The following is a 115343-nucleotide window of genomic DNA, read 5'->3' on the forward strand; positions in this document are numbered from 1 at the left end:
CTATCTACTATTCGCTGACCTATGTTGGTTTCTTCGCTCCTTTTGTTATTTCCTTCGCGGCACCGAAGTTCGGGTTCGTGCCCGTTTTCATCTTCGGTGCGATTATTGCGTTGGTATCCACGTACCCCGTGGCAAAGGTTGCACAGTCTGCGGTGAGGTCCGACGGAGCGTCGTAAAGCAGACGCGACTGAAATTCTTGATTTTTGGGAAGCGTGCTGAGCCGAGCTCTTGTATTCTTTCTTTCACAAAAGATTGGCTCCGGCTCAGGACATCTGAGCAGGTTGCATAGGTTGTTCAAATTCAGCTCGATGGAATGAGGAATCATGAAGCAGCGCAGCTCTGGAATGTGGAAGAAAATTGCGACAACCGTCGTCGCAGGTTGTACAAGCGCCGCCCTGCTCACCGCATGCGGCTCGGGGGAAGAAAGCAGCAATGCCGGTGGCGAGGCAGGCAAAGAGTCGACCAGCAAGATGACGAAGGCAGACGGGTCAGCTCCAGCTGCAGCCGAAGATCAGCTCCTGCTCACTAATGAAGTTCAAGGTGTGGACTTCTCCGGAAACAAAATCACCGGGTTCAAAGATGCCATGGAGATGTTTTCGGAAGACTCAATGAAATTTGAACCGGCCGAATGCGCCACTTTCACCAACTCAACTGAGGAATTGGAGAATGCTGCCGGTGCTTACACGGACATTAAGGAAGAGAACGTCGCTGTCAGCGTCTCAGTATTGAAGAACACTGATGCGTACCAGAAGTACGAAGACAGCCTCGAAAAGTGCTCCGACGTGACAGCTACGATGGATGCTTCCGACATTCTGAAAGACTCCATGGAAGGTCAGGAGATTTCTCCTGAGATGCAGGACATGTTTAATGACATGGACATGACGACCACAATGAAACTGCACCGAGAAAAGTGGGAGCCAAATCTTTCCGTCAAGCCAGCTGAATTCACTGCACACGAGACCAGTGCGAACATCAACGCCGGTGGCACGGATACTACGGCCACCAGCTACGACATTGTCGGCATCGTCAACGGCGTAATGGTAATGGTGTCCGCCGCCCCGACTCCGGATGCATCAGCTGGCAACATGGAAAACACGACGGATCCCATGCAGATTCCAGAGGCGACCCCAGAGTCCAAGGAAGCGGCAAAGAAGCGCGCCTTGGAGGTCTTCGATGCCCAGGCAAAGAAGATTATGGATGCCGCTTAGTTTTTCTTCTTAGGCTACTGTTTTCTGAAACCACAGTTTTTGTGAAGTAGCGGGGACGTAATCGCTGAGGCACAGCAGCACACAAGTACTGGAGTCTCCCTAGAACTCCGTTAATTCCTGCACTTTGGGACTCCAGAACGCAGCGCGTGGTGCACTAAGAGTTTTGAAGTGCGGGCTTGTTAGTTCATCAAGAGCCCGGACGTAACCGGGAACCATATCCCGCGGGATTCGCAGCCCCATAGTCAGGTGCGGAATCCAGCGGGAGCCGCGACCTTCAGGGTTAAGACGACTGATCTCGCGAGCAGCTTCTTCCAGCTCATCGCTTGTTTCTAATAACCATGCGACAGTCTGTTTACTCTTTGTCCCGAACACCACCGTTCCTACCCTGCGAAATTCCGCAGGCATCAGCGGTGGGAGAATTTCGGCTGCTCGTTGGATTACCTCCGGGCTCATGGTCGGTGCGAAAGTAACGGTGATGTGGGGCTTTTGATTCTGCTGCGGGAATCCACGCTCTGCCAGTTGCACAAAGATCTCTTTAATCTGCGCCTCTTGCTCAGGCAGAAGGTACATCAGGATGTTGTCGGGTGACACCATGTGACGTTTACTCCTCCCCTATTGCTGTCGGTCGACACGTTTGAAGCACTTTCCAAGGGCGCCGTTACTAAAGCTCCTCACCTAAGGCACTTAGGACCTTGCACCCCAGAGCATAGCGTAGGGATTTTCCACAATTTATAACCTACCTATAGACATTTCTAGCCTCTTATTATTTCTCCTGGTAATAACTACTTTTATTGGGATAATGGAGATGGATAAGCTTCCTGAAAGCTTTCTAGACCATCTTCAAAGACAGTGTGGAGTGACGGCCAATTCTCCGCACTGCACAAATACCGACACGGCTGGAAAGGTAAGTAAAGACATGGCACCGAAACCTAAAAAGATTACGCCCCCGAAGAATCAAAAGCTGGTGAAGAGCAAGGCAAGCTTCAACCGCGATGAGCTCGCGGATCTACTGGAGACGCTGGCAGCTCGCATCCGCGCCGGGGAAATGACTCTCGGCACTGGCGAGTCCACGGTGACGATGACCATGCCGACATCGTTTAATACCACGATGGAAGTCGTCGATTCTCGAAAGCGTGCTGGCATCGAGCGCGAGCTGGAGCTGGAAATTGACTGGATGGTCGACGAGGCTGGCGAGCCCGTTGAAAAACCTGGACCAGCATCTGGCTTCGCAATCTCCTAGCGGGCTTGTTGCTGTCCGGTTTGTTCCGCGCAGCACAGTAACCTGCATCGAAGGCGGCGTTCCACTGTTTGTACTGGTCGCCGAAACAACTCACTACCGCTCGCCATTTCCGCAGGTCACAGTAAACAGACCTGAGTCGTTTTGGTCGGTTTTGCGTCCTTTGGCTGTCATTTACCGCTGCGGCACTGGCCGACAAGCAAGCCGTCGTCAAGCAACACCCAATTACACCCGTCAGGCACCCACGCCTCCCCACATCGCATGAGGTGACGCTAACCTAATTCAGGAAAATTCGCGACGAAGGGAACGCGCATGGCCAAGGGCAAGAAAGGCGACAAGGGCAAGAAGAAGGACGCCGCCAAAGCCAAGAAGAAGGCTGCGGCAACGACCTCGCTACGCCTGCCCGAATACTCGAAGGCCGAGGCCAAAGCCGCGAAAAAGCTCGCCGGCAAGGACCCCTTTAAACTGGCTGCGATGACGCCGAAGAAGAAGTGCTGCAAATCCGGCATCCGCTGCCTGCGCTGCCCCGTGGTGCTACACAAGCTCAATCGCGAGATCAAAAACGGCGAAGTCGACCATGCCGCCCTGCTGCTCGTCGCCGCGAAAGCCCGAATCCGGTAGCCGGTCCTCGCCCCCAGCCCGTCGTCAGGCCCGACCCATGAGCAGTGGTGTCGCGCTCTGTATGGCACTGGTACAGATTCTCCTGGGCTGTTTGCTCTTCAGACACCGGCTCACACGCGTCACTCCAAGTACCGCGACAACGATCCACGGAACTCCCGCCAGGTCAGGAAGTTTTATTCCGTCGACATGAGGCCTCGGCCAGAACCAGGAATGTGACCGTCGGAGGATGACACCTTGTGTATCCTTTGAGTGTCATTGAGCCCTGAAGGAGCAAGAAAGTAGCATGACCCGCCCCTCCTCCGCCGCCTCTACGGTGGGCATCCGGTCCCGTGCCCTGCGTTTCGCACCGCGCCGCTCGGACTGGTCCCGCGCGACAATCGGGCGCGACCTCTCGGCAGGCCTCATGGTGGCCCTCGTCGCCCTCCCCCTCGCACTCGGCTTCGGCGTTGCGTCCGGTGTCGGCGCGGCGGCCGGAATTACGACGGCCATCGTCGCGGGTATCCTGGCCGCAGTCTTCGGCGGTAGTAACGTCCAAGTAAGCGGCCCGACCGGCGCAATGACCGTCGTGTTAATCCCCATCGTGGCCAACCATGGTGCCGATGGGGTGCTCGTCGTCGGCGTGCTGGCGGGGCTCATGCTGCTCTTGCTGGCGTTCACCGGCGCTGGCCGCGCGATGAAGTACATGCCACTACCTGTCGTCGAAGGTTTCACCGCCGGTATTGCATTAATCATCGGCCTCCAACAGCTGCCCGCAGCACTCGGTGTTGACGTGGACGGCGAGAAAGTCCTCGGGTTGGCGTGGGGCTCAATCAAAGCTTGGTTAGACGCTCCGGCATGGCAGGCGCCCGTGATGACCATTGCGGTGGCGGCTGGAATCGTGCTTGCTGCGCGCATTCGTAGCGGCTTCCCCGCGGCACTGGTATTGGTAGCTGCCGCGACGGCCATCAACATGCTGGCCGACGGCGGTCTGAAGACAATCGGGTACATCCCGTCGACGTTGCCTGCTCCACGCTGGCCACAGATCCCGTGGGAGCACCTGGATTCGCTTCTGTTGGCAGCAGTCGCCGTCGCAGCTCTCGGCGCGTTGGAATCGTTGCTATCCGCGACGGTTGCCGACGCAATGACTGTCGGCGACCGGCACGATCCCGACCGCGAGCTCTTCGGACAGGGCGTGGCCAACGTCGTCGCGCCCCTGTTCGGCGGGATTCCCGCGACCGCCGCGATCGCCCGAACTGCCGTCAATGTGCGGGCAGGCGCAGGCACACGCCTGGCAGCGGTGTTCCATTCGCTGCTGCTGCTCGTCGCCGTACTCGTCGCGGCCCGGTGGGTGGGCGAGATTCCTCTCGCCGCGCTCGCCGGCGTGCTCATCGCCACTGCGATTCAGATGATCCACCCGCGGAACCTCCGCTCGGTGATACGCGCCACCAAGGGCGACGGGGCCACCCTGCTCATCACTGCTGCCGCCACCGTCGTGTTCGACCTTGTCGTCGCCGTACTCATCGGCCTTGTTATGGCGGGCTTCTTCGCACTGCGCGATACCGCCCGCACGGCGGTGCTGGAAGCCGCCCCGCTAGACGGGGGAGACCACCGCGACAAGGAGCGTGAGCTTCTCGACGAGCACATCGCCGCCTTCCGTATGGAAGGCCCCCTCTTCTTTGGTGCAGCGCACGATTTCCTCCTCGAGCTCGCTGATGTCTCGTCGGTCAAGGTTGTCGTGCTCCGCATGCGCTACGTTACGACGATCGACGCCACCGGCGCCCAGATGCTCGCCGACACGATTGGGCGCCTCGAACGCCGCGGTACCAGGGTCCTGCTCGCAGCCACGAAGCCCGAACATATTCCGGTGTTGCGCGAACTCGGCGTATTCGACCAACTTGCGCACGAGAATCACGTCTTCGACAACACTCTCGACGCCATCGCCCACGCCCGACTGCATGCCGCACGCATTCAGCATGAAGAGTCTGATGGCGCACCCGGGACGCCGCAGAGTCAATAGCTTGGCTGAGCCAGACAATGGTCACTCCGTCGCAGTCGCCCCTGCGATCGTGGGTCCACATCCCCATCGCGCGATGCTTGAAAAACCTTTACACGTTGCACTTAAACTCCTCGACGTGTCGTTGCAAAGTCACCTTCTCATTCGTGAAGCCGATGTGGGTGTAACCGCTTGGCGCGTAGCATTGGCGACATGCGCATTTTCACCGTGGGCCACTCCAACCTCGAGTTCGAGGACTTCGCTGAAATGATCGAGGCTGCCGGTGTGGCATCCATCGTGGATGTGCGCAAGCTTCCCGGGTCCAGGAAGTACCCGTGGTTCAACGGCGACCACCTTGCCGAACACCTTCCTACATGTGGCATCACTTACAGCAGAAGCGAGGGCCTCACCGGGATGGGCGTGGACGTCAACGTGAAGATCTTGGACAACTTCGCCACGCATGTCGCCCCCGCGTTGGGTTGGCAGCCGAATCACGAAGGCCCAGTTACCGGCTATCCCATCGACTAATTCCTGCAGGTCGCCAGCTCTTCGCTTCAATGTCAGTTCAGCGCGCGTTGAATAGTTCAGCAATTGCTGTATAGTTCAGTACATGCTGACTATTGCTTCACGCCTCGACGTCATGAACCGGCTCGGCCGGGCCATGGCGGATCCGACGCGCTCCAGAATCCTGCTGACCCTACTCGACGGCCCGAGCTACCCAGCCGTGCTTTCGCGCGACCTGGACCTGACCCGCTCGAACGTCTCGAACCACCTGACCTGCTTGCGTGACTGCGGCATCGTCGTCGCCGAGCCGGAGGGCCGCAAGACACGCTACGAAATCGCCGATCCGCACCTCGCGACAGCGCTCAACGCGTTAGTGAACGCGACGTTGGCTGTCGACGAAAACGCCCCGTGCATCGACCCTGAGTGCTCGGTGCCCGGCTGCGACGGAAAAGGAGCGGACGCATGAGTTCAGCATGTGGATGCGAACACGAACCAGCCACGGAGATCGAAGATCTCGATCGGCCATGGTGGAAGGACCCCGAGTTGCTACTGCCGATCTTCTCCGGCATAGCCCTCGGCATAGGCCTGGCGCTGGACTGGTCCAGGCTCGAGACACCCGCGACAGTACTGTTCTGGGTCGGCCTGCTGCTAGGGGCATATACGTTCGCGCCCGGCGCGATCCGAAACCTTGTCACGAAGCGCAAGCTCGGCATTGGTTTGCTGATGACGATCAGCGCGGTCGGCGCGGTGATCCTCGGTTACGTCGGGGAGGCCGCGGCGCTAGCATTCCTGTACTCGATCGCCGAGGCGCTGGAAGACAAGGCGATGGATCGGGCACAGGGCGGACTGCGGGCGCTGTTGAAGTTGGTACCGCAGACCGCGACGGTGCTGCGCGACGGCACGTCGGTTGAGGTCGCAGCGAAGGACCTCGTGGCTGGCGAGCTGATGCTCGTGCGCCCCGGAGAGCGGATTGCCACGGATGGCATCATTCGGTCTGGGCGCTCCAGCCTTGACACCTCAGCGATCACCGGAGAATCCATTCCGGAGGAGGTTGCGCCCGGCGACGAGGTGCCCGCGGGAGCAATCAACTCCGCCGGCGTGCTGGAGGTCGAGACGACCGCAGCTGGAACGGACAACTCGCTGACCACACTCGTGGACCTGGTCGAGCAGGCACAGGCGGAAAAGGGCGACCGCGCCCGGATCGCCGACCGGATTGCCCAACCCCTAGTGCCCGGGGTGATGATCCTGGCGGTGCTGGTCGGCATGATTGGCTCGCTGCTGGGCGACCCCGAGACGTGGATCACCCGCGCGTTGGTGGTCCTGGTCGCAGCATCGCCGTGTGCGCTGGCAATCTCCGTGCCGCTGACGGTCGTGGCCGCGATCGGCGCGGCCAGCCAGTTCGGCGTGGTCATCAAATCCGGCGCGGCGTTCGAGCGACTCGGCGGCATCCGTCACCTGGCGGTGGACAAGACCGGAACCCTTACCCGCAACCAGCCCGAGGTTACCGACGTGGTCCCGGCAGACGGATTCGATCGGGCTCAGGTGCTTGCTTTCGCGGCGGCAGTTGAGCAGCAATCGACGCACCCCCTCGCCGCTGCGATCGCGGCAGCGGGGCCCGAAGCGCCCGCTGCCCTGGACATCAGCGAGGAAGCCGGGCATGGCATCGGCGGCACCGTCGAAGGTCGACGGGTACTTGTGGGCAGTCCCCGGTGGATCGACGCCGGGCCACTGAAGGCAGACGTTGAGCGCATGGAGTCCGAGGGCCAAACCTGCGTCCTTGTCACCGTCGATGACGCCCTCTCCGGGGCGATCGGGGTCCGCGACGAACTGCGGCCCGAGGTGCCCGAAGCTGTGCAGACCCTGCGCGCCAACGGCGTGGAAGTGAGCATGCTCACCGGCGACAACACTCGCACCGCCCGGGCGCTGGCTGAAATCGCCGGAATCGACGACGTGCGCGCCGAGCTGCGTCCAGAGGACAAGGCAAGCATCGTCGCCGAGCTCTCCGCCAAGACGCCGACGGCGATGATCGGCGACGGCATCAACGACGCGCCGGCATTGGCGGGCGCGACGGTGGGCATCGCGATGGGGGCAACCGGTTCTGACGCCGCAATCGAGTCCGCTGACGTCGCCTTCACCGGCCACGACCTCCGGCTGATCCCGCAGGCGCTGCAGCATGCCCGCCGAGGCAGCAGGATTATTAACCAGAACATCGTGCTGTCTCTGGCCATCATCATCGTGTTGATGCCGCTGGCGATTAGCGGCGTGCTGGGTCTGGCCGCCGTCGTATTGGTTCACGAGGTCGCTGAAGTTATCGTCATCTTGAACGGCCTGCGGGCCGCGCGAGCGAAGCGCTGAGACACACCTTCGCCCAGCGCGCTGACTCTCCAGCGCGGATCTTGGAAGGATCGAGTTGCTCAGGGACCAAGCGTCGCCTCAAAACTTTTGAAGCCGAGCTTCATCGACACGGCCCGCGACTACCTGGGCAGTGTATTTGGCAAAGGGCCCGACACCCATCAGGGTTGCCGAGCCGTCGCCGGTCCAGTTGCCGTAACCAACTAGATGGAGATTCTTCATCGCGGTTTCACGGCCACGCATGAGGTGGCGGAATGGGCCGAGGGCCGGACGGAAACCAGTGCGCCAGATTAGATGGTCGTGGTCGAGCTCGCTCAAGCTATCGAAGATGGAGGTAGCGGTGAGCTGGCCGGCGTCGCGGAGCTCACGTAGATGAGGAAGCGCGAGAATGTCCCCGAGGTTCGGGCCGGAATCGCCACCGAGAATCCGGCGGCGGCTGCCCGCGTTAAACGTTGAACTTGAATTCGACGGTATGTCGTTGCAAAGTTACTCCCTCTCGTTAACACCATCAAAAGGAGTGTTATCCAATGAAAGCGTTCGGCTTCTTAAGCTTCGGGCATTACGCCTTCGGCAGCTAGTGCGGGCCATCTGCGGAAAAGATCGCTAAGACTCGTCTGGAGATCACCCAGGCTGCGGACGAAATCGGCGTGAACAACGCGTCCTTCCGAGTCCACCACTTCGCGCTGCAGGCCTCCGCCCCGATGCCGCTGCTGTGTGCTGTCGCGGCCACCACCAAAATCATCGAGGTGGGCACCGGCGGCATCGACCTGCGCTAGCGCATATCGGGGTTGTAGCGTTTGAGTCATTGACTCCCGTCGTCTACAAGTACCTACACACTTGATCGGTGCTGCACGTTTCAGGGTCCGGGTGCGCGGCGTCCTGTCTGAGGTCTGCGATAGTGTCGCGCAGCACGGAGAGCTGCGCGATTTGCTGCTCGATCTCAGCGAGGCGCACGTCAAGCAGGTCGCGCACGTGCTCGCAGGGCGCATGGCCGCCGTCGCGGATGTCGAGGATCTGGTGGATCTGGGCGAGGGTGAGGCCCGCGGCCTGGCCGCGGTGGATGAAGTCGATCCGAGCGACCGTCTCGGGCGCGTAGTCGCGGTATCCGGACGGCGTGCGCTCGGGCGGGGGCAGAAGGCCCTGTTCCTCGTAGAAGCGAAGGGTCTTCGCGGTAGTGCCCGCCCTCTCGGCGAGTTCTCCGATCCGCATTGCTGTCTCCCTCCGTGGCCGCGCTTGACCTTCCCCTGCACTGGAAGGTCCAGTATGGCTGAGACAGAGCAGAAAGCCAAGAGTTGACAGGAGCAGCGATGCCTACGAAGTACGATCTCGCCATCATCGGATCGGGAGGCGGCGCGTTCGCCGCTGCGATCCGCGCCAGCACGCTCGGGAAATCGGTGGTGATGATCGAGCGCGGGACGCTCGGCGGCACCTGCGTGAACACGGGCTGCGTCCCGTCGAAGGCGCTCATTGCCGCGGCCGGCGCGCGGCACGTCGCCGTCGACGCCGCAACCCGGTTCCCCGGGATCGCGACGACGGCGGATCCCGTCGACATGCCCGCGCTGATCGCTGGGAAGCAAGCGTTAGTGGAGTCGCTGCGCGGCGAGAAGTACGCCGACGTCGCCGACTCCTACGGCTGGCAGGTCCTCCGCGGCGACGCCTCGTTCGTGGGCACCCCTGATGCGCCGGTTCTCGATGTTGCCGGAGCCGACGGAAGCGTCGAGACCATCGAGGCCCACCACTACCTAGTCGCGACTGGTTCTCGCCCGTGGGCACCGCCGATCGACGGCCTGGAGGAGACCGGATACCTGACCTCGACCACGGCGATGGAGCTGACGGAGGTCCCCGAGTCGCTGCTGGTGCTCGGCGGCGGCTACGTCGCCCTGGAGCAGGCGCAGCTGTTCGCCCGCCTCGGCTCGCAGGTCACGCTGCTCGTGCGGTCCCGGCTCGCGTCGAAGGAGGAGCCGGAGGTGTCGAAGGCGCTCCAGGAGGTGTTCGCCGACGAGGGTATCCGCGTCGTCAGCCGCGCAGTGCCCACCCGGGTCTCCCGCGGCACGGGAGGCGAGGCCGTCGTGACCGCCGCCTTGTCCGGCGGCTCGCAGGAGTTCCGCGCCGACCAGGTCCTGGTCGCCCTCGGACGCCGTCCCGTCACCGATGGCCTGAACCTCGATGTGGTCGGGGTGAATACCGGAGACTCCGGCGAGGTGGTCGTCTCCGACCGGCTGCAGTCCTCGAACTCGCGGGTCTGGGCCGCGGGCGACGTGACCGGGCACCCCGAGTTCGTCTACGTCGCCGCCCACCACGGCACCCTCGTCGCCGAGAACGCGTTCGCCGACGCCGACCGGTCCGTCGACTACGCCCGCCTGCCGCGGGTGACGTTCACCGAGCCCGCGATCGGCGCGGTCGGGATGACCAAGAAGGACGTCCTCGCCGCGGGGATCCGCTGCGACTGCCGCGTCCTGCCCCTGCACCACGTGCCCCGCGCCTTGGTGAACCGCGACACCCGCGGGTTCATCAAGATCGTCGTGAACGCCGAGACGAACGAGATCCTCGGCCTGACCGCCGTCGCCAAGGACGCCGGGGAGCTCGCCGCCGCAGGCGTCCACGTGCTCGGCAGGACCGTCGCCGAGGTCGCCAACGCCTGGGCCCCCTACCTGACCATGGCCGAGGGCATCCGGATCGCCGCGAAGGCCTTCACCACCGACCCGTCGCTGCTGTCGTGCTGCGCATGAACGGCAACACAGGCAATCGGGGAGATCTCATCCAGAAGCAGACGATGAGCGCCGATCAGGACCGCGACGAATGGCGCGCCGGTCCCGTCGTCGCTGCAGTGACCGGGCTGCTCCTACTGGCATGCTGCGCGCTTCCGTCGCTGCTCTGCTGCGGCCTGCCGTTCATCGCGGCGGGCGGAGCACTCGCAGGCGTCGGTGGGCTCCTCGGTAATCCCTGGATCATCGGTGCCGGGACCGCCGTCGTGATGGCCGTCATGGCGGGGATGCTCGTCAGGCTACGGCGGCGGCACCGGCGCCGCAGGTCCGGCTGCTGCGAAAATCCTTCGACCGCTGATCGGAACCGGTAGTTCGAGCGGATCCAGCGATCACCGCCACCTGCGGAGGCCGCTGAAATCGAAGCCCGACGGGAGAAGGAGGAGCAAAAAGCGTTCGAATCAACCGGTGACGAGGATAATACTGAGGCTGGATCCCGGCCGTCGCGACGCGGTCTCCGCTTCCGCCGAGACGAGAAAGGGTTGTGGGCACCTAGGCTGGGCGGCATGAACGACCTGACCATAGCGCCCGGCCCGGGGATCCCCGACGGTGCGGTCATCGCCGCCGATCTCGCGGAGCGTTTCGCGAAATCGTCGACTCCGGGCGGCCAGGGCGTCAACACGACGGACGGCAAAGTCCAGCTTTCCATCGATGTCGCCGAATGCGCATCGCTTACCGACGCCCAGCGTCACCGTATCTCGCGCAACCTCGAGCACCGCCTAGACGGCTCCGTCTTTACCGTGACTGCGTCGACTCAGCGGTCTGTGTTTCGCTCCTGGTCCTCTCGCTTGCACCTGCGACACAGCCTCGTGTCCCCGGGCCGTAGCGTTCGGGGGAGCACAATAGCCCCAGTCCTCATCACGTCCCGGGATCAAAGAGTTCATCGCAGAGGTTAAGCACTACACGTTAAATTTGAACTCGACGGAGTGTCGTCGATAAATAACTATTCGATGCGCAAAGTACAACGAAATACCGCTAGAAACAGACAACATATGGGGGTGCACAGAAACACATATAGGTTCTGCGGAAAACCTATAGGGTGCGTCGCTAAAAACCGCTGTGCGCGAAAAACATAAAGGGTTTACGGACCCGGTCCCAGACCCCTCAATACTCTGAGCCGGAAGAATGGAAAGTGGAAGGTTGATGTATCCCCACTATTTATTTTTTCCGTTTTTCGGAGTACATCGGGAGCTACAACTGCGGACCAGCTCTGTGTGAACTAGATGAGAAGGCGCAGCAGCGAATCATCGACGCTGGACAGTTGGTGCTGCGGGCACGCGAGCGGCACCCCCAGCGGTCACTCGCGGAGCACTACAACCCGTTATCGATGGACCCAATTCTGCTCAAGGCCCACAACAACTTGGACCGGGAAGTCGATAAGGCTTTCGATGTGGCACGCAAACTCACCAACGAGCGCCAGCGCCAGGAGCTAATGTTCGCCAGCTACGGGGAGTTGGCGAGGGGCTATGTCTCCTCGCTTTCATCAAAATCGAAACCACCAGCAGGGTCGTTCCCCGTGCGGGTGATTTTGATCGGTCCCGCTGCTGGGTGTAGAACCCTGTCGCTGGCAACGCCGGGAACTATGACTGTGCCCGACGAGAACACGTCACTGCCATAACGCGGCTCACGGTAGACGAACATGGGTCGTTCACTACTACTGGTGGATTTCGGTTTTGGTGGTGGGGGGATTACCGCCGCCGGCCTCGATTTTTCCGTTGAGGAGGGCGTTGACTACTTCCCGATTGTGAAATGGGCCGATGGCGCGGTGAAGAGGAACCAGTCACCTGGAAGAGATCGATCCAGTCGCTGGTGTGCAATCTGGGAGGTAGGGTTGCGGGGTCGATTCCTCGCGAGCGCAACCATGATTGTGTCTCTGAACGTGATGAAAACAACCCTGCCCTTCGGAGAATTTCCCCTATCCCGCGTCCCCGGGCGGTGAAAACGGTGTGCACCATCGCCTGAAAGGCTTTGCGTTGCTCTATCGGGATCTTCGGGTCACCCACCCGGCGGATCACTAAGATCCCCCCGTCAACGTTTGGCTGTGGCCGGAAAGCAGACCTTGGTACTCGGGAACCAAGGTGAAACGTGAACCATGGGGACCACTGAGCTGTCATCATCGTGCTTGCACCTACCCCGGCCCGGCGGCGAGCGACTTCCCACTGCATGAGGAGTACAGCGGCAGTCCATGCCGGCGCATGCAACAACTTTCGAAGAATGGCAGTGGTGAGGTGAAAGGGAATGTTTCCCACAATGACGCAGGGAGTGGCGGGTAACGGGAAGTTGAGGAAATCATCATGGACCACTTCGACCGACGCCGAGGCGGTCTTTTTTGTGAGTTTGGCAGCTAGTTTTGCGTCTACCTCAACTGCCGTTATTGCCCTCCCCAAGTGGGATATCGGGTGAGTGAGGGCACCGCTTCCTGGCCCGATCTCAATGATGGGGCCGGAGGTTTGTTTTACAAGATCGACGATGGAGTTGATGATCTTGTGGTCTGTGAGAAAATTTTGGCCATGTTCGTGACGGCCGTATCCGTATGTAGACATCAGGTGTGCTCCGTGGAGTTGAAACGGAGCCGGGCATGGCAAATGGCCGCCCGGCTAAAGGACCGGAGCGGTTTCTAACCTGCGGGAGGGAGAAAACCGCCTTAGCGGCTGGTGAGCGGCCGCATGAAAACGGAACCTGAAATCAACATGGGCCTATCGTATCCAATTAATTTCGCAGGGTCCAATACGGTGAGAAAGAAGACAACCGCACCGCAACAGTGCAAGACCTCTCTGGATTGGAATTTAATTGAACATGGGTTTGGGGTACGACGCGCCCTACTCGGAGTGGCACGGACACTACGGCTGCGCGCCCACACACAACAGTAAAGAGCTCGGCAATGCACAGACACGTAACGAGAGCGCCACAAATGTATGTACGTTTAAGTTACAGCATCGACACTGACGCTCCACATGGAGGGACGGCCGCAGCCCTGCAGCAAGCACACGGCAGGGTGTCTGCTTCGGGCGACGTGAAATTACGCAGAAAAATACGAAACACATCACCGCAGGTCACGGTAGGTATTTGCGGGTCATTTCGTAATCTCGTAAACGAAAAGAACAAAACTACGAAACACAAAAACATACGTTGAGCAGCGTAAATGGTTTTCGTTTCGTAATTTTTCCACTTTTTGAAGAAAATCTAAATAAGAAGAGACACCTTGATTGCGATTGTGTCCCGTGTCACATAGCTGCAACCCCTGCAGCGTGCCCTCAACGAGGACGCTCTGTGTCGTAGACATGTGCCTGCAATGCGTGTCTGTGTCTCTCTCTCTTAAAAGGTTTGGGTCGAAATACCGCAAAATTACGAAACATCCCCGAAATGTGACGTGTCTATGCAGGTCACAGCGTTATCGCGTGTTTCGTAGTTTTGTTCTTTTCGTTTGCGGAAATCACGAAACCGCAGGTAGAGCGTTTCGTAATTTTTTCGTATTTTGATCGGCAAATTACGAAACGAGGTCAAAACTACGAAACGAGCGCGCTACAGACGTGTCACAGGTCATAAAAAGGCGCGCCCCTTGCGTGTCACCGTGACGCAGCATCCCGGCCGTGTCACATAGCTACAACCCCTGCAGCGTGCCCTCAATGAGGACGGTCTATGTCGTAGACATGTGCCCGTAATGTGTGTCTGTGTCTCTCCCTTAAAAGGTTTGGGTCGAAATGCCGCAAAATTACGAAACATCCCCGAAATGTGACGTGTCTGTGCAGGTCACAGCGTTATCGCGTGTTTCGTAATTTGGTTTTCCGATTTTCGTAGTTCTACGAAACCGCAGGTAGAGCGTTTCGTAGTTTTTTCGTATTTTGATCGGCAAATTACGAAACGAGGTCAAAACTACGAAACGAGCACACTATAGACGTGTCACAGGTCACAAAAAGGCGCGCCCCTTGCGTGTCACCATGCCGCCACACAACAGCTGCCCCACCACAACACCCCAGCCGTGCCACGTGGCGTGTAGAAACGTGCTCGGTTCGATTCGTAAAGATTAGGTCGCAGGCTATTGTGCGCGACGCATAAGTTCCGTACGATGGCCCCCAGACCGTATGTGGCGTTTTAATTCGTTTTTGGTTTAGCCAGCCGCATACGGGGGATAACCCCGAGGATAATTCATAAAGAGACAGCCTCTCGACCGTGATAGGCGCGGTTCCTCCGACGAGATAGACCGGTCGGCAACGGCATTGCCAACCACAAAAGCGGTCAGGTAGGGAGTAAGCGCTCCCGTAAAGCGATGGGACGGCAGACCACCGTTCTAGCGAGTTGAGCACGGCACTCCAAGCCGCCTGAATAGCAAGCCGGTAAAGCACCCCGCTCCGGGACAGATCAATCTGCCCAGGAGCGTTTTTCTATGTCCGAAAAGGACACGACTACCGCCGTCGCGCCACGCTTTTACACGCTGCAGGAACTCGCCGATCTCGGCGTCGGCTCCGAGTCCACGTTGCGAAAAGCTATTAAAGAGGGCCGTCTTTCATTCCACCGTTTCGGCACCGCCTATCGGATTCGCCAAGACGATCTCGACGCCTACCTCGCGGCCGCACGCCGCCCTGCCCCGCAGCTATTCGACGGCTTCGTCGATGCCGTCGTGAATGCAGCGCCCCAACTGACAGATGAGCAGCGCCAGCAGCTCGTCACGGTGCTGGGCGGTGTGAAGCACTAATGCGGACAAACCCGCCTACGACGAGATCCCGCCGCTTAGCTCAGCTAGTCAGGCTGGGTCTTGAACTGAGTGCGAGGGCTGATGGGTGATGGCCGTGCTACTACACACGCGCGCTCCACCGTCGTGCCCCGAGTCCAAATAAACAGTTCATTCAACCAAGGAGAACAAACCATGTCTTTCAGAGACGATTACGCAGCAGCGCTGCGCGATGAGCAGCAAGCAAAAGATACCGTGAACGAGGCGCGCCGTGCACACAAAGCGACAAAGGAGCGCCTTGCGCAGTTGCGCAAGTATGCCGAAGAGTTCGAGGTGAATCTCGACGGTGACAAGTCCGCCAGCACCGAAGGGGACGGTGACAAGTCCGCCAGCACCGAAGGGGACAGCGATACACCTGAGAACGGTGACGGCGACACGCCTGAGAGCACCGAGGGCAGTAAGCCGAAGCGGCATCTAGAAGTTGTACCCGACTAACCCTTTAGCCGTACACGCAATCACCTCATGTGTGTACGGCCACGCGGCGTGACGACGTACAGCCGTCACGTTTGATGTCGCCACACACCCCGCTCGCAAGGGCGGGGTTTTCGCGTGTGTGCGGGTGGCTGCGGCACCGCTACACGTGACACTGTCACGATGCTTGCGCCGGTATCGGCGACGGGGCATATACACGTCTGCCCCGTCGCCTGGATCATCCGCCACATGGCTGGCGGTATGTCGCGCTGCTGTTATGCGCGGTTCTGGCCGGCATAGTCTTGTGTGGACTTGAAATATGCCGAAGACGGGGCCGTGGGTGCAGCAAAGACAGCAGCGTGGACAGAGCAGATTTCAGCAGCTGTGCTGCTGAAGATGCAACCGCGACGGCAGATGGTATGCGGCGCATGCCGCATAATGGACGCGTCGTGAGATACGCCAATATCCATCTCGGCAGGCTTGCCGTGATGGAGCGTTTCGTGATGACCCAAACACGACACATCGATGCTGGCATATCCGAATGTATATCAACGGGATATATCGGATTGCCGGCAGTGTCGTGATGCAGAGCATGGGTCATCACACAAGGTGCAGCGCCAGCTGCACTATTGGGCACCTTGACCGGAGCGCAGCGGAGGGAAAGGTAGACCCAGCCAGACCGAGCGAGCGAGGTCTGAGTCTGGGGCTATAAGGGGCGGCGCGCCAGCGCCGGGCACCGGGTTATGCGAGCGCCAGCGAGTAGTAATACCCGGTGCAGTGCCTCGGCTATGCCGAGCGCCGGAGCGCAGCGGAGGCGTCGCACCCCCTTATGCCCTTTTCCCCCTTCTACCCCTATAACGACAAACTCATAGGGGTTTTGACACAGAAGGGGGCTGCGACCTGCGTGTTTCGGGTTGTAACGTGGTCTTCGACCCTTACCCGAAACGGCCCGTTGATGCGCGAAGCGCACATGGTGCCTATGCAAAACCTGCAGGTCGCCACGCTGTGCGCACCACATACGGCGTCAGACGTTGTATGTCGGTCTTAAAGTAAGGGCCGATGACGGGTGGAAACGCCGCTTGCGGCGTCTTCCCGCGTCATCGAGACACCTGCAGCGAGCCTGCGAGCGCAAGGTGTCTAACCGAACGGCAAGACCGACATCGCCTACGTGGTGCGCGCAGCTCCACCCTGCACTCTGGCACCGCCGTCAGGCGGTTGTTGCAGGGTGTTCCAAATCCCGCAGCGAGCCATCCGCCGCAAGGCGGTGTTGATGCTGCTGCGGGGGTTGAGACACGGGCCTGAGTAATACACTTCATATCGGCCCGTGCCATAAGCACAGTATCGGTGCAGACGCATCACGCTCGCGGCGGCCATATGCGCGCAAGCGCATGTAACGAGTACCGCCAGCGACGTGTGTTTCGCAGCCGTAGGCTGCAGCAGATCCAGCGGCAGCTGCTGATGCAGATACATAGCGCCGCGACTCGATTGGTTCGCCCCTGAGGCCACGTCTGTACGGCCCTGTGGCGGCTTCACACGCCTCGGATGGACGGAGTGCGCGTGCAGAAGAACAGTTTCGAGACGTCGCTGTTCGTCGTGTATCTGCCGAAGTCGATGTGCAAGGAGATCCCCGACTACTACACCAGTGAGGTGGACGGGCGCGAAGTGAAACGTCCGCGCTATGTCGCCCGCGACTACGAAGAAGCAAAGAAGTACCCCGAAGAGTCAATGCGTTGGCTCGCCGAGAACTTCATTCCCGGCGGTATCGACGCAGTCGCCGGCGGGGACATGAACTTCGACGAATCGACGCCACACATCCAGTTTCAGGCGGACACCCTCTCCCCTCATCCGGACAAGCCCGGTACGCTGCGTTGCCGCCCTGGCATCGCGTACAACACAGACCCCACGGTGCGGTACACATCCGGCCCGAAGAAGGGCAAGCAGATATCGGGCCAACAGAAGTTCATCGATGCACAGCGAGGGCTTCGTGAACACATGCACTCGTTGGGTTATCCGGTCGAGCTGGAAGTCTCTGAACGACACGACGAGTCGCTGAACCTCGACCGCTACACCGAGCAGCAGGACCGGGAGCGCGACCTCGCCAAGCGCGAGGATGATGTCGAAGTCAAGAAGCGCTCCGTGCAGCGCGACATGGACGCGATCGAGCGTGATCGCGAGCAGGCAGCAAAAGAACTCAAGCAGGCCCAAGAAGCCAACGAGAAAGCGCAAAGTGTGCTGCAGCACGCCGAAGAACAGACCCGCGCTGTTGCTGAGCGCGTACTTCGTGAATCACGCGAGAAAGCTGAGCAGACCATGGGCGTTGCCGAAGCGCAAGCAGACGAGCTGCTCGAACGAGCCGAAGAGACTGCACGGGCCAAGGCGAGCGCGATTACAGCCACGGCCCGCAGCGAAGCGGAGTCGATAACTCGCAAGGCCGACGAGGCCCATAAGCAGGCTGAGCGCGACTCCGAGACGATCCGCAGTGAAGCACAAAACGAGGCCACAAGCATCCGCGACGAGGCCACGCGCGACGCTACATCGATGCGTGAGGATGCCCGCGAGGACGCTGATCAGATCCGCCGCAACGCGCACGCGGATGCCGAAGATGAAGCCGCCATCATCATCGAAGAAGCGGTGAAGTCAGGACAGCAGTTGGAGCATCTGGACAAGAAGTTCCTGGTGCAAGAACTGCAACGCGACCCGGAGCTGCTTGAGCGCTACACGCTGTTCACCGAGCTGCAGACCAAGACGAAACAGGGCGAGGCGAAGCAGCGCGTACGCGAGCGCATCGAGAAGCGCCGCCAGCAGCAACAACAGCGTGACCGTGATGGCGGTATGGGGTTGTAGCGCTGCTCTCCCCTGCCTTGTACGGCCTTCTGCGGGCCGTATAGGGTGCCGTCGGCGTCGTCGGTCATTGGCGGCGGGAAAACCGCTGAGATTCAGCGAAAATCGAAGAAATCTGGGCCACGCTGAGCGGAGTGTCACTATGCTGCGCAGCGGATTGGTCTGTTAAGTGGCGGACATAGTGCGCAGTACGTCGGCCGGGACAATAGCGCGTGTGTTGCGCAGAAGAGACGCCCGCAGAAAGGCCGGCAAAATGACAGCGTCATTCTGTTGCGCAGTAAAGGTGTCAATAGACTGGCGAGCCACTTTATTGCCCAATTCACGTGTCATTGAAGTGTCGGGGCATTTCATCGCGCAGTAAACGTGCCGATGGAATGGCTACCCAATACACAGTGCAACCTGCGTGTTAATAAACAGCCACAGACACTACGCAGTGCAATGAATTGCGCAGCAGAAGAGCCAGTAAACGCGCCACTGCACCGCACAACGAAACAGCACGGATGATGTGCAGCAAAGTGGCGCGTGAAATGCGCTGTGAAGTGTCAGCGCACTTGGAGCTGTACCGTCGCTACTCCCCCACGGCGTCCGTACTGTGACTCTGATTTGACCCACGCATAAAGAAAGCGCTGGGTGTTGCTCCCAGCGCTTTCTTTCACGGCCTGATCCGGTGCGTTGTTGATGTCAGTAGTTCGTAACCACCGGGGTGAGGAGTGCAAGACCGTCTGAAGGCACTCGTTCTTCAGTCGAAGGGTCGTAAGCAGCGATGAAAACGCTAATAATACCTCCGCCTTGGATATCGAAAGTGTGTTCGACGATCTCCCCAACCGGGACAGTGAACTCGCCTATGGTTTGCCCTTCATGCTGGATCGTGACCTGGCCAGGTGCGCCTGTGTTCGGGATGTCGTCAACCCAAGTCGCCTTGAGGCGCAGCGTTTTCGCGATGTCTGGTACTCGATAATGCCTGAAAGACGCTCGAGCCGAACCCCGATCAGTGGCGAGGATTGACCTTTCATGCCACTTCCCGTCTACGTACAAATCTACCCCCGACCGAATCCCCTCATGGAGGGCATTAACAGGATCATCGGTTAGGTACCAATACCAATCAGCAGACGGATCCGAGTAATCACCCTGCGAGTTAGTCGTGCCCGAGTTAGTCGTGCCCGAGTTAGTCGTGCCCGAGTTAGTCGCACCGCTGTTATTGGCATCGTCGGCGCTTCTGGATCCACCTTCAAGGTTTGGGACGAGAAGACCGATCACGGTTGCAATGACGACGATGGCTCCAACTACGGCTGGGATGTATTCTCGGAAATCTTTGAGCATCCGAGTCAGTTCACGGGCATCAGGCACGATACATCTTCCTTTCAGAGAAGATAGTGAGAAGCAATGACGTACTTATCTAAGTCGCCGGTGAGGTTGATGTGTTCCCATCCCAGCGATGAGAGGAACCGCAGGACGTCCGGGTCGATGTCACCGCCGTCGCTGGTCAGGGTGGCGACCGTGCGGTCGAGGTAGACGGTGCTCCAGAGAACGATGGCTGCGGCTCTTTATGGCCGATCGCCCAGTCCCGCAGGACCATCCTCAACCGGATGTAGGAGGCTGCTCAGGCGGTGCGCGCGAGGCGGGGGTCGAGGACCATTCCGCGGAAAAGTAGCGCTAAGGATCGTTTTAGGAGCATGCGGCAAACGGCTTTCTTCTGAGCTGATTCGCGCATCGCAAGCCCATACCCGGTGCCGCGCGGTTGCGTGCTCAACCAGCTTCTGCCGGCGGCGTGGAAAGGTCGGAACCGAAGAGGGTGCGCAGAGCATCCATGGCCTCGGGGCGGGCCTTGTAGTAGACCCACACCCCTCGCTTGTCACGGTCAACGAGCCCGGCGTCGTGCAGGATTTTCAGGTGGTGGCTGAGTGTCGAAACTGCCAGGTCGAAGCCCTCGGTCAGGTCACACATTGCGCATGCCTCGCCGCCCTCGTGCGAGAGCACCATGGACATCAGCCGCAGCCGGACCGGATCCGCCAGGGCCTTGAGCATCCGGGAGACGGCCTCGGCCTGGGCCGCCGTGATTGGCTCACCGGACAACGGCGTACAGTAACCCAGCGCACTTGGCGCAGGAGGGTCCAAGGATGGGATCGACATGCCTCCATTCTAGCATACTTCGATAGTTTGACAACTATCGAAGTGTGAGTATCGTGGAAGCCGGACTTCGAAGTCTGTCGAAGTACTGCACATTGTGAAGGAGACACCCGTGAACACACCCATCCAGCTGGTCCGTTCCAAGTACCGCGCGCTCGGGGGCGGATGCGTAAGCTGCTCCAGAGACCTTGCCCCCGTCGAGGCCCTGCCCGGCGTGCAGAAGGTCGACGCCCTGGCCTCCGGCGTCGTGCTGGTCACGCACGACGGCACCGTGGCCGACAGCGCCATCGTTGAAGCGGCACAGAAGGCCGGCCTGTCCCTGGCGCCGGCTGGCCCGGCACGCCCCGTCCGCGCCTGATCACCTGGTGAGGGCTGACCCTCACGAGTCATGTCCTCACGTTTCACAGAGAGAAGAAATCACCGAATGAATGCCGAATTTGACACCTCAACACAGCTCACCGCTCAGTCCCGGCGCCAGTGGTGGCAGAGCAGCGAGATGGTGGCCCTGGCGGTAGCCGCGGTGCTGCTGGCCGCGGGGCTGGCCGTGGAGTGGACCATCCACTCCGAGCCGGTGGCCCTGACCTTATACTGGGCCACGATCGTCATCGGCGGCGCCTACCCGCTGCGCAGCGCCATCCGCGCCGTGCGCAACAGGCAGCTGACCATCACCGTGCTGCTGATCATGGCCGCCATCGGTGCGATCGCGCTGGGGGTGATCGAAGAAGCCGCGATGCTCGTGGTCATCTTTAGCCTGGGCGAGGCCATGGAAGCCTACGCCACCGACAAGGCACGCGGCTCCATCAGCGCGCTGTTGGAGCTGGCACCCCCGAACGCGAACCGGCTCACAGCCGGGGGCTTCACCGAAACCGTGTCCGTGGAGGCGCTGCACCCCGGTGATGTCGTCCTCGTCCGCCCCGGTGAGCGTCTGCCCACCGACGGCACCGTCACCGAGGGTGCTTCGTGGGTCGATGCCAGCCCGGTCACCGGCGAATCCGAGCCGGTGGAGGCTTCCGCCGGGACCGAGGTCTTCGGCGGAAGCCTGAACGGCAACGGCGTGCTGCGCGTCCAGGTGACCAAGGAGCACTACGACACCATCCTCGCCCGGGTGATCGAACAGGTAGAGGAGGCCCAGGCTAACCGCAGCCGCACCGAGCGCTTCGCCGACCGGTTCAGCGCCGTCTACACCCCCGCCATGTTCGCCCTTTCGGTCCTGGTGGCCCTGGTTCTGCCGTTGTTCGGCTTCGAATGGCGTGAGGCCATCTATCGAGCCCTTGTAATCCTTGTTGTCTCCTGCTCCTGCGCGCTGGTCATCTCCGTGCCGGTCAGCGTCGTCACCGCCATCGCCCGCGGAGCACGGGACGGCATCCTGATCAAGGGCGGCATCTACCTCGAACGCCTGGCCGACATCAAGGCCGTCGCCTTCGACAAGACCGGCACACTCACCCGCGGCCGGCCTGCCCTGGCCCAGGTCACCGCGTTCGGCGGCACCACCGAACAGGAAGCCCTCGCACTGGCCGCCGCCGTCGAGGCCGGCAGCGAACACCCCATCGCCGACGCCATCACCGCCGGGGCCAGGGACCGGGGCCTCGACATCCCCACCGCCAGGGACGCCCGCGCCCTCCCCGGGGCCGGCATGGAGGCCGTCGTCGACGGCCGAGCCATGCACATCGGCCGGCCCTCGGACGCGGACCGCACCGACCCGCAAGTCGGAGCGGCCGTGGCCGGAGCCGAGGCAAACGGCTGCACCGCCGTCGTACTGCGCGAGGACACCCGGCCACTGGCCGTTCTGGCGGTCGCGGACCAGTTGCGCCCCGACGCCCACAGCACTATCGCCGAACTGCGCGAACTAGGCATCGAACGGGTGCTGATGCTCACCGGAGACAACGCCACCGTCGCTAAAACCACCGCCCATGCCCTGGGTCTGGACGACTACCGCGCCGAACTGCTGCCCGAGGACAAATCAGCCGCCGTACGTGAATTGCGCGAACGGTACGGGGTTATCGCCATGGTCGGCGACGGAGTCAACGACGCCCCCGCACTGGCCAACGCGGACCTGGCCATCGCCATGGGCGCCGCCGGAACCGACGTCGCACTCGAAACCGCTGACGTCGCACTCATGGCCGACGAACTGGACCGGCTCCCCGCAGCCATCCGCCTCTCCCGACGGGCCCGGAACAACATCAAGATCAACATCGCGCTCAGCCTGGCCGTCGTGGCCATTCTGATCATCGCGGCCCTCGCCGGCTGGATGACCCTCACCACGGGACTGCTGCTGAATGAAGGCAGCGCCGCGCTGATCATCCTCAACGGCCTGCGTATGATGCTCCCCGGCCGCGGCGAAACCCGGCAAAAACGAACTGCATAGCCCGCGACAACAAGGTCATACAGACAAGGTTGCGTGAAGCGAAACTCCTTGGCTCAACCGCCGCACTCGAGCGCTTCGATGCCTATCCCGGCCGACTCGCCAACCACGGCTCGAAACTCACCCTGACAGGAGAAGACATGCGAACCCGCGACGACATCAAACAAGAAAGGATGGCCCCTACGACCCCCACACGGCTACGTCAACCCCGAAAGCCGTAACCGGGGGGTAAAAAAACGGGTACCGGCAACCACCACCACCCCGGTACCCGATACCGCCCTACCGGTACCGAAAAAACCCCCGTCAATCTAAGCATGAATGTTTGCGTTCGGTTGGGTAAGGCCGTGAAATGGTTGAAAAAATAACCCCGCAGGTTTCCCTGCGGGGTTTCGTTGTTAGAACGGTACTTCTTCGCCCTCAGCGCCAGCCAGGGCAGCAGTCGCTGCTTCGCCCCCTCGACGGGCAGCGCGAGCAGCGGACTCCTTCTTGGAATCGATCAGCTGCACGGTGTCGATGCGTGCGACCAGCGGGTAGTGCTTCACACCGTCCTTGTCGGTGTAGACGTCGGTTTTCAGCGAGTAGCTCACCGCGACGCGATCGCCGGAGCCGATGCAGCCGAACACGCCGGGGTTCTTCGCGTCCTGGACGTAGCCGGTCAGCTCCACGATCTCGCTTTCCACCTTGCCGGTGGTCTTGTTCTTGAAGGTGTTGCGCGCGTAGACGCTGAGCTTCACCGTCGCGCTACCGTTTGCGTGCTCGAACAGCTTCGGTGCGCGAGCTGCGTTGCCGACGATGGTGCCGTTGTTGAAGGGGTTGGACACGATGGTTCTCCTTACGTGAGTGGGTGTGATTTGCCGTGCAATTTGGGTGTTGAAGCAGCTGCTTTGCTGCTGCGGGGGGTTGCGCTGTCGTTACAGCACTGCCCAGGGCAGCGGTGTGCCTGCCGCCTCTAGGTCGCGCAGTTCTTGTGCTGCGCCCGGATCGGCGTCCTCGCCGTCGATACCGTCGGCGAGCTGGTAGAGCAGTTCCAGGTCGGTGTGGATGAAGTCGCGTATCACGTGCCTCCTTGTTCGGATTGATGGTCAATCCGTGTGTTGGAGACAGCTCTGCTGTCTAGGGGTCGCTCCCCTGCCTCGTTGAAGTGTTTGTCTTCGCAGGCCACGGCCCCGCGAGAAAAAGAAACCCCGTTGCATCGCTGCAACGGGGTGTGTGGTGCTACTCGGTGAACAAGATCGTGCGGGTCTTCTCGGCGCCCTCGCGGACGAGTTCAACCATCCGCTCGCCTTGGCCGATGTCTGTCAGCTTCGCGACCAACGACGGGAAGTTCTCGTCTGGCCCGATCTCGGTGGCTCGCTGCGCAGCCACGCCAGCTAGCCCCGGCTGGCCTGTGGCGTGCGCAAGCACGGCAACAGTTGCGGTGAGCTGCGCGCGCATCCCTGGCCAGCTGGTCGGGACAGCACGCATAACCTGCTCCGCGAACCGTAGGCCCGCCTGCGGGTCATCGAGCAGCGCCGCGAGCAGCGCGTCTCGCAAGCGCTTTGTAGTGAAGCATTTCAGCGCCGATCGAACAGCGCGCGTGCTCGGCTGGGTTATTCCTGCCGCCGCCTGCTCGTATTCACGCTGCAGCACGTCGGAGAACATGGGCGGGATATACGCCAGCGCGTCTTCGATGATGTCGGCGTGCTCGGCAGCGTCGATGCCGTGATCGGTGCTGTTCAACCGTGCTTCGATGTCGTCTTTGCTCGGCTCCGGGAGCTCGCCGGTGTGCTCTAGCATCTGGCGCAGCGCCGCCGATGCGGCGACCTCGCCGACAACGCCGTGGCGCGGCTCGTCGATGAGCGGATGCTGGTACACAGACCACCAGGCAGCCCCGGTGACGATCTCGGGCACTTGCACCACCCCGAGCAGCGGCGGTAGGTGCACTGCCCCGCTGGTGAGGTACGTGGCCGTCTCGTCGAAGACCGGCTGTGCAATGTCATCGCTGATCATGTACGCGATAACAGCGTCGAGTTCCAGGTGGTCGACCCACGCTGCGAACCGCTCGCGGCTCTCGGTGAGCTTCTCCACTGCTTCGTCCAGGTCGAACCGTGCGACCGGGCCGAGGCGGACGGTGTCGACGCCCTCGTCGTCGACGAAGAACGCGAGGATCAGCGAGTTGTTCGGGTAGAACCCGAGGATGCCGGGGAGGTTCGCGAGGATCTCGCCGTGGGATGCAAGCGTGTGAGAATGGGTGGACATGGCAGTGCTCCTTTGCACGAATACGGGGTGTATGTGGTCAATCCCGTATTCGGCCCGGCTCTGCCGGTCGCAGGCGTATCCCAGCAGTGCAGCACTCATGTGTGCCGAGCGTCGCTAGCGCAGCCTGATGCCTTCTCGCCGGGTGCGAGCGCTAGCGACGCAGCCTGTGCTTAAGCGTCGGCTTCGATGCGCTTGAGAGCGCGATAGATCGTCGGCCGCGAGACGTTAAAGGTGCGCGCTACAGCGCTGACGGACTTGCCGCCGTCGATAAGCTCCTTGGCCATCTGCGCCTGCTCAGCGCTGAGCTTCGGCTTGGGGCCGGCGACCCTGCCCTGTGCGCGGGCGTGCGCCACGCCCTCACGGGTGCGCTGGACAAGCAGGTCACGCTCCCACTCGGCAAGACTTGCCATGACGTTGATAACCACCTTGTCGGTGGGCTTCGACGTGTCCAGCGCTGGCTCCAACACCTTGACGTTGATGTCACGCTCGGCGAGGTCAGCGATGGTGTTCACGGTGTCCGCGAGGCTGCGGCCGAGCCTGTCCAAGCGCGTGACAACGAGCGTGTCGTCGGGGCGCATGTACGCCAGCGCGTCATCAAGACCAGGCCGTTGCCAGTTGGTGCCGGAGATGGTGTCTGAGTAGATGTGGTCCGGGTCGCAGCCAGAGCCTGAACGCTCAGATGACTTCGAGCCTGACTTCTAGCCTGGAACCGCTGGTAGAAGTAGCTGTATCTGAGGCAATGTCGAAAGAGCCTAAGAGCCTGCACGAGGCAGCAGAAGCCTCTAAGAAGGCTCGCAGCGCTCTGCTCCAGGAGAAGGAGTCCAACGAAAAGCTGCTGGAGGAGATACGCGCAGAACGCAAGCAGTATAACGACGATATGGAAAAGTCGAACACGAACTTTATTAAGGCCTGCATGTCTGCCTCGTGGATTGCAGCCAGTGTTCTCTTCGTTGCTATCGCACTCGTTGCTGTCGGAGCCTTGGGGAACGGGCTGCTAAGTATGCTCGGCATACCCGACGGCGTGTCTGCCTTGTGGGGTCACGTCCAGGAGGCCAACGGCATCGGCCCAACACTGGGCTGGTTGGCGTTAACACTTATCGTCATAGGGGTTCTTATAGCGCTTATGACCTGGATGTTGTCCCAGGCTGCGCCGGGTATTGCTCACTTAGTCGAGGAATACCGTCGCAATCACCCGAGGAAAGAAACGAACCACTAACTAGAACACGTGCACCGTAAAAAGTAAAAATCCCCACAACACAGCGTAGCGGTTAACCGCTACGCTTCTTTTATGCTCTTCCTATGCCCCAACTTTGCAACAGCACCAATAAACTGGCGCCCCGGTTATAAGTTGGGGCGCCAAGTCGATGTGCTCGAGTCGGGGGATGTTAGTGGCCGGTGCCAAGCCGGCCAGACAGGCGGTTCAGCCGGTCCTGACTGGGACCGTCGAGCCCGATAATGGACACGGTTTTGCCTCTGTCCTGGAACTTCTGCGTAATCGCGTCAAAGGTCGCGACCGTGGAGGCATCCCAGATCTCCGCCTCAGTGAGATCAATAGTGATATGACGGGCAGAATCGGTGTAATCAAAGCGATAAACCAGGTCATTGCTTGATGCCCAAAACAACTGGCCATGCACCCGGTAGGTACGAGTATCAATCTCTCCATCGCCGTCGCCGTCGATCTCGGAGACCTTTTCAATGGAAGCGATATGTGCCATCCGACGGGCGAACATGATCATCGCGGTGACCACACCCAACACCACACCAATGGCCAGGTTGCTGGTGGCTAGGGTGGCAATAATCGTCACGGCCATAACAATGGTCTCAGAGACCGGCATGAGTTTAAGGGTGCGTGGATGCACCGAGTGCCAGTCGATGGTGCCGACCGAGACCATGATCATGATTGCCACCAGGGCAGCCATCGGGATCATGCCAACGATGTCGCCCAGTGCCAGGACCAGGACCAGCAGGAACACACCGGCTAACAGGGTGGATAGGCGGGTACGTGCCCCGGATTCGCGGACGTTGATCATGGTTTGACCGATCATCGCGCAGCCACCCATGCCGCCGAAGAAACCGGAGGCAATATTAGCCACCCCCTGTCCCCAGGATTCACGAGTTTTATCGGAATGAGTGTCGGTGATGTCATCGACGAGCTTGGCGGTCATCAACGATTCCATGAGACCGACCACGGCCATGGCCAGGGCATAAGGCGCGATGATCTGCAGGGTCTCCAACGTCCACGGCACGTTCGGAATAAACAGGGACGGTAAGGTCTCCGGCATCTTGCCCATGTCCGAGACCGTCGGGACAGTCAAACCGGCGGCAATGACCAAACCGGTGAGCACGATAATCGTGACCAGCGGGGCGGGGATCACACTGGTGAGCTTGGGGAAGAAAATCATGATCACCACACCCAAGCCGACGAGTGGGTAGACTATCCAAGGCACATCAATGAGGTGTTCGAGTTGGGCGGTGAAAATCATAATGCCCAGTGCATTGACGAAACCCAGCATCACCGATCGGGGGATAAAACGCTGAAGTTTCGCCACACCGAGGGCGCCGAGCACGATTTGTAGGACACCGCCCAACAGGACGGTGGCGATGAAATAATCCATCCCGTAACCACGCGCCACAGGAGCAATGACTAGGGCAATAGCCCCGGTGGCGCCGGTGATCATTGCCGGGCGGCCACCGGTAAAGGCGATCGCAATGGCCATGACTACCGAGGAAAACAGACCCATGGCTGGGTCAACACCGGCAAGGATGGAAAAGGCAATGGCCTCAGGGATCAGCGCCAGGGATACCGCCAGTCCGGCCAGAATCTCTATACGGATACGGGCGGGGGAAGAAAATGCGTAACGGAAGGATGCGATGATCCCGGTAGGGGCATCAGCGCCGTCTGGACTCAGGAGGGGGCGGGGGGCCGCCGTGCTAGTTTCAGTCATAGATGTCCAATCTTTGAGGGGATAGGTAACTGGGCGAACGCCCGAAAGGAATCCAACCCTCTAGTAACTTTAGGTTTGGTGATGGTGGTCATGGTAGCGGGAGTTTTACTCAACCGCCAACCCAGGCACAGGAACCCGTGGGCAACATCACCGTGAAGGAGAACAGGCAATGCAAAACAGTAATTTCAAGATCGGCGAGGTCGTTGACCAGACGGGGTTGTCGATTCCCACCTTGCGTTATTATGACAACGTCGGCCTGATTACCCCATCGGGGCGTAGCCCTGGTGGGTTCAGGCTTTATAGTGAGGCTGATGTACGTCGTGTTTTGCTGGTGCGACGGATGAAACCGCTGGGGTTTACTCTGGATCAGATGCGGGAATTCCTGGAAGCTGCGGAGATTCTTCATAGTTCAGATGGCGGGCAGGACAGTGATACCGCACAGCAGGCACGGAGTAATGCCAAGGCCACCCTTGCCGACATTCGTGAGGAGACGCGCACCCGCTACGAAAAGCTACGCAAGCAAATTGCCTACGCTGAGGAATTCCTCGATCTGGTCAACACCCTGGTACCCTAAACTGCCCCCATCCTTCGCAGGGAGAAAAAGACCATCGTATTGAATGCGCTCTGTCGAATCGCGTTCCAGATGAAGTGGACGAACGCCCGCGGCCTCTCCGGAGTGGATGGCGATAGTACAGAGGACTTCTGAAATCCGTGCAGACGACTCCTCAAAACGACACAGTCATCCAAGGTCACAAAATCGAAAATTGTCACTTAACCCCATCACTTCCAAACCGGCTTAAGTGACAAAATGCCATCGCTAAAGTCCCGATTTGAGTCCCAGGACGTGCGCCTTAAGAGAAATAACTAAAGCCCCTACCAGTGTTTCTCCTGGTAGGGGCTTGGAAGTTGGTAGCGGGGGCAGGATTCGAACCTACGACCTCTGGGGTAACAAGAGCCGTGTCATACTTCCTGCGAACGCCACGGTTGAGCAGTGTCGCCCCCGATACACGAAGGCAGATCTCCCCCGAACTGCCGGCTCCCGTGGCGTTCCTTCGTAAGAGCTTTGCGCGCCGCAGCGCATGCGCGCGATTGTTGACGTGTCACACACTGCAACCTAGTTCCACACGATCTGCACCGATTCAGGGTTAAAGGTCTTGGTGCCGCGCACGCCACGGCGCAGGCGCACCTGGCACAGGGTATTGATGACTCGGCGCTGCACGGCAAGCTCTGCGTTGTCGAAGGCATCCACGGGCGAGGCGTAGCCGGTTGTGTCGAGCAGCGCCGATGCGCCAGCAAGACGGGCACGGCGCGTTTCGAGTTTCTCGATCTGCGGCTCATAACGGTTTCGCGCGCGCTTGAGGTCACGGGCCTCGATAAGCTCCTCATCGTAGTCAGCCTGGACGCGGGCGAGCTTTGCGCGAAGCTCAGCGAGTTCGTCGTCGATGGCGTTGACCTCGTCGTCGTCCACAGTCGGCAGCAGGTCCGCCAGGTCGTCACGGCCAAGGCGGGCGCGGATCACGGCGAGCACAAAATCATCGACGCTATGTGTGCGCACTAATCCACAGGCGGCGCAGCGGTAGCGGTCGGCATGTGTGCGCACGGGGTTGCCACACTCGTCGCAGACATACAGACCCGAGCCGAGATGGCGGCGAGTGTTCCGGCGCTCCTTGTTGGTCAGCCGGTCGGGATCGTCGAGCACGTTCTGCACGCGCCACCACAGATCTGGTGTGACGATCGGCTCCCACTGCCCTTTCACCGGCTCGCCGGTATCGGGGTCGCGGACGATATGCGTGACACGGCGGTATTTGTTCTTCACGCCTTTGCGCTTGGCCTTCTTATAAGTGGAGTAACCCGCATACACGGGGTTGCGCAGGATCGAGTGCAACGACGTGTAGGCCCACGGCTGCGCGTCGGGAACCGGCTTTTCTTCCTGGCCTTCAGCGCGGCGTCGAGCGTTGCGCTCTGTGACCACGGTGTACATATGGCGCGGCGTGGTCGGGATATCCGGCAAGCCCGGTTGATCGACCCCAGATAAGGCGCGCGCAATGTCGCGCATGGAGTTGCCCCTCTCGACAGCGCGGAACATACCGAGCACGGCGGCGGCTTCGGATGGAATGATCTCGCCGGTGGAGGTGTAGCCGATAGGGCGCACACCGCCGGAGTACCAGCGGCCCTGCTCGGCGCGTTGCTGTTGCGCACGAGACTGGCGCATGCTCTTTCGCTCGATCTCGCCGCGTGCCACGGCTGCTTTGATGCGCGCGTACATTCTGCCGCCGTCGGTGGCAAGGTCAGCATCACCGTTCGCAGTGACGAGTTTCAGCCCCTGCTCCTCTGCCCTGTCGATCCACTCTTCGAGCTGCCAGGGCTGCCGTGTGAGGCGGTCGAGGTCCCAGCAAATGATCGCGTCGATCTCGCCGCGCTCAAAGGACGCCACCATCGCGTCGTAGTCGGGGCGGTCCACGTCCTTCTTCGACGCGGAGATCGACTGATCGACGTAGGTATGCACGACGTCCCAGCCGCGTTGCTCGGCAAGGGCTTCGCAGTCCTGGCGCTGCCGGTCGATGGCGAGGCCGTCCATGGCAGCATCGAGCGAGATACGGAGGTAAATAGCAGCACGTGTTGTCATGCCGCTAACACTAGCGCGCCTCAGGTTACATTGAAACGAAACTCCACCACGTCACCGTCGTGCATGATGTAGTCCTTGCCCTCCTGGCGGACCTTGCCCTTGGCCTTCGCTTCAGCGATTGAGCCGGCCTCAACCAAGTCATTGAAGGACACAATTTCAGCCTTAATGAAGCCACGCTCGAAATCAGTGTGAATCACGCCGGCAGCCTGCGGGGCCGTAGCACCCTTCGGAATGGTCCAGGCGCGAGACTCCTTCGGGCCAGCGGTCAGGTAAGTCTGCAGACCAAGAGTGCGGAAACCAGCGCGAGCAAGCGAATGCAGACCCGGCTCGGTCTGGCCAATTTCAGCCAGGAGCTCATTGCGGGATTCCTCATCCAGCTCCAGAAGGTCCGACTCAGCCTTGGCGTCGAGGAACACACAGTCCGCCGGTTCCACAGCAGCGGCCAGATCCGCGCGGCGGTCCTCGTCGGCAAGCACTTCCTCATCAGCGTTGAAGACGTAGAGGAACGGCTTTGCGGTGAGCAAGTGCAGCTCGCGCAGAGCAGAGAGCTTCACGTCATCGGAAGCTGCGAAGAGAGTGCGTCCCTCTTCCAGCACAGCGAGAGCCTGCTTGACGGCTTCAACCTCACCGACCTTTTCCTTATCCTTCTTGGCTTCCTTTTCCAGACGCGGCAGCGCCTTCTCAATAGTCTGGATATCAGCCAGGATGAGCTCGGTTTCAATCACACCGATGTCAGAGGCCGGGTCAACCTTGCCGTCGACATGCACGACATCATCATCATTGAAGACACGGACGACCTGACAGATAGCGTCAGCCTCGCGGATGTTGGCGAGGAACTTGTTACCAAGACCTTCGCCCTCCGATGCACCCTTGACGATGCCGGCGATGTCCACAAACGACACCGTAGCCGGAAGAATACGCTCGGAGCCGTAAATTTCGGCGAGCTTATTCAAACGGGGATCGGGAAGCTCCACAACGCCGACGTTCGGCTCGATGGTGGCGAACGGATAATTCGCAGCCAGCACATCGTTGCGTGTCAAGGCGTTAAACAGGGTTGACTTTCCGACATTGGGCAGACCGACGATTCCAAGTGTAAGACTCACATTGCTCATCTTACGGGCTCGGGGAGAAAGATTTGAACTCGCCCTAACTTCGTGAAGTTGCCCCCTATCCCCTCCGAACCCCCATAATGAATATGTGAGCAATAAACCCAATGAAGGCGAAGAGTGGACTGCACAGTCCGAAAAAGACGCTATCGATCACGTAATGGGATCGGAGCCTCTGCGTGTAGAACAGTCTCTGTCTATCCCCTCCGATGCCCATAAGTCAGCGGCAACGCAGCCGGATTTGCCGGAAGATGCTGAAAACCTCGATGAGCTTATGAGCGAAAATGACTCCGAGTCCATCGACCGCGCCGACGTCATTGGCGAGGGTGCCCGGTGGTTCGCAGGTTGGTGCCTGCGTTTCCTCATCACCGCAGCGGCGCTGTACGTCAGCGCTATGATTCTGGGAAAGATTTGGGCTGGCGTTCTGCCGATTCTGTTGGCCCTGATTGTCTCCACGGTGCTGGCTCCGCCCGCAGTGTTCCTGATGAAGCACCGCTGGCCCCGCGCGCTCTCCGCACTGACGGTCATCCTAGGCGCGCTGGCGGTGCTTGGCGGCGTTGTCGCGGTCCTCGCACCGACTGTGCAGTCGCAGTTCCCAGAATTGCGTCGCCAGTTCACCGACGGCATCCAAGAAGTCCAGAACATCATTCAGGCCCCACCATTTAACGTCAAGGATGAGCAGATTCTCGATGCTCTGGACCAGGGGTCCACATGGCTTCAGGAGCGCTCCGGCGATATCGCCAACACAGTCTTCCAAGGCATCTCGGTGGTCTCCTCGGTCGCCGTAACCTTGATGGCAATGCTGGTTCTGACGTTCTTCTTCATCAAGGACGGCCAGGACTTCCTGCCATGGCTCCGCCGCCTGACCGGACGTCGCCTCGGCTGGCATCTCACGGAGGTACTCACCCGCTCCTGGAACACGCTGTCGGGCTACATCCGCACGCAGGCTATCGTTTCGCTTATCGACGCGGTCTTCATCGGTGCTGGTCTTGCGATTTTGAATGTGCCGCTGGCAATGGTTCTGGCCGTGGTGACTTTCTTCGCTGGCTTCATTCCTATTGTCGGTGCTTTCACCGCCGGCTTCATTGCAGTGGTAGTCGCACTTGTTGCCAACGGCCTGACCACAGCAATCTTTGTCTTGCTCATCATCATTGCCGTCCAGCAGATTGAGGGCAATATCCTCTCCCCGATTCTGCAGTCCAAGGCTATGGACCTGCACGCCGCAATCGTCCTGCTGGTGGTTCTGCTCGGTGGCGGTATCTTCGGCATCATCGGCGCCTTCCTCGCGGTGCCAGTCACTGCAGTCGTCGCGGTCTGGTTCCGCTACCTCGGCGACCTCACAGATTTGCGTACGGGTGACAAGACCGCAAAGGATATCGAGTTCGCCACGGATGCCGGATCGATCTCCGGCATTCAGATTGAAGCTGCCGGCCGTGCGATGCGCGACCGACTGGCTTCGTTCCGCCTGGGCAGTGACGACTCCGACAGCTCTGCAGAGAGCGCCGTGAAGGCAGATGCTCGCACCGCCGGTAAGGTTTCCCCCGATGCTGGTCCGACCAAGCAGGAAGAGGGAACGATGACCAAGGCCTTCCATAAAGTCTCTGAAGTGGTCTCCGGGTCTTTCTCTAAGAAAAAGAAGTAAGGCGAAATTTTAAGACACGGGCGAGCCCACATACCGGGCTTGCCCGTATTATCACTAATAACCGGTAGGATACGCATTCGTGTCGAACAGATCAGCAATAACCCGTAAAGGCAGTGGGAACAAACCCCTGCTTCCACGCGTGCCAATGTTTGTGCCGCCGTTGCTGATGCTTCTGGCCGGCGTTTTTGGTTTGCTCTTTTCTGTTCCCAACGGTTCGCTTGGCAAGCCCTACTTCATTGCTTTTGCCGTGGCTGCTGTGGCCGGAACACTGTTGGTGGTTCCTCGCGGTCTGGTAGTTACCGTCGCTCAAATCCCTATTTTGTTCGCGCTTGTCACCTTTTTCACAGCGTGGTTTACCGGTTCTCTCGCCGATCCCGAAAATGGTGGCGCGACCGCGACGACCTCTAAACGCGCTCGCCTGGTGACCTCCGCATATCCCATCATCCAGCAGTTCCCGTGGCTGCTGATCTTGATGATTATCTGTGTCATCATCGCAGTGTGGCGTTACCTCGAAATCACCCGCACCCAGGAGAAATCCCTCAACACCCAGCGCAAGGCCGCTAAACAACGCCAGCACCGTGACGAAGCCGCTGTCGAATCCAGCTCTCAGGTTCGCCGTCGTCTCGCCGAATCTGATCGCCGCGTAGCTTCTCGCTCTCAGGAACGCCCTGCTTCACGACGTCCCGCTGCGGACATTATCCGAGATGCCGAAGCTCGCCGCCAGGCGCGCCAGCAGGCTGCACGCTCTCGGCAGGAGACTTCTCGTTCTGGTGCCCGACCGGCAGCGAGCGCCAGCTCGGCATCGCGCAACGCCGAGCAACTGCGTGAGCGACCAGTTGACCGCTCTGGGGAGCGCGCCCAGCAGCGCTCGAATTTCGCCCAGCGGGCCCAGCAGCCAACATCCCGTTGGCAGTCTCGCCCGCATCCGGGCCAGGCGCAGTTCACTCAGGATTCCACTTCGCCAAACTCGACCAGACAGCAGCCTCGTCGTCCGATTGAACGGCCAAACGCACCGCAGCGGCCAACGCAGGAGTTTCCCCGTCGTCAAGCGGCAGGAACGGCACGGATGTGGGGAGAACAGTCTTCGCCGGAGTCTCGGTCCGAAAAGCCTCAGCAGAGTCCCGCACGCCCGGGGAGCAACCACCGTCGCACCGAGGAGTGGCCACCGCGACAGCAGCGCCCTCGCCAGGAACGCATAACCGGGCGCGATAGCAGGTCTCGTTACCGCAAGTAGCTCGGGCTTGCACTTTTACCGTCACAGTTGCCCACAGGCAGATTTAGCCTGTGGGCAACGTGCGTTTATTAGCAGGGCGATCCGCACCATCGTGTAAGTGTTGATGTATGTCGAAATTGGAAACGTCGGCCGAGAAACCGGTTCAGGTTCGACGCCTGAACCAGTTAGTCAAGGACTACATTGAGCGCCTTGGACAGATTTGGGTAGAGGGGGAAATCGCCCAGGTCAACTCCAAGCCGAGCTGGAAGCTCTCTTACATCACTCTGCGTGACACCTCCGCGGAGTTTTCGGTGTCGGTGACTTGTTCTACGGCGGCTCTGCGCAATAATCCGTTGCGCAACGGCGACCGCGTAGTGGTTTTGGGCAAGCCTGCGTTTTATGCCGGGCGGGGGCAGTTTTCCCTGTGGGCTACGGAGTGGAGGCCCGTGGGGTTGGGGCAACTATTGGCGCGGCTGGAACAGCTGCGCCAGGCGCTAGCGGCGGAAGGACTTTTTGATCCACGGCTGAAACGCCCTCTGCCCTACCTCCCCAACAAGATCGGGTTGATTACTGGTCGCGGTTCGGCGGCTGAACGCGATGTGCTTTCGGTCGCGGGTGCCCGCTGGCCCGAAGTGGATTTCCGGGTAATCAACACAATTGTGCAGGGCGCCAAGGCTGTTCCGGAGATTATTGAGGCGCTTGCACAGCTCGACGCCGATCCGGAGGTTGATGTCATCATCGTCGCCCGTGGCGGTGGCAGTGTCGAAGATTTGCTGCCTTTTTCAGATGAGGCTCTGATTCGTGCGGTGAGTAAGGCGACAACACCGATGGTTTCTGCAATCGGGCACGAGCCGGATACTCCGCTGTTGGATTACGTCGCTGATTTACGTGCTGCCACACCGACGGATGCAGCAAAGAAAACAGTGCCCGATGCTGCGGAGGAACGCCGCCTCATTGCACAGCTGCGTGAGCGCTCCTCGGCATCCCTGCGGCGATGGGTTGACCGTGAAGTAGCTACTCTGAGGGATTTAACGTCGCGGCCGGTACTGCGCGATCCGCTCACTCCCATCCGCGTGCGTGAAGAGTTTGTCACGGCGCAGGTCGATCGGCTACGTTTTCTCATCCACCGCAGTCTGGAACGTGAGGAAGCCGTGGTATCGGGATTGCGCGGCAAGGTTTCAGCACTTGGCCCCTCTGCCACACTCGCTCGCGGCTATGCCATCGTGCAGGCACAATCGGCTACTCAGCCGGAACCACAGATTGTGACCTCTATTGCAGATGCTCCGATGGGTTCCCAACTGCGAATTCGCGTCAGTGACGGCTCCATCTCTGCAGCGACGCTAGCTACGAAGCCGGCGAATTAGTAAGCAATGACTTTTCCAACTTTGAATCTTTAACTACTAGATGTAAAGGACGTATTCGCTAATGAATGACAATGTTTTCGGCGCGGGTCAGGCTCCCTCTTCGGAGGAACAGGTACCGGTGGAGAACCTGAGCTACGAGCAGGCTCGAGATGCGCTGGTAGAGACCGTCAAGCTCCTAGAACTCGGACAGATGAGCCTGGATGAATCCCTGGCGCTGTGGGAGCGAGGCGAGGCGTTGGCCCGCCGCTGCGAGGAGCATTTGGCTGGCGCCCGGGCAAAGGTTGAAGCCGCCTTGGCCAGCAAGAATCAGGATGTCTCGGCTTCTGCCGAGAATGTGGGCGATGAGGACTAAAAAGAGACGAGAAACGATCGTCAGTTCATATCGTTTCTCGTCTCTTCGCTGATAGCTGAGTTCAGCTATTTTATGGCCCTAGTCGGGATTACCGCTCCAGGTGAGTGCTCGACTCGGCCTACTTTGCTGGTGCCGACGGCATCTCGGACGCAGTCGGCTGCGGCCGTGACGAATCCGGCATTGTCGCGTCCGGATCAATTGGCTCGGCCTTCTGCATAGCCGCCGCCAACTGTGTGAACTCCTCGTCGTTGGCAGTGCCCTCGATAATTGCGCGGGAGCCACCGAGGTCCCCAACCCATACGCGACGCACGTTGTCCTCAGCCGGCTCATACTTAGTCCAGGTTGTACCTTCCACGTCAGTAGTACCGTCCCGGAGACGGTTCTTACCATCATCCGGCAGCTGACCTGCTTCCGCATCTGTTTGCGTGACCTGAATGAATGCTCCGCTAGCGGTGACATAGCCAATAATGGTCGTCTGCTTCCCCGCTGCCATACCCGCGCGGGTCGAGTTTGAAGTCCAGCCCTCAGGCACCTTCGGCAGGCGAACTGGATAGTCCACGCGCCGAGCCTCCATGTTCACGAATGGGGCGGCATCGACCTCGCGCACCGGACCGTTTTCCGGCTTCCCGGGGTTAAAACTGCACAGGCCGGTAAAGCCGATGGTGACAGCCACCGCAAGAAACATCACCACGAGGGTGAGAACCATGTCTCGACTGTCCTGCAAAATCCTAGGTTTCTCATTCGCCACGCGCTCAAGTATGCCAAAGGCCTCGCAACGAACCTAGTCATCAGTCGCATCCGCACAGCTGCGGCTAGCAATACTTGATGACGGACGCTGTCGACGTCGTCAAGCGAACTGACGCCGGAACAAACTTTTGATACCCGCATGATGTGGGGGTTTAGCCCTGAAGCTCCCCCCACTTTGGCGCTGCGTCCACCCCCGAACATGAAAAAGGTGGAACACTAGTAACAGATGCAATGGCGCTCAAAAGGACGCGCCAAACATCGATATATAGAAATTGTTGCAGCGCTAAACCCCAGTTTCCTGGCGTGGCGTCTCCCAGCACATTCTCAAACCTCAAAAGAGTTCTAAAAAACGACGGAAGGGCCAGAAGTCAATGAACGCCTCGAATCCTGAAGCACCAGATCGCAACCTTGCGATGGAGCTCGTCCGAGTTACTGAGTCCGCTGCATTGGCGGCTGGTCAGTGGGTCGGTCGTGGTCAGAAGGAAAAGGGCGACGGCGCTGCCGTCGATGCCATGCGTCAGCTCATCAACACCGTGGCTATGAACGGTGTCGTTGTTATTGGCGAGGGCGAAAAGGACGAAGCCCCGATGCTGTTCAACGGCGAAAAGGTCGGCAACGGCCAAGGTCCGGCCGTTGACATCGCGGTTGACCCGATTGACGGCACGACTCTGATGGCAGAGGGCCGCCCGAACTCTATCGCTGTTCTTGCTGCTGCAGACCGCGGTTCCATGTACGACCCGTCGGCTGTGTTCTACATGGATAAGATTGCTGTTGGCCCGGAGGCTGCCGGCAAGATTGACATCGAGGCTCCAGTTGAGCACAACATCAAGGTCGTTGCTAAGGCCAAGGGGCTGCGTCCGGAAGATGTCACTGTTGTCGTGCTGGATCGCCCGCGCCACGCTGACATGATTCGTGACATCCGCGAAGCTGGCGCCAAGGTTCGACTGATTGGCGATGGTGACGTTGCTGGCGCTGTTGCCGCAGCTCAGAACACGAACTCGGTCGATATCATGATGGGCGTCGGCGGCACCCCAGAAGGTGTCATCACCGCATGCGCCATGAAGTGTATGGGCGGCGAGATCCAGGGCAAACTGCATCCGCGCGATGAGGCTGAAATTAAGAAGGCTCTCGACGCTGGGCACGATCTTTCTCGTGTTCTGACCACCGATGACCTGGTCGCATCCGACAACTGCTACTTCGTTGCCACTGGTGTCACCAACGGTGACATGCTGCGCGGTGTCGCTTACCGCGGTAACGGCGCGTGGACCCGCTCGCTGGTTATGCGCTCCAAGTCCGGCACCATTCGTCGCATCGAGGCTTTCCACTCCCTGGAGAAGCTGCGCAAGTACGCCAGCATCGACTACGGCAAGGGCGAGATGCCTGACATCGATCTGTAAGTAACTACCCCTTTAGTGGTGCCCTCAGGGCACCACTTTTTTAACAAACTGATTCATACTTGAAGACGAATGCGCTAACGGTTCTGCATCGCATGAAAATTGCATGCGCAATGAGGGGCCGTTCTGCGCGCACTCAAGTTCCCCTAACTGAAAGAGGCAACGAATGACAGAGCAGCAGTTCCGCATCGAGCACGACACCATGGGCGAGGTTAAGGTTCCGGTTAATGCCCTGTGGCGCGCACAGACTCAGCGTGCAGTTGAGAACTTCCCGATTTCCGGCCGTCCGCTGGAGTCTGCACAGATTCGCGCTATGGGTCTGCTGAAGGCAGCTTGCGCCATCGTCAACAAGGAGCGCGGCCTGCTGTCTGCTGAGCAGGCAGATGCCATCGTCGCCGCTGCCAAGGAAATTGCCGAAGGCAAGCACGATGCTGAGTTCCCGATTGACGTCTTCCAGACCGGTTCGGGCACTTCTTCCAACATGAACACCAACGAAGTCATTGCGTCCATCGCAAAGGCCAACGGCGTTGAGGTTCACCCGAATGACCACGTCAACATGGGTCAGTCTTCCAACGACACCTTCCCGACTGCCACTCACGTCGCAGCAACCGAGGCAGCTGTCAAGGACCTCGTCCCGGGACTGAAGGTTCTGCAGGAGTCCCTGGCTAAGAAGGCCAAGGAATGGGAGACCGTTGTTAAGTCCGGCCGCACTCACCTGATGGACGCTGTCCCGGTGACCCTGGGTCAGGAGTTCTCCGGTTACGCTCGCCAGATTGAGGCTGGCATTGAGCGCATCGAGGCCACCCTGCCGCGTCTGGGCGAGCTGCCAATTGGTGGTACCGCTGTTGGCACTGGCCTGAACACCCCGGCGGACTTCGGCGCCAAGGTCACCGCTGAGCTCGTCGAGCTGACCGGCATCAAGGAGCTGCGCGAGGCTCAGAATCACTTCGAGGCTCAGGCTAACCGCGACGGCTTGGTTGAGTTCTCCGGCGCTATGCGCACCGTTGCAGTCTCCCTGAACAAGATCGCTAACGACATCCGCTGGATGGGCTCCGGCCCGCTGACCGGTCTTGCTGAGATTCATCTGCCGGACCTGCAGCCGGGTTCCTCCATCATGCCGGGCAAGGTCAACCCGGTTCTGTGTGAGACCGCTACCCAGGTCGCAGCGCAGGTTCTGGGCAACGACACCGCTGTTGAGTTCGCGGGCGCTAACGGCGCATTCGAGCTGAACGTCTTCATCCCGGTCATGGCACGTAACGTGCTGGAGTCCGCTAAGCTGCTGGCGAACACCGCACGCGTCTTCGCCGAGAAGCTGGTTGACGGCATCGAGCCGAACGTTGAGCGCATGAAGACTCTGGCTGAGTCTTCCCCGTCGATTGTGACCCCGCTGAACTCCGCCATCGGCTACGAGAACGCAGCTAAGGTCGCTAAGACTGCTCTGAAGGAAGGTAAGACCATCCGTCAGACTGTTATCGACATGGGCTTCGTCGACGGCGAGAAGCTGACCGAGGAAGAGCTGGACAAGCGCCTCGACGTGCTGGCAATGGCCAACACTGATCGTGACTAGTTCTTTCTGAACTCGAAGGTGTGAGAGCACCTTACGCATAAGACCCCGTAGTCTCACTTCGCTGAAAGACTTCGGGGTCCTTTGTTTTGGTACTCCCCATTCGCAATGATCGGAGAGTGACTTCGTGCCCCCCCCATTCGACCCCTGCCATACTGCCGGGGATGCGCCCTGCGGCAAACTTTATGTTGATTAGTCAACTTGCCACCACATTGCACTCGGTGTAACTTTACACCTTGTGCAAATTGATGAAAAAGCTTCTCCCAGATTGGACCCGGGCGAACGTCCCGAGTGCAGTCTCCGGGAGCTCAAAAGGTTTCAAACACACTGCGCTTTGGCCGATGCCGCGACCGCTCTTGTGTTGGATCGCGGATACGACCACGTCAGCATCGAAGACATCTGCCAGCGGGTCAATATCAGTCGACGCACATTCTTCAATTACTTCGACTCCAAGGATCAATCCATCTTCGGCAACGGCATCATGTCATTCGATGCTGACGATGAAGAGACATTCCTCGCCCAAACCCACCAAGACCCCATCGCGGACATGCTCGATTTCATTGAGCAAAAGCAGCGATCCCAGCTACTCCGATATAAAGAGCTAGGGGCAACCGAGGAATTTCACCGCATGCTCAAGGAGCGTATCCGCGAGATTTTGCTCAATGAGCCAAAGCTCTCGACGGTTGTCATTTCCAATTTTGGCAGCTCAATGCGCCGCGTCCGGTCCGCATTTGAGCGCTATTTCGAGATGAATCCACAGTCGCGCACGCACCCCGAGCTGCCCGTCGGGCACGAGGTAGCACTGTCGGTCGGTTTCGTCCGCGAATGCGTGCTCTACTCATCGGCTCATCGGGACGAATTCACAACAGACACACCGCTTCACGACGCCGCCGACGTCGTTAAGAATTTTTGGAGGAGGAATAGTGACAGCTAGCAACACCACCACTCAAGGCCAAACCGACACCACGGTTTCTGACAACAAGTCCCACTTGGGAATCATCTTCTTCGCGCTCATTCTCACTATGCTGATGAGCTCGCTGGGGCAGATGATTTTCGCCACCGCCCTGCCGACCATTGTCGGCGAGCTCGGCGGAGTTGACCACATGTCGTGGGTTATTTCTGCATTCCTGTTGGCACAGACTGTGGCGATGCCGATTGTCGGCAAGCTCGGTGACATGATTGGGCGCAAGGGCCTGTTCATGATGGGCATCGCTCTGTTCATAATCGGTTCCGTCATGGGTGCAGTCACCAGCTCCATGAGCCTGCTCATCGCCGCCCGCGCTTTTCAGGGATTTGCGGGCGGTACATTGATGGTTTCCTCACAGGCCATCCTGGCCGAGGTTATTCCCGCACGCCAGCGCGGTAAGTACATGGGCATCATGGGTGCTGTGTTCGGCCTGAGTTCCGTGCTGGGACCAGTACTGGGAGGCTGGTTCACCGACGGCCCGGGCTGGCGCTGGGGTCTGTGGATCAACGTCCCAATGGGCGTGGTTGCACTATCGGCAGCTGCGGCCTTCCTGAAGCTGCCCCGACGCCAGCGCGAAGGAAACTTCGACTACATCGGTACGACGTTCTTGACCGCTGCTGCCTCGACGCTAATTCTCACCACCACGTGGGGCGGTACACAGTACGACTGGAACTCCGGGATCATCATCTCGCTTATCGTTGCCTCTGTCGTTTCCTGGGTGCTGTTCTTCCTCACTGAGACTCGCGTTTCCAACCCACTGATTCCGACGCACTTGTTTAATAACCGGAACTTCGTGCTCACGACTGTGTCGGGCCTCATTCTGGGTATCGCGATGTTCGGCACTATGGCCTATATTCCGACCTACCTGCAGATGGTGCACTCAATGTCACCGACCGCTGCAGGTTTGATGATGACGCCGATGATGGTCGGCATGCTGCTCACCTCAATTGGCGTTGGCCAGATTGTTTCGCGGACTGGTAAGTATCGCTTCTACCCCTTCGTCGGCCTGATGATTATGGCTGTCTCCCTCTATTTGCTGTCCACGCTGGAGACCACCACCCCACTGTGGCAGGTTGGTGTTTACCTGTTCATCATGGGCTTCGGCCTGGGAACCGGCATGCAGGTTCTGGTTCTCATCGTGCAGAACTCCTTCCCGGTCGCCATGGTCGGTACCGCTACCGCTGCGAATAACTTCTTCCGCCAGATTGGTGGTGCGGTCGGTTCCTCCATTGTGGGGTCGATTTTCATCCACCGGATGAAGGACCTGGCAGGCGAACGCGTTCCGGCGGCTGTCGAACAAATCAAGGCCGCATCACCGGAGGCTGCAGCGGAGTTCGCAAAGCAGATGGGCCCGGAGGGCTTTTCCTCTAAGTCGATTGGTTCACTGACGCCGCAGGTACTGGATAGTATGCCGGCGCCAATCCATGAAGCGCTGATCTCCAGCTACAACGATGGTTTGACGCCGATTTTCTTGGTACTAACGCCAGTGATTATTCTGGCAGCAATCATTGTGTTCTTCGTTCGCGAGGATCCTTTGAAGGAAACCGTCGAGTAATTAATTCGCGGGAGCCACAGCTCCCGGCAGCTATGCCCCCACCTGGCCGTCGGCGCGGTCGAGCTTGTCCAGAATCGGACGGTTCGGCTCACCGGCGGCTTCTGCTTCTTCCTGGACGCGCTTCAACGCACGCTCCTCTGGCTTTTCCAGGAGCTTTTCCAAAATAATGACATCGCGCCACTGCCCCGCCATTGGGCCGTAGGTCATCTTTGCCATGTGGTGGTAAATCCCCACTTCTCGGAAGCCAAGCTTTCGATGCAGCTTTAGCGATCCCACATTCTCCGGGAAGACCCACGAGTGAATCGACCAGCAGCCGCGCTCCGTGGCATCGTCGATAAGCTTCTGCAGCAGCGTCGCCGCCAGCCCCATGCCCTGCCCGTCAGGGTGGACGTAGATGGAGTCTTCAATGACGCCATTGAAAATCGGACGCTTGGATACCGGCGCTGCCGATGCCCAAGCCAGAATCTTGTCCGGGTTCTCTGCGTCGACGGCGACGTAACACAAATCCACTCGTTTGAGTGCGATGAATTCGTCCCACTCCGGAGCGGAGTGCTCCCACGACGCATGCCCCGTATCCAGGCCAATCTCGTAGATCTCTTGGATCTGTGGATAGTCCTCTTCACGCATCATTCGAATCGTGAAATCGCGCTTCTTTTCAGCCATAACTACAAGTGTGGCTAATTTTTTCGCGCACGTCGAACGAAACGGCAAAAATATTGTAAAAAGATTACTTTCTCTTGCGTGGTCGCCCGCTTCCGCCACCGCTTCGACGTCCGCCACGGCCACTGCGCGCATGCTTTACGACGGCCCCAGCGCGCTGCCGGCGGGCTTGCTTAGCAAGCGTCTTTTCTCGGGCAGACAACTTCTTCGGGTGCTCGTCAGACTTCCTGCGCCCCAGCTGCGTGCGTGTCGATCCCTCCCGACGCCCCTGGACAATGCCGACGAACTCCTGCCGGAGCTCGTCGTCCTCTGCTTTCGGCCACACCAACCAAATAGCTGTCCGGGACAGCGGATCTGTGGCACCTTCCTCGGCCACCAAGTTCGATGAGGCCACCGCCTTCTTCGATAGCGCCTTCAAAATCGTGCGAGGCCCCACTACGACACCTGCACCAGTGGCTGCGACAGGCAGCATCTGTCGCAGCTCGTCCGCATCCACGGAGGTCAGCAGCACAGTTTCGTCTGCCAACAGCTCCTCCGGCACGCAGTCTGTGAGGGAGAATACGTGTTCTTTTTCGTAGGCCACGCCCCAGGCTTCGTCGTAAAGCCGGATGCGATGGAGGGACTCGGGCAGCGAGCTTTCAGACTCTAACCGAACCAGCGCCATGTCAGCGGCGCCGCCGACCAGGTCGGACATCGGATCGTCGGCGGCGTGGGTGTGCAGTGTTGCCGGAATCCGATCTCTAAAGCGGCGAAACCACTTCTCGGGACTGGTGCCGGTGGCGAACACGATGCGCAGGACGGCGGATTCAGGAGTCGACATACTCCGCAAGGTTACTCGAATGGGTGCTAGCGTTGAACCCATGAAACCCCTAACCGCAGCCAAGAAACTTGGCATTTTCCTCCCTGCCACACCCGAGGAATTTCGCACTGGTGAGATTTCGCACGCGCAGTTTGCGGAACTGCAGTCCAAGCCGCCGGAGTGGCTCGCTGAGCTACGCCGCAACGGACCGCACCCGCGCCCGGAAGTTGCCCGCAAGCTGGGCATTACTATCACGGCGTTGAAGAAGAATGACATGGACAAGCCGCTGACAACGGCGGAGATTAAGGATTTGCTCGAGCAGATGCCGGAGTGGCTAGAGGCCGCTCGTGAGTCCATGGCGAAGCAGCGCGCGGAAGCCGCTGAGGCAGAGTCCAAGAAGGACGACGGCCCTGGTCGGGCTGCCGCTGAAGCTGCTCGCAACGCCGAGAAATAGCCGACACAGCAGACACAGCAGACGTCAAGGAGGTTTTCCCGTGGCCATCGACTACACCGCACATGCAATCAACCACAAGGGCAACGGTACGGTTGTCCTGATTGGCTCGCTGGGCACCACACAGGGGATGTGGGAGCCACAGGTAGCCGCTTTGAGCGAAAAGTACCAGGTCATCACGCCAGATGTCCGTGGCCATGGCGAATCCCCTATCCCCGAGGGTGAGTGGGACATGAGCCACTTGGCCGCCGACATCATCGAGGTCCTCGACGAGGAGGATGTTGACCGCGCACATTTTGTGGGACTATCCCTCGGCGGCGCTATCGCCCAGACCGTCGCACTAGAACACGCCGATCGTGTGGTCAGCCTGACGCTGTCGTCGACGGCGCCGAAATTCGGCACCCCCGAGGCCTGGCAGGAAAAGGCCGAGCTCGTGCGCGACAAGGGCACGGTCGCGCTCGCAGACACTGTCGTCCGCAACTGGTTTACCGACGAGTGCTTCGACACCACCCCTGAGCTCCCCGCCCGCTTCCGCGACATGATCGCAGATTGCCCCGATGACGGCTACATCGGCGCCTGCGGAGCACTGTCTCGCTTCGACACCCGCGAGCGCCTCGCCGAGATCACCGCTCCGACGCTGGTCATCGCCGGCAAGCAAGACACCTCTACGTCACTCGACGTCGTCACTTCGCTTCACGACGGCATCGCGGGCTCGACCATGGTCGTCATTTCGCCGGCCAAGCACCTGCTTAACCAGGAGACCCCGGAGTACTACAACTCTGCCCTGCTGGCGCACATTGATGGGATTGCCGACTAGCGCCTAATCGAAGCAATAAAAAATAAAAATGACGCGACCTGCTCGCTGTCCATTCCACAGGGACGGCGCACGGGTCGCGTCATTTTTTCGAGTGCAATTGGAGGTTGCTATGACTGCAGTGGAAGAAGCTCGGATAATCAAGGGAACCGGTCTCCACCTGATGCTCATACTAACGACCACCAGCACTAATGGGAATAAGAAAACGAGAATGTTTCGTTAATCACCCCCATGGCGACTACCTCACACACATAACCTCCACACCCCAAAGCCCCAGCGGCCCGACTAGCAGACATGACAAAAATAGCCATTCACCTGGCTTTGTAGGTTAGCATTACCTAACATTGCCGACTGTCGGCGATAGCCCGAATTCAATAGCAACCCCCAACCGCAACGGGGGTAGTTTTCTGGGAAGGCTGGGCGCAATATCCGTCGTCAAGCGATTCCACATCACCAATCGGGAAAAAACTTTTAAAAAAACAAGTGTCTCTCATCACACTCATGCATAATGGGGTACAACAGTCATAGTCACTATGACGATGAACCGAGGCCATCGCGTTTAACTGCAGCGTTTATCTGCGACGTACGAAAAGGCCTTAAGACAAAAATTCCACGACAATATTTCTAGGAGCATGTCATGAAGGACTTTCTGCCCCGTACTCACTTCGAAGAAGAGCACAACATGTTCCGCGACATGGTTCGCGGCTTCGTCGAGAAGGAAATCACCCCGAACGTAGAGCGCTGGCACAAGGAAGGTCAGCCGGACCGCGAGGTCTTCAAGAAGGCCGGTGAGCTCGGCCTGATTGGTATGTCCACTCCGGAGGCATACGGCGGCGGCGGAGAGATGGACTTCCGCTACAACCAGGTCCTGAACGAGGAGCTCTCCAACGCTGACTGTGGCTCCATCGTCGTTTCCTTCGGCGTTCTCAACGACCTGGTCGCTCCGTACCTGGCTAAGTTCGGCAACGAAGAGCAGAAGCAGAAGTACCTGGCTTCCATGAACGCCGGCGACACCATCGGCTGCCTCGCCATGACCGAACCGGGCGCAGGTTCCGACCTGGCAGGTATGCGCACTTTCGCCAAGAAGGACGGCGACCACTACGTCCTCAACGGCACCAAGATCTTCATCTCCAACGGCATGATGGCGGACTTCGCTCTCGTCGCAGCTATCACCGACCCATCCAAGGGCCGCGCTGGTGTCTCCATGTTCATCGTCGACGCCGACCTCGAGGGCTTCACCAAGGCTGGCCCGCTGCAGAAGGTCGGCTTGAAGGCTCAGGACACCGCTGAGCTCAACTTCGACAACGTCCGCGTTCCGGCCGAGAACCTGCTCGGCGAAGAGGGTGCCGCCTTCGGCTACCTCCGCACCAACCTCGCTCACGAGCGACTGACCCTGGCTTGCGGCTCTGTTGCAACTTCCCGCCGCGCCTGGACCCTCGCTTACAAGTACGCTCAGGAGCGCGAGGCATTCGGCCGTCCGATCATCCAGCACCAGGTCCACGGCCACTACCTGGCTGACATCGCCACCCGCGTCACCGCCCTGCAGGCTTTCGTTGACCAGGCCGTTATGGCTCACAACGCAGGCCAGCTGGACGAGACCGGCGCTTCCATGGCCAAGTACTGGACCACCGAGGAGCAGCAGGACATCGTTACCCGCTGTCTGCAGATGTTCGGTGGCTACGGCTTCATGCTCGAGTACCCGATCTCCACTCACTACCTCGACTCCAAGGTCCAGACCATTTACGGTGGCACCAACGAGATCATGAAGGAAATCATCTTCCGTCGCATCGCCAAGGGCGGCGCAGAGTAAATAGCGCACGTCGGCCTAGCTGATTCGACACAAACCCCGTCAGGTTTTCCTGGCGGGGTTTTTGCATGCTTGTGACTGAGGCAGCTCTTAGGGTCGGCGATTATTTACGAGGCTTGATTGGAGCTGCCCTCCCCCTGTGCCACACCCCTCACCAAAACCATTACCCCCTACAAAACTGAAACTATACAATGAGATACCTATCTCATATACTAAGATTCCATTAGGTAATGGTGATGCACTTCACCAAATTCCCTCCTAGGCCGCGCGAGCGCGTGACCGGAGATGAAGAATTGGAGTTCCAGAGGTATGAGCACAACCAACTCGACCGCTACCCCTCAGCGAAGGGAGGTGTTTTCCACCCGAGCAGCCTTCATTTTCGCCGCTATCGGCTCGGCAGTCGGGCTTGGAAACATCTGGCGTTTCCCCTATGTCGCGTATGACTCCGGCGGTGGCGCTTTCCTTATCCCCTACCTGGTCGCACTTCTGACCGCAGGTATCCCACTGCTCTTCCTCGACTTCGCCATCGGACACCGCTTCCGCGGGTCCGCACCGAAGTCGATGCGTCGCATCAAGCCCTGGGCTGAGCCAATTGGCTGGATTCAGGTCGGTATCGCCTTCTTCATTACCGTCTACTACGCCGTTATTATCGCGTGGTCCTTCATCTACGCCTGGAAGTCCATCCGCAAGAGCTGGGGCCCAGATGCCGAGACCCACTTCATGAAGGACTTCCTCCAAGTAGACACCGAGAGCGTCTTCTCTCTGGACTTCGTCCCCTCGATTTCCATCGTCCTGCTCATTGTCTGGGTACTCGTCATCGGCATTCTGGCCGCTGGTGTGGACAAGGGCATCGGCAAGGTCTCGATTATCTTCATCCCGCTGTTGACCATCCTCTTCGTCGCAGTGGTCATCTACTCCCTGACGCTCGACGGCGCTGCAAAGGGCCTGGATGCATTCTTCACCCCAGACTGGTCCGCACTGACTGACTCCAGCGTATGGATTGCCGCCTACGGCCAGATCTTCTTCTCCCTGTCCGTGGCCTTCGGCATTATGCTGACCTACGCCTCCTACCTGAAGCCACGCACGAACCTCACCGGTTCCGGCCTGGTCACCGCGTTCGCAAACTCCTCCTTCGAGGTTCTCGCCGGTATCGGTGTCTTCGCCACCCTGGGCTTCATGGCAGCGCAGTCGGGTCAGGCCGTTGACGAGGTCGCAACCTCCGGTATTGGTCTTGCCTTCATCGCATTCCCGACGGTCATCTCTGAGATGCCCAAGGTCATCGGTTCGGTCTTCGGGCTGCTGTTCTTCCTCTCCCTGGCAATCGCCGGTGTGACCTCCCTGATGTCGCTGCTCGAGGTCGTCGTCTCCGCAGTCAAGGACAAGCTGAACCTCGGCCGCGTCCAGGCCACCCTCACCGTCGGTGGCGCCATGGCCGTCATCTCGCTGCTGGCCTTCCCGACCACCTCAGGTCTGGTAACCCTCGACATCGTAGATAAGTTCACCAACAACGTCGGTATCGTCCTGGTTGCACTGCTGACCATCATCGCAATCGACTGGATCCTGCGCCGCACCAACGAGTTCGCCATGCACCTCAACGCCGTGTCCTCGTTCAAGGTCGGCACCATGTGGCAGATCTTCGTCGGAAACATCACGCCGGTCATTCTCGCCGTCATCCTGTTCCAGGAGCTCATTGGACTTTTCCAGGAAAACTACGAAGGCTACTCCGACACCCAAATCGACATCTTTGGCTGGGGTGTCATCGGCGTGATTCTCATCGGCGCTCTGATTATGGCCATCCTGCCTTGGCGCGGCCAACACCGTCTCGATGGCCCTCCGGGCTCGGACTTCGGTGTGACGCCAGATTTCAAGCGGTCCTCACACCTGCCACGCAAGCACACTCCGGAAACCGAGGAGGTTTAAGCCAAATGTCCGGTATCGCAATTGTCATGATGGCACTGTTCATCATCGTCATCTGGGGCGGTCTGGCGGTCTCGCTGGTCAGCCTATCCAAGCACCCTGACGAGGTTTCCGGTGAGCTGGGAGATCACCCAGAGCTCACCAGTGAAGTACTAGGAGCACAGGAAGAGCAGTAGTTCTTCACTACTATCTCTCCCCTGCCACTCCAGGTATCTGCCTTACTCACCTACGAAATGCGGTGGTCGCTTCTCCAAGAACGCGGCCACCGCTTCCTTATGGTCGGCCGAGACCGCCAAACGAGCCTGCGCGTCCGCCTCCGCCGCAGCGGCAGACAAGGTATCCCGGCGCAGCAGAGCCTTAATCTCCTTCAGCGCGGCCGTCGGCCCCGCCGCAAACTGGGCAGCCAACTCACGTGCCCGAGTCGCTGGATTATCCACCACTTCAGTGACCAGGCCGAGGCTCAGGGCTTCGTCGGCAAGCACCTTCTTATCGAAGAACAACAGCTCACGCGCCTTCGCGTCGCTGACCATGCGCGGCAGCAGCGCCGACATGCCACAGTCCGTGGCCAGGCCAATCGACGGGAACGCCGCCTTGAACGACGCCTTCGGGCCCGCGATACGGAAATCACAGTGCAGCGCCAACGACCAGCCGGCACCCGCCGCAGCACCTTCGATAGCTGCAATAACCGGAACGTTAATCGCGGTCAGCTCCGCGACCATCGGGTTGTACTCCTCGACAACCTTGCCCATGCCGGCGCCGGACTGCAGGTCAGAAATGTGCTCCTTCAAATCCTGGCCCGTACAAAACGCCTTCGGCCCGCCGAGCAGGATAACAGCGCGCACATCCGGCTCCTGCGCACGCTCAAAAGCGGCTTTCAGCTCCAAGCGGAGATTCTTATCCAGGGAGTTATAGGCATCCGGGCGGTCGATGGTGATGGCTAGAATGCCGTCGGAAAAGTCTTGAGTAACGTTGCTCATAATCTCGCAGGTTATCGCAATCTCCCCCGCCTCGGACGCACTTTTGCACCAAATCACTCGCCGCGAGTAACAAGGGACACATGACACTTCCACGCCCCGCCACGCCTGACGACGTCCACGAGATCGTCGACCTCATCAAAGACCTGGCGGCCTACGAAAAAGAACCCGATGCCGTCCGACTGACCCCCGAGCGCCTGCGCGAACAGCTCTTCGGGGACAACCCTGCGATTTTCTGCCACGTCGTCGACTCCACATCCGGAAATTTGGACGACGGCGCCGGTGGCGGTGATGGCGGTGTTGAAGGCAGCCCGCGCCTCGACGGCATTGCACTGTGGTTCCTCAACTACTCCACCTGGGAAGGCACCCACGGCATCTACCTCGAAGACCTCTACGTCCGCCCCGAGGCACGCGGCACCGGCAAGGGCAAAGCACTGCTGCAGAACCTCGCGCGAATTGCCGTGGAGCGAGGCTACTCACGTGTCGAGTGGTGCGTCCTGAAGTGGAATCAACCCTCCATCGATTTCTACCGCTCCCTCGGCGCCTTCCCCATGGACGAATGGGACACCTTCCGCCTCACCGGCAGCGCCCTGCGTGACTTCGGGGCGTAACAGACGGCAGCGCGTGGTGCGGCGGTACGGCGGTGCAGCTGCGCTGCGTTTTGCGCGGTGAAAAGTCCGGATGTGGATAACTGCTAAACCGGCTGACTTATCCACAGCCTGCCCCCATAGGCGTTGTCCCCCTACATCCGGACTTTTACCTTCAAAGGCATGACAGTTCTTGGGACGCTCGCCGCACTGGCCTCGCGCGGAATGGACACGCTAGCGGAACTCCACGCCGCGCGTCCCGACGGCCACGACGCCACCTCCCACCTGGCGGCAACCCTCGGCCTTGACCCGGCGCGCCTCCGGCTTTTGCTACGCGTCGCCGCCCACTATCTCCAACCCGCTGACACCGAGGAAAACACCAAAGCCCGCGAAGACGCCACCGCCCTTGCGCGCCAGCTCGGCCTCAGCCTGGACACCTGCGTGCTTATCGACAAGCGCAGCCGCCAAGCCAACAACGCCGAACTCCACGACAACCTGCGGCTCACCTTCGTCGCTGCCGCCGAACGCCTCGGCTTCGAAGAACTCGATCTCTACATGCGGGAAACTCTCACCGAGCTCAACACCGAAGACGAGCCACCCCAGCATCTGCGCGCCCGATTTTCCCGGAAGGTAGACATCCGGGGAATGAAGCACTTCCATATCTCCGGCCCCTCGGATATGCTCGACAATCTCCTGTCGCCGCTTACCATCCGTGCCGCAGAAATCCGGAAGTCCCATCCGGAGTTTTCCCACGACCGCTGCGTCGGCCAAGCGCTTGCCGAGCGCCTCGAGCATGCCGATGCCGCAACGCCCGTCGACAAGCTCGATGAAATGCGCTACCAACCCGCCATCATCATCACCGCGCAAGACCTCATCGACTACAGCCCGCGATTCGCCGCCACCACCAACGGCTCCGCGCTCGCCCCCGACGTCTTCCTCAACGCCCTACTCGCCGACACCGGGTGGGCCGTGCTTTACGACGAACACAGCGCCATTACGGACTTATTTCCCATCGGCAACCCCCGCCTGGCGACTGAAGAGCAGCGCATCGCGATGCTCATCGACAACCCCATCTGCGCCTGGCCCGGCTGTGAACGCCCCGCCTATAGCGGCCAAGCGCACCACCTAGTCGCCCACAAGCACGGCGGCACAACCACGCTGGACAACCTCACCATGGTCTGCCGCGAACACAACGGGCTTAACGACGACGACCGGGAAGGACGCAACGGCCACCTCGAACGCATCCCCACATCCGGACATATTCGATGGCGCCCACCTGACAAGACTCGGCCGCCGCTGTTTAGCAACTCATTTGTGACATCAATGTCCGGGAGGTCCTACGCCGGATACCGGGCGGGCACGACGAAACAGCTCGGGCCGGAGCCACCACCTCCGGACTAAAACCCGGATGTACGGGAAAACCCGTCCTAGCGCACTGCTAGAACGGGTACTTGCGCTGCAAAAACGCAGATTTAGATGAGGTTCCAGTCCTCGATACCGTCGTAAAGCGGGAATTCCTGAGCAATCTTCGAAACACGAGCACGCAGGGAGTCAACATCCGCATTCTTGCCGGCGGCGAGAGCAGTACCGATGACATCGGCGACCTCGGTGAAGGCCTTCTCGTCGAGACCACGGGTGGCCAGCGCCGGAGTACCGATACGAAGTCCGGATGTAACCATCGGAGGACGCGGGTCAAACGGAACAGCATTGCGGTTGACGGTAATGCCAACAGCGTGGAGCAGATCCTCGGCCTCCTGGCCGTTCATCTCAGAATTGCGCAGATCCGCCAGAACCAGGTGGACATCGGTGCCGCCAGTGAGAACATCGACGCCAGCCTCGGCGCAGTCGGAAGCGGTGAGACGCTCAGCCAGAATGCGGGCACCAGCGAGAGTGCGCTCCTGGCGCTCCTTGAACTCCTCGGTACCAGCAATCTTCAGCGCCACGGCCTTGCCGGCGATGGCGTGCATCAGCGGGCCACCCTGCTGCCCCGGGAAAACAGCGGAGTTCAGCTTCTTGGCGTACTCCTGCTTGGCCAAAATCATGCCCGAACGTGGACCACCGAGGGTTTTGTGAACGGTGGTCGACACAACGTCAGAATGCGGAACCGGCGACGGGTGCAGACCGGCGGCAACCAGGCCTGCGAAGTGCGCCATGTCCGTCCACAGCTTCGCACCGACCTCATCGGCGATGGAACGGAAAGCTTCGAAGTCGAGGTGGCGCGGGTACGCCGACCAACCTGCGATGAGAACATCCGGCTTTTCTGCGAGCGCCTGCTCACGCACCTTGTCCATATCGATCCGCATGGTGTCCTTGTCCACACCGTATGCGGCGACGTGGTAGAGCTTGCCGGAGAAGTTCAGCTTCATGCCGTGGGTCAGGTGACCGCCGTGTGCCAGGTCGAGGCCCATAATCTTGTCACCGGCGTTGATCAGCGCATGCAGAACGGCAGCGTTTGCCTGCGCACCTGCGTGTGGCTGAACGTTGGCGAACTCAGCGCCGAAGAGCTCCTTGGCGCGGTCGCGAGCCATGTCCTCGACGACGTCGACGTATTCGCAGCCACCGTAGTAACGACGACCCGGGTAGCCTTCGGCGTACTTGTTGGTCAGAACCGAGCCCTGAGCTTGCAGCACTGCACGTGGAACAAAGTTCTCACTAGCAATCATTTCGAGCATGTCACGCTGACGAGAGAGCTCCCCTGCCATTGCCTCTGCGAGGTCGGGATCGAGTTCACGCAGCGATTGGTAGCGGACATCGTTATTGTTAGACCCGGTCATGAGTAGGTTTTCGACCTTTCAATGAAACTTCAATGCCACAGGCCATGCTAGCCCTTTATGGGGCAAACCACGAAAGCAGCACCATTCAGGTATGCCCCCTTCGTTGTTCCGTTTTCCGGTTTTAGGCCCCCCTTGGCACAATTGGAAGTATGACGCGCGCAACATCCCCCAGCCCGTACGTCGAGTTCAAACGCGAGCAGTGGCGCGAAATGCGCAAGAATATGCCTCTGGTGCTGACGGAAGAGGAAGCTGAACGACTTTCCGGTATCGGTGAAAACATCGACCTGGACGAAGTCGCCGAGGTCTATCTTCCGCTTTCTCGTCTGATTCACATGCGTGTGGCGGCGCATCGGGAGCTGAACGCCGTAACGTCGAACTTCCTTGGGGAAAATCCTTCGAAGGGGGCGTCGGTGCCGTTTATTATCGGCGTCGCGGGTTCGGTGGCGGTCGGCAAGTCAACGACGGCGCGTTTGCTGCAGGTGCTGCTCGAGCGCTGGGAGACTAATCCGCGGGTGGACTTGGTTACTACTGATGGCTTCCTCTACCCTTCTGAGGAATTGAATCGCCGTGGGATTATGCAGCGCAAGGGGTATCCGGAGTCGTATGATCAGCGTGCGTTGATGCGGTTTGTCACGGCGGTGAAGTCGGGGGCGCGGCATGTGAAGGCCCCGGTGTATTCGCACACGCTCTATGACCGGGTGCCGGATGAGTTCGTCGATGTTGACCGTCCGGACATTCTCATTCTCGAGGGGCTCAACGTTTTGCAGACGGGCCCGACGCTGATGATTTCCGATCTTTTCGATTTCAGTGTCTACGTCGATGCCCCGCGCGCGGACATCGAGCGTTGGTACATCAGCCGTTTCCTCCGTCTCCGCCAGACGGCGTTTCGCGCTCCGGGCGCGCACTTCGCGGATTACGCCACGCTTGACGACGAAGCTGCGGCCGAGGTGGCCCGACGCATTTGGCAGCAGGTGAACTTGCCGAACCTTACGGAAAATATTTTGCCCACTCGAGTGCGTGCGTCATTAGTTCTGACGAAGTCTCGGGACCACAAGGTTTCGAGGGTCCGGATGCGCAAACTCTAACATCCGGAAATTTTTCCGGATGTAGGGAGGTTATTTGCCGAAGCGGCGCGAGCGCTGCGAAAAGTCTCGAAGTGCACGGAGGAAGTCGATGCGGCGGAATTCGGGCCAGTAGGTATCGGTGAACCAAATCTCGGAGTAGGCGGTTTGCCAGAGTAGGAAGCCGCTGAGCCGCTGTTCTCCGGAAGTGCGGATGACTAGATCGGGGTCCGGTTGTCCGGATGTGTAGAGGCGGCGAGAAATGGCGTCGGTTGTGATGCTCTCCTCGAGCTCGGCAGCATCAATTCCTTCGGCGACTGATTCCCGAATGATTCTGCGTACTGCGTCGACGATTTCCTGCCGGCCGCCGTAGCCAACGGCGATGTTGACCTGGATGCCGGTGTTGTTCGCGGTGACTTCTTCGTCGTGGCGTAGCCGGGCGGTCATTCTTTCCGGAAGGAGCTCGAGGTGGCCGACCATGCGCAGGCGCACGTCGTTAGGCGATTGCGCCAATTCGTCGACGACGTCAGCGATGATGTCGAACAGTAATTCCAGCTCTTCGGGGTCTCGCCCGAGGTTTTCGGTGGAGAGCAGGTAGATGGTGACCAGCTCGATTTCCTGCTCGGCGCACCAGCCGACGAATTCTGCGATTTTGCGGGAGCCGACGCGGTGGCCGTGGCTGACGTCGGTGAATCCAGCCTCCCTCGCCCAGCGGCGGTTGCCATCGGCCATGATGGCAACGTGCTTGGGGCGAGGTTTTCCTTCTAGCTCTTGGGCTAGTTTGCGCTCGTAGAGCGGATAGGCGATCCGCCGGAGTGAGGACGGCTGGTTTTCTTTCACATATGTAACCCTACCCAATGGGCACGGCCACTTTGTGCTTAGTCGCGTGCCTGCCGACGCTTCCGGACTTCTGCCGCAAGCGTACGCAGCAGCCGGTCGGTGGTTTCCCAATCCATGCACGCATCGGTGACGGACTTGCCGTATACGAGGCCCTTACGACCATCGGTAATTTTTTGCGCGCCGGCTTCGAGGAAGGACTCCATCATGATGCCGGTGATGCGCTCGTCGCCGCCCCCGATGAGCTTGCCGAGCTCCTCAACGACCTCGGCCTGGCGCACCTCGGATTTTCCGGAATTGGCGTGGGAGGCGTCCACCATAATGCTGACGGTTTGCTCGGCCTTGTTCAGGCGGGCTTCGGCGTCGTTAAGCGATGCCTCGTCCCAGTTCGGGCCGGAGGTGCCGCCGCGGAGGATGATGTGGCAGTTGTGGTTGCCGGCGGTTTCGACGACGGCGGCGCGGCCTTGGTCGTTCATGCCGAAGAAGAAGTGCGGGTTTGCTGCGGAGACCAGCGAGTCCACGGCGACCTGGACGTTGCCGTCGGTGCCGTTCTTGAAGCCGATGGGCACGGAAAGTCCGGAAGCGAGCTGACGGTGGACCTGCGACTCCGTGGTACGCGCACCGATCGCACCCCAGGAGACGGCGTCGGAAATGTACTGCGGGCTGTTGGGCTCGAGGAATTCGGCGCCGGCGGGCAGGCCGGTACGCAGGACTTCAATCAACACCTCGCGGGCCATGTGCAGGCCCTTGTTGATTTTGAAGGAGCTATCCAGGTCGGGGTCGTTGATGAGTCCCTTCCAGCCGACGGTGGTGCGCGGCTTTTCGAAGTAGACGCGCATGACGACCAGCAGGTCCTCGTCGAGCTCATCGGCGGTGGCCTTCAGGCGGCGGGCGTAGTCGATGGCGGCCTCAGGGTCGTGAATGGAGCACGGGCCGACAACGACCAGCAGACGATCGTCCTCGCGGGCGATGACGCGGGCGATGTCGAGTCGCGACTGCTCCACTTCGTTAACCAGGTTCGGGGTCAGTGGCTGTTTGGCCATGACCTCTTCTGGGGAGGGCAGGTCGTGGAAGGCTACGACGCGGCGGTTCGCGGTCGAGGCGGGGGCTTCGAGGGAAGTTGGAGGGGTCATCTGAGATCTCTTTTCTCTGGGTGATCAGTTGCGCATTTTGGCTGTAGATACGACAAAAGGCAGCGCCCCGATTGGTTGGGGCTGCTGCCTTTGGCTCCGGTTGGTGGCGACGTGACGATTAGCCGCCGGCTGTGACTATGTCGTCACTGCCTCCGGAGCCTTCGAAAAATAAAATCGCCACATACGCATGTGCTTGACTGTAGCGCACTGCCTAGAATCCCGCAATTCGAACTCCAAATCCCGCCACATGGGACGCAATCAGGGGTGCACACATCGCCCGTCGTCAAGCGGCGAGCACATGCCTTGACGCTAACTACTCCGCTTCACGACGCTGCTCTGCTGCAGCCATCGCTTTATCCACGGCCTCGGAATCAAAGGGATCCATACCGTGTGCCTCGGCGAACTTCCGGCGGGCGGCCATGCGCTTCGCGCGCCGCGAGAGATCCCAGCCGAGAGCCAGGATGACGATGAGCAAAACGACAATGATGAGCAGGCCAATAGGAGAGGCCTTACCGAAGTCAGCACCCCGCGGACCAGTGGGGTTCTGCGCCAGGAAAATTGTCGTGCGAGCCGCCAAGGCATCGAAGCTTTCAATCATGAGTTCCAGCTTAGCGTTAATTCCGGACTATTCCGCGTCGGGGTCGATACCAGCGAAGAGATCGGTCTCTGGCAGCTCGGTCTGCACGCGAGTGCGGGCGAGTTCAAACTCTTCGGTCGGCCAAACGCGCTGCTGAATGTCTACCGGCACGGCGAAGAATGGCCCGTTCGGATCGATCTGCGTGGCGTGCGCCAGCAGCGCCTGATCCCGCTGCTGGAAGTAATCGCCGCACTCGACCTGCGTGGTCACGCGGGTCATGATGTCGCCGGGAGTCTTAGTCCAACGACGGAAGGACTCGGCCAGCGGGCTTTCCAAGTCGTTGTCGCGGTAGTAGTTATCCAGCGCGATGAGGCGCGCCTTGATGAAACCGTGGGTGTAGTAGAGCTTGGAAATCTCCCATGGTTCACCGAGCTCGGGGTACTTATCCGTTCCGGACTCCAGCCAAGCGCGCATGGACACGATATGGGTCATGATGTGGTCCGGGTGCGGGTAGCCACCGTTTTCGTCGTAAGTAATGACGACGTGCGGACGGAATTCCCGGATGGCCCGGATGAGAGGCTTCGTCGCATCCTCGACCGATTGGCGAGCAAACACACCGTGCGACAGCACCGGCACCGGGTTCCCCGCAGGCAGACCGGAGTCGGTAAAGCCGAGCCACTCATGTTCAACACCGAGAATCTCAGCGGCTGCAGCCATTTCGTTAACGCGCACCGAGGCGATATTCTCCCGCACCTCCGGCCGATCCATCGCCGGGTTGAGAATGCTACCGGCCTCACCGCCGGTGCAGGTCACCACTTTGACGCGATGCCCTTCCGCCACATATCGGGCCATTGTTGCGGCGCCCTTGCTCGATTCGTCATCAGGATGAGCGTGAATCGCCATCAGACGAAGTGCCAATTGAAGTCACTCCCGCTACTATCTCAGTCCATGTTTTCTGGCCGAGGCCGGGGCCCTTCGACCGCAACGATGCTACTACAGCACCGTTTCAATACCGCCCCACTATAGCGCTGCACCATCATATGACCACGCAGCATCGCTACTCGGTGGAACAACATAGCAGCAGGACACTGCGCCACACCAGAAAGATTGTTTAACTGTCAACATTTTACCACGTCGACCAAGAACTCCGATAGGCTAAAAAGCATGGCTGAAAGTTCGGAGCGAAACACCCGAAATACCGCAGCGCCTAACGGGCAGCGCGAGCGCTATGGGGATAACAGTCGCACTCTCCCCGCAAAATTGGTTGTTATCGCTATTGTTGGCATGCTCGTCATCGCCGGCGCATACATCTTCGTTCAGATGAACCGCGTCTCCGCCCCGGATGTCTCTGCAACGCAAGCGGGCTGGAGCCGCACTCCAGGTAAGGAAGATGAGCAGTTCATCTTCACGCTGGACGTCACCCGCGAAAAGCCGGAGCTGGATAGCTACTGCATTATCTACGCGCTGAACTATGACGTGGCAGAGGTCGGTCGTCGCGACGTATTCATCCCGGGCGGCGGCCCCGCTACGGTGCGTATGGACGTCCCCATTGCCACCCGCGAGTTGGCCGTCGCAGGCGATGTCTACGGCTGCTCCACCGACATTCCGGAGTTCCTCGCACCTGCTAAGTAACCTCCTTTCGCAACCGAGGATTATGTGCTTCCACGGCACGTCGTAAAGCGTGCGCGACAACACTCCGACGCGCCTGTTATTGCCATGTGGCGTGACAGTGCTATCCTGTGACGCAGCCGACGGCCCCACGCGGGGCCGCTTTTGTATTAAATAGCCAAAACACAGGAGGAACCATGACTGAGGCAAAGAACAATAGCCCATGGCTCACCCAGGAGTCCTACGACAAGCTCAAGGCCGAGCTTGAGGCGCTATATGAAAACCGCCCGGTCATCGCCGCCGAGATTAACGAGCGCCGCGAAGAGGGCGACTTGAAGGAAAACGCCGGCTACGATGCCGCCCGCGAGCAGCAGGGACAGGAAGAGGCGCGCATCCGCTACCTCGAAGACCTGCTGCAGCGCGCCACCGTCGGCGAGATCCCGCAGGAGTCCGGTGTGGCTCTGGTCGGCACCGTGGTCCACGTCTACTACGACGGCGACGAAGACGACACCGAGACCTTCCTCATCGGTACCCGTGGCGCTGACTCCTCCAACCCGAACCTGGAGACCTACTCCACCGATTCCCCGCTGGGCAAGGCTCTGGTCGGCGCTAAGGAGGGCGAGACCCGCACTTACGCTTCCCCGAGCGGCGACGAAGTGTCTGTCACTGTGGTCAAGGCTGAGCCGTACGACCCGGAGATGGACGCCTAAGCGCTCCCGGCGTTAGACCGCCTCAACCCAGGCGGCAACTTCGGGCCACAGTGCCCGATTCTTGGACCGATAGAAGCCCATATGGCCTATCGGTCCATTTTTTGTGCCCTCTCCCGCTTCGATATCGCGCTTTACGACGTCACACTGCACAGCCCGATCGGTCAATATGTCGACTGCCAACAACAAAGCGCCAGCAAGCCCAATAACGGGCTAACCGGCGCTTGTGCGTTAGTTAGTTTTCTAGCGTTTAGTCCCTGAAGTAGGACAGCAGACGCAGAATCTCGGTGTAGAGCCAGACCAGGGTCACAGCCAGGCCGAGGGCGACACCCCAGGCGTACTGAGCCGGAGCGCCAGCGCGGACCAGGCGGTCAGCCTGATCGAAGTCAATCAGGAAGCTGAAGGCTGCCAGGCCGATGCAGACCAGCGAGAAGATGATCGACAGCGTGCCGCCGTCACGCAGCGGGAAGCCCAGGCCGAACAGGGAGAGCACCAGGTTGCCCAGCATGAGGACCAGCACACCGATCAGAGCCGCACTCATAAAACGGGTGAACTTCGGGGTCACGCGGATAGCGCCCGACTTGTAGACGAAGAGCATACCGATGAAGACACCCAGGGTGGCCAGCACTGCCTGCATAATCAGCGCACCAGCGGCAACGCCCTGAATTGGAGCGGTGAACATGAAGCTGATGCCGCCGACGAAGAGACCCTCGAAGGCCGCGTAGGTGAGGGTAACCGGCGCGGAGCCGTACTTCTTGCCGAAGGTGGAAACCAAAACAGTAATCAGACCACCGATGGCGCCGACAATGGTCAGAATCATGGCCAGGCTGGTGGAGACACTGACGGCAATGAAGAAATTGACCGCAGCCAAAACGATGATGGTTGCCAGCGTGATGCCGGTCTTGGAAACGACATCGTCGACCGTCATCGGACGGTAGTCGGCGGCAACCTGCGACTGGTACGGGTTATCCCCGTAGCCAGCGCCCATCTGACCTTGGCCGTAGTGATGTGCGCCCGCCTGTCCGCGGGCGACGGTCTTAGTAAGTGAACTGAATGCAGGATTGCTGCTTTCGCGCACGTCGTCCTTCTTTCTTTTCTCAGTTTTTCTTACGTTTTGTATTCAGGCACACGCGCTTACGTTTGCCTACACTTTCTACAACGGGCGATGTAAAGGTATTGTTCCCAACCCTGAAAAACAGTTAGTATCAAGGTAATTCCTCGCCTGCTGGCGGTGATTTTGTAATCGCGGAAAAACTCACAGTCGCCAGGCGTGGGCACCACATGAGTGATTATGAAACAGGAGGTTGGTCAAGATGTCTGATGGCCTTGACTACGATCCGGATACCACTGGTGATTTCGACGAGACCACGCTCGATGGCTCAGAGGGACTCGATGGCGACTTCCTCACCGGTGATGGCGAGAATTATGTAATGGATCCGCCGGACCGCTGGCGGGGTGCTTCTCCGCATGACACCCTCGGCAAGCGGTTGGCCGAGGAAAAGCCGGACATCGACGTCGACGACGATCTGGATGATGACCCGGAGATGCGCTACGGCGATGTCGACGGCCACGAACCGTTCGAGTTCGGCAACGATGGCCCGCGCGAACCGGACCGCAACCGTCGGATGGGCTGGACTACTTACTAAAGTTTTCTAAGTTTTTGTAGTTTTGCCAAATTTACTATCTCGGGGCGCCGCGCAACAGTAGTATCTGTGCCATGACAGCATCTACTGCTACGACAAACCGAACTACCATCCGCAATCCGCTTAACGACGAGCTCGTTGCCCGCCTTCTTCAGCGCGTCACGGTAGCTGATAAGTCGAAGACCGCCACTATCTCGGCACCATTTACCGGCCAGGAGCTGGCGCAGATTCCTGTCGGTACCCAGGCCGATGTCGACGAGGCCTTCAAGCGTGCCCGTGCCGCGCAGAAGAAGTGGGCCCGCATGGCGCCGGAAAAGCGCGGCGAAGTGCTGCACCACTTCCACGACCTGCTCTTTACCCACTGCGACCAGGTGCTGGATCTGCTGCAGGCCGAGACCGGTAAAAACCGCGCCAGTGCCCACGAGGAGCTCGTACACACCGCTATCACCGCCCGCTATTACGGCAATCAGGGCCCGAAACTGCTTGAGCCGAAGCGAGCGCACGGCGCGGTCCCGGTACTTTCCAAGACCACCGTCTACCACCACCCAAAGGGCGTCGTCGGTGTTATTGCTCCGTGGAACTACCCGCTGACCCTCGCGGTTTCCGATGCGCTGGCTGCACTGATGGCCGGTAACGCCATCGTGCTCAAGCCGGACAGCACCACTCCGTTTACCGCTCTCTTCGCTGTCGATTTGCTCTACCGCGCTGGCCTTCCGGAGGATCTCTTCCAGGTCATCCCAGGTCCCGGTCGCGTTGTCGGCCAGGGCATTGTCGGCCAGTGTGACTTCCTGATGTTCACCGGCTCCTCCGAGACCGGCCGCTCGCTGGCACAGCAGTGCGGCGAGCGCCTGATCAGTTTCTCCGCGGAGCTCGGCGGCAAGAACCCGCTGATTGTCGCCGAAGATGCCAACATCAACCGCGCGGTCGAGGGCGCACGCATTGGCTGCTTCACCAACTCCGGTCACCTGTGCGTGTCCATTGAGCGAATCTATGTCGTGGACTCCGTCTGGGACGAGTTCGTCCCGGCATTCACCAACCGCGTGAAGGCAATGTCCATCGGCGCTGGCTACGAGTGGGAAACCGAGATGGGCTGCCTGCAGTCGCAGGGCCAGTTCGACACCGTCAAGTCCATGGTCGACGAGGCCATCGAGGCCGGCGCCTCCGTGCTGGCCGGCGGTCGTCCTCGCCCGGATTTGGGACCGCTGTTCTACGAGCCGACCGTGCTTACCGACGTCCCGGAGGGCGTCGCCCTGCTGACCGAAGAGGTATTCGGCCCGGTGGTAGTTCTCCAGCGTGTCTCGGACGTCCATGAGGCTATCGCCAAGTCCAACGATTCCCGTTATGGCCTCAATGCTTCGCTGTGGACCTCCCCGCGTCGCGCAAAGGAGCTGGCTCCACAGCTTGAGGCCGGCACTGTCAATGTCAACGATGGTTTTGCTGCGGCTTTCGCGTCTGTCGATGCCCCGATGGGTGGTTTCAAGGATTCGGGTGTGGGCCGTCGTCAAGCAGCGGGCGGCTTGCTGAAGTACACCGACGAGCAGACGGTGACCGTGCAGCGTCTTTCCCCGGTGTCGATGCCGCAGATGCCGCGTGAGCTGTACTCGAAGGTGTTCAACACGGCACTTGTCCTCGGCAAGAAGTTCAACGTCCTGCCGTAATACGTGTGCAGCGCGCACAGATAGCAAAAGGCCAGGTCAGAAAACTCTCTGACCTGGCCTTTTGGTGCCCCCAGTGGGACTCGAACCCACACTGAAAGGATTTTAAGTCCTCTGCCTCTGCCAATTGGGCTATAGGGGCCCCTAAGAAAGATTAATGGGCGATATGGGTGTCTACCAAACTCGCCACAATTCCGTCGAGGATATCCTTCTCGCTGATGTAGAAAAAGCGCTGCTCTTCCTTCGCTGCCTCGGAAAGCGGCAGCGCCTCAAACATGTCCATCAGACCGTCCACAATGATGGAACCGCCGGCGAAGACATCCGCGCGCTTCGGATGCATCACGGGATTGGCAGCGAGGGACTCCGCGTCGGTCTCAATCACGGATGCGGTCAGCGCACGCAACGCCGCAAAGCGCAGCTGCGACAGGTGGATTGCCTCCGGGTCGTAGGTTTCTAGCCCCTGTGCCAGCGCCGACAGGGTGGTGAAGGTCCCGGCGCAGCCGACGATGGTGCGAGCCTTGTCGACAGGCACCTTTGCAACAATCTCGTCTGTCAGTTCCGCAACATACGAACGCGCCTCCTGGACCTGTTCCGCCGTCGGTGGCGAGGCCTGCAGGAACCGTTCGGTCAAGCGCACACTGCCCATAGCCACGGAATCAGAACCGGCTACCGTACCATCGTGGTCACCGACAATAACCTCGGTGGAGCCGCCACCGACGTCGATGACGCAATACGGACCGAGCTCGGGCTCCAAGTCATCGACTGCACCGCGGAAGGACAGCGCGGCTTCCTCGTCGCCAGAAATAACCTCGGCCTCTGCACCCCACGGAGCGAGAATCTCGCGGGTCATGGCGAAGAAATCGTCGCGGTTGCTTGCGTCGCGTGTCGCCGATGTCGCCACCATTCGGACTGCTTGCACTTTTTCGACCTGCATAAGCTCCGCATACTTCGTCAGAGCCTCCCGCACGCGCTCCAGCGCCTCTGGAGCCAGCATGCCAGTGGCATCCACGCCCTGGCCAAGGCGGACGATTTCCATCAGTCGGTGCAGTTCTGTGATTTCGAGAACTCCATCGACAACCTCGACCCGGCTGATAAGCAGGCGAAGCGAATTAGTGCCGCAGTCGACGGCAGCGAGGGTCGTCATTTATCCCTCCACCCCCGGATACGCAATACCGAGCTCGGCAATCGTGGGCCAATCTGCGGGAATCGCGGTGCCGCGCAGCTTCTCGTTCTCCGCCGCCAGCGCCACCGACTCAGTACCCAGTCGGAAGTGATTCGGCCCCTTGGCCAGCGCGTAGGCAATAAGAACGTGGAGGCACTTCACGCGCGTCGGCATTCCGCCACCGGAGAAGTCCGTGCCCAGGTCTTCCATCTCATTGCGCTCTGCCAGAAACGCCTCATGTGCACGCTGGTAATCGGCGGCGAGCTCTTCGTCGCTTTCCAGACGCGCGGTCATTTCCTTCATCACGCCGGTCGTCTCCAACCGAGAGGCCTCGGCGGTGAGTCGCGGATCAGTTAGGTAAAAGAGCGTGGGAAACGGAGTGCCATCGTCCAAGCGCGGCTTCGTCTTAACCACACCAGGAGTGCCGTCGGGGCTGCGGTAAGAGATGTCCACTACACCCCGCGGTTCACGTCCGAGCTGCTCCGCTATCACTTCCAAATCTGCGGTATCCACAGACATCGGTCACACTCCTTTTGCTTCCGTTTTTTACTGACACATAATCTCACAGTCGCCTTACAAGCGCGTTGCTTCGCTTTACGACGGCACACTCCGCCGCGCATGCAACCTCACCGAGAGGCCCCAGGTAGCCCTACGGAGGTTTAGGACTCCGGTACCGTCGGCAAGCTCTCTGGCCTCGTTGCCTGATCGCGCCCCGGATTAGGGCGAGTCTCTTCGGGTTCGGGCGGGATAGAAATGGAATCCCACAGCGTCTCGTACCACTTCTTGGCCTGGTGCTGCGGAATTTCCTCCGGCTGCGTCACAGGCTGTTCGCCCACGGCCGGATCGAGGATACGGAATGGGGTCTCCCCCGGCTCTACCAGCCCCAGGCGCAGACGTGCCTGCTCCTTAACATAGGCAGGGTTGGAGTAAAGCTCCTTTTCATCCTCTAACTGCTTAATTCGCTGTTCCATGCGAGCAATATTGTCCTGCGTTGCGGCTACATCCGCCTGCTGTTGTGCAAAAGTCCGCAGCGGAATTGCGAGAACAGATACTAAGAAAAGCACCAGCAGACCAATGCCGATCTTCTGTGCCGTGCTCAGCGAGCGCATTCCCGATGCGATTGCCGCTGCCGAACGCTGCCCCGCCCCTGCGGGGCGCGACTGTGTTCCGCGGCGAGATCGGTCCGATGCACTCATGCCCCACACTCTACCCGACCGCCAGCCGATGAAATAACAAAAACCCGCCCACAACCACGTGCGTGGTGCGGACGGGCAGTGCTAGACGCAGCTTTCGCAGCGCCTCAGCTCTTTACTTGAAGCGCGGGAAAGCGCTGCGGCCAGCGTAGACTGCGGCATCGCCGAGGTACTCTTCGATGCGCAGCAGCTGGTTGTACTTAGCAACGCGCTCGGAGCGAGCCGGAGCACCGGTCTTGATCTGGCCACAGTTCAGGCCGACGGCCAGGTCAGCGATGGTGGTGTCCTCAGTCTCACCGGAGCGGTGGGACATCATGGACTTGTAGCCGGCGTTGTGAGCCATTGCGACAGCCTCGAAGGTCTCGGACAGGGTACCGATCTGGTTGACCTTGACCAGCAGAGCATTAGCGGCCTTCTTCTCAATGCCCTCTGCCAGACGCTTCGGGTTGGTGACGAAGAAGTCGTCGCCGACGATCTGGACCTTGTCACCAAGCTGAGCAGTCAGGGTGGTGTAGCCCTCCCAGTCATCCTCCTGCAGCGGATCCTCGATGGAGACGATGGCGTAGTTCTCAACCAGGTCAGCGTAGACAGCTGCCATCTCCTCAGCGGTGTGCTCGCCGCCCTCGAAGTGGTACTTGCCGTCCTTGAAGAACTCGGAAGAAGCAACGTCGAGAGCCAGAGCGACATCGTCGCCCAGCTTGTAGCCTGCAGCCTCAATTGCCTCAACAATCAGGTCAAGAGCAGCCTTGGTGGAGTCAACCGACGGAGCGAAGCCGCCCTCATCACCGAGGCCAGTGGACAGGCCCTTGTCCTTAATGACCTTCTTGAGTGCGTGGTAGACCTCAGCACCGACGCGCAGTGCTTCCTTGAAGGTCGGGGCACCAATCGGAGCAATCATGAACTCCTGGACGTCAACGCCGGAGTCAGCGTGTGCGCCACCGTTGAGGATGTTCATCATCGGAACCGGTAGAACGTGACCGTTCGGGCCGCCGACGTAGCGGAACAGATCCAGGCCAGCGGACTCAGCAGCAGCCTTGGCAACAGCCATGGAAACACCCAGGATTGCGTTAGCACCCAGGCGGGACTTGTTGTCGGTGCCGTCCAGCTCAATCATGGTCTTGTCAACCAGACGCTGATCCTCAGCCTCGAGGCCAATAATTGCGTCCTCAATCTCCTCGAGCACAGCGCGGACAGCCTTCTCGACCCCCTTGCCCAGGTAACGGTCTCCGCCATCGCGGAGCTCGTGTGCCTCATGAACGCCGGTGGAGGCACCGGACGGAACCGCAGCGCGGCCCACAGCACCGTCTTCCAACAGCACCTCAACCTCAACGGTCGGGTTACCACGGGAGTCCAGAATTTCGCGTGCGTTCAACTCGATGATTGCAGCCATAGGTCACCTTTCCGCCGGAACCGTTCCGGCACATGACTCCAATTGTGGCACGGTTTGCCAACCTTCGCCTTAAATCCTTTTCACCCTATGCGGGCTGATTCAGCGCATAGTTCGCCGCAGCATCCCGAACATCGCGAAGATACTGCTCAGACTGGTTATACGAGCGAATTGCAGATGCCCACCCTTCCGGGGTGGCGAGGTCGCGTTCCCCACTGCAGAGCATCCGTGCCGTGGTCGCAGTTGCGTCGTCGATGTTGTTAGGGTCGGCGACACCGTCACCAGAAGCATCCATCGCAAAGCGATGCCAGGTCTCGGGAATAAACTGCATCGGCCCCACAGCGCGGTCATACTCTGTGTCACCGTCGAGTTCGCCGTTGTCAGTATCAAGAACCTCAGCAAACCCACTCGTGCCGTCCAGCGGCGGACCGATAATCGTCGGACTCACTACCCCATCGGCACCGATATGCGCCGGCTTGAGCCAATTGCCCGAGTACGTGCCGTGATTAGTCTCCACTTTGCCCAGTCCCGCAAGCGTGTTCCACTCCAGGTGGCAGTTCGGGAACTGTTCGGCCGCAATCACATATGCGTTGCCGTAGGCACGGAGAGCGTCCTCAGAAATACCAGTCTTCGGGGAAATCTGCTGCGCCCACTGTCGGAGCTGTTCCGAGGTGCGCCCGGGCGCGTTAACATCAATCATCGGCGGTGGCTCAGCCGCAGCAGGCGGCACATTATCCGGAATCGGCTTCTTGGTCAACGACGGGATAACGGGTCCAGTGAACATCGCCAACGCCCCAACCGTGCCAATGATGATCAGCACCGCCAGGGAGGTTAGACCGAGGCAGCCACAGCCTCTCGAGGACTTCTTTTTCCCCTTACTGCGGCCACGCGGCTTCGCCCCGCGGGGTGCGGGGTGCGCGTATTCATCAAAGGGAGAATTAGAAGGCATGGGGAATTACTCTACGGGGTAAACCGTAAAAATCACTCAAACTCGAGGGCAGAAATCACTTTTGCTGGAAACTAGCTGTCGCTTTCCGACGGGCCGAAGTCCTCAGCCTCTTCGTTATCTTCGCTGCCCGCTGCCCACTGCTCAACACTGCCGGCCTGCTGATTCTCCATCTGAGCCAGCTCAGCCAGGAATGCGCGTGAAGCCTGTCGGGTCCGCTCTTCCGCACCGGACTCAGTCTCCAGCCCCGGGGTCGGGACCAGAATCTCCACTGGAATGTCTGCATCGGACAGTCCCAGCGCACGTGCGCGGCGGATGGCTTCCTCAGCCAAAGTCAGAGCTGGCAGCTGTGTGGCCGGGTTCGAGCGCGGACGTCCGCGGCCGTAAGCCCACAGTCGCTCCTGTTCTTCCTCCGACACCATCTCTCCCTCGGCCACAGTGCCGTCGAAGAGGTACGGCTGACGAGCGCGCATCTTTAAAATAAAGTCGGTCGCCACATCGTCGAAGTCGAAGTCCTCCGCGATTTCAGCGTGGAAGAGGATCTGCAGCAGCAGATCTGACAGCTCGCTACGAATGTCACCGCCCTCGTTGACTGCGTCGACAAACTCGTAGGTCTCTTCAATGAGATACGGCAGCAGGCTCTTGTGCGTCTGGCGAGCTTCCCACTGCCCCGTGCGCCGTGCGGCCGCCATGATGTCCACGGCCTCGACGACGTGGGGCAGACGAGCTGCGGCAAGCTGTTCCTGCGGAGTCAGCGGTTCTGCAACAGGCTCTGCAACCGGTTCTGGCTCAGGTTCTTTCACCGAGTCCTGCTGGGGAGCCGCCGCAACCTGAGCTGCCGGAGCTGCTGGGTCCGGCGCATCATCCAGCTCGACCGAGTAGACCTTCTCGCCCGCATCGAGGCGATCGAGTACCTCGTCGTTTTCCATATCGGTGGTGACCAGAATCTCCGCCTGGGACACCGAGTGCCCACCGGCGTCGGCGATTGCCCAGCGCACACGGATCGGGACTTCTTCGGTGTAGCTGACTTCACCGGTCAGCAGGCTAGCGGCTTCCAGCGGAATCGCTGTTGGAAAGCGGCTATCGAGCTTGATGATAGTCATACGGTTTCTAGTCCTTTCCCATGTGCGAGATATCCATACGTGGAATTCCCGCCATCGATGTCAAGAAGTCTGCTACCCACTGCACCAATGCAATATCGCGGACAGGTTTTGCCCGCAACCCTCGCCCTTCCTTCGGCATTCCGACGGAAACCGTGCGCGTTGCCGCACGATAGGTCGCCTGTGGATACAGGCGCTTGAGACGCACCTGCTTGGAGTCAGCAAGCTCCATAGGGGTTATTCTAATGTGCGCACCCATGGCTTGAACTTCATGCACGCCGAATTCCCGGCAAATAATTCGAAGTCGTGAAATAACCGCCAGTCTCTCCACCTCAATGGGTGGGGTTCCGTAACGGTCAACGAGCTCTTCGAGCACTACGTCGATATCGTCCAGCGCACTGGCGGCAGCAAATTTGCGGTACGCCTCTAGACGCAGGCGTTCCGACGACACATATTCGGCCGGAATATTCGCATCGACCGGCAAATCGATCCGAACTTCCTTCGGTTCGTTATCGGAAGCATCCGGAGTTTCACCATCGGCCACTGCCTTCAGCGCGGCCACGGCCTCGCCAACCAGTCGGACGTACATATCGAAGCCGACACCGGCAATGTGACCGGACTGCTCCGCACCGAGGATATTTCCGGCACCGCGCATTTCCAGGTCCTTCATGGCCACAGCCATACCGGCACCCAAGTCATTGTTCTGCGCAATCGTGGACAGACGGTCGTAGGAAGTCTCCGTCAGCGTCTGATTTTCCGGGTAGAGGAAGTAGGCATAGGCGCGCTCACGGGAACGGCCCACGCGACCACGCAGCTGGTGCAGCTGGGAAAGACCCATATGGTGGGCGTTTTCCACAATCAACGTATTGGCGTTGGCAATATCCAGGCCGGTCTCCACGATGGTGGTACACACCAGCACGTCGTACTCGCGCTGCCAGAAGCCATCGACCGTGCGCTCCAGCTGCTCCTCCCCCATCTGACCGTGGGCCACTACCACGCGGGCCTCGGGCACCAAATTGCGGATATTCTGGGCGACCTTGTCAATGGTTTCCACCTTATTATGCAGGTAGAACACCTGGCCGTCGCGAAGCAGCTCTCGCCTGATAGCAGCGGCGACCTGCTTGTCGGACTGCGCACCGACGTATGTCAGCACCGGGTGGCGGTCCTGCGGCGGGGTGAGAATCTGGCTCATCTCGCGGATGCCGGCAATCGACATTTCGAGCGTGCGCGGAATTGGCGTTGCGGACATGGTGAGCACGTCGACGTGGTGCCGTAGCGCCTTGATGTGTTCCTTGTGCTCGACACCGAAACGCTGCTCCTCGTCAACGATGACCAGGCCGAGTTCTTTCCACTGCACGCCGGTCTGCAGGAGACGATGCGTGCCGATAACAATGTCGACCGTCCCGTTCTTCAGCCCTTCGAGGACCTCCTTGGAGTCCTTCGGCGAGGTGAAGCGGGACAGTCCACGGATGGTGACCGGGAAGCCCTCCATACGCTGGGTGAAAGTGGTCAAGTGCTGCTGCGCCAGAAGAGTGGTCGGCACCAACACTGCCACCTGACGGCCATCTTGAACCGCTTTGAAGGCAGCACGCAGTGCCACCTCAGTCTTACCGTAGCCGACATCACCGATGAGCACACGGTCCATCGGCACCGGTTTTTCCATGTCGGACTTGATTTCGTCGATGGCCTGCAGCTGGTCCTCAGTCTCGGTGAAGGGGAAGTTATCCTCCATCTCCTGCTGCCACGGCGTATCCGGCGCGAACGCGTGGCCCGGCGCGGCTTGGCGCTCGGCGTAGAGCTTGACCAGCTCTTCCGCAATCTCGCGGACGGCACCACGGGCCTTGCGCTTGGTGGACTTCCAGTCCGACCCGCCCATCTTCGACAGGGTGGGCTTTTCGCCGCCGACATAGCGCGACAGCAAATCCAGGCTCTCCATCGGCACGTAGAGCTGGTCCGAGGGACCTCCGCGCTTGCTCGGTGCGTACTCGAGCACCACGTACTCGCGGCGTGCCTGATCCTCGCCCGTGCCGATGGTGCGCTCAGTGAGCTTCACAAACCGACCAATGCCATGCGTGTCGTGCACGACATAGTCACCGGCCTTCAGCGCCAGCGGATCCACCCGACCACGGCGCTTCGCCGGCTTGCGGCGCCCACCAAGCGCGCCTTCCGCGATGCGGTTACCTGTGATGTCCTGCTCGGTAATCAGAGTCAGCGCGCCACCGGGGATTCGCGGGAACACCAGGCCACCGTGCAAAACACCCTGGTAAACCGTAATTCTTCCGGACTCGGGATACTCCGGGCCCGCCGCCATGCGCGTCGCAATTCCGGCTTCCCTAAACTTTTCCGCTTGCCGACGCGCCCCCGCGGGCGTCGCCGCCACGTACGCCACTCGCTCCCCCGCGACCGTGGCATCGCGCAGCTGCTTCATCAGGTGACCAATTTCCTTTAAGTCGCCGCGTGGCGCGGGCCCAGGCTCGAAGGTCAGTGGCAGCACATCATCTTCGGTGACTCCCGCCTCCAACATGCCGGGCGGGGAAATATGCCACGAAGTGGGCATCGGGATAGAGGCCAAGCTGCGGTACGCGCTGGGCTCCAGCCCATCCGTGGCGATTGGCGCCGAGCCACCCATCGCAGCAGTTTCCCACGCTGCGGCCATAAACTCCTCGCCTGCACTGATCAAGTCTTGTGCGCGGGAGCGAATGCGCTCCGGCCCGCACATGAGCACATGCGTTTTCTCCGGCATGACCTCGGTGAGCATCTTCATCGGATGCTGACTAATCAGCGGAATCAGCGATTCCATGCCCCCCACCCACTGGCCATCGCCGATGCGGGTGAGCATTTCTTGGACCTGACCCGAGCGCGTGGTGGCGAGTTTCTCCGCGGCGGCCTTCACGTCGTCGTCGATAAGCAGTGCACGACACGGGAAGATATCCAGCTGGTCGACCTCTACCTCAGAGATCGTGCGCTGGTCAGCGACGGAAAAGGCGCGCAGGTCGGTGACCTCGTCACCCCAGAGCTCGATACGTACCGGCAGCTCTTCGGTCGCAGGGAAAACATCGACGATGCCGCCACGCACGGCAAACTGGCCACGCCTGCCGACCATGTCCACATGCGAATAGCCGTGATGCACCAGCCGCTCAACCAGGTTCTCGCAGTCCCGGTCCAGTTGGACGTGAATGGGGGCGCTGGCTTCAGCCTCGAGGTCGTCCACAATCGGCTGCACCAACGAGCGCACCGCCGCAATCAGAACGTCGACTTTGCCCCGGCGAACGTCGTAAAGCGCCTTACGACGCTGCGCCACGGTATCCACCGCTGGCGAAAGCTTCTCATGCGGGAGCGTCTCCCACGAGGGGAACATAGCTACACGGTCGCCGATCATAGACTTGACCTCGGCAGTCAGGTCCTCCGCCTCACGGCCGGTAGCCGTGATGACCAGCACCGGCACCTTCGTAGACATGGCGTAAATAAGGTGCGAACGCACCGCGTCCGCACCCGTGAGCGCCAGCTCGTCTTCGCCGATGCGCCCGAGCACGCCGACAAATTGAGGATCCGTGACAACGAGGCTTTCCAGCCCCGACAGCGGGTTCGGCAGAATGCTGGGTGTGGCTTTCGCCGAGGAAGACGCAGAAGTTGGCATAGCCCCAATATAACCATGCACCCCGGATCCACCCTGCGTGCTGGTTAGCCGTTCTCCGCCACCTGCATCGGGTCTGCTGCGGCACCTGCGCCGAACTTCGCGCCCTCAGCGGCCGCTGGCACATCAGCGGAGCCATGCAGAGTCGGAGAACCCTCCATGCCGGCCAGCCCGTTCCAACACAGGTTCACGATGTGCGCCGCCACTGTCTCCTTATCCGGACTGCGCTTCTCCATCCACCAGCGAGCGGTCTGCGAAACCATACCGACCATGCAGTTTCCGTAGAGCACCGACATGGCCGGGTCGAAGCCGGCGCGTTTGAAAGCCTCGGCAAGGATAGGCGTAATCGACTCAGTGGCATTATTCAGCAGCGTCTCATAGCCACCCGCCACGCCGGGGTCGCGAGAAATAATGGAGAATCCCTCCGGGTTTTCCTCCACATAAGTCAGCAGTGCCAACACCGCCTGTTCGATGCGGTAACGCGAGCGTCCCAGGGACAACGCTTCCCTAATCGTGGCCTCCAGGGTCTTCATCTCCTGGTCGACGACTGCCTGGTAGAGCCGCTCTTTGGTACCGAAATGCTCGTAGACAACCGGCTTTGATACCCCAGCTGCGGCAGCGATCTCCTCCATTGAGGCGGCATCAAGCCCCTTGGCGGCAAAGATTCCACGGCTGACTTCTGTCAGCTGAGCTTTGCGCTGTGGACCGGTCATACGTCGTCTCGGAGAATTGGAGGCCATGCTTTTAGATTAGTGGCTAAAGTCTTGCTATCGTATATCGCAGGCGCAAGCGAGTTGGCTGAGTCGAATCAGCGTCGAATCAGCCATGCAATTTTTCGCGTTTGCCCCATTCTCCCATGGTGTAATGGCAACACTCCGGTTTTTGGTACCGGCATTCTAGGTTCGAGTCCTGGTGGGAGAGCAAGCGGGGGGCCGGCCCCTTAATTAAGAAGTGACTTTTCGCCCCGCCGTGACCGTGATGCACCCTGACCGAGGAGTAGCAAGTTTCATGTCAAACGGTTCGGCCACCGCTGTGGTCATTCTCGCCGCGGGTCAAGGCACCCGAATGAAATCCGATACGCCGAAAATGCTGCACGCTATCGGCGGTCGTACCATGTTGGAGCACGCGCTCTATGCCGCCAAGGGCATTAATCCGGATGAGATTGCTGTTGTCGTTGGCCACCAGCGCGAAAAGGTAATCGACGCCATCGGGACTTGGGCTTCGGATACCGAGCACTCCAACGGTGTCGTCATTGCCCACCAGGACGAGCAAAACGGTACCGGCCACGCTGTTCAGTGCGCGCTGGAGCACCCCGAGCTGCAGAACTTCGATGGCACCATTCTGGTGACCACTTCCGATGTTCCGCTGCTGGATTCCGAAGCGCTCCAGGCACTGCTCGAAGAGCACAACCGCAAGCCACGCGCTGCCGTGACTGTGCTGACCTCCACTGCTGACAACCCGCACGGCTACGGCCGCATCGTTCGCAACGCCGACGGCGAAGTTCTGCGCATCGTGGAGGAAAAGGATGCCTCCGACGAGGAACGCGAGATCACCGAGGTCAACTCCGGTGTCTACGCATTTGATGCCGAGACCCTGGCAAACGCTCTCAAGCAGCTGGACACCAACAATGCCCAGGGCGAGCTCTACCTCACCGATGTCATCGGCATCGCCCGTGAGGCCGACCGCTCAGTACGCGGTCACCGCCTCGCCGATGCCACCGTCGTCGCCGGTGTCAATGACCGCGTCCAGCTGGCTACCCTTGGCCGCGAACTCAACCGTCGCACCTGCGAGGCAGCTATGCGCGGGGGCGCCACTATCGTCGACCCGGACACCACGTGGATTGACGTTGAGGTGGAAATCGGCCGCGACGTCACGATTCTGCCGGGCACGCAGCTGCACGGCAAGACCGTGATTGGCGACGGGGCCACCGTGGGACCGGACACGACACTGACCAACATGGTCGTCGGCAAGCGCGCCAGCGTCGTACGTACACACGGTTCCGATTCGGAGATCGGCGAGGATGCGACGGTCGGACCGTTCACCTACATTCGCCCGAACACCAAACTCGGTGTCGGCGCGAAGCTCGGCGGCTTCGTAGAAGCGAAGAACGCGCAGATCGGAAACGGTTCGAAGGTTCCGCACCTGACCTACGTCGGCGATGCGGAGATTGGCGAGCACTCCAACATTGGTGCCTCCAGCGTGTTCGTGAACTACGACGGTGTCAACAAGCACCGCACTGTTATCGGCTCGCATGTTCGCACCGGCTCCGACACCATGTTCATCGCTCCGGTGACCGTGGGTGATGGTGCGTACTCAGGTGCAGGTACTGTTATTAAGGACGACGTTCCTCCGGGAGCATTGGCGGTCAGTGGTGGCCGTCAGCGCAACATCGAGGGATGGGTCGAGCGGAAGCGTCCAGGTACCGCTGCTGCTGAGGCAGCGCAGGCGGCGCAGGTAGCTGACAACGCTGACAACAACAAGGAAGACCAGGAAGGCTAGACGGCAGATGACCGGCCAGTGGATCGATAACCAAAAGAACCTCATGCTCTTCTCCGGAAGGGCACACCCGGAATTGGGCGAGGCAGTTGCCAAGGAGCTCGGCACAGAGCTGACTCCGATGACCGCTCGTGATTTTGCCAACGGTGAAATCTTCGTGCGCTACGAGGAATCCGTCCGCGGTTCCGATGCCTTCGTACTGCAGGCGCACCCGGCACCGCTGAACAAGTGGCTCATCGAGCAGCTGATTATGATTGACGCGCTCAAGCGCGGTTCGGCCAAGCGCATCACCGCTATCCTGCCGTTCTTCCCATACGCCCGCCAAGACAAGAAGCACCGTGGCCGTGAGCCGATTTCCGCTCGCCTGGTCGCTGATCTGCTCAAGACCGCAGGCGCTGACCGCATCGTCTCCGTGGATCTCCACACCGACCAGATTCAGGGCTTCTTCGACGGCCCGGTCGATCACATGCACGCCATGCCGATTCTGTCGGAGTACATCAAGAAGAACTACTCCCTGGACAACCTGGTCGTGGTCTCCCCTGACGCCGGCCGTGTGAAGGTTTCCGAGAAGTGGGCCAACACCCTGGGCGACGCCCCGCTGGCCTTCATTCACAAGACCCGTTCCGTCGATGTCGCAAACCAGGTTGTCGCCAACCGCGTGGTCGGCGAGGTCTCCGGTAAGACCTGTCTGCTCATCGACGACATGATTGACACCGGCGGCACCATCGCCGGCGCTGTCAAGGTGCTGCGTGAGGCTGGCGCTGAGGATGTCATCATCGCTACCACGCACGGCGTCTTCTCCGACCCAGCTCGCGAGCGCCTGTCGAAGTGCGGTGCCCGCGAGGTCATCACCACCGATACCTTGCCGCAGTCCACCGAGGGCTGGGACAACCTGACCGTCCTGCCAATCGCACCACTGCTGGCTAAGACGATCCACGAGATCTTCGAAAACGGTTCCGTCACCACCCTCTTCGAGGGTCAGGCATAAGTTCTTTCCGCTTGCCGACGGGCACCCCGCCGCGACCAGCAACCTAGTTTTGCTGGTGGTGGCGGGGTTTGCTGTTTGACCTGTTAGTCCACTACAATTTCTCCGGTAAGTCTCGGCGAGGGCGGCCACAGTAGGTGGTTGCCGTTATCGACGCGACGCTCGCAGCCCAACTTTTGCGCCCACGGTGGCATGGATGCGGCACGTGCTCGACTCGACGACTCAGTATCGAATCGTTTAGGAGTCCATTTTCATGGCAAAGCCCAACATCATCAAGATTGATGCTCGTAACCGCACCGAGTTCGGCAAGGGTGCCGCTCGCCGTGCCCGCGTTGCTGGCGACATCCCTGTTGTCATCTACGGCGCTGACCTGGATGCCCCGAAGCACATCCTCGTTGACACTCTGGATTTCCACGCTGTCATCCGTAACCACGGTGTCAACGCTGTTCTGGACGTCAACATCGAGGGCGAGTCCCAGCTGTCCATGGTCAAGGCTGTTGACCAGAACCCGCTGACCCTCGACATCGACCACGCTGACCTGCTCGCCATTCACCGTGACGAGAAGGTTGAGGTTGAGGTTCCGGTCGTTCCGACTGGCGAGCTCGCTCCGGGCGCCCTGCTCATGCAGGATGCCGAAACCATTCTGGTCAACGCACCGGTTCTGGCTATTCCGGAAGAGATCGAGGTCTCCGTCGAGGGTGCAGAGGTCGGCACCATGGTTCACGCCGGCGACGTTACCCTGCCGGAGGGCCTGGTCCTCACCGACGACGCTGACCTGCTCATCTTCAACATTGTCGAGCCGGAGGAAGAGCCGGCTGGTGACGTCGATGCCGACATCGAGGGCATGGGCGAGGCTGAGACCCCGGATGAGCCGGCTGAGGAAGAGGCTGCTGAGTAATTATGAACTCGCAGGCCTAGCTACCACAGCTCAGTAAAAAGGGACGGACACTCTGGTCCGTCCCTTTTTTGTTCTTGAAACTCCCCGAAGCCAACAGACCGCGCACCGTGTGCCAAGATTGAACTCATGAACGCCTCCACCACACCTCTGCTTGTCGTGGGGCTCGGCAACCCTGGGCCCAAATATGAACTCACCCGCCATAACGTCGGGCATCTGGTGCTAGATGAACTAGCCAGCCGCACTTCTCCTATGCCTTCGTCGTTTAGCGTGCATAAGAAGTCCAACGCTGAGATTGTGCAGACTCGGTTTAAGACCTCCGATGGCGGCGAGCGACAGGTGATTCTGGCTAAGCCCCGGACCTACATGAATCTGTCGGGTGGTCCGATTGCGGCGCTGGCCAAGTTCTTCAACGTCGCGCCTACCGACGTCGTGGTAGTCCACGATGAGCTGGACCTGGACCCAGGCGTGGTACGGCTTAAGCGCGGCGGGGGCGAGAATGGCCACAATGGCCTGCGCTCGACCACGAAGTCGTTGGGCACGAAGGACTACATGCGGGTGCGTATTGGCATTGGCCGTCCTCCGGGCCGCCAAGATCCGGCGGACTACGTGCTGCGTAATTTCAATGCTAAGGAACGCGAGGAGCTCGCTTTCACTCTGCCCACTGCTGCGGAGGCGGTGGAGCTAATCGCCAGCCACGGGCTGGAGATTGCGCAGAACCAGATTCACGGGCGGTAGCAGTAGCGGGAAGGGGGCTATTTTCACGTTCCCGGGAGCTTCAGTCTTTATAGCTCGTCGGTGTTCGTGCTGCTCGGCGTTTTCGTCGGCGTTTTCGCTCTGTCCACCGAGCGCCTGGCGGTGGGATTCGGGAAGCTGCGGCAGGGCGCCCGTGAGGGCATCGACCAGGTGATGAGGATCAGGCGCCCGAGGAGCTCCCCGTCCGGCACGCCCACGACTCGGCGTAGCGGCCGCCCTTCGCCAGCAATTCATCGTGCGTGCCCCGTTCTGCGACCGTCCCGTCCTCCGAAAGCACGACGATGAGGTCGGCATCGCGGACGGTGTGCAGGCGATGGGCGACGACGATCACGGTGCGATCGCCGCGCAACGCCTCCATCGTACCGACGATCGCCCGCTCAGTGGCCGCATCCAGCGAGGACGTCGGCTCGTCGAGAAGCACCACCGGGGAATCCTTCAGAAGCGCCCGGGCGATGGAGAGGCGCTGCCGCTCGCCTCCCGACAGCAGCGTCCCCTCCTCCCCCACCGGGGTATCCCACCCGGAAGGCAGCAGCTCCACGATGCGGTCCACCCCGGAACGCCGGGCGGCCTCGCGCAAGCGGTCCCCGTCACCGGGCCCGGAACCGAATCCGGGGTCGGCGAAGACCACGTTGTCCCGCACGGACGCGTCGAAAAGGAACGTCTCCTGGAACACCGGGGTCACCAGCGAGTTCACGCCGTCGGTGCCGATCCGAGGCAAGGGCACCCCGCCGATGAGGACCTCCCCCGAGTCCGGATCATGAAAACGCGACAGCAGCCGCATGACCGTCGTCTTGCCCGCCCCCGACGGTCCTACTACGGCAACCAGCGCTCCCTGAGGTGCACGGAAGCTGACGCCGTCGAGAACCTTCTTATCCCCGTACCCGAAGCTCACGCCGCGGAACTCCACGTCATGCCCGTCGGGCAGCTCTGGTGCGGCAGGTTCGGGAAGGGCGGGGATTGCCTGCAGGTCACGCAACGCAGCTAACGTGTTGCGGCCCGCACCGAAACCGCCGGACAACGCTCCCGCCGTGGTGATCGGTCCGGTGAACTGGACGACCACGATGAGCATCGGCGCCAAATGCGCCGGCGCCATCCCGCCCGTCGCGGCGACTGCCACGGCGACTATCACCGCCGCCGTGAACACCGCATGGACGACCGAACCCAGCCGTCCGATGGCCGCCCCCTGCGTCGACGTCGCCTTCGCGAACGCATCGTGTTGGGCCCGGATTGCCTCATCCACCATCGCGTCCGCCGCCGAACCGTCGCCCGCGGCGCGAATCGCCTGCTGGCAGCGGGTGAACTCGATCAGCCTGCCGGAGACGGCAGCGACGGCGTCAGCATGCGCTTCGTCCGACTCCCCGCCGACCCGACCAATGGCCCGGTAGGCGAAGAAGATCACCGGCGCCGACGCGACGAGAACCAAACCGACGCGCCAATCCACCGCCAGAATTCCGAAGGCGATGACGGTCGGCGCAACCGCCGCGGCGATGACAGGCCGCAGGATCACGTGCGGCACGGACGCCGCGAACGCGATACCCGACGATGCCATCTCCGAAAAGCGGCCGGCCGTGGACTTGGTGACGTACCCGAGTGGCAACGTCAGCACGCGTTCGCCCAGGGAACGCAGCAGGGACGACAGCACCGCTGCGGAATTCGCCCTGCCGACCGTCCCCGCGGCGAGAGACAGCACCGCATGGGCGGCCGCGAGGCCGGCGATGACGCCGGTGAAACGCCACGCCGTCGCATCATCTCCCTCGGCCAGAGCCGACAGCAGCGGCAGCAGCGCGACGAACGCCGCTCCCTGAGCCAGCGCGGCAAGCGCGGCCAACGCAATGAGCCACGCCAGCGTCATTCTCGAGCGCCGATCCGTCATCGACCACAAGTCCCGAATCATCGGTTCCCCGCCTTTTCATCGTCTAATTCAGTGCCCCGCGGGGCGGATGGTTCGTCGTCGAGTGCGAACGCGCGCCACAAATCCCGGTAGCGGCCACCGCGCGCAAGCAACTCGTCGTGGGTACCCGCCTCCGCGACCGCTCCCCCATCGAGAACGAGGATGCGGTCGGCGTTTCGGATCGTGCTCAACCTGTGCGCGATCACAATCACCGTCCGTGAACGAGCCAAACGCTCGATTGCGGACTGGATGAGGGCCTCGGAAGCCGGATCCGCGTAAGCGGTTGCCTCGTCGAAGATGAGCACCGGCGCGTCCGTGACGATCGACCTCGCGATGGCCACGCGCTGCGCCTCACCACCGGAAAAGGTCACGTCGACGTTGACCACCGAATCCAGGCCCTTCGGCAGCGCCGCGATGACCGCATCGAGGTTCGCGAGCTTCGCGGCCGCCATGATTTCGCCGTCGGTGGCGTCTCTCCTGGCCAGCCGGATGTTCTCCCGCAACGGCAGCGTGAGCAACTGCGGATCTTGGAACACCACCGACACCGAGCGGTGCACGTCGCGCACGGCGATGTCGCGAAGATCGGCGCCGCCCAGCAGCACCGAGCCTTCAACGGGGTCGTAGAAACGCGCCAACAGCCGGGCGACGGTGGACTTTCCGGAACCGGAGGACCCCACCAGCGCAGTGAGGGTCCCCGGTTCGAACGTCGCGGACATCCCGTCGAGGACCCGCGGCCCATCGCCGTAGGCGAAGACCAGGTTCCGGGCCTCGAGCGCGCCTCCGCGCACGGGCACCGGATCGGCGGGCTCGACGATCGGCGGCGTGCCCAGCACCTCCGCGATGGACTTCAGGGCAGCGATCCCCGCGATGATGGGTTCGGAGTTCATGGCCACCCGCACGATCGCCGCGGAGAGTCCAAGGCCGAGAACCAGCCCGGCGACGAGCCCCTCCGGTAGGCCGCCCGCGGCGTCCCTCAGAGCGAGGCCGGCCCCGCACACCACTGCGAGGACTGTGATCGGGGACGTCACCACGTCGATGACCCCGAGATAGATGTTCGACTGCCGGGACCAGGCAGACCACGCACGGACGAACGACAGCGCCGCGGCATCGTAGCGACCCGCGCCCTGGTTGGCGCGTCCGAAGGACTTCATCACTGAGATACCTCGCACCAACTCGATGACCGCGGCCGTCACTCCTTCGGAGGCTCGCTCGTAGTCGCGCTGAAGACCGGCTCCGCGCGAAATCATCACACCCATCAGGGCGAAGGTGACCAGCACCGGGACGACCGCCACCGCCGCGATCCGCCAATCCACCGCGACGAGCGCGATGAGGGAAAGCAGGGGAACCAGCACCGCCACCACGGTCTCACCGACGGTGTGGCCCATGAGCTGGTGGATAGCCGCGACGTCCTTCTCAACCGACCCGATGATTCCCGACGAGCGCCGGGCGTCCAGCCAGCCCAGCGGCAACTTCCGGATTTGGGCGACCAGCCGGCGCCGGAGGTGGAGCTGCAGGTCGTTATCCGCCCGGTGCGAGAGCATACCGGCGGCGCCGTCCGCGGCCATGCGCACCGTTGCGGCGACGACGATGACAGCCACGGCCAACCACGTCCGATGCTCCGGGGCCTCCGGGTACGTCATCGCGATGTCGATGATGCCGACCAGCGAAGCGACGGTAGCCACCGACGACAGGACGGATAACGCGACCACCGCACGCATCCGGGTCCGGATCGGGGCGAGCAGCGACCACGGGCTTACGGTCCCGTCCACGGCGCTCACTTGCCCGCCTCCCCGATCGTGCTTTTCTTCGTGAGAGTGCAGAAGTACACCATGCCGGCGCGTGAGGCTCCGCCCAGCTTCAGCCCGTTGGCTTCGGCGAGGTCCTCGAGCTCGCTGCCCCGGAACACCCGGTGGCCCATCTTCGCCATGACGGCCATGTCGACCCGCTCGTTCACGTCGGGATCCTCGGCGAACGTCTGCACGTAAGCGATGCCGCCGTCGGCGAGCAGCCCGGCGACCCTGCCGAGCACAGCACCCGCATCCTTCATTTGGTGGAGCGCGCCGCACACCCAGATTTCATCGGTCCCGCCGGGCTCTCCCGCGAGCGGCGCGAGGACGTCGGCGACGTGGAATTCCGTCCGGGCCCCGAGCCCTTCGACGGCGGCGCGTTCGCGGGCGATGCGGATCGCATTGGGCGACAGGTCGTAGCCGACGATGTTCGCCCTGCGATAGCGAGGCTCGGCGGCAAGCATGCGGGCGAGCCACCCGGTTCCGCAACCGAGGTCGAGAACCCGGGCTGGCGCATCCGGCCCGGGATCCAGCGCACGGAGCTTCCGATACACGGCGGCGGCGTCCATCGGTTCACGCGCATAGCGGCTGAGGAACCTCGGCTGGACCTTGTCCTCGTAGGCCGCGAGGAGTCTGCGGTTGTTCTGGACGATCTGGGCAATCGACTTCATCTGGTTCTGTCTCCGGGTGTGTGGGCCGCGTCCACGCGGCGGTTTCGGGTTAGGTGCTCGGGTTCGCGGGCCGTCATCGGCGGCGCCGCCCCCGTGGACGTGCCCGTCATGCAGACTCCCCCGGCCTGATTTTCACGGCGATGCCCCACGCCGCGAGCACGGCGATGCCTAAGAACCAGGCCGCGCAGACCACCAGACCCGCAGCCCCGGTGCCGTTGACGGCCTCGCCGGCCGCGGATACGGGGGTGTGCCCGGCGATTCCGCGCAGGAGAGGACGGAAGTGGTCGGCGGGCATGAGCACCGTGTTGACGAACATCGCAACGATGATTAACGGGATGAGAGCCACGGAACCCTGGGGGCTGGTGATGGAGAACGCGATGTACGTGCCGGTGCATGCGGCCGCCGCGGCAACCATCGCGCCGGTCACCGCGATCCTCCACCACCAGGACACCTCCGGGAGGCCGTCGGACAGCAAGGCGGCCACCGCCGCGACGACGACCGTCATCGCCATGATCCGGATGAACTCGGCAATAATCCGTGCGGCCGGCACGGCCGCGTACGGTGACGGCATGGTGATTAACCGCTCGTGGAAGCCATTGCTGCGTTCAACGAACACGGTGGACGATCCCGTGATGGCCAGGATGAACGCCCACGCCGTCACGACCAGGATGACCGCGTTCCGGAGTTCGAACTCTCCGGTGAGCTGCCTGACCAGGCCACCGAACATGCGGTTGACGATGAACAGGTACACGAGCGGAGCAATGAACGTCATGAACCAGAAGTCGGAGCGCCGCAGCCAAATGTGGACGATGCGCCGCAGATGCACGGAGACGGCGTCGATCATGATTCGCTCCTCGAGGTGAACCGGCGGATGAACAGGACGATTCCGGCGACCACCGCGACGCCGAGCCACAGGGCTGCCTCTTCCCCGGCGCTATCCGGGAAGGCGTCCGGGGATGCCGCCCTGATCACCTCGATCATCGGCGAAAACGGCATGTGACGTACGACGTCGCGCAGGGAGCCGTCCAAAGCGGTCGCCGGAATGAACGCGGTGGAGAACATAAGCAGCAGCATTTCCAGCGCCTGGATCGATGAGGCCGTCGACACCGGGGCGGGCACCATCAGGATCACCCCGTCCGTGACCAGGGACAGGACCGCTGCGGCGAGCAGTGACCACAGGACAGTCCACGCGACGTCACCGACAGCCATGTCGAGGCCACAGGCCCACGCGACGACCAGCAGCGCCGCGATCGACGCGGACATCCGCAGCAAATCGGTGGCGAGCCTGCCGGCGACATAGCCGCCTGTGGCCCCGGGCAACACGCGCACGCGGTCAACAAGCCCGGATTCGACGTCCTGTCCCACCGCCATTGCCGACGCCGCGGCGGTGAACATCGCCGCCTGGAACAGGCAGCCGCCGAGCACGAAACGCAGGTACCCGAAGCCGGATTGCCCCGCCGAGTACCCAAACACCGCGTACAGGCACAGCAGGAAGAGGGGCGGAACTACGAACATGGAGATCAGCGACGCGGTGTTGCGTCGCAACAGCAGCAGATCCCGACGGAGAAACGCCGCGACCGACGTCGCACTCATCGTGCCGCACCCCCTGCGTTCATCGATATGAACACCTCGTTGAGGGTGGGCGGCGACACGCTCAGCGAATCCGGCAACGCTTCCGAGGCCTCCATCGCCCGCGCCACCGCCTCGAGGATCCGCGGCCCGGGGTCGACGTCGAGGGACACCGACTTCCCCGCGACGCGGGCGCGGTCCAGGCACGTTCCCCCGAGGCAGCGGGCGAACGCCTCCGCCCCGGCGGCGGTGGCGAAGGACACGCGGAGCACGTGCGACCCGAAGTCGCGGCGCAATTCCTCCGGCGTTCCGCTGGCGACGATGCGTCGGTCCTTGAGCAGATGGACGTGGTCTGCCAGCGCCTCCGCCTCTTCCAGGTACTGGGTGGTCAGCACCAGGGTCATTCCGTCGTCCCGCAGCTGCCGGATGAAGCCCCACAGCTCTTCGCGGCTGACCGGGTCCAACCCCGTCGTGGGTTCGTCGAGGAACAGCAGCCTGGGCACGACGCACAGCGACGCGGCGATGTCGAGGCGCCGCCGCATGCCACCCGAATAGGCCGACACCAACGTCGAGGCACTGTCTGCGAGCGAGAATTGCGCGAGTAGTTCCGTCGCGCGGGCGGCCGCGTCGGCGCGGTCGAGTCCGCGCAGCCGCCCGAAGAACTCCAGGTTCTCCCGGCCGGTGAGGTTCTCGTCGATCGCCGCGAATTGGCCGGTGGTGGCAATGTCGGCGCGCACGCCCGCCGGATCCTCTTTCACATCGCGCGAGAAGATGCTCACCTCGCCGGAGTCTGCGGTGATGAGCGTCGACAGGATTCGGATGAGAGTGGTCTTGCCTGCGCCGTTGTGGCCGAGGAACGACACGATCGCCCCGGCGGGCACGGTGAAACTCACGCCGTCGAGCACATGCTTGCGCATCCGGGCACCGCGCTTTCCCTTACGCCCGCCGTCCGGCGGGGCACCTGCACCGCCTTCGGGCGCGGTGCCCGCTTTGCCCGCAATCGGGTAGCTCTTCGTGAGGTTGCGGACGACGATCGCCGCACCTCGTTCAGCTTTCTCCGTCATCGTTTCCCCTTTTCTTTGGTATCGCAGTGGGCCGCTGTCGGCAGCGGCCCCGTGGTCGGGTTGTCATGCGGCACCTCGATATGGATGCCCGCATCGCGGGCGAAGGCGAGGACCGGTTCGAGGAGCCGGGGGTGGCCGACGAGATCCCGGCACCCCTGCGCGACCGGCTTCCCCGCGACCGCCACAACGGTGGCGGCAGCAATCGCCGCGGTCATTTTGTAGGAACCCGGGCCGGTCGCCCGGACGACGGTCGTCTCGGCCGACGGCCCCGCATCGCCCGCGCCGGCGGACGACAGTGCGACGACCAGCTCGGCGGGTTGCGGAGTGCCCTTCGCCCGCGCCTTCCGCGATGTCACGGCCGACCCGAGACGGGCGAGCAAACCGGATACAACGGGCATCGCGTACAATCTCGACGTGCAGATCTTCTCCACCGACTCATCGGGGAGGGCATCGAAGGCGACGTGGTAGGAATATCCACGGATCGAGGGGCACACCTCGCGTACGACGTCGACGTCCGGGCATTCGTAGCCGATTCCGCTTTGCGACGACACCGGGTTGCGCCGCACTTCGACAATGGCGCCGCCGAGCATCGCGCGGTATCCGCCGCGAATGGTCCGGAACATCGACTCGACCGACGCGGCCCCGGATTCCTGGTCGGCGCCGATTCGCAGATCGACCCGCACATCGCGGACCTCTTCGACCCCCGCAGCGCGGGCCCCGAGAATCAACAGTGCCGTCGACAAGCCCGGGCACAGGCCGAACCCGGTGAGCACGGGAACCCCCTCCCGCCGGGCATCCCCGTCGAGGGCCATGATTGCGCGGCGGGCGTCGATCGAATCGTTGACGTCGATGTATCCGGTGCCTGAGTCAATGCAAGCACGGGCGAGTGAGTCTGCGTGCACCTCGAACGGGCCGGTGCAGTTGACCACCCAATCGTGTTTGCGGAATACCCTGCAGATCTCGTTGTGGCCGGCGGCGATCCTCAGCGGGAAGTGCCGCCCCGGGCCATCGTCCGGTTTCTTTCGGGAAGTGTAGGCCAGCTCGATCCCGTCGACGGCGCCGAGCATCCCCCGGACGAGCCGTCCGGTGACGCCGGTACCTCCGGCCACCAGCACTTTCACAGGTTCGCCCGCGTCGCGGTCCCGTGCTTCCCCGCCGTTTCGTCGATCAGTCACTTTCCATCTCGTTTCCCCGGTCCCGCGACCGGTCGATTCCATCGGACGACGGGTCCACTGCCCTGTCGTCCGTTTCCGGCGCCCGGCGCCGGTGTTCGATGTACTCCCCGATGAGAGCCCCAGTCAGCGCGGCATCCTCTCCGAGGACGAACGAATAGTGGTTTCCCGCGACGCCGGCGACGCAGAGGTCATCGACGAGGTGGTCCCGCCACTGGTCGTGGTTGTGAGCCTCGCCGTCATCGGGGAAAACGAACAGCGCCTCCCTCACCCGCCCCTCGGGCCGGTACCGAGTGCGGGCATCGATGAGCGAGCGCAGCGAGTTGAACTCCGTCGCTGTCACCCGGTCGCCGGAAAGCCCAAGGTCCTCCAGGAGCGTCGGTGCGACCGCTGCGGCCAGGGCACGCAGGCGGGCCCCTCGTTCCTCATCGGTCTCGTCGACCCCGCCGAACTCCGCCCAGAGGCGGGCAACCGGCGTTCCGTGCGGGAGATCGGCGATCGAGGGCATCACCCGGGACAGCAGCCCCTTTTCGGATTCCGCGTCGAAATCCCCGACGTCGACCGCGATCCCCGGAGCCAGGCTGTCGAGAAACACCAGCGCAGGATCGAGATCGGCCAAACGGAGCGCCATCTCGGCCGCGATGGTGCCGCCGAGGCTCCATCCAACGATCGCAGGGGCGGCACCGTCGACGAGCACCTCGCGGACCCGGCCCGAGTAGTGGGCCGCGATATCGCCGATGCCGATAGCGTGGGGGAATGGTCTCTCGAACTCCGCGAAGCCGACACCCCACACCTGCCCGCCACCGGGGATCGCGAGTGCCAGGTCTCGGTAGATGTCGACGGTGCCGAATCCGCCGTGGACGAGGAAGATCGGGCGCGCCTCATCACCGCTGCGCAATAGAACCAGCGAACGGTCCGTGGCCGACGCGCCGGGGTCATCCGCGTCCCGCCGGTCGGTCGGCGTGGCCGTTGACTGGCCGACGAGCTCTGCCACGCCACGTGGCGTCGGCTTGGCCAGCGCTTCCGCGAGCGGCACCGACGCCCCGGTGATGTCCTGGATCCGCTGCATCAGTTTCACGAATCCCAGGGAGTCGTAGCCGAGGAGGAACAGGTTGTCGTCCGCGCCGGCTTCGGCGCCGCCGAGGTCGGCCCGGACTATCCCAGTGATGACCGTCAGGTATCCGCGAACTCGGCCCATCAGGTCCCCGGATGCGATCCTCGAGATCGCGCCCGCCCTGTCGCGCTCTGCCGATAACACGCCCGCGACGCCGTCGTCGATCACCCCACCGCCGGAAGAAGTGCCCCCGACCGCCAGGCGCAGGTGCCGAACCTGGCCGACGCTCAGCGGCGCCGCTTCGGAGCAGCCCCCGGCGAAGCCCGACACCGACCTGATGTAATGGTCGAAGATGTCCTCCACCAGTTCCGGTTTCAGGATCTGCTCGACGAAATCCCAGGCGACGTTGATACGCCCGTCGACCTCCATCACCTGGTTGTCCAACAGCACCTGCGGAGTCTGGGAGATGGCGTAATCGACGTCTCCCAGGACGTGGGCATCCTTGCCCGAGCCATCGCCTGCCGCGGCCCCCTCGCCGAACAGCAACGAGGTGTACACGAACGGCGCTATGGCCTGTCCGACGGGCAGACCCCGGTGGCGCGCGATGGTGCCGAGCAACGACACCCCGGAGTACCCGGCCGCCATGTGCCCGAGCAGCCGGTTGCGCAGTTCCGCCGTCCACCAACGGAGATCATGGTCGGCGGCCGCTTTTACAGGCATCAGAATGACGCCGGTGAAATCACCGAAGACGCCGGCGACGTCGGCGATTTCGGAATCACGGTTGTACGTGGTGATGTTGATGCCGACCGAATCCCCCTTCGACCACAGCGACAGGCTCGTCGCATAGCAGGCGAGAAGCAGTGCGGACACGCTGCCGTCGGCGGCGCTGGCCCTTTCCCGCAACAGTGCGGTTTCCTCAGCGGTGAACGTGTACGACAGGCGACGCATCCGCGGTACATCCACGTCCGCGGCCGCACCGCTTGATGGAAGGGTGTTGCCGGGCGGGAATTCCTCGACCACCGTCCGAGTCAACGTCTCTTCGCCCCGCCCGACCGCCGAAGCTTCCCGACGCTTCATCTCCAAGACGTACGTGCGGTAGTCGCCAGTGACGGGCGGAAGCTCCGTTCCTCGGTACAGCTTGTCCAGGTCGTCGATGAAAATCCGCTGGCTCGCCCCGTCTCCGATGATCATGTCCACGCTGAAGAACAGGCGGTGCCGCCCGTCCGGGAGCGCGAACGCCGACAGATGGAACAAGGGCCAGCTGCCCAGATCGAATACCTGGTGGCTCAGCTCATCGCGCTTGCGCCGCACCGCCTCGACCACGGTCGCCTCATCGGCGGTCCGGTAGTCGGCGACATCAATACGGTAGCGCGGAACCTCCGGCAGGATCCGCTGCGTGGCTTGTGCGGTGAACACGACGCGCAGCATCGGATGCCTGCGGATTAGCTTGTCGAGGGCGTCTTCCAGGCGATCGATGTCGGTGCCGGGTTCGGTGACGGATTCGATGTAGTAGTGCTCGGTGACGCCGCCCAGCTCGAACCCAGAGTTCCGGCCAACGTAGTAGGCCTTCTGCATGTCAGTCAAGGGGAACGGCGCGTGGGGGTCATCCCCGAATTGTTCCACCGGATCCTTTCCGTGGGCACTCGCGGAGCATTCTCGGGCGCCTCCTGCGGCTGAACCGGCACCGACGGCACAATCGGGGGAAGGCACTGCCTCGGCGACGGCTTCAGACTCGGCCCCGGATTCCCGCATGGCCTCCGATACAAGGCCGGCGATGTGCGCGATGGTCGGGTCGACGATGACGTCGCGGAAACGGAGCCGGACTCCCGTCTTCTGCCGGATTGCGCGAATCATAACCTGGAATTGCAGGGAATCGCCGCCGCGGCGGAAGAAGGACTCTCCCGCGCCGCACGCCGAATCCGCGGCACCCGTCGACGGGGCTTCCCCGAGAATCTCGTCGAAGACTCCGGACACCAACTCGATCGCCCCGGGGTCGGCGACGGAACCAGCCGAGCCCACGGCTCCGGCCCCCGCCCCGGCGACCTCGCCATCGGCCGTTGCCCCGCCGCCCGCGGCGCCGACGTGCCTACGAATTTCCTCCTGGTCCAGTTTCCCGTTGACGGTAACGGGCAGGTGCGCCACCGGCAGCAGGACCGTCGGTACCATGTACGCTGGCAAGCATCGGGCAAGCTCGGCCCGGACGGCATCCCGCGAGCCGGTCATATCGTCCACCGGAACGTAGAGGCACGCCAGTAGTCCCCGATCGCCCGATTCGACGACCGCCGCCATCGACGCGGTCACCAGGCCGGACCGCTCGAGGACCGATTCGATTTCTCCGAGTTCGACGCGGAAGCCCGCGATTTTCACCTGACGATCGCGGCGGCCGAGAAATTCCACAAAACCCTCCGCGTTGAACATGCCCACGTCTCCGGTCCGGTAGCAGCGACCGATGCCTGGGACATACCCGAAGGCGGCAGCGGTCCGCTCCGGATCGGCCGCATACCCCTGCGCGACGCCGAGGCCGCTGATGTGGATTTCCCCCGGCACCCCGACGGGGCAATGCACCCCGTCGGGAGCGAGCACGTGGATGCCCTGGTTCGCCAGCGGGTACCCGTAGGGAATGCGGTTTTCCAGGCTGTCGCGTTGCAGCGGGTACTGGATGGACCAAATGCTTCCTTCGGTCGCACCGCCCAGGCTATTGATCGACGCGTTCGGGAACATGTCCATGGCGCGCGCCGGAAGCCCCGCTGCGATGCGATCGCCGCTGAGCAATACGGTGCGCACATCCGGGAACACGTCGTCGTCCGTCGCCCGGACCAGGGCGAGCTCCAACAGGGCGGGCGCGGAGTTCCACAGCGTGACCCGCTCTTCCCGCAAGACGTCGAGGATTTCATCGGCGTTGCGTTCGTCTCCGACCATCGTCACCGTCGCTCCTGCCGCGAACGCACCGAACACGTCGTAGACCGACAGGTCGAATCCCAGCGACGACAATCCGATAATGCAATCAGCGGAGGTGACCCCATACCGCCGGTTCACGTCGAGGATGGTGTTGATACAGTTGCGATGACTGATCCGCACACCCTTTGGCCGGCCCGTGGTCCCCGAGGTGAAGATGACGTAGGCAAGGTCGTCAGGGGCAGTGCCGGGCGAAGAGTGCGCACCCGCGCTGCCCGCGCGGTCGCAGACTTCCGCGGCTGCGGGCTTGCCGACGCCCTCTACTCCGCTTTGGTCCAGTTCATCGATCACGCCGGTGTCCAGAATCGGGCCCGCCGCACCTGAGGCTTCCACTACGTATTCTTGTCGCTGGGCCGGCATGCCCGCGTCGACAGGCACGAATGCGGCTCCCGCACGCAATGCGCCGACCATGTTGACGATGTCGTCGGGATGCTTGGTGTAGCGCACGATCACCGCATCCCCCGCCCCGACGCCGGAATCCGAGAGTTGGCGGGCGATGCGTCCGGCCCTGGCCCAGACCTCGGCGTAGGTGTACGAGATGCCACGGGCGGCGAGGCGCACGGCCGGCGCATCCGGAGTCGCCGCGCATGCGGCTTCGACAAGCGAAACCAGGGTGTCATCGTGGATCGGGCCCGCAGCGTCGTTGTAGCGGGCGACGGCCCTCTCCGTCTCCGCATGACGGATGGGCAGAGCCTCTCCCCCCTCCGCCACCACGTCCAGGGCCTCCGCAACGGCTCCGAACATCGCATCTACCGCAGGGAAGTAATCGTCGACCACGTCCCACGACAACGCCATCCCGCCCGATGCTGGCATCACCTGGATGTCGAGGCACACCTGCGCGGTTTGCGTGTAGACGCGTTCGATGACCGGGCTGCGCCCGCTTCCCCGCTCGCCGCCGAGGTAGCTGGTGAACACCACCGGAGCGGTGGCCTGGGACTGATTGGCCGCGTCCCGGAGGAATCGCTGTAGCACCTCCACACCGGAAACGCAGCGGTGGGACAGCCCTTCGCGGATGTCCAGGTCGATCGCCTCCGCCAACCCGTCGATGGTCGCGGCTCTCCCGGCGTCGACGCCGACAAGCATCGATGAAGTGAAATCTCCCATCACCCTCGTGCCCGCGGCGAGGCCGCTGCGTTCGCTGACAGTCACGTTGACCGTCAACGCGGATTCGGGCAGCCACCTGCAGACGACGGCGGCGTTGACGGCCATCACCAGCGACGACAGGGTAACTCCAATGCGGCGGGCACGTTCGCTGAGCTTGGCGGTGACCTCCGCGTCGAGCACCGTGCCCAAGCGCCGGGTCGACCAATCGTCGCCACCCCCCACGGCCGCCGGGAACTCCGGACGCCGCGGCAGATCTGCGGCCTTCTTCTCCCAGTAGGCGAGGTCCTCGGCCCGTTTCCCGTCGCGCCGGCGCGCAGAGATCGCCGCCAGGGCATCCCCATATCTGGAAGCCGGAGCCGGCGGCTCCCCGGCCAGCAGGGATTCGAGCTCGTCGAAGAACAGGTACACCGAACCCGCATCCATGACGATCATGTTGAAGTAGATGAACATCCTGCACCCGCCCGCATCTGCGAGCAGCCTCGCGGCGACCATGGGGCCGTCCTCGTTCGACGATCGCGCCGCGGTTCGCATGTCCCGACGGATCTCCCCCACCGCCGCGTCGATATCGTCGCCGGACCCGACTACCTCGACGGTGGCGAGGCACACGCCGGTCGGGCTCAAGACCCCGGCATCGACGTCGAGCCGATGGAACAGCACGTCGTGACGCCCGAAGACCGCCCGCACGGCCTCCTCCACCTGCGGCAACGAATAGTCGTGCCGGGATTCCGCGTAGATGTACGTCGCTTGGCCACCAAGCTCGATGTCCTCGTCCGCGCCGAGCAGGTAGGCGGTCTGGATTGGATTGAGCGGGACCGCATCCGCGGGACCAGCCCCATTTTTGCCGGCACAGCCGTCATCCGACTCACCCGTCGCTACAGCGGGATCGGCCCCGGCAGCGGCACCTGCGGCAGATCCGGCATCAGCGCCACCCCGGGCGGCGTCGATGACGGCCGCCAAATCAGCGACCGTGACCCCGGGGTCCATCGCCGCGTAATCGATGGTGACCCCGTACTCGTCCTCCAGCGCCAGCAGCATCTGGAGGAAAGTCAGGGAGTTCGGGATGTGGTCGCGGAGTTTCACGTCCGCCGAATCCAGGTGCACGCCGATGGCGTCGGCGATGGACTCCGACAGCCGTTCGGGGGCGACTCGGGCCCCGGTGCGGGCTCTTCCCACGGCGGTAGATGCGACGGCCGGCGCGATCGTTTCATTGGTCATCGTCATCGCCTCAGAGCAGAGCCTCGAGCTTGCGGCGGAGCTTCTTGCCGTTCGACGCGACGGGCAGCTCGTCGACCCACAGAACCCTGGAGACGGGCACCCCGGCGACGCGCATCAGCTCGGTCGTCGCGGACCGGGCCACCGCCTGTTCATCGATCGGAGGTTCATCCCCGTCCGATTGCCCGGCACCGGTCGCATCGTCGGCCTTACGATCGGTCGGGGTCCGCCTGGCCAAGAACACGGCGATCTCCTCTTCGCCCGTGGCTGGGTTGCTCCGGCCGAGAACGGCAACATCGCGGTCAAGCACATTCTCCAGCACGGCTTCCAAATCAGCCGAATAGTAATTCCGGCCGTTGACGAAGATGATGTCCTTCTTCCGGCCGAGGACGAACAACTCGCCGTCGCGGAGAATGCCCATGTCCCCCGTTGCGAACGCCCCATCATCGGTGAGCTCGTGCTCCACGATCCCCTCTGCTGTGATCGCGGCGCGGGTCATCGGAGCGCCGGCGATGTGGATTTCACCGACGGTGCCGTCGCCGAGGACCCCGCCCCCGTCATCGCGGATGGTCAAGGAAATCCCCGGGACGGCCTTGCCCAAGGCGACGAACTCAGCTCCGGACTCGCTCTCGATGTCCTCGAAACGCTGCCCCGTGGCGATGCCCGTCCGGTCAAGTCGCACCGTGGACAGACCCGAGTAGATGTCCCGGGTCGTGACCAGCAGGCAAGCTTCGGACATTCCGTAGGCGGAGGTCAGGGCATCCTCCCGGAGACCCATGGCGGACATCGCCGCGAGGAACTTCCGGGCCAATGGAGCGTCGATGGGCTCAGAACCGCTCATCAGCTTCTGGACGTTGGAGAAGTCGTAACCGTGGTCATCCCCGAGGGGCCGGCGCTCGAGATGGCGCAGGAAATGCTTGAACGCGAAGTTCGGGCACACTGTCACCGTCGGCCGGTGCCTGGTCACGGCCTCGAACCACCTCGGGGGATCGGCGACCACCTCGGAAACCGGCAGCAACACCTGGTCGTACCCACGAAAAAGGGCGTAGACGTGGAAGCCGATCAGCGAAAGGTTGTGGGTCAAAGGCAGCCACGTGAGCATCTTGTTCTCGTACCGGTGCGCGTGGCGTGGGATCGTCGCGCGCAGACCGTTCAGCACGGACTCGTTGGTTACGATGACGCCCTTTGGCGATCCCGTGGAGCCGGACGAAAACTGGATGAGGGCTTCGCCTGCCGTCCCACCTCGCACCGGGAACGCGGGGACCGCCCCGGCGCCATCCCCGGAATCCACGTCACCCGCCTGAGAGAAGTCCGATTCAGCATCACCCGGCATCGCCGCATCCGGTTCCGCGGCAGCGTCATTGACGATGGACACGTCGAGCAGCCGATCCTCGCCCACGACCACGGCACCGTTTGCGCCGGTGAGCAGCGTGTAACTGCGTTCGTCGACCAGGATCGGGGCCCCGGGCATCATGTCCGAGAGCGTCCGCACCCTGTCGACGTCAACCGGGCCCGACACCGGCGGCGCAAGCGCCGGAACCGCGCCGGCGTAGACGCAGCCCCAGAACGCCCGGATGAGCCCGCGGTTCTCCGAAACCTGGAAGATCACGCGATCGCCGGGGCCGATGCCGGCTTCGGCCAACCGAGTCGCAGCCGCCACCGCCTCCGCATGGACCCGGCCATACGGGACGAAGACGTCCCGCCGATTCTCGACGAAGGTGATCCCCTTTTTCGTCTCATCGGCCTTGTCCCGAAGCACGTCGCTGATGGTCCGGATCGTGTTCATTGGTACCTCTTTCGGTTGTCGGCGCCATGCCGGTGCCGGGCGGACCGGGCCCGCATGGCGTGACCCGGAGGATGTGTCTGAAGGGTTGAAAGGGTGAAGCAACTGGGTGGGGCGCGTCTCCGCACAAGCTCAGAAACGCTCGCGGGCCCGGGACCCGCCGGTTCCAGGCGCCCGTCAAGTCACTGCAGACACCAGGGCGGCGACGAAGACCGCGGCGGACGCTGCGGCCGCGAACCCGTCACGCACTCGCCAGGGGTGATCGGTGCGGAAGGTACGCCGCGGATAGAGGCCGAAGTTGCGCATCGCCAGGGTCAGGGACAGCTTTTCGGCGCAGCGCACGGCGCTGACGAACAACGGGAAAGCGATGCGCGCGGGCGTCGTCGCGCGAATGAAACCGGAGCGGAAAGACTGCTCCGGTCGCATCGAGCGCAATCTAATCGCCCATGTCAGCTGGGGGATTTCACTGCGCAGGAACGCTGCGATGCTCACCCCGGAAATCGCTATGGTGCACCATGTGTAGGGCACCCGGAGGCGTTGCACCATGGCGTCGAAAAGCTCCTCGACGCGCATGCACGCGGAGACCAGGACCGTCCCCGCGAACACGGCCATCAACAGCAGTCCGTGATGGATGCCGTGGCGGACGGCTTCCGACGCATCCCCACCTCCGTAGAACTCGGAGCGCCACCCGAGCAGGCCGAAGAACCCCCCGATTAACAGGACAAGAAGGACCTTCCCCGCCGTCGCCCGAACGTCGCGTTCCGCGATCGCAGCGAGTGCGAGGAACCCGACCACCGTCAGGGCGAGAACGGCGTCTCCGCCGGAGAGCAGCCCGGCGACGAGGACGAACATCACCGCCGCGACAATCGTGATGGCGTTCAACCCCGCGCGCCTTCGAGCGGCGGATTCACTGGTCCAGGGGCTTTCGTCCAAGGACGTCCGTGCGCCGGCCGCGGGCAGTGGGCGATCCCGCCGGGACGACTCCGGGGAAGCCGGCAGGTCGGCTGCGGGACCGGACCAGGCGACCTTCCCTTCGGCGACGATGCTCGCCCTATCTGCCCACGTTCGCGCGACACGGCGGTCGTGGCACGTGAACACAACGGTTCCGCCGGCCCCGGCGTATTCCGCTAGCGCATCCAGTACGATGCGCGAGCTCGGCGAATCCAGGTGCGCCAACGGCTCGTCGAGAAGCAGCAAACGGCGATTGGCCGCCACCGCCAGGAAGATGCCCAACCGTCTTTTCTGTCCGCCCGACAGGACGAACGGCGAGACGGGGTCAAGTGCCCTGGGGCACAGGGCTTCCCGCAGTTTCCGCAGCTCATCGGCGCCGAGTGGTCCGTGCGGGTCCGTGCCGGCCAGCGCGGAGTCGATTTCCGCGGCGACGGTCGCGCGGGTGAACTGGTGCTCGGGGTTCTGGAACGCCCACGACGCGAAGGCGTCGGGGACGCGCCGGGCGGACGCGCCGTCGATCCGGAAGTTCGCTCCCGCCTTCATCTGGCCTGACAGCACCGCCAGCAAGGTGGACTTACCGGCTCCGTTGGCGCCGACTAGGGCATGAATCTCGCCCCGTTCCAGTGTCAGATCGGCCCCGTCCAGAATCCTCTCCCCGCCTCGGGCCACGTGGGTTCCGGTCAAGGCCAGCAGTGGAACGGCATCCGCCTCCGATTCCAAATCGGGACGGTCCGGTGCCCCCGTGCCCGGCGTACTGGCGTCCGGCGCTCCGGCGGGCGCGGCCGACGTCGCAATGCCCTTCACCGCGATGCCCTCCGGTGCTCCGTGCGCGGCGACGCTCCCGTCCGCATCGAGGATTGTCACCGTGTCGACCCACCCGTCGAACGGGCGGAGGTCGTGCTCGATGAGCAGGATAACGCGCCCCGGGGCCCGCAAATCACGGATGGCGGCGAACAGCGACCGACGACCGTCCTCGTCAACGTGGGCCGCGGGCTCGTCGAAGATCATGACCTCCGGCGCCCTGGCCACAGCACCGGCGATGGCCATCCGCTGGCGTTGCCCACCCGACAAAGCCCACGGATCCTTCTCCGCGAGCTCTGACAGCCCGAGCTCCGATAGGGCCTCGGCTGATTGCTTGGCGACGATGCCGGCTTCCACGAGGGAAAACTCGAGGGCCATCGACACGTCATCGACGACTCGGAGCGTGAGCACCTGCGTCGACGGGTCTTGCCCGACGAAGGTGACCCGGTCCCCGTCCACGGGGCGTTCGGTGCCGTCGGCATCGACGATGTGCACGAATCCGGCATGGTCGATGGGGATGTGCGAGGGGATCAGTCCAGCGATGAGGTGGGCCAGGCTCGTCTTTCCGCATCCCACGGGTCCCGTGATGGCGTTAATCGTGCCGAAATCGAAGGAGAGATCCACCATGTCGGGTGCCCATCGCCCATCGGCGTGCCGGACGCCCGCGCCACTAACCCGTAACCGGGCCGGGGCCGTCCCGCGTGTCGCACCGGCGCACGCGGGTGCTCCGCCGGTCACCGGGTGACTCCGCGGCTGCGAAGCCCCTTTGCGACGGCAAAGCCCAGGACCAAAAACACCAGGCTCGATGCCAAGGCTACGGCGAAGCTAATCAGGGTCATGGGCGTGGTCGGCGAGTCGACGCCGACTGCGCGCGGGGCCATCGTTCCCATCAGCGCGGAGAACAACATCGCCGACGCCACGAACTGGGGACGCGTCCACCGCCGGTACAGGGTGACCATGAACGGAAGCTCGATGAGCAATCCTTCCATAGTCAGCGCCCCGATTGCGGCGACGCCGAACGGGGTGGTCGCCGCAGACACGACGCCCATGGCAAGGCACGCGATAAGGCTCGCGCCAGGCTTGCGGACGACGATGAGGGGAACAACGCACTGCAGGAACCACAACCCGAGCGTCGCCGCGACGAGATAAACGTGGGCGATGCCGGCGAACACCTGCAGGTAGGTCAGGGGCACGATGATGAGAGACCCCGCGACGCCGATCGCGGCGGCGACGAGCATGTCGCGGATGGATGGTCGGCCACCAGCTGCGACCGGTGCGACGTGCACCAACCGCCCGTCATCCGTCTGCGACGCCACCGCGTCCCCGGCTCCCCCTCCGGAGAGGGGTTCTCCGGTCGATCCACGTTTTCCGTTCATCGTCGCCGCCTCGCTTCCGTTGCCGATTCCCGATCGGGAACACCACCTGAAACAGTATTAGGTTAGGCAATGCTTATCGGCTTACGCCAGGCTCAATTTACTGAAATTACCCCCGCCCCCCCCCCGAACGAAAAACCGCCTTCCCAGCGTGCTCACAGAGATTCGCCCCGTACTCGAGCGCGTCTTTGCAGGCGAGATTCTCTCCCGCACGCTGGTGCTGGACTCGCTCATCCACTACGAAGGTCCGACAAAACTGGCCGCCGCAGGTCGAGGCCGGGTCCTGAAGTGGATGCGCAACCGCGCCAAGAAGGACCCTGCTGCCCTGGTTGACGCAATTTTCGCCGCCCTTGCCGAGCGAACTGTCACGGTACCCGGCACTGCGGCAGCAGAATTGGTCATTCCCCAGCTGGCGGCGAACATCAAAGCGCTTCAAGCACAGCGCGACACGATTGCCGGACAAGTCGAGGAGATGCTCGAATCGTTCCCTCTTGCCCAGATCTTGATGTCGATGCCCGGCGTAGGCATCAAGACCGCCTCTAACATCGTGTTGTCCATCGGCGATTGCCAGGACTTCGCCGACGCCGCACACTTAGCCGCTTACGCCGACCACCCGGCAGTCGGGTACGTCGGTCCGCGGCGAGTTTCCCACCAGGGCCGGCAAAAAACAGTTGAAAAACGCGATGTTTCGATCGGCGTGGATCGCGTCGCACTGCCATCCCGCATCGCGCGACTACTCCCTGCGTAAACGGGCTGAAGGACAGAAGCACAATGCCGCGGTGATGTGGCTTGCCCGAAGCCGCTGCAACGTCATCTATGCCCTGTTGACTCGGCGTGAGTTCTTCCGAGAAATCCCTGCTAGAACCATCGCCACGGCTGCGTAGGCCACTGCGCTGATCACCGCCGGCCCGCACGATGCGGCCCGGCGATCAGTCATGGCTACACCCCTCCCATACGATGTACGTGAAAGTCTCGCCTGACTATTGACAATCCACATAGGACCCCCACGCGGATTGGAACCGAGTGGCGGCCGACCTCTCGCCCCCCGCGGCCGGACACCGCCACCTAGGCGCCGAACAGGGCCACTTCCGCCGAGCCGTATTCGACGATCCCGAAATCACTTTCCCGAATCTTCATCCCCCGCCCGTGCTCGATGTCGCCGGAGGCCCGGAATTGGAGGCCGAAAACCAGATCCTCGTCGCTCAGTTCCGGCAGGATCACAATCCTCACCAACTCGAACGGCTCATACGCGGAATCCAGGTCGTCGTCGATGGACAGGAAAATCTCCCCGTCCCCCTCCCCTGCCCTCCCCATCGCCGCAACCCCCGTGGTTTAGGAGGGGGAAGAGGGCCTTCGAGGGCTCAGCAGCTCAAGCCCAGGACCGCCGACTTACAGCTCGTCGATGTGCTTGCGCTTCGGGTAGACCCGCGGACGAGCGCCTGCGATCTCCTCAGCAATGCGGATGACCTGGTTGGAGTAACCGAACTCGTTGTCGTACCAGACGTAGAGCACCAGGTGCTTACCGTTGGCGATGGTAGCCAGACCATCGACGATGCCAGCGTGGGTGGAGCCGACGAAGTCGGTGGAAACCACTTCCGGGGAGTGGATGTAGTCAATCTGCTGGCGCAGAACGGACTTGAGGGAAACCTCACGCAGGTAGTTGTTGACTTCGTCGCGGTCGACCTCAGTGTCCAGGGTCAGGTTCAGCACCGCCATGGAAACGTCCGGGGTGGGAACGCGGATGGCGTTACCGGTCAGCTTGCCCTCGAACTCCGGCAGAGCCTTGGCGACGGCCTTTGCGGCACCGGTCTCAGTGAGAACCATGTTCAGGGTGGCTGCGCGGCCACGGCGAGAACCCTTGTGGAAGTTGTCGATCAAGTTCTGGTCATTAGTGAAGGAGTGAACAGTCTCGACGTGCCCGAACTCGACGCCCCACTTGTCATTGACGACCTTCAGCACCGGGGTGATGCCGTTGGTAGTACAGGAAGCTGCCGACAAAATGTTGTCAGATTCCTCGATGATGTTGTGGTTGATTCCGTAGACGATGTTCTTCACATCGCCCTTGCCCGGCGCGGTGAGCAGAACCTTGGAAACACCCTTGGACTGAAGGTGCTGTGACAGTCCCTCGCGGTCGCGCCAACGACCGGTGTTGTCAATGACAATCGCATCGTTAATGTCGTAGGCGGTGTAGTCGACAGTTGCCGGGTCATTGGAGTAAATAACCTGAATCGGGGTGCCGTTTGCCCAGATAATGCTGTTTTCGCGGTCGACCGAGATGGTGCCGTCGAATGCACCGTGGACGGAGTCACGACGCAGCAGCGAAGCACGCTTGACGATGTCGTCCTCACCATTCTGGCGAACCACAATTGCGCGCAGGCGCGGGCCGTTGAACAGTGCCTCCCGAGCCAGCAGAATGCGAGCCAGCAGGCGGCCGATGCGGCCGAAACCGTAGAGGACAATGTCGGTCTTCGGGGTCTGTGTCCCGGCACCGATGACGTCGGCAAGCTCACGCTCGAGGAATGCGCGCAAGTCGCCGCCTTCCTCTTCGAAGCTGGTAGCCAGGGCGCCCAGGTCGATGGAGGCGGTGCCGAGATCCATCTTCACCAGTTCCTGCAGAATCGGCAGGGTCTGACTCAGCGGCAGCTCCTGCGAGGTGATGCGACGGGCGTAGCGGTGCGACTTAATGATGCCGGTCTCGGTAACGTTTTCCAGTCGGCGGCCGAAGATTGAAGTCACGACATCGTTGTTGCGACGCAGTTGTCCCAGGAGGGGGATCATCTGCTCTGCAAGGCTGATGCGCTCATTCCAGTCATTGCGCTTGATGGGGGCCGAATCCGACATAAATCCTCCTGGCTTAAATGAGTATGAGTTCCCCCTCAAAATACCCCGCACACGCTATTCAACGGCTATCGCCCTCAACTGGGTACCCCGTATTGTGGCCCAGCTTTCACCCAATCGGGGGAGCCCCTGGGAGACACCTCAAGGAAGAAAAATGAACCCTACTTACCCGTTAGAATAAGAGCCATGACGGAACCCCTGGATATCCAGCAGCAATCTCCCGCCCAGCCGCCATACCGCCTTGTAGTCACAGATATGGACGGGACTCTATTAAATGAAGACAAGGAAATCCCGGATTCCTTTTGGCCGGTAGTCACCGAGCTGCTCGACCGCGGTGTCCACTTCGCTCCCGCGTCGGGCCGCCAGTACGCGACTCTGGCCGACCAGTTCGCCCCCATTGCACACCGCATCCCAATCATTGCGGAAAACGGCAACTACGTCGCGGATGCGGGCGAGGTGGTCTCGGTTACCAGCATCGACCACGGCGTTGTCACCCAGTTGGTGCACGCGATCCGCCAGTTCAACGACAACCGTGTGGCGGCGGGCCGTACTCCCCTGTCGGTTATTATCTGCGGCGCTGCCAGCGCATACGTGGAGTTTTTCCCGCCGCATTTCAATATTCCGGAGGAAGTTCAGCAGCTGCAGTTCGACGAGGCCGCCAAGTACTACCTGAAGCTGCAGAAGGTCGATGATGTCATCGCCGCTGCCGCCGAGGACGGCATCGTCAAAATTGCCGCCTTTGATCCTTACTCCGTCGAAGAGGAATCGGCCGATTACCTGCGTTCCCAAAGCTCGCACTTGCGCGCGGTAGTCTCCGGTGCCCACTGGGTCGACCTCATCGATGCCAACACCAACAAGGGCACGGCACTCGCCGCCCTGCAGGAGGCCCTAGGTGTCTCTCCTGCCGAAACTGTCTGCTTCGTTGACTACCTGAATGATCTCGAGCTCATCGACCACGCAGGCCGTTCGTTTGCCATGTCCAACGGTCACCCGGAAATCAAACGCCGCGCCACCGACATCGCACCGTCGAACGCGGAGGAAGGCGTCATCACGACGCTGCGCGAGCTGTTCAACCTCTAACTGCAATTGACCCCTTACCCCACTGGAGCGGTAAGTTAGAAAGGTTGAACCCGATTCCCTTATTCCGATTTTCTTTTTAAGGAAAGCGTAGTTTCCCTGTGACCACTCTCGCCGAAGAAGCCGCACGCCGCCGCACATTCGCCGTCATCGCACACCCGGATGCCGGTAAGTCCACGCTCACCGAGGCGCTGGCGCTGCATGCTCATGTCATTAACGAAGCCGGTGCTGTCCACGGCAAGGCCGGCCGTAAGTCGACTGTGTCCGACTGGATGGACATGGAGAAGGATCGCGGCATCTCGATTGCCTCTTCCGCGCTTCAGTTCGAGTACCAGCCAGAGGGGCACGACGGCGAGCCGTACATGATCAATCTCGTCGATACGCCTGGTCACGCTGACTTTTCCGAGGACACCTACCGTGTGCTCACCGCTGTCGACGCCGCTGTCATGCTTGTCGACGGTGCCAAGGGTCTCGAGCCTCAGACGTTGAAACTGTTCCGGGTTTGTAAGTCCAACGGAATTCCCATCGTCACCGTCATCAACAAGTGGGACCGCCCGGGTAAGGCTCCCCTGGAGTTGATGGATGAGATTGTCGCGGAAATTGGCCTGCAGCCGACTCCGCTGTACTGGCCAGTCGGTGAGGCCGGCGACTTCCGCGGTCTGCTGGAGCGTGGTGAGGACGGCGAAGCCAAGCAGTTCATCGGCTTCGAGCGCACTGCCGGTGGCGCCACTATTGCCGCTGAGCGTCACCTCACCCCAGATGAGGCCGCCGCAGAGCAGGGCGACGCCTGGGAGACGGCAGCCGAGGAGTCCGAGCTACTCTCCGCCGATAGCGCTGACCACGACCAGGAGATGTACCTCGCTGGCGACACCTCTCCGGTGATTTTCGCCTCCGCCATGCTGAACTGGGGTGTCCACCAGATCCTGGACACTCTCTGCGAGCTGGCTCCGGCACCTGGTGCCCGCGTGTCCGACCCGGCTGCCGTTGCCGCTGCAGCGGCTGGCGGCCAGGGAGCTATCGTCGAAAAGCGTGAGCCGACGGATGATTTTTCGGGCGTCGTGTTCAAGGTGCAGGCGGGTATGGATACGCACCACCGCGACAAGCTGGCATTCATGCGCGTTGTCTCTGGCGAGTTTGACCGCGGCATGCAGGTCACGCATGCGCAGTCGGGACGTAGTTTCTCCACAAAGTATGCTTTGACCGTTTTCGGCCGGACACGTTCGACTGTGGAGACGGCTTACCCGGGCGACATTGTCGGCCTGGTCAATGCGGGTTCACTGGCACCGGGTGACACGATCTACGAGGGCCGCAAGGTTCAATTCAAGCCGATGCCGCAGTTCGCGCCCGAGCACTTCCGCACTCTGCGCGCCAAGAGCCTGGGCAAGTACAAGCAGTTCCGTAAGGCTGTCGATCAGCTCGATGCCGAGGGCGTGGTGCAGATTCTGCGCAACGATGCCCGCGGCGATGCCGCCCCGGTGATGGCCGCGGTCGGCCCGATGCAGTTCGAGGTCATGATGGCACGCATGGAAAACGAGTACAACGTCGAGACCATCGCCGAGCCGATCCCCTACTCCGTCGCCCGCCGCACGGACGAAGAGACCGCGCCTGAGCTGGCAAAGCAGCGCGGCGTGGAGATCTTCACGCGTTCCGACGGCGCCCTCATCGCGCTCTTCGGGGACAAGTGGAAGCTGTCCTTCATTGAGAAGGAGCACCCGGAGTTCACGCTCGAGACGCTGGTCGCAGACTAGAGTTTTAAGGAGATTTCACCAACATTGAGCCAAACGGTTGAGCTTCCTCCGCAACCAAGTGCATGGCAGCTTTTTACTGCCTTCCACTCCCGTGCGCAGAGATGGCCCGGTGCCCTCCGCGCAGCACTCGCGCTATTCCTGCCGGGTGCCGTGGCACTTCTCACCGGCCATGGCTCGGAGATGCTCCTTATCGCCGCTGGTGGCTGTGTGGTCATCTATGGCGAGGGCCACCCCTACCGCAGTCGCCTGCGCGTGATGGCCATCGCCGGACTATGCCTGGTCGCCGGCGTTATGTCCGGCAGTTTTGTTGGATCAGTGGTCCACAGTGAGATCGCTTCCGGCGACAGTAATCTATGGCTGCTGCTCATCGCACTTTTTACCACGACGCTGGCTACCGCCGGCGCCTTTATCCAAAACGCACTGCGCCTGCCACCACCAGGTTCATTCTTCATTGTGATGGTCTCAGGCGGTACCACAATGGTCGCCCGCCTTGGCTTCAACCCGGTTGAAACCGCCATGTGGGCTACCGTTGGTGTGCTTTCGGCGATAGTCATCGGCATGGCACCGCGGTTGTGGAATCCGCACGGCCCCGAGATGGCGGCCGTCCAATCCCTTGAATCAGCCATCGAGGCGATGGAAAAATCAGACTCGACATCGTTCGCCGTTCATCACCAGGCGCAAACTGCACTCACCGACGCATGGGAATCGCTTGCCGACGCAGGAATCATCCGTGGCAGCAAAATCGTCAAGCCCTCCCATACGGAACTGGTCAACCGTGTCATCGCTGCTCATCAGCGACTGATTGCTATCCGCGGCCGCTTGGGCGTGCACGGCAGCGCTGTGGACATCGTGGACACACCTAACCTTATCGACGAGACACAGACAACCATTCCACTCGCTCGGCCAAGCGTAAGCTACCGAGGCTTCCGCTCTTTCGAGCGCTATTCTCACGCGTCGATGACTGCGACAAAGGTGGCTATTACTGGCGGCTTAGCTGGTCTCATCAGCGTGCTAGTCGGTCTTGACCGGCCTGACTGGGCGGTGGTCAGCGCATTGATGACTCTACAGTGGGGCCCCGACCGCACCGCCGGTTCGATTCGAGGGATTCACCGCATGGTGGGCTCGATTATCGGCATTTTCCTCTATGCGCTGCTCTTTTCCTTTGGCCTGGACAGCTGGACGCTACTTATCGCGCTTGCAGCATGCCAATTCGGCGCGGAGGTTCTCGTGGTGAAAAACTATGCGCTGACGACAATCGTCACCACTCCATTGGCGCTGCTGCTGGGCGGAAACGTCGCTGGCGAACTCGCACCGATTGTGACCGATCGTGTCTTGGAAGTCGGTATCGCCTGCGCGCTGGCTCTCGCTGTCCTGCACTTCTGGCCAACCGAGAGCATTGAAAAGCACTACCTGCGTCATATTCCGCGCTGCTATCGACAGATGGGCGCTCTTCTCGGCGCGCTGCTAACCGGTACTCCGAATCAGGCGCTCGATATTCGTCGAGATCTCCAGTACGAGCTGCTCAGTGAGCGCCAGGCCATCTCGTCTTTGGCCACCAACGACCCCGAAATCGCCGCTCCACACTGGGATGGGCATCGTCGCATTCGCACAGCTGGCTATTTGTTGCTGGACTACTGTCGCACGCATCCGGATATCCGCCCCTCTCACGAGGAGATTTTCAAGCTCGCCGAGGTAGTCCAGGCAGCTAAAGCTGAGGAGCGCTAGTCCTCCGGCAGCGGGGGCTCCTTGCGCAGGTCGCGGGCGGTTGCCCGCCTTACCTCGCGCGGTTCCTCCTCTGAGCCCCGCGAACGGAACTTGGCCGCGATGTCCTTCAACGAAGACGACAGCGGCGGCAGCTTCTCCAGCGCGTCACGGCCCGCGTCCCACGCGTCGGTAGCAATATTTTCCGCTTTCCGACGGAACTTGCGGACCTTCTCCTCGCGCTGACGCTTAGTCTCTGCCGCGTCATTTTGCCGCTCGCGCTCACGCTCAAAGGCGGCGACATCGCGGGCTTCGGCGTCGGAAAGCCTCTTCGAGGCATGTGCCGCGGCGTCCCATGACTCCTCCAGCGATTCCGCGAGGTGCAACATGGCATCGATGCGCTTTTCAACTTCGCGCAGCTTCTCGCGGTAGCCCCGCTGAATGTCATAGCGGCGCATGATGCGGCGGGCACGAGTGGCCTCATTGCGCCAGGTGATGATTGCGCCCTCAGAAATCGACTCATCGACGACGAAACGCATCGTCCACGGGTCGACATCAGCGCTGGCCAGATTGTTGCGTACCCGCTCCTCGCGGTCGAGGACGTCCTGCACGAGACTGCGGGCACGCTCTTCGGCTTGATGGGCGCGGTTGGTACGGGAGTTATCTGGTCGGAAGCTCACCTGGACTATCCTACCGCTCGGCTGCTGCCAAAGCCGGTACTTGGTCGGTCTCGGAGCTCTTCTGCTGGTCATTGTCGCTCTGGTGCTCGAGGCGAACCCAGGAGACAAAGCCCCAAATAACGAAGCATCCGTAGAAGAGGTACAGCGCCGCCGACGGGTAGTAGCCCCCCTTGAGCAGCAACGGCACTCCCACGGCGTCAACGGCAATCCAAATTAGCCAGAATTCGTTCCACCCGCGGGCCATACCCCAGGTCGCCAACATCGAACCGACGAAAATCCAAGCATCGGCCCATGGCCCCCACGAGCCCAGCATCTCAAAGATATTGGCACAAATCACAGTGGCGAAGATAGCCACGGTAATCATCCCAATGCGTTCCGATGCCGTCGCCCACCGCGGCTCAATTGCGACCTCGTCACCGCTCTGATTGCGGCTCTTGACCCAGCTGAACCACCCGTAGAGACTGACGACGATAAACATGACCTGACGCCCAGCCTGGCCATAGAGATCAAGATTTTGTGGCGTGTGGAAAACTCCGCCGAGGAAGACGGTAAACAGCAAGGCATTTCCGATAATGCCGACCGGCCAAGCCCATACCTTCCGTTTCATACCTAGGAAGGCACACGCCAGGCCAAAGAGGTTACCGACAATTTCACGAATCAAGATTGGTGCTCCCGCCACACTGAGCTGTGCAGTGAGGAAACCCACCAAAAAATCCGACACGTATTCCACGAATTATTCAACTCCTTCTCTTTCATCCGGACTATGACCGTCGGTTTCGGATTCCAACCGAAATCTGCTTGTCCCCTACCTGACGACCCTTCTGGCCACAGGTAGGGCGCTCGTGGACTTGTCTGCGTCAGCCGCAGCATCACCACCGGTGAGGAATTTCACCTCGCCCTGAGAATGCGAGTTCAACGTTAGCACTGTCGCCTTGCGCGCATGTGCATTTTATTCAATGAGATTTCAATATGAGGTTCTAATACAGCCCCCGACATAATTACGCATCTACAATGCGTAGTATGAGCCAAAAGCCCCGCCAGCCACGTCCTCCCCGCCCCGCCCGCCGCTTCCACCACAAGCGCTCCGCTGGCTGGGTTCCGGACCAGCACGGCGCCTGGTTCATGGTCACCATTCCCCCGCTGACCGCTCTCGCCCTCAACCCCACATGGACAGGCCTTGCCGTCACCGCGACCTGGCTGCTCGGCTACTTCGCATTCTTCGCCGTGAGCGTCTGGCTCCGCTCTCGTCGCCAACGCCGCCACCTCGCACCCGCCGCCACATACACCGCGCTCACTGCCGTCGCCGGCTGCATCACACTGCTTGCCGACGTTTCCCTCCTCACCTGGGTCGCCCTCATTGCCCCTCTTGCCGCTATCGCTATTTGGGAGACCTACCGCCGCCGACCGCGCTCACTTCTCTCTGGTGTCTCCACCGTTCTGGCCGCTAGCCTCATGGTGCCTATCATCGCCGGACCAACCCCGAAAGCTTGGGCAATTGCGGCTATCTACGCTGGATATTTCGTCGGCACCGTGCCCTATGTAAAAACTATGATTCGCGAGCGCGGCAACCGCCAGTGGCTCATTGGCTCGGTCACGTATCACGTTCTCATTACCGCCGTGGCCATCATCGGGTGGCTCCTCCTCCACGACCGGAACCTCATCAGCATCGGTGTGCCCATCGTCGCAATTGGGCTTCTCATCAGGTCTTTTACCATGCCAATCTCCGGCGCTCGCCGCGCTCGGCCGTGGACTCCGAAACAGGTCGGAATTCTCGATGCCTTCTTTGGAGTCGCCGTCGTTCTGGCTGCGTGGTAAAAACGACGGCGGGGACATACTTTGGGGATTTTTGGGGAGGGGATGAAGTCTATGACTTCCACCAAACACGCAGTCAATCACGCAGTTTCCGTCTCAGACTTGGCCGCTAGCCTGAACTCGCGGCAGGCACCACAGTCGGGCTGGCGCAGCTGGGTTCATAAGGCCACCTGGGGCGCAATTTCACCGCGGGAATCATCGTCGGCACGCAAGCAACGCGAGCTGATAGAGCGGGTGCGACAGCCTATCTACGGTGACTACAACATCGCTGTTATCAGCGTGAAGGGCGGCGTTGGCAAGACGTCGACAACCATGTGCCTGGGCGCCACGCTTGCAAGCCTGCGCAGTGACCGAATCGTCGCGATCGACGCGAATCCGGACTTTGGCACCCTCGGCGCACGCGTCACCGCAGCCAATCCCGCATCTATTCGCGATCTGCTCCGAGCCCCGGATACGGACAAATACGCGCAGGTCCGCGCATATACATCACACACGCCGTCACGGCTGGAGGTTGTCGGCAGCGACCAAAATCCGACATCGACGATCGCGCTTTCCGACGGCGAATACTGCGCGGCCCTCGACATCCTTCGGCGGCATTACAACGTGAGTCTGACAGACTGCGGTACCGGCCTGACGCAGCCCATCTCCGCTTCGATTCTGTCTGCGGCCAATTGTCTGGTGCTGGTCACCACGCCTGCACTGGACGGCGTGAAAAGCGCCTGGACGACATTGGACTGGCTTTCAGCGCACGGCTTCGAACGGTTGGTTTCTACCACTGTCGTGGTGGTCAACGAGCTAAATAAACAGGGACTGTCCACAGAGACCGTGCACGAGTTATTTGCCCAGCGCTGCCGCGCAGTACAGGTCATCCCCTATGATCCGCATATCGCGAATGGTGCCAATATCGAGCTGGACAATCTCCAGCCCGCCACCACCCAGAGCTATCTCGAATTGGCGGCCATGATTGCCGATGATTTCGCGCCAACGACTGGCCGCCACAGCTTTGTCTAACGCAGGGCTCGCTAACGAAGGTGCTGTCGAATCTCCTCGACGTCAACTTCCTGCACGATAGCGGGCTTAAAGGCGGCGTCGCGGTCCTTATCCACCAACACTGCCCTCACACCCTCGGCAAAATTAGGGTGCTGGCGCATGTAAGCGCCAAGCTTCATCTCCCGGTCTAGCGCCTCCTGCAGGGTGACCTCGTGGGCGGAGTTAGCCGCATAGAGTTCCACGGCCGCTACGAGACTTTCCGGGTTGGCGGGTGCCAGCAGGTCGCGAAAAGTCTCCACTGTTGACGATGCACAAGAGCCCGCCTCAGCGGCTTCGTTGAGAGCTCGCTCAATCTCCGCCCAGGTATCAGCCCCAAAGCAAGCCTCAATGCAGTCGCTCCACTCGGCCAACTGCGGATCCCCGAGCAGATCACGAGCCTCAGCTGAGTCCACATCGAGCGCATACTCCGCGAGCGCCGAATCAATTCCATCGCGGTCCAGAGCCGCAACAAACTCGTCCAGCTGCGCGGATGGCACCGCATGTGTCGCCCATCCAGACCACAGCATGTCCGCCGCAGTTAGGCGGTAACCGGTCAGCCCGGTAAACCTCGCGATTGCCGACGAGGGCCCTCCTAACCGCGTGTTCACATGCTGCGAAAAGTGGGTAATGCCAACGTCGGGAATAAAGCCGATTGCCATTTCTGGCATGGAAGCGCTGGCACGCTCGGTCACGATTCGGTGGGAGCCGTGCATGGAAACACCAAGGCCACCGCCCATAGCGATGCCATCAATAATCGCGATATATGGCTTGGACTGCGCGAATTCCGCAATCATCGCGTTCATCTCGTACTCATCCCGGAAAAACTCCTCCCCCTGCTCCGGAACGCCATCGAGCACAGCCTGCCGAACTGCGCGCACATCACCACCGGCACAAAACGCCTTGGGGTGACCGGATGAAACAACAATGTGGTCCACCGAGTCGTCGTCACGCCATGCGCGGAGCCCCTCGACGACCTCGGTGACCATATCCAAATCGAGCGAATTAAGTGCCTTCGGCCTATTCAGCCGAAGGTGACCAGATCGCCCGTGGACTTCTCGCAGCACCTTCGGCTCATCGACCTCGGTGCGTGCAGTGCCAGAACCGTTATCAGTAGCAGTCATGCCACCCAGTGTGACACAGATAACTAACCAGGGAAAGGTTCTGACGGGAAGGTTCTGCTGCGAAGGTTCTGACGACCAGAACCTCACTGAGACTAAGGAGCTACTTCTTCTTGCTCTTCTTGTCCTTTTTGTCCTTCTTGTGCTTCTTGCCCTTCTTATCGGACTTGCCTGCGCCCTTCACGCGGTCAGCCTCGAGATTGGCAGCAACGTCCGGCACATAGCGGAACTCAGTGCGCGGCGGACGCTCGTAGCTTCCCTCCGACTCCGGACGCTCCGGGATTTCCGGAACATCGCGCTGAATGCGCTCGTACGGAATGGTCGTCAACAGGTGGTTGATGACATTGATACGCGAACGCTTCTTGTCCTCAGACTCAACCGTGAACCACGGTGCGGACGGGATATCGGTGTGGATGAACATCTCATCCTTTGCACGGGAGTAATCCTCCCAGCGGGTGATGGACTCCAGATCCATCGGCGAGAGCTTCCAGCGGCGCAGTGGATCCTCACGACGGGACTTGAAGCGGGCAACCTGCTCCTCGTCCGACACAGAGAACCAGTACTTACGCAGGATAATGCCGTCTTCGACCAGCAGACGCTCAAAAATCGGCGCTTGATGCAGGAAGCGACGGTACTCCTGCGAAGTGCAGAAGCCCATGACACGCTCAACGCCGGCACGGTTGTACCAGGAGCGGTCGAAAATCACGATTTCACCAGCAGTCGGCAGCTTTTCGACGTAACGCTGGAAGTACCACTGACCCTGCTCACGGCTAGTCGGAGCCGGCAGGGCCTCAATACGACAGGTACGGGGGTTCAGGTACTGCGTGATGCGCTTAATGGCCGACCCCTTGCCGGCAGCGTCACGCCCCTCCATCACGATGACAATTCGGGCACCGGTTTCTACCACCCACTGCTGCATTTCGACGAGCTCTGCCTGGAGCTTTTTGAGCTCGGCCTCATAAGCCTTCTTGTCGAGCTTCGGTGGGCGCTGGACGTCGTCATTATTCATAGTCCACAGTTTACCCGGCAGGGCGCGACGACCCTATTCGCCGGGTTTAACCGCGGGGCCTAATAGCTAACCTTTTTGCAACCCTAGTCGCGTGAGTAAAGACGCAGCGTGACCTGCGCAACAAGCCCAGCGAAGACCATGCCAATAACGACCACGATCGGCGCCACCACACCGATATCGCCGTTGGTCAGCGGCGCCAGGAGCTGTGCCTTGTACAGGTTACTCAGCGCCGGATCGATGACCGTCGCCTTGCCCAGGAACAGCGCACCAATGGCCAGCACACCACCAATCAGCGACGCAATCACAGCCTCGAGGACGAACGGCGCCTGCGTGAACCAGCGGCTGGCACCGACCATGCGCATAATCTCAACTTCCTTACGACGCGAGAACGCCGCAATCTGCACCATGTTCGCAATCAGGAATACCGCGGCAACGGCCTGCACCGCCGCTAGCAGGAAGGTCGCATTTCGCACCGAGTCCAGGTTCTGAGCTGCAGTACCGATCTCTTCATGCTGGTCAGTAACGTGGTCGACCTGTGGCAGCTCCCGAATCGGATCGAGCGGGCTGACATCGGTCGGGTCGCTCAGACGCACCATCACGACAGCCGGCAGCGACTCCGGCGTCGCATTTTCCACGAGCACGGGGTCACTGTCCTTGAACATCTCCACGAAGTGGTCAAAGTTTTGCTGACGATTTCGGAAGGTCACCGAATCAACGCCGTCAGCCTCTTCAAGCTTGCCGACGACCTCAGCACACTCCGGCGATGAGCAAGTTTGGTCTTCGGCGGAGATTTGTTCATTCAGCTCAATCTGCACTTCTACTCGATCGAGATAGAGATCCTTCGTGCGGCTGGTCTGCTCAGTAACCAGGATGCCCGTCGCAAGCAGCGCCAACGACACCGCAGTCGTAATAATCATCGCGATGGTCATCGTGATGTTTCGGCCCAAGGAGGAGAAAGCCTCACCGAGGACAAAGCGAGTCTTCATAGGTCAGTAATACCTTTCGAATGAGTTCTTCTACCGATGGACTGTCTGCTAGTTGTTCAGGCCGTAAACACCCGTGGCGTCGTCACGCACGAGACGCCCCAGCTCCAGCTCCAGCACGCGGCGACGCATGGAGTCCACGGCATCGTTGTCGTGAGTCGACACAATAACGGTCGTGCCCATGCGATTGATGCGGTCAAGCAGGAGCATGATGTCACCGGAGGTGCTTGGGTCGAGGTTGCCGGTGGGCTCGTCGGCAAGCAAGATGAGCGGGCGGTTGACGAAGGCGCGAGCGATGGCGACGCGCTGCTGCTCACCACCAGACAGCTCGTGCGGGTAGCGGTTTTCCTTACCCGAGAGCCCGACCATTTCGAGCGTTTCCGGAACTGCCTTGTCGATTTTCGCCTTCGGCTTGCCAATTACCTGCAATGCGAACGCGACATTTTCGTACACCGTCTTCTTTGGCAGCAGGCGGAAGTCCTGGAAGACGTACCCCACCTTTTGACGCAATTTAGGGATGTTGCGACGAGAAATCTTGGTCAGATCCTGGTCTGCAACCGTCAGTTTTCCTGAATCCACTTTCTCTTCACGCACCATAAGGCGCAGGAAGGTCGACTTACCAGAGCCCGACGGTCCAATGAGAAAGACAAACTCACCTTTATCTATGTGGACTGAAACGTCGTCGAGAGCTGGTCGGCTAGAAGTCGAGTAGGACTTGGTAACCCCGTCGAAAGTGATCATAAGTAGACACTCTAATCACTTAAGCCACTCAAGTCACTCTGGAATGCGTGGAATTGGTCGCCGTGACGGGATTGCGGGAACAGGCGGCGTCGAACGCTAACCCAGAGCGCGACCGCACGAAAGCTCACGCCATAGCAATGTTCGAAACTATTTTCCCCAAAAATCTTTAAATGCCCCTTTACTTCGCTTACCTGTTCGATTAAAATGAGCCATGAAAGATTAAAAGCGAGGATTGAAAACATCAAATAACGTAGCCGAGCTGCTTTAAGCTTGGAAAATTGACACTCAGAGTTAGTCGAAAATACTTTCCCTACCTCTTCCTTATTTCAACATTTCAACGTCCAGGCCTTATCTTTCAGGGGGATTCACCAATGGCCAGCGGGGAACATATACCACGCAAACGCACTTACGCTGCGGCAATGGAAGCGACGGCACCACGCTTTCACCATGAGATTTCTCAAACAGCACCAGCACGTCTTGGAATTGACCACAATCGAGCTGACTTGAAGCTTGCCCTTGCTTGTGTTCCCTCTTCTTCAACAAAAGATGTCGAAGATTACATCGCCAAAATCGCTCCAGCTCTTGGCATGTCACGTGGGAGAACACTCCAGTACATCGATGTCGGAATGCAACTAGAGCGACTCCCGCGGTTAAAAGAGCTTCTGCTCAAACGCGCACAGCTACCGCTTCCCCACATGCGGGTCATTGCCACGGCCATCCTCCCATTGGATGACCCCTCGGCTGTGAGATATTTCGAAGACCATCTCCTTGAGCTGATCACTCCGAGAGTCAATGGTGAAGTTCTTCGCGGAGTTCGGAGCCTTCAACAGAATATTCAGCGGCTTATTGATGAAGTCAGCCCGCTATTGCGCCCGAAGAATGAGTACGACCCGCCGATCACTTCGTTTCAAAAAGGCATCGAGCAAAAAACTGGCGAATCTATAACGTTCGAGTTAAAGGACAACCTCACTGAAGTCACCATGGAACTGATGCCTGAGCGGGCAATTGAGTTTCAGAAGGTCTTGGAGGAAATCACCGCTGATCAGGACTGCGACTTTGTCGAGGCCTTTTCACATCTTCTGCACGGGACTGCCCAGGTCACCGCCACACTGAATCTGTACTGCCCACTAACCCAAGACAAGCCCCAAAAAGCCTGGATCGGTGGCCTGGGGTGGATCAACAAAATCGCCACTGAATCCTGGCTCGATCGGGTCACTAGCATCCGGCTACTAGCGGACGAGAAAACGGAAAAGTACTCGCCAACAGAGCGACAGCGTACTTACATCCAAGGTAGAGACGGCACCTGTCGCTTTCCCGGATGCGATGTCGATGCGACGAAGTGCGACATCGACCACATTCAGCCGTATAACCACGAGAATCCCGACGAAGGTGGCCAAACCGAGACGCCCAACCTCCATTGCCTATGCCGTCGCCACCACAATCTAAAAACGGCCGGTCTTTGGAATGTCGTGCGCGATATCGACGGCGTGGAGTACTGGACCTCCGCCACTGATCAGAGCGCTGAAAAAGCTGCCCTAATCAGCACAGAATCAGGGCCGCTCTCCGGCCACGGTCGCTACTCCTTCGACCTGCGCAAGACAAAGAAAGCACAGACACTCAAAGAGTACAACGAGCAGAGGTTGGAAAACCTCCGCGAATCACAGGAGCTGACAAATCAGGCTCGCGAAGAACTGGGAATGAACAAAAACGAGAGAAAATCAGAAGCCGACGACCCCACCGCACCGGAAGCACCCGAAGACGAACCGCCCTTCTAGCGCTACTCCCCTTCGGACTGCTGAGCCATGCGCCAGCGAATACCGGCCTCAATGAAACCGTCGAGGTCACCGTCGAGGACCGACTGCGGGTTGTTGACTTCGTATTCGGTACGCAGATCCTTCACCATCTGGTACGGGTGCAGCACATAGGAGCGCATCTGGTTACCCCACGAGGCATTGCCGCCTGCGCCGAGAGCGTCCAGCTCCGCGCGCTCTTCCTGGCGCTTCTTCTCCAGCAACTTCGCCTGCAGAACACGCATCGCAGATGCCTTGTTCTGGTGCTGCGACTTCTCGTTCTGACAGGTCACCACGATGCCGGTTGGGACGTGCGTAAGTCGGACCGCGGAGTCCGTGGTGTTCACCGACTGCCCACCTGGGCCGGAGGAGCGGTAGACGTCGATACGCAAATCTGACTCGGGGATGTCGATGTGATCGGTTTCCTCCACAACTGGCAGCACCTCGACCTCAGCGAAGGAAGTCTGGCGGCGCCCCTGGTTATCGAAAGGACTAATACGAACCAGACGGTGCGCGCCCTGCTCGACCGAGAGGGTGCCGTACATGTACTCGCCATGAACGACGAAAGTAGCGGACTTAATGCCGGCCTCTTCAGCGTAGGACGTGTCGTAAACCTCGACCTTATGTCCGTGCTTGTCGGCCCAGCGCAGGTACATGCGCATGAGCATCTCGGCCCAGTCAGCGGCATCCACGCCACCGGCACCGGAGCGGATGTTGATGACCGCCTCGCGCTCGTCGTAAGGCCCCGAAAGCATGGTGGTGACCTCGAGAGATTCGATGTCCGCACGAAGCTCAGCGCGTTCGGCGTCGGCCATCTCGACGGCGTCGGGGTCGCCCTCCTCTTCCGCGAGTTCGTACATCACGGAGAGATCGTCGAGGCGCCCGCGCAGCGAGTCGATCTTTTTCTTCTTCGCCTGCGCCTGTGACAGTGCGCTGGTGACCTGCTGCGCGTGGTCGGGGTCATCCCACAGCGACGGGTCGGCGGCCTGGGCTTCCAACTCCCTGATCCGGTCGGAAAGCTCGTCGACATCAACCACCTTCTCAATGGTGGTCAGCGTCGCGTCGAGTTCTTTGAGGTCAGCATTCAGATCCGGGTTCACGGGTACTACCTTAGCTATACCGCCTGTTTCGGTGCACAATAGGACGTATGTCTGAATCCACCGCCAGCCAAGATTCCAGTCAAGACCCGCACCAAGATTCCAGTCAAGACCTAGAACTCTTTCTCTCCCAAGTATCCGAGTCGATTGTGGCATCGGATACCAGCGTTGCGGTTGCCATCGTGAAGCGTGCCGCTGCCATTGCCGCGCGTATGCGCGACGAAGGCCTGGTCACGGAGTACAAGACATCGATTTCCGACGTCGTCACCGCGGCCGACCGCGCAGCGGAGAAATTCGTCGTCGAGGCTTTGGCCGCGCTCCGCCCGGAGGACGGCATTCTTGGCGAGGAAGGGTCAGCGAAGGAGTCCCAGTCTGGTCGCACGTGGGTGATCGATCCTGTCGATGGCACCTACAACTTCACCACTGGTTCGGACTACTGGTGCAGCGCATTGGCGCTGGTTATGGGCGATGCGAACAATCCGGATGAGGTCGTCCTCGGCGCGGTGCACCGTCCGGCAACGGGCGAGAGCTGGATTGGTGGCCCCAATCTCCCGACCACTCGCATCAACCTCGATGGCACTGTTGATGACCTCCGGGTCACTGACCGCCCCCTCTCGGAAGTCTGCGCAGCGACCTACCTCCACACCACGGTGGTGAGCTCGAGCGAGGAATCCGAGGTCACCGCCACAAAGTCCTGGTTGGATGCGGTGTCCCGCAGCGCTACCTGGCGCATGCTGGGCTCGGCGTCGGTAGATATGGCAGGCGTGGCCGACGGCCGCATCGGCGTGTGGTTCCAGCGCGACGTCGCAGCCTGGGACTGGCTGCCTGGGTATGCGCTTATCTCGGGCGCAGGCGGCGAATGCACGTCGGTGGGGCGCTGGAAGCTCGCGGGCTCGAGTGGCCAGGTCGCAGAGTTACGTGAGGTTCTGCGCTAGA

Annotated in this window: 103 protein-coding genes, 2 tRNA genes, 4 pseudogenes and 1 riboswitch (1 of these 110 only partly in view); of the genes and pseudogenes, 53 read left to right on the forward strand and 56 right to left on the reverse strand. The window is 61.1% G+C overall.

Going from position 1 to position 115343, the window contains the following annotated elements:
* Both CRD20_RS02210 and CRD20_RS02215 read left to right on the forward strand, forming a co-directional pair.
* Positions 1 to 176: the end of an MFS transporter gene (locus CRD20_RS02210; protein ID WP_255468676.1), read on the forward strand. It extends 964 nt beyond the left edge of the window; 176 of the gene's 1140 nt are visible here — the last part of the coding sequence; its start codon lies off the left edge, out of view; the stop codon is at positions 174 to 176.
* A 147-nt stretch (positions 177 to 323) separates the two neighbouring features.
* On the forward strand, positions 324 to 1208 hold the full coding sequence (locus CRD20_RS02215; protein WP_070549903.1) for a hypothetical protein: 885 nt from the start codon (positions 324 to 326) through the stop codon (positions 1206 to 1208).
* A gap of 99 nt (positions 1209 to 1307) precedes the next feature.
* Here the strand turns inward: CRD20_RS02215 and CRD20_RS02220 are convergent, their stop codons facing one another.
* Positions 1308 to 1802: a 2'-5' RNA ligase family protein gene (locus tag CRD20_RS02220; protein WP_049189371.1), complete on the reverse strand. Its 495-nt coding sequence runs from the start codon at positions 1800 to 1802 to the stop codon at positions 1308 to 1310.
* A gap of 322 nt (positions 1803 to 2124) precedes the next feature.
* On the opposite strand from CRD20_RS02220, the gene CRD20_RS11095 reads away from it, so the two are divergent.
* The gene (locus CRD20_RS11095; RefSeq protein ID WP_070859054.1) at positions 2125 to 2448 is read left to right on the forward strand and encodes an amphi-Trp domain-containing protein; all 324 of its coding nucleotides are present in this window, start codon (positions 2125 to 2127) and stop codon (positions 2446 to 2448) included.
* Between the two features lie 16 nt (positions 2449 to 2464).
* Here the strand turns inward: CRD20_RS11095 and CRD20_RS11100 are convergent.
* Positions 2465 to 2563 (reverse strand): annotated as a pseudogene (locus CRD20_RS11100) (YtoQ family protein); the annotation flags it as partial.
* A 194-nt stretch (positions 2564 to 2757) separates the two neighbouring features.
* Here CRD20_RS11100 and CRD20_RS02230 point away from each other — a divergent pair.
* From CRD20_RS02230 to CRD20_RS02255, 5 genes are all read left to right on the forward strand, one after another.
* Positions 2758 to 3066 carry a hypothetical protein gene (locus tag CRD20_RS02230; protein WP_005510705.1) on the forward strand — a complete coding sequence of 103 codons (309 nt, stop codon included), beginning with the start codon at positions 2758 to 2760 and terminating at the stop codon, positions 3064 to 3066.
* A gap of 283 nt (positions 3067 to 3349) precedes the next feature.
* Entirely contained in the window at positions 3350 to 5062 is a 1713-nt protein-coding gene (locus CRD20_RS02235) for a SulP family inorganic anion transporter (RefSeq protein ID WP_187404762.1), read from the forward strand.
* 189 nt (positions 5063 to 5251) lie between these two features.
* On the forward strand, positions 5252 to 5566 hold the full coding sequence (locus CRD20_RS11270) for a DUF488 family protein (protein WP_005510592.1): 315 nt from the start codon (positions 5252 to 5254) through the stop codon (positions 5564 to 5566).
* Between the two features lie 82 nt (positions 5567 to 5648).
* Positions 5649 to 6008, forward strand: coding sequence for a helix-turn-helix transcriptional regulator (locus tag CRD20_RS02250; protein ID WP_005510636.1), 360 nt, complete (start codon positions 5649 to 5651; stop codon positions 6006 to 6008).
* The gene (locus CRD20_RS02255; protein WP_070859056.1) at positions 6005 to 7897 is read left to right on the forward strand and encodes a cation-translocating P-type ATPase; all 1893 of its coding nucleotides are present in this window, start codon (positions 6005 to 6007) and stop codon (positions 7895 to 7897) included. The genes CRD20_RS02250 and CRD20_RS02255 overlap by 4 nt, the downstream gene beginning before the upstream one ends.
* Before the next feature lie 78 nt (positions 7898 to 7975).
* Here the strand turns inward: CRD20_RS02255 and CRD20_RS02260 are convergent, their stop codons facing one another.
* Entirely contained in the window at positions 7976 to 8212 is a 237-nt protein-coding gene (locus CRD20_RS02260; RefSeq protein WP_246818316.1) for an oxidoreductase, read from the reverse strand.
* Positions 8213 to 8421: 209 nt separating this feature from the next.
* Here CRD20_RS02260 and CRD20_RS11105 point away from each other — a divergent pair.
* Positions 8422 to 8667 (forward strand): annotated as a pseudogene (locus tag CRD20_RS11105) (alkane 1-monooxygenase); the annotation flags it as partial.
* A 46-nt stretch (positions 8668 to 8713) separates the two neighbouring features.
* Here the strand turns inward: CRD20_RS11105 and CRD20_RS02270 are convergent.
* A complete protein-coding gene (locus CRD20_RS02270) occupies positions 8714 to 9103 on the reverse strand; it encodes a heavy metal-responsive transcriptional regulator (protein WP_187404764.1) in 390 nt (129 codons plus the stop codon).
* A 98-nt stretch (positions 9104 to 9201) separates the two neighbouring features.
* Here CRD20_RS02270 and merA point away from each other — a divergent pair, with 98 nt between their 5' ends.
* From merA to CRD20_RS02290, 4 genes are all read left to right on the forward strand, one after another.
* Positions 9202 to 10623 (forward strand): mercury(II) reductase, encoded by a 1422-nt coding sequence (gene merA / locus CRD20_RS02275; RefSeq protein WP_187404765.1) that lies wholly within the window; start codon positions 9202 to 9204, stop codon positions 10621 to 10623.
* Entirely contained in the window at positions 10620 to 10970 is a 351-nt protein-coding gene (locus tag CRD20_RS02280) for a hypothetical protein (RefSeq protein ID WP_187404766.1), read from the forward strand. The genes merA and CRD20_RS02280 overlap by 4 nt, the downstream gene beginning before the upstream one ends.
* Positions 10971 to 11162: 192 nt before the next feature.
* The gene (locus CRD20_RS02285; protein ID WP_015381421.1) at positions 11163 to 11552 is read left to right on the forward strand and encodes a class I peptide chain release factor; all 390 of its coding nucleotides are present in this window, start codon (positions 11163 to 11165) and stop codon (positions 11550 to 11552) included.
* A gap of 368 nt (positions 11553 to 11920) precedes the next feature.
* Positions 11921 to 12274, forward strand: a complete 354-nt coding sequence (locus CRD20_RS02290; protein WP_311199933.1) for a type IIL restriction-modification enzyme MmeI — start codon at positions 11921 to 11923, stop codon at positions 12272 to 12274.
* Positions 12275 to 12344: 70 nt separating this feature from the next.
* Here the strand turns inward: CRD20_RS02290 and erm are convergent, their stop codons facing one another.
* The gene (gene erm, locus CRD20_RS02295; RefSeq protein WP_016456425.1) at positions 12345 to 13199 is read right to left on the reverse strand and encodes a 23S ribosomal RNA methyltransferase Erm; all 855 of its coding nucleotides are present in this window, start codon (positions 13197 to 13199) and stop codon (positions 12345 to 12347) included.
* Positions 13200 to 15040: 1841 nt separating this feature from the next.
* Between erm and CRD20_RS02300 the strand changes: the two genes are divergently transcribed.
* The 3 genes from CRD20_RS02300 (at position 15041) to CRD20_RS02310 (ending at position 18640) form a co-directional block, all read left to right on the forward strand.
* The gene (locus CRD20_RS02300) at positions 15041 to 15349 is read left to right on the forward strand and encodes a helix-turn-helix domain-containing protein (protein WP_024058948.1); all 309 of its coding nucleotides are present in this window, start codon (positions 15041 to 15043) and stop codon (positions 15347 to 15349) included.
* A gap of 171 nt (positions 15350 to 15520) precedes the next feature.
* A complete protein-coding gene (locus CRD20_RS02305; protein WP_024058949.1) occupies positions 15521 to 15820 on the forward strand; it encodes a hypothetical protein in 300 nt (99 codons plus the stop codon).
* A 1638-nt stretch (positions 15821 to 17458) separates the two neighbouring features.
* A complete protein-coding gene (locus tag CRD20_RS02310; protein ID WP_370545779.1) occupies positions 17459 to 18640 on the forward strand; it encodes a hypothetical protein in 1182 nt (393 codons plus the stop codon).
* 678 nt (positions 18641 to 19318) lie between these two features.
* Here CRD20_RS02310 and CRD20_RS02315 read toward each other — a convergent pair.
* The 3 genes and pseudogenes from CRD20_RS02315 to CRD20_RS02325 form a co-directional block, all read right to left on the reverse strand.
* Positions 19319 to 19984: a hypothetical protein gene (locus tag CRD20_RS02315; RefSeq protein WP_187404768.1), complete on the reverse strand. Its 666-nt coding sequence runs from the start codon at positions 19982 to 19984 to the stop codon at positions 19319 to 19321.
* A 53-nt stretch (positions 19985 to 20037) separates the two neighbouring features.
* Positions 20038 to 20175: pseudogene (locus CRD20_RS11275) on the reverse strand (Tn3 family transposase); the annotation flags it as partial.
* A gap of 208 nt (positions 20176 to 20383) precedes the next feature.
* A complete protein-coding gene (locus CRD20_RS02325; protein ID WP_051904784.1) occupies positions 20384 to 20767 on the reverse strand; it encodes a helix-turn-helix transcriptional regulator in 384 nt (127 codons plus the stop codon).
* 109 nt (positions 20768 to 20876) lie between these two features.
* Between CRD20_RS02325 and CRD20_RS02330 the strand changes: the two genes are divergently transcribed.
* Both CRD20_RS02330 and CRD20_RS02335 read left to right on the forward strand, forming a co-directional pair.
* Entirely contained in the window at positions 20877 to 21122 is a 246-nt protein-coding gene (locus CRD20_RS02330) for a hypothetical protein (RefSeq protein WP_038589537.1), read from the forward strand.
* 66 nt (positions 21123 to 21188) lie between these two features.
* On the forward strand, positions 21189 to 23129 hold the full coding sequence (locus tag CRD20_RS02335; RefSeq protein ID WP_187404769.1) for a cation-translocating P-type ATPase: 1941 nt from the start codon (positions 21189 to 21191) through the stop codon (positions 23127 to 23129).
* A 392-nt stretch (positions 23130 to 23521) separates the two neighbouring features.
* On the opposite strand, the gene CRD20_RS02340 is transcribed toward CRD20_RS02335, so the two are convergent.
* The 4 genes from CRD20_RS02340 to CRD20_RS02355 all read right to left on the reverse strand — a co-directional run bounded on the left by CRD20_RS02340 (position 23522) and on the right by CRD20_RS02355 (position 26008).
* A complete protein-coding gene (locus CRD20_RS02340; RefSeq protein WP_187404770.1) occupies positions 23522 to 23947 on the reverse strand; it encodes a single-stranded DNA-binding protein in 426 nt (141 codons plus the stop codon).
* 90 nt (positions 23948 to 24037) lie between these two features.
* Positions 24038 to 24184: a hypothetical protein gene (locus CRD20_RS02345; RefSeq protein ID WP_187404815.1), complete on the reverse strand. Its 147-nt coding sequence runs from the start codon at positions 24182 to 24184 to the stop codon at positions 24038 to 24040.
* A gap of 157 nt (positions 24185 to 24341) precedes the next feature.
* Positions 24342 to 25364 (reverse strand): DUF4192 domain-containing protein, encoded by a 1023-nt coding sequence (locus CRD20_RS02350; protein ID WP_187404771.1) that lies wholly within the window; start codon positions 25362 to 25364, stop codon positions 24342 to 24344.
* A 170-nt stretch (positions 25365 to 25534) separates the two neighbouring features.
* Positions 25535 to 26008 carry a recombinase family protein gene (locus CRD20_RS02355; RefSeq protein WP_080972893.1) on the reverse strand — a complete coding sequence of 158 codons (474 nt, stop codon included), beginning with the start codon at positions 26006 to 26008 and terminating at the stop codon, positions 25535 to 25537.
* Positions 26009 to 26043: 35 nt separating this feature from the next.
* Here CRD20_RS02355 and CRD20_RS02360 point away from each other — a divergent pair, with 35 nt between their 5' ends.
* Positions 26044 to 26580: a hypothetical protein gene (locus CRD20_RS02360; RefSeq protein ID WP_218079069.1), complete on the forward strand. Its 537-nt coding sequence runs from the start codon at positions 26044 to 26046 to the stop codon at positions 26578 to 26580.
* 169 nt (positions 26581 to 26749) lie between these two features.
* Here CRD20_RS02360 and CRD20_RS02365 read toward each other — a convergent pair whose 3' ends face one another.
* Positions 26750 to 28309 carry a SulP family inorganic anion transporter gene (locus tag CRD20_RS02365; RefSeq protein WP_034664651.1) on the reverse strand — a complete coding sequence of 520 codons (1560 nt, stop codon included), beginning with the start codon at positions 28307 to 28309 and terminating at the stop codon, positions 26750 to 26752.
* A 169-nt stretch (positions 28310 to 28478) separates the two neighbouring features.
* On the opposite strand from CRD20_RS02365, the gene CRD20_RS02370 reads away from it, so the two are divergent.
* Entirely contained in the window at positions 28479 to 28883 is a 405-nt protein-coding gene (locus CRD20_RS02370) for a MerR family transcriptional regulator (protein WP_048733850.1), read from the forward strand.
* Between the two features lie 540 nt (positions 28884 to 29423).
* Here CRD20_RS02370 and CRD20_RS02375 read toward each other — a convergent pair.
* Together CRD20_RS02375 and ychF are read right to left on the reverse strand one after the other, a co-directional pair.
* Complete coding sequence (locus CRD20_RS02375) at positions 29424 to 30935, reverse strand: recombinase family protein (protein WP_070421670.1); 1512 nt, start codon at positions 30933 to 30935, stop codon at positions 29424 to 29426.
* 20 nt (positions 30936 to 30955) lie between these two features.
* Positions 30956 to 32038, reverse strand: coding sequence for a redox-regulated ATPase YchF (gene ychF, locus CRD20_RS02380; RefSeq protein ID WP_049181654.1), 1083 nt, complete (start codon positions 32036 to 32038; stop codon positions 30956 to 30958).
* Between the two features lie 94 nt (positions 32039 to 32132).
* Here ychF and CRD20_RS02385 point away from each other — a divergent pair, with 94 nt between their 5' ends.
* From CRD20_RS02385 to CRD20_RS02400, 4 genes are all read left to right on the forward strand, one after another.
* Positions 32133 to 33683 (forward strand): AI-2E family transporter, encoded by a 1551-nt coding sequence (locus CRD20_RS02385; RefSeq protein ID WP_187404772.1) that lies wholly within the window; start codon positions 32133 to 32135, stop codon positions 33681 to 33683.
* A 79-nt stretch (positions 33684 to 33762) separates the two neighbouring features.
* Entirely contained in the window at positions 33763 to 34917 is a 1155-nt protein-coding gene (locus tag CRD20_RS02390; protein ID WP_016423169.1) for a DUF6542 domain-containing protein, read from the forward strand.
* Between the two features lie 107 nt (positions 34918 to 35024).
* A complete protein-coding gene (gene xseA, locus CRD20_RS02395; RefSeq protein WP_005510622.1) occupies positions 35025 to 36260 on the forward strand; it encodes an exodeoxyribonuclease VII large subunit in 1236 nt (411 codons plus the stop codon).
* A gap of 61 nt (positions 36261 to 36321) precedes the next feature.
* Positions 36322 to 36612: an exodeoxyribonuclease VII small subunit gene (locus CRD20_RS02400; protein WP_005510689.1), complete on the forward strand. Its 291-nt coding sequence runs from the start codon at positions 36322 to 36324 to the stop codon at positions 36610 to 36612.
* 118 nt (positions 36613 to 36730) lie between these two features.
* On the opposite strand, the gene CRD20_RS02405 is transcribed toward CRD20_RS02400, so the two are convergent.
* Positions 36731 to 37360 (reverse strand): DUF4245 domain-containing protein, encoded by a 630-nt coding sequence (locus CRD20_RS02405; protein WP_187404773.1) that lies wholly within the window; start codon positions 37358 to 37360, stop codon positions 36731 to 36733.
* A 370-nt stretch (positions 37361 to 37730) separates the two neighbouring features.
* Between CRD20_RS02405 and glpX the strand changes: the two genes are divergently transcribed.
* The 4 genes from glpX (at position 37731) to CRD20_RS02425 (ending at position 42839) form a co-directional block, all read left to right on the forward strand.
* Positions 37731 to 38756, forward strand: a complete 1026-nt coding sequence (gene glpX, locus CRD20_RS02410; protein WP_005510610.1) for a class II fructose-bisphosphatase — start codon at positions 37731 to 37733, stop codon at positions 38754 to 38756.
* Positions 38757 to 38919: 163 nt separating this feature from the next.
* Positions 38920 to 40320 carry a class II fumarate hydratase gene (locus tag CRD20_RS02415; protein WP_187404774.1) on the forward strand — a complete coding sequence of 467 codons (1401 nt, stop codon included), beginning with the start codon at positions 38920 to 38922 and terminating at the stop codon, positions 40318 to 40320.
* A 331-nt stretch (positions 40321 to 40651) separates the two neighbouring features.
* Complete coding sequence (locus CRD20_RS02420) at positions 40652 to 41251, forward strand: TetR/AcrR family transcriptional regulator (RefSeq protein WP_232250776.1); 600 nt, start codon at positions 40652 to 40654, stop codon at positions 41249 to 41251.
* On the forward strand, positions 41241 to 42839 hold the full coding sequence (locus CRD20_RS02425; RefSeq protein WP_187404776.1) for an MDR family MFS transporter: 1599 nt from the start codon (positions 41241 to 41243) through the stop codon (positions 42837 to 42839). Before CRD20_RS02420 ends, CRD20_RS02425 begins: the two co-directional genes overlap by 11 nt.
* A 30-nt stretch (positions 42840 to 42869) precedes the next feature.
* Here the strand turns inward: CRD20_RS02425 and CRD20_RS02430 are convergent, their stop codons facing one another.
* Complete coding sequence (locus tag CRD20_RS02430; protein ID WP_038626150.1) at positions 42870 to 43502, reverse strand: GNAT family N-acetyltransferase; 633 nt, start codon at positions 43500 to 43502, stop codon at positions 42870 to 42872.
* 64 nt (positions 43503 to 43566) lie between these two features.
* Positions 43567 to 44319 (reverse strand): LysR family transcriptional regulator, encoded by a 753-nt coding sequence (locus CRD20_RS02435; protein ID WP_187404777.1) that lies wholly within the window; start codon positions 44317 to 44319, stop codon positions 43567 to 43569.
* 40 nt (positions 44320 to 44359) lie between these two features.
* Here CRD20_RS02435 and CRD20_RS02440 point away from each other — a divergent pair, with 40 nt between their 5' ends.
* From CRD20_RS02440 to metS, 5 genes are all read left to right on the forward strand, one after another.
* Positions 44360 to 44752 (forward strand): DUF5997 family protein, encoded by a 393-nt coding sequence (locus CRD20_RS02440; RefSeq protein WP_076773012.1) that lies wholly within the window; start codon positions 44360 to 44362, stop codon positions 44750 to 44752.
* 40 nt (positions 44753 to 44792) lie between these two features.
* Positions 44793 to 45566 carry an alpha/beta fold hydrolase gene (locus CRD20_RS02445; protein WP_187404778.1) on the forward strand — a complete coding sequence of 258 codons (774 nt, stop codon included), beginning with the start codon at positions 44793 to 44795 and terminating at the stop codon, positions 45564 to 45566.
* 634 nt (positions 45567 to 46200) lie between these two features.
* Positions 46201 to 47373, forward strand: coding sequence for an acyl-CoA dehydrogenase family protein (locus tag CRD20_RS02450; RefSeq protein ID WP_048759734.1), 1173 nt, complete (start codon positions 46201 to 46203; stop codon positions 47371 to 47373).
* 306 nt (positions 47374 to 47679) lie between these two features.
* Positions 47680 to 49290, forward strand: coding sequence for a sodium-dependent transporter (locus CRD20_RS02455; protein WP_049190690.1), 1611 nt, complete (start codon positions 47680 to 47682; stop codon positions 49288 to 49290).
* A 5-nt stretch (positions 49291 to 49295) separates the two neighbouring features.
* Positions 49296 to 49463, forward strand: coding sequence for a methionine/alanine import NSS transporter subunit MetS (gene metS / locus CRD20_RS02460; RefSeq protein ID WP_048733989.1), 168 nt, complete (start codon positions 49296 to 49298; stop codon positions 49461 to 49463).
* A gap of 42 nt (positions 49464 to 49505) precedes the next feature.
* Here the strand turns inward: metS and CRD20_RS02465 are convergent, their stop codons facing one another.
* Positions 49506 to 50264: an enoyl-CoA hydratase-related protein gene (locus CRD20_RS02465; RefSeq protein WP_048733985.1), complete on the reverse strand. Its 759-nt coding sequence runs from the start codon at positions 50262 to 50264 to the stop codon at positions 49506 to 49508.
* 80 nt (positions 50265 to 50344) lie between these two features.
* Here CRD20_RS02465 and CRD20_RS02470 point away from each other — a divergent pair, with 80 nt between their 5' ends.
* On the forward strand, positions 50345 to 50872 hold the full coding sequence (locus CRD20_RS02470; RefSeq protein WP_070859151.1) for a GNAT family N-acetyltransferase: 528 nt from the start codon (positions 50345 to 50347) through the stop codon (positions 50870 to 50872).
* Positions 50873 to 51178: 306 nt separating this feature from the next.
* Here the strand turns inward: CRD20_RS02470 and CRD20_RS11110 are convergent, their stop codons facing one another.
* Entirely contained in the window at positions 51179 to 51508 is a 330-nt protein-coding gene (locus CRD20_RS11110) for a hypothetical protein (protein ID WP_246822166.1), read from the reverse strand.
* Between CRD20_RS11110 and CRD20_RS11115 the strand changes: the two genes are divergently transcribed.
* Positions 51494 to 52249, forward strand: a complete 756-nt coding sequence (locus CRD20_RS11115; protein WP_246820038.1) for an HNH endonuclease signature motif containing protein — start codon at positions 51494 to 51496, stop codon at positions 52247 to 52249. The genes CRD20_RS11110 and CRD20_RS11115 overlap by 15 nt on opposite strands.
* 71 nt (positions 52250 to 52320) lie before the next feature.
* Here CRD20_RS11115 and glyA read toward each other — a convergent pair whose 3' ends face one another.
* Positions 52321 to 53622: a serine hydroxymethyltransferase gene (gene glyA, locus CRD20_RS02480; RefSeq protein WP_016423186.1), complete on the reverse strand. Its 1302-nt coding sequence runs from the start codon at positions 53620 to 53622 to the stop codon at positions 52321 to 52323.
* Between the two features lie 149 nt (positions 53623 to 53771).
* Here glyA and coaA point away from each other — a divergent pair, with 149 nt between their 5' ends.
* The gene (gene coaA / locus CRD20_RS02485; RefSeq protein ID WP_042388837.1) at positions 53772 to 54707 is read left to right on the forward strand and encodes a type I pantothenate kinase; all 936 of its coding nucleotides are present in this window, start codon (positions 53772 to 53774) and stop codon (positions 54705 to 54707) included.
* Positions 54708 to 54737: 30 nt separating this feature from the next.
* Here the strand turns inward: coaA and CRD20_RS02490 are convergent, their stop codons facing one another.
* The 4 genes from CRD20_RS02490 to mca all read right to left on the reverse strand — a co-directional run bounded on the left by CRD20_RS02490 (position 54738) and on the right by mca (position 58133).
* Entirely contained in the window at positions 54738 to 55523 is a 786-nt protein-coding gene (locus tag CRD20_RS02490; protein WP_070560108.1) for an isoprenyl transferase, read from the reverse strand.
* Between the two features lie 38 nt (positions 55524 to 55561).
* Positions 55562 to 56653 carry a 3-deoxy-7-phosphoheptulonate synthase gene (locus CRD20_RS02495; protein ID WP_187404779.1) on the reverse strand — a complete coding sequence of 364 codons (1092 nt, stop codon included), beginning with the start codon at positions 56651 to 56653 and terminating at the stop codon, positions 55562 to 55564.
* A 313-nt stretch (positions 56654 to 56966) separates the two neighbouring features.
* Positions 56967 to 57251: a hypothetical protein gene (locus CRD20_RS02500; protein WP_048733974.1), complete on the reverse strand. Its 285-nt coding sequence runs from the start codon at positions 57249 to 57251 to the stop codon at positions 56967 to 56969.
* A 27-nt stretch (positions 57252 to 57278) separates the two neighbouring features.
* The gene (gene mca / locus CRD20_RS02505; RefSeq protein ID WP_187404813.1) at positions 57279 to 58133 is read right to left on the reverse strand and encodes a mycothiol conjugate amidase Mca; all 855 of its coding nucleotides are present in this window, start codon (positions 58131 to 58133) and stop codon (positions 57279 to 57281) included.
* 261 nt (positions 58134 to 58394) lie between these two features.
* Here mca and CRD20_RS02510 point away from each other — a divergent pair, with 261 nt between their 5' ends.
* On the forward strand, positions 58395 to 58862 hold the full coding sequence (locus tag CRD20_RS02510) for a DUF4307 domain-containing protein (RefSeq protein WP_048733970.1): 468 nt from the start codon (positions 58395 to 58397) through the stop codon (positions 58860 to 58862).
* 173 nt (positions 58863 to 59035) lie between these two features.
* Positions 59036 to 59548: a transcription elongation factor GreA gene (gene greA / locus CRD20_RS02515; protein ID WP_048733968.1), complete on the forward strand. Its 513-nt coding sequence runs from the start codon at positions 59036 to 59038 to the stop codon at positions 59546 to 59548.
* A 247-nt stretch (positions 59549 to 59795) separates the two neighbouring features.
* On the opposite strand, the gene CRD20_RS02520 is transcribed toward greA, so the two are convergent.
* Positions 59796 to 60623, reverse strand: coding sequence for a Bax inhibitor-1/YccA family protein (locus CRD20_RS02520; protein WP_187404780.1), 828 nt, complete (start codon positions 60621 to 60623; stop codon positions 59796 to 59798).
* A 235-nt stretch (positions 60624 to 60858) separates the two neighbouring features.
* Between CRD20_RS02520 and CRD20_RS02525 the strand changes: the two genes are divergently transcribed.
* Positions 60859 to 61191: a hypothetical protein gene (locus CRD20_RS02525; protein WP_070600926.1), complete on the forward strand. Its 333-nt coding sequence runs from the start codon at positions 60859 to 60861 to the stop codon at positions 61189 to 61191.
* Between the two features lie 71 nt (positions 61192 to 61262).
* Positions 61263 to 62846 (forward strand): succinic semialdehyde dehydrogenase, encoded by a 1584-nt coding sequence (locus tag CRD20_RS02530; RefSeq protein WP_187404781.1) that lies wholly within the window; start codon positions 61263 to 61265, stop codon positions 62844 to 62846.
* 62 nt (positions 62847 to 62908) lie between these two features.
* Here the strand turns inward: CRD20_RS02530 and CRD20_RS02535 are convergent.
* From CRD20_RS02535 to CRD20_RS02575, 9 genes are all read right to left on the reverse strand, one after another.
* Positions 62909 to 62985, reverse strand: a tRNA-Leu gene (locus CRD20_RS02535).
* Positions 62986 to 62997: 12 nt separating this feature from the next.
* Positions 62998 to 63987 (reverse strand): Ppx/GppA phosphatase family protein, encoded by a 990-nt coding sequence (locus CRD20_RS02540; RefSeq protein ID WP_187404782.1) that lies wholly within the window; start codon positions 63985 to 63987, stop codon positions 62998 to 63000.
* Entirely contained in the window at positions 63988 to 64524 is a 537-nt protein-coding gene (locus CRD20_RS02545) for a DUF501 domain-containing protein (protein WP_048733959.1), read from the reverse strand.
* A 140-nt stretch (positions 64525 to 64664) separates the two neighbouring features.
* Positions 64665 to 65201: a septum formation initiator family protein gene (locus tag CRD20_RS02550; RefSeq protein WP_048733957.1), complete on the reverse strand. Its 537-nt coding sequence runs from the start codon at positions 65199 to 65201 to the stop codon at positions 64665 to 64667.
* Positions 65202 to 65313: 112 nt separating this feature from the next.
* Positions 65314 to 66588, reverse strand: a complete 1275-nt coding sequence (gene eno, locus CRD20_RS02555; RefSeq protein WP_048733955.1) for a phosphopyruvate hydratase — start codon at positions 66586 to 66588, stop codon at positions 65314 to 65316.
* Positions 66589 to 66673: 85 nt separating this feature from the next.
* Positions 66674 to 67534 (reverse strand): lytic transglycosylase domain-containing protein, encoded by an 861-nt coding sequence (locus CRD20_RS02560; RefSeq protein ID WP_049172246.1) that lies wholly within the window; start codon positions 67532 to 67534, stop codon positions 66674 to 66676.
* Positions 67535 to 67605: 71 nt separating this feature from the next.
* Positions 67606 to 68634: a MazG nucleotide pyrophosphohydrolase domain-containing protein gene (locus CRD20_RS02565; protein ID WP_187404783.1), complete on the reverse strand. Its 1029-nt coding sequence runs from the start codon at positions 68632 to 68634 to the stop codon at positions 67606 to 67608.
* A gap of 7 nt (positions 68635 to 68641) precedes the next feature.
* Positions 68642 to 72268 (reverse strand): transcription-repair coupling factor, encoded by a 3627-nt coding sequence (gene mfd, locus CRD20_RS02570; protein WP_187404784.1) that lies wholly within the window; start codon positions 72266 to 72268, stop codon positions 68642 to 68644.
* Between the two features lie 44 nt (positions 72269 to 72312).
* Positions 72313 to 73005 carry a TetR/AcrR family transcriptional regulator gene (locus tag CRD20_RS02575; RefSeq protein WP_101687444.1) on the reverse strand — a complete coding sequence of 231 codons (693 nt, stop codon included), beginning with the start codon at positions 73003 to 73005 and terminating at the stop codon, positions 72313 to 72315.
* A 110-nt stretch (positions 73006 to 73115) separates the two neighbouring features.
* On the opposite strand from CRD20_RS02575, the gene CRD20_RS02580 reads away from it, so the two are divergent.
* The 5 genes from CRD20_RS02580 (at position 73116) to pth (ending at position 77379) form a co-directional block, all read left to right on the forward strand.
* A tRNA-Gln gene (locus CRD20_RS02580) sits at positions 73116 to 73186 on the forward strand.
* A gap of 87 nt (positions 73187 to 73273) precedes the next feature.
* Positions 73274 to 74764: a bifunctional UDP-N-acetylglucosamine diphosphorylase/glucosamine-1-phosphate N-acetyltransferase GlmU gene (glmU, locus tag CRD20_RS02585; protein ID WP_049172238.1), complete on the forward strand. Its 1491-nt coding sequence runs from the start codon at positions 73274 to 73276 to the stop codon at positions 74762 to 74764.
* 7 nt (positions 74765 to 74771) lie between these two features.
* Positions 74772 to 75749 carry a ribose-phosphate diphosphokinase gene (locus tag CRD20_RS02590; RefSeq protein ID WP_016423206.1) on the forward strand — a complete coding sequence of 326 codons (978 nt, stop codon included), beginning with the start codon at positions 74772 to 74774 and terminating at the stop codon, positions 75747 to 75749.
* Between the two features lie 250 nt (positions 75750 to 75999).
* Positions 76000 to 76644: a 50S ribosomal protein L25/general stress protein Ctc gene (locus tag CRD20_RS02595; protein ID WP_049172236.1), complete on the forward strand. Its 645-nt coding sequence runs from the start codon at positions 76000 to 76002 to the stop codon at positions 76642 to 76644.
* 126 nt (positions 76645 to 76770) lie between these two features.
* Positions 76771 to 77379: an aminoacyl-tRNA hydrolase gene (gene pth, locus CRD20_RS02600; RefSeq protein ID WP_016423208.1), complete on the forward strand. Its 609-nt coding sequence runs from the start codon at positions 76771 to 76773 to the stop codon at positions 77377 to 77379.
* Between the two features lie 178 nt (positions 77380 to 77557).
* On the opposite strand, the gene CRD20_RS02605 is transcribed toward pth, so the two are convergent.
* The 11 genes from CRD20_RS02605 to CRD20_RS02655 form a co-directional block, all read right to left on the reverse strand.
* On the reverse strand, positions 77558 to 79291 hold the full coding sequence (locus tag CRD20_RS02605) for an ABC transporter ATP-binding protein (protein WP_187404785.1): 1734 nt from the start codon (positions 79289 to 79291) through the stop codon (positions 77558 to 77560).
* A complete protein-coding gene (locus CRD20_RS02610) occupies positions 79288 to 81066 on the reverse strand; it encodes an ABC transporter ATP-binding protein (protein ID WP_187404786.1) in 1779 nt (592 codons plus the stop codon). Before CRD20_RS02610 ends, CRD20_RS02605 begins: the two co-directional genes overlap by 4 nt.
* Entirely contained in the window at positions 81063 to 81746 is a 684-nt protein-coding gene (locus tag CRD20_RS02615; RefSeq protein ID WP_069359276.1) for a trans-aconitate 2-methyltransferase, read from the reverse strand. Before CRD20_RS02615 ends, CRD20_RS02610 begins: the two co-directional genes overlap by 4 nt.
* Positions 81747 to 81852: 106 nt before the next feature.
* Complete coding sequence (locus tag CRD20_RS02620; RefSeq protein ID WP_048733945.1) at positions 81853 to 82590, reverse strand: ABC transporter permease; 738 nt, start codon at positions 82588 to 82590, stop codon at positions 81853 to 81855.
* The gene (locus tag CRD20_RS02625; RefSeq protein ID WP_016423213.1) at positions 82587 to 83339 is read right to left on the reverse strand and encodes an ABC transporter permease; all 753 of its coding nucleotides are present in this window, start codon (positions 83337 to 83339) and stop codon (positions 82587 to 82589) included. The genes CRD20_RS02620 and CRD20_RS02625 overlap by 4 nt, the downstream gene beginning before the upstream one ends.
* Entirely contained in the window at positions 83336 to 84379 is a 1044-nt protein-coding gene (locus tag CRD20_RS02630) for an ATP-binding cassette domain-containing protein (RefSeq protein WP_016423214.1), read from the reverse strand. The genes CRD20_RS02625 and CRD20_RS02630 overlap by 4 nt, the downstream gene beginning before the upstream one ends.
* Positions 84376 to 85554, reverse strand: a complete 1179-nt coding sequence (locus tag CRD20_RS02635) for a saccharopine dehydrogenase (protein ID WP_370545785.1) — start codon at positions 85552 to 85554, stop codon at positions 84376 to 84378. The genes CRD20_RS02630 and CRD20_RS02635 overlap by 4 nt, the downstream gene beginning before the upstream one ends.
* Positions 85547 to 91879 carry a non-ribosomal peptide synthetase gene (locus CRD20_RS02640; protein WP_187404788.1) on the reverse strand — a complete coding sequence of 2111 codons (6333 nt, stop codon included), beginning with the start codon at positions 91877 to 91879 and terminating at the stop codon, positions 85547 to 85549. Before CRD20_RS02640 ends, CRD20_RS02635 begins: the two co-directional genes overlap by 8 nt.
* A 10-nt stretch (positions 91880 to 91889) precedes the next feature.
* Positions 91890 to 93662 carry an AMP-binding protein gene (locus CRD20_RS02645; RefSeq protein WP_016423217.1) on the reverse strand — a complete coding sequence of 591 codons (1773 nt, stop codon included), beginning with the start codon at positions 93660 to 93662 and terminating at the stop codon, positions 91890 to 91892.
* A gap of 174 nt (positions 93663 to 93836) precedes the next feature.
* A complete protein-coding gene (locus CRD20_RS02650; protein WP_246819563.1) occupies positions 93837 to 96038 on the reverse strand; it encodes an ATP-binding cassette domain-containing protein in 2202 nt (733 codons plus the stop codon).
* A gap of 107 nt (positions 96039 to 96145) precedes the next feature.
* A complete protein-coding gene (locus CRD20_RS02655; RefSeq protein ID WP_246819564.1) occupies positions 96146 to 96727 on the reverse strand; it encodes an ECF transporter S component in 582 nt (193 codons plus the stop codon).
* Between the two features lie 568 nt (positions 96728 to 97295).
* Here CRD20_RS02655 and CRD20_RS11280 point away from each other — a divergent pair.
* A pseudogene (locus CRD20_RS11280) lies at positions 97296 to 97461 on the forward strand (transposase); the annotation flags it as partial.
* Positions 97462 to 97598: 137 nt separating this feature from the next.
* Here the strand turns inward: CRD20_RS11280 and CRD20_RS11285 are convergent.
* The 3 genes from CRD20_RS11285 to CRD20_RS02670 all read right to left on the reverse strand — a co-directional run bounded on the left by CRD20_RS11285 (position 97599) and on the right by CRD20_RS02670 (position 99625).
* The gene (locus CRD20_RS11285) at positions 97599 to 97721 is read right to left on the reverse strand and encodes a hypothetical protein (RefSeq protein ID WP_370545811.1); all 123 of its coding nucleotides are present in this window, start codon (positions 97719 to 97721) and stop codon (positions 97599 to 97601) included.
* A 128-nt stretch (positions 97722 to 97849) separates the two neighbouring features.
* The gene (locus CRD20_RS02665) at positions 97850 to 98098 is read right to left on the reverse strand and encodes a hypothetical protein (protein ID WP_016423221.1); all 249 of its coding nucleotides are present in this window, start codon (positions 98096 to 98098) and stop codon (positions 97850 to 97852) included.
* Between the two features lie 75 nt (positions 98099 to 98173).
* Positions 98174 to 99625, reverse strand: coding sequence for a glyceraldehyde-3-phosphate dehydrogenase (locus CRD20_RS02670; RefSeq protein ID WP_187404789.1), 1452 nt, complete (start codon positions 99623 to 99625; stop codon positions 98174 to 98176).
* Positions 99626 to 99808: 183 nt separating this feature from the next.
* Here CRD20_RS02670 and CRD20_RS02675 point away from each other — a divergent pair, with 183 nt between their 5' ends.
* The 3 genes from CRD20_RS02675 to CRD20_RS02685 all read left to right on the forward strand — a co-directional run bounded on the left by CRD20_RS02675 (position 99809) and on the right by CRD20_RS02685 (position 104172).
* Complete coding sequence (locus tag CRD20_RS02675) at positions 99809 to 100702, forward strand: Cof-type HAD-IIB family hydrolase (protein ID WP_187404790.1); 894 nt, start codon at positions 99809 to 99811, stop codon at positions 100700 to 100702.
* Between the two features lie 98 nt (positions 100703 to 100800).
* Positions 100801 to 102447, forward strand: coding sequence for a peptide chain release factor 3 (locus CRD20_RS02680; RefSeq protein ID WP_070437491.1), 1647 nt, complete (start codon positions 100801 to 100803; stop codon positions 102445 to 102447).
* 24 nt (positions 102448 to 102471) lie between these two features.
* Positions 102472 to 104172, forward strand: coding sequence for an FUSC family protein (locus CRD20_RS02685; RefSeq protein WP_187404791.1), 1701 nt, complete (start codon positions 102472 to 102474; stop codon positions 104170 to 104172).
* Here the strand turns inward: CRD20_RS02685 and CRD20_RS02690 are convergent.
* A complete protein-coding gene (locus CRD20_RS02690) occupies positions 104169 to 104828 on the reverse strand; it encodes a hypothetical protein (protein WP_016423226.1) in 660 nt (219 codons plus the stop codon). The two genes, CRD20_RS02685 and CRD20_RS02690, sit on opposite strands and share 4 nt — an antisense overlap.
* 10 nt (positions 104829 to 104838) lie before the next feature.
* Complete coding sequence (gene pnuC / locus CRD20_RS02695; protein WP_048733915.1) at positions 104839 to 105558, reverse strand: nicotinamide riboside transporter PnuC; 720 nt, start codon at positions 105556 to 105558, stop codon at positions 104839 to 104841.
* A 10-nt stretch (positions 105559 to 105568) separates the two neighbouring features.
* Positions 105569 to 105738, reverse strand: a riboswitch (FMN riboswitch).
* A gap of 110 nt (positions 105739 to 105848) precedes the next feature.
* On the opposite strand from pnuC, the gene CRD20_RS02700 reads away from it, so the two are divergent.
* A complete protein-coding gene (locus CRD20_RS02700) occupies positions 105849 to 106643 on the forward strand; it encodes a YwiC-like family protein (protein ID WP_187404792.1) in 795 nt (264 codons plus the stop codon).
* 51 nt (positions 106644 to 106694) lie between these two features.
* Positions 106695 to 107651: a MinD/ParA family protein gene (locus CRD20_RS02705; protein WP_016423229.1), complete on the forward strand. Its 957-nt coding sequence runs from the start codon at positions 106695 to 106697 to the stop codon at positions 107649 to 107651.
* A gap of 11 nt (positions 107652 to 107662) precedes the next feature.
* Here the strand turns inward: CRD20_RS02705 and CRD20_RS02710 are convergent, their stop codons facing one another.
* The 4 genes from CRD20_RS02710 to ftsE all read right to left on the reverse strand — a co-directional run bounded on the left by CRD20_RS02710 (position 107663) and on the right by ftsE (position 111520).
* A complete protein-coding gene (locus tag CRD20_RS02710) occupies positions 107663 to 108790 on the reverse strand; it encodes a 3-hydroxyisobutyryl-CoA hydrolase (protein WP_187404793.1) in 1128 nt (375 codons plus the stop codon).
* A gap of 100 nt (positions 108791 to 108890) precedes the next feature.
* Positions 108891 to 109796 carry a polyphosphate kinase 2 gene (ppk2, locus tag CRD20_RS02715; RefSeq protein ID WP_048733906.1) on the reverse strand — a complete coding sequence of 302 codons (906 nt, stop codon included), beginning with the start codon at positions 109794 to 109796 and terminating at the stop codon, positions 108891 to 108893.
* Between the two features lie 83 nt (positions 109797 to 109879).
* Positions 109880 to 110782: a permease-like cell division protein FtsX gene (gene ftsX / locus CRD20_RS02720; protein WP_076773191.1), complete on the reverse strand. Its 903-nt coding sequence runs from the start codon at positions 110780 to 110782 to the stop codon at positions 109880 to 109882.
* 48 nt (positions 110783 to 110830) lie between these two features.
* A complete protein-coding gene (gene ftsE / locus CRD20_RS02725) occupies positions 110831 to 111520 on the reverse strand; it encodes a cell division ATP-binding protein FtsE (RefSeq protein WP_016423233.1) in 690 nt (229 codons plus the stop codon).
* Positions 111521 to 111939: 419 nt separating this feature from the next.
* Between ftsE and CRD20_RS02730 the strand changes: the two genes are divergently transcribed.
* Positions 111940 to 113295 (forward strand): HNH endonuclease signature motif containing protein, encoded by a 1356-nt coding sequence (locus CRD20_RS02730; protein ID WP_255468681.1) that lies wholly within the window; start codon positions 111940 to 111942, stop codon positions 113293 to 113295.
* 2 nt (positions 113296 to 113297) lie between these two features.
* Here the strand turns inward: CRD20_RS02730 and prfB are convergent, their stop codons facing one another.
* Complete coding sequence (gene prfB / locus CRD20_RS02735; RefSeq protein ID WP_038626269.1) at positions 113298 to 114410, reverse strand: peptide chain release factor 2; 1113 nt, start codon at positions 114408 to 114410, stop codon at positions 113298 to 113300.
* 47 nt (positions 114411 to 114457) lie between these two features.
* Here prfB and CRD20_RS02740 point away from each other — a divergent pair, with 47 nt between their 5' ends.
* Positions 114458 to 115342, forward strand: a complete 885-nt coding sequence (locus CRD20_RS02740) for an inositol monophosphatase (RefSeq protein ID WP_070642150.1) — start codon at positions 114458 to 114460, stop codon at positions 115340 to 115342.
* Position 115343: the final 1 nt, after the last annotated feature.

The sequence above is a fragment of the Corynebacterium sp. LK33 genome, assembly GCF_014334955.1.
GTDB lineage: Bacteria > Actinomycetota > Actinomycetes > Mycobacteriales > Mycobacteriaceae > Corynebacterium > Corynebacterium jeikeium_D.

Bases quoted from the DNA above. Each gene is read 5' to 3' on its own strand.
- CRD20_RS02215 (WP_070549903.1), top strand. From the start codon at position 324: ATGAAGCAGCGCAGCTCTGGAATGTGGAAGAAAATTGCGACAACCGTC.
- CRD20_RS02220 (WP_049189371.1), bottom strand. From the start codon at position 1,802: ATGGTGTCACCCGACAACATCCTGATGTACCTTCTGCCTGAGCAAGAG.
- CRD20_RS11095 (WP_070859054.1), top strand. From the start codon at position 2,125: ATGGCACCGAAACCTAAAAAGATTACGCCCCCGAAGAATCAAAAGCTG.
- CRD20_RS02230 (WP_005510705.1), top strand. From the start codon at position 2,758: ATGGCCAAGGGCAAGAAAGGCGACAAGGGCAAGAAGAAGGACGCCGCC.
- CRD20_RS02235 (WP_187404762.1), top strand. From the start codon at position 3,350: ATGACCCGCCCCTCCTCCGCCGCCTCTACGGTGGGCATCCGGTCCCGT.
- CRD20_RS11270 (WP_005510592.1), top strand. From the start codon at position 5,252: ATGCGCATTTTCACCGTGGGCCACTCCAACCTCGAGTTCGAGGACTTC.
- CRD20_RS02250 (WP_005510636.1), top strand. From the start codon at position 5,649: ATGCTGACTATTGCTTCACGCCTCGACGTCATGAACCGGCTCGGCCGG.
- CRD20_RS02255 (WP_070859056.1), top strand. From the start codon at position 6,005: ATGAGTTCAGCATGTGGATGCGAACACGAACCAGCCACGGAGATCGAA.
- CRD20_RS02270 (WP_187404764.1), bottom strand. From the start codon at position 9,103: ATGCGGATCGGAGAACTCGCCGAGAGGGCGGGCACTACCGCGAAGACC.
- merA (WP_187404765.1), top strand. From the start codon at position 9,202: ATGCCTACGAAGTACGATCTCGCCATCATCGGATCGGGAGGCGGCGCG.
- CRD20_RS02280 (WP_187404766.1), top strand. From the start codon at position 10,620: ATGAACGGCAACACAGGCAATCGGGGAGATCTCATCCAGAAGCAGACG.
- CRD20_RS02285 (WP_015381421.1), top strand. From the start codon at position 11,163: ATGAACGACCTGACCATAGCGCCCGGCCCGGGGATCCCCGACGGTGCG.
- erm (WP_016456425.1), bottom strand. From the start codon at position 13,199: ATGTCTACATACGGATACGGCCGTCACGAACATGGCCAAAATTTTCTC.
- CRD20_RS02300 (WP_024058948.1), top strand. From the start codon at position 15,041: ATGTCCGAAAAGGACACGACTACCGCCGTCGCGCCACGCTTTTACACG.
- CRD20_RS02305 (WP_024058949.1), top strand. From the start codon at position 15,521: ATGTCTTTCAGAGACGATTACGCAGCAGCGCTGCGCGATGAGCAGCAA.
- CRD20_RS02325 (WP_051904784.1), bottom strand. From the start codon at position 20,767: ATGTCGATCCCATCCTTGGACCCTCCTGCGCCAAGTGCGCTGGGTTAC.
- CRD20_RS02335 (WP_187404769.1), top strand. From the start codon at position 21,189: ATGAATGCCGAATTTGACACCTCAACACAGCTCACCGCTCAGTCCCGG.
- CRD20_RS02350 (WP_187404771.1), bottom strand. From the start codon at position 25,364: ATGTCCACCCATTCTCACACGCTTGCATCCCACGGCGAGATCCTCGCG.
- CRD20_RS02360 (WP_218079069.1), top strand. From the start codon at position 26,044: ATGACTTCGAGCCTGACTTCTAGCCTGGAACCGCTGGTAGAAGTAGCT.
- CRD20_RS02365 (WP_034664651.1), bottom strand. From the start codon at position 28,309: ATGACTGAAACTAGCACGGCGGCCCCCCGCCCCCTCCTGAGTCCAGAC.
- CRD20_RS02370 (WP_048733850.1), top strand. From the start codon at position 28,479: ATGCAAAACAGTAATTTCAAGATCGGCGAGGTCGTTGACCAGACGGGG.
- CRD20_RS02375 (WP_070421670.1), bottom strand. From the start codon at position 30,935: ATGACAACACGTGCTGCTATTTACCTCCGTATCTCGCTCGATGCTGCC.
- xseA (WP_005510622.1), top strand. From the start codon at position 35,025: ATGTCGAAATTGGAAACGTCGGCCGAGAAACCGGTTCAGGTTCGACGC.
- CRD20_RS02400 (WP_005510689.1), top strand. From the start codon at position 36,322: ATGAATGACAATGTTTTCGGCGCGGGTCAGGCTCCCTCTTCGGAGGAA.
- glpX (WP_005510610.1), top strand. From the start codon at position 37,731: ATGAACGCCTCGAATCCTGAAGCACCAGATCGCAACCTTGCGATGGAG.
- CRD20_RS02415 (WP_187404774.1), top strand. From the start codon at position 38,920: ATGACAGAGCAGCAGTTCCGCATCGAGCACGACACCATGGGCGAGGTT.
- CRD20_RS02430 (WP_038626150.1), bottom strand. From the start codon at position 43,502: ATGGCTGAAAAGAAGCGCGATTTCACGATTCGAATGATGCGTGAAGAG.
- CRD20_RS02435 (WP_187404777.1), bottom strand. From the start codon at position 44,319: ATGTCGACTCCTGAATCCGCCGTCCTGCGCATCGTGTTCGCCACCGGC.
- CRD20_RS02440 (WP_076773012.1), top strand. From the start codon at position 44,360: ATGAAACCCCTAACCGCAGCCAAGAAACTTGGCATTTTCCTCCCTGCC.
- CRD20_RS02450 (WP_048759734.1), top strand. From the start codon at position 46,201: ATGAAGGACTTTCTGCCCCGTACTCACTTCGAAGAAGAGCACAACATG.
- CRD20_RS02455 (WP_049190690.1), top strand. From the start codon at position 47,680: ATGAGCACAACCAACTCGACCGCTACCCCTCAGCGAAGGGAGGTGTTT.
- metS (WP_048733989.1), top strand. From the start codon at position 49,296: ATGTCCGGTATCGCAATTGTCATGATGGCACTGTTCATCATCGTCATC.
- CRD20_RS02465 (WP_048733985.1), bottom strand. From the start codon at position 50,264: ATGAGCAACGTTACTCAAGACTTTTCCGACGGCATTCTAGCCATCACC.
- CRD20_RS02470 (WP_070859151.1), top strand. From the start codon at position 50,345: ATGACACTTCCACGCCCCGCCACGCCTGACGACGTCCACGAGATCGTC.
- CRD20_RS11115 (WP_246820038.1), top strand. From the start codon at position 51,494: ATGAAGCACTTCCATATCTCCGGCCCCTCGGATATGCTCGACAATCTC.
- CRD20_RS11110 (WP_246822166.1), bottom strand. From the start codon at position 51,508: ATGGAAGTGCTTCATTCCCCGGATGTCTACCTTCCGGGAAAATCGGGC.
- glyA (WP_016423186.1), bottom strand. From the start codon at position 53,622: ATGACCGGGTCTAACAATAACGATGTCCGCTACCAATCGCTGCGTGAA.
- coaA (WP_042388837.1), top strand. From the start codon at position 53,772: ATGACGCGCGCAACATCCCCCAGCCCGTACGTCGAGTTCAAACGCGAG.
- CRD20_RS02495 (WP_187404779.1), bottom strand. From the start codon at position 56,653: ATGACCCCTCCAACTTCCCTCGAAGCCCCCGCCTCGACCGCGAACCGC.
- CRD20_RS02500 (WP_048733974.1), bottom strand. From the start codon at position 57,251: ATGATTGAAAGCTTCGATGCCTTGGCGGCTCGCACGACAATTTTCCTG.
- mca (WP_187404813.1), bottom strand. From the start codon at position 58,133: ATGGCGATTCACGCTCATCCTGATGACGAATCGAGCAAGGGCGCCGCA.
- CRD20_RS02510 (WP_048733970.1), top strand. From the start codon at position 58,395: ATGGCTGAAAGTTCGGAGCGAAACACCCGAAATACCGCAGCGCCTAAC.
- greA (WP_048733968.1), top strand. From the start codon at position 59,036: ATGACTGAGGCAAAGAACAATAGCCCATGGCTCACCCAGGAGTCCTAC.
- CRD20_RS02525 (WP_070600926.1), top strand. From the start codon at position 60,859: ATGTCTGATGGCCTTGACTACGATCCGGATACCACTGGTGATTTCGAC.
- CRD20_RS02530 (WP_187404781.1), top strand. From the start codon at position 61,263: ATGACAGCATCTACTGCTACGACAAACCGAACTACCATCCGCAATCCG.
- CRD20_RS02540 (WP_187404782.1), bottom strand. From the start codon at position 63,987: ATGACGACCCTCGCTGCCGTCGACTGCGGCACTAATTCGCTTCGCCTG.
- CRD20_RS02545 (WP_048733959.1), bottom strand. From the start codon at position 64,524: ATGTCTGTGGATACCGCAGATTTGGAAGTGATAGCGGAGCAGCTCGGA.
- CRD20_RS02550 (WP_048733957.1), bottom strand. From the start codon at position 65,201: ATGAGTGCATCGGACCGATCTCGCCGCGGAACACAGTCGCGCCCCGCA.
- eno (WP_048733955.1), bottom strand. From the start codon at position 66,588: ATGGCTGCAATCATCGAGTTGAACGCACGCGAAATTCTGGACTCCCGT.
- CRD20_RS02560 (WP_049172246.1), bottom strand. From the start codon at position 67,534: ATGCCTTCTAATTCTCCCTTTGATGAATACGCGCACCCCGCACCCCGC.
- CRD20_RS02565 (WP_187404783.1), bottom strand. From the start codon at position 68,634: ATGACTATCATCAAGCTCGATAGCCGCTTTCCAACAGCGATTCCGCTG.
- mfd (WP_187404784.1), bottom strand. From the start codon at position 72,268: ATGCCAACTTCTGCGTCTTCCTCGGCGAAAGCCACACCCAGCATTCTG.
- CRD20_RS02575 (WP_101687444.1), bottom strand. From the start codon at position 73,005: ATGGCCTCCAATTCTCCGAGACGACGTATGACCGGTCCACAGCGCAAA.
- glmU (WP_049172238.1), top strand. From the start codon at position 73,274: ATGTCAAACGGTTCGGCCACCGCTGTGGTCATTCTCGCCGCGGGTCAA.
- CRD20_RS02590 (WP_016423206.1), top strand. From the start codon at position 74,772: ATGACCGGCCAGTGGATCGATAACCAAAAGAACCTCATGCTCTTCTCC.
- CRD20_RS02595 (WP_049172236.1), top strand. From the start codon at position 76,000: ATGGCAAAGCCCAACATCATCAAGATTGATGCTCGTAACCGCACCGAG.
- pth (WP_016423208.1), top strand. From the start codon at position 76,771: ATGAACGCCTCCACCACACCTCTGCTTGTCGTGGGGCTCGGCAACCCT.
- CRD20_RS02605 (WP_187404785.1), bottom strand. From the start codon at position 79,291: ATGATTCGGGACTTGTGGTCGATGACGGATCGGCGCTCGAGAATGACG.
- CRD20_RS02615 (WP_069359276.1), bottom strand. From the start codon at position 81,746: ATGAAGTCGATTGCCCAGATCGTCCAGAACAACCGCAGACTCCTCGCG.
- CRD20_RS02620 (WP_048733945.1), bottom strand. From the start codon at position 82,590: ATGATCGACGCCGTCTCCGTGCATCTGCGGCGCATCGTCCACATTTGG.
- CRD20_RS02625 (WP_016423213.1), bottom strand. From the start codon at position 83,339: ATGAGTGCGACGTCGGTCGCGGCGTTTCTCCGTCGGGATCTGCTGCTG.
- CRD20_RS02630 (WP_016423214.1), bottom strand. From the start codon at position 84,379: ATGACGGAGAAAGCTGAACGAGGTGCGGCGATCGTCGTCCGCAACCTC.
- CRD20_RS02640 (WP_187404788.1), bottom strand. From the start codon at position 91,879: ATGACCAATGAAACGATCGCGCCGGCCGTCGCATCTACCGCCGTGGGA.
- CRD20_RS02645 (WP_016423217.1), bottom strand. From the start codon at position 93,662: ATGAACACGATCCGGACCATCAGCGACGTGCTTCGGGACAAGGCCGAT.
- CRD20_RS02650 (WP_246819563.1), bottom strand. From the start codon at position 96,038: ATGGTGGATCTCTCCTTCGATTTCGGCACGATTAACGCCATCACGGGA.
- CRD20_RS11285 (WP_370545811.1), bottom strand. From the start codon at position 97,721: ATGACTGATCGCCGGGCCGCATCGTGCGGGCCGGCGGTGATCAGCGCA.
- CRD20_RS02665 (WP_016423221.1), bottom strand. From the start codon at position 98,098: ATGGGGAGGGCAGGGGAGGGGGACGGGGAGATTTTCCTGTCCATCGAC.
- CRD20_RS02670 (WP_187404789.1), bottom strand. From the start codon at position 99,625: ATGTCGGATTCGGCCCCCATCAAGCGCAATGACTGGAATGAGCGCATC.
- CRD20_RS02675 (WP_187404790.1), top strand. From the start codon at position 99,809: ATGACGGAACCCCTGGATATCCAGCAGCAATCTCCCGCCCAGCCGCCA.
- CRD20_RS02700 (WP_187404792.1), top strand. From the start codon at position 105,849: ATGAGCCAAAAGCCCCGCCAGCCACGTCCTCCCCGCCCCGCCCGCCGC.
- CRD20_RS02705 (WP_016423229.1), top strand. From the start codon at position 106,695: ATGACTTCCACCAAACACGCAGTCAATCACGCAGTTTCCGTCTCAGAC.
- CRD20_RS02710 (WP_187404793.1), bottom strand. From the start codon at position 108,790: ATGACTGCTACTGATAACGGTTCTGGCACTGCACGCACCGAGGTCGAT.
- ppk2 (WP_048733906.1), bottom strand. From the start codon at position 109,796: ATGAATAATGACGACGTCCAGCGCCCACCGAAGCTCGACAAGAAGGCT.
- ftsX (WP_076773191.1), bottom strand. From the start codon at position 110,782: ATGAAGACTCGCTTTGTCCTCGGTGAGGCTTTCTCCTCCTTGGGCCGA.
- ftsE (WP_016423233.1), bottom strand. From the start codon at position 111,520: ATGATCACTTTCGACGGGGTTACCAAGTCCTACTCGACTTCTAGCCGA.
- CRD20_RS02730 (WP_255468681.1), top strand. From the start codon at position 111,940: ATGGAAGCGACGGCACCACGCTTTCACCATGAGATTTCTCAAACAGCA.
- CRD20_RS02740 (WP_070642150.1), top strand. From the start codon at position 114,458: ATGTCTGAATCCACCGCCAGCCAAGATTCCAGTCAAGACCCGCACCAA.